The sequence below is a fragment of the Marivivens marinus genome, from assembly GCF_035969385.1.
Classification (GTDB): domain Bacteria; phylum Pseudomonadota; class Alphaproteobacteria; order Rhodobacterales; family Rhodobacteraceae; genus SELP01.
This window is the reverse complement of sequence record NZ_JAYKKJ010000001.1, coordinates 224,146-338,858: the sequence shown is the minus strand read 5'-3', so window position 1 is coordinate 338,858 and position 114,713 is coordinate 224,146. Positions and strand designations below refer to the sequence as shown.

The 114,713-nt window shown below is 63.1% G+C and carries 107 protein-coding genes and 1 tRNA gene (2 of these 108 only partly in view); 60 read left to right on the top strand and 48 right to left on the bottom strand.

Features of this window, described 5'->3' with window-relative positions; translation table 11 throughout:
- The 8 genes from sdhA to U3648_RS01695 all read right to left on the bottom strand — a co-directional run.
- Positions 1–40 carry the beginning of a succinate dehydrogenase flavoprotein subunit gene (sdhA, locus tag U3648_RS01730; RefSeq protein WP_420857507.1) on the bottom strand. Its footprint begins 1,766 nt before the window's first position, so only the first 40 of its 1,806 coding nucleotides appear in the window; its start codon is at positions 38–40; its stop codon lies beyond the left edge, outside the window.
- Positions 41–52: 12 nt separating this feature from the next.
- Positions 53–424, bottom strand: a complete 372-nt coding sequence (gene sdhD / locus U3648_RS01725) for a succinate dehydrogenase, hydrophobic membrane anchor protein (RefSeq protein ID WP_129679023.1) — start codon at positions 422–424, stop codon at positions 53–55.
- Positions 425–434: 10 nt separating this feature from the next.
- Complete coding sequence (gene sdhC / locus U3648_RS01720; RefSeq protein ID WP_420857506.1) at positions 435–830, bottom strand: succinate dehydrogenase, cytochrome b556 subunit; 396 nt, start codon at positions 828–830, stop codon at positions 435–437.
- A gap of 196 nt (positions 831–1,026) precedes the next feature.
- Positions 1,027–1,443, bottom strand: a complete 417-nt coding sequence (locus tag U3648_RS01715) for a GFA family protein (RefSeq protein ID WP_420857505.1) — start codon at positions 1,441–1,443, stop codon at positions 1,027–1,029.
- Positions 1,444–1,459: 16 nt separating this feature from the next.
- A complete protein-coding gene (locus tag U3648_RS01710; protein ID WP_420857504.1) occupies positions 1,460–2,488 on the bottom strand; it encodes a MaoC family dehydratase in 1,029 nt (342 codons plus the stop codon).
- Positions 2,485–2,688, bottom strand: a complete 204-nt coding sequence (locus U3648_RS01705) for a DUF1737 domain-containing protein (RefSeq protein ID WP_129679020.1) — start codon at positions 2,686–2,688, stop codon at positions 2,485–2,487. The genes U3648_RS01710 and U3648_RS01705 overlap by 4 nt, the downstream gene beginning before the upstream one ends.
- Positions 2,689–2,693: 5 nt before the next feature.
- Positions 2,694–3,242, bottom strand: a complete 549-nt coding sequence (locus U3648_RS01700; protein WP_420857503.1) for an NnrU family protein — start codon at positions 3,240–3,242, stop codon at positions 2,694–2,696.
- A complete protein-coding gene (locus tag U3648_RS01695; protein ID WP_420857502.1) occupies positions 3,239–4,090 on the bottom strand; it encodes an HpcH/HpaI aldolase/citrate lyase family protein in 852 nt (283 codons plus the stop codon). Before U3648_RS01695 ends, U3648_RS01700 begins: the two co-directional genes overlap by 4 nt.
- A gap of 232 nt (positions 4,091–4,322) precedes the next feature.
- Here U3648_RS01695 and U3648_RS01690 point away from each other — a divergent pair, with 232 nt between their 5' ends.
- Positions 4,323–4,637 carry a hypothetical protein gene (locus tag U3648_RS01690; protein ID WP_129679017.1) on the top strand — a complete coding sequence of 105 codons (315 nt, stop codon included), beginning with the start codon at positions 4,323–4,325 and terminating at the stop codon, positions 4,635–4,637.
- Between the two features lie 60 nt (positions 4,638–4,697).
- Here the strand turns inward: U3648_RS01690 and U3648_RS01685 are convergent, their stop codons facing one another.
- Entirely contained in the window at positions 4,698–8,720 is a 4,023-nt protein-coding gene (locus U3648_RS01685; protein ID WP_420857501.1) for a PKD domain-containing protein, read from the bottom strand.
- A 272-nt stretch (positions 8,721–8,992) separates the two neighbouring features.
- Between U3648_RS01685 and U3648_RS01680 the strand changes: the two genes are divergently transcribed.
- From U3648_RS01680 to U3648_RS01660, 5 genes are all read left to right on the top strand, one after another.
- Positions 8,993–9,508 (top strand): phage tail protein, encoded by a 516-nt coding sequence (locus tag U3648_RS01680; RefSeq protein WP_420857500.1) that lies wholly within the window; start codon positions 8,993–8,995, stop codon positions 9,506–9,508.
- 239 nt (positions 9,509–9,747) lie between these two features.
- Complete coding sequence (locus tag U3648_RS01675) at positions 9,748–10,665, top strand: hypothetical protein (protein ID WP_420857499.1); 918 nt, start codon at positions 9,748–9,750, stop codon at positions 10,663–10,665.
- 367 nt (positions 10,666–11,032) lie between these two features.
- Positions 11,033–13,999 carry an NAD(P)-binding protein gene (locus U3648_RS01670; RefSeq protein ID WP_420857498.1) on the top strand — a complete coding sequence of 989 codons (2,967 nt, stop codon included), beginning with the start codon at positions 11,033–11,035 and terminating at the stop codon, positions 13,997–13,999.
- A 25-nt stretch (positions 14,000–14,024) separates the two neighbouring features.
- Positions 14,025–16,922, top strand: coding sequence for an ATP-binding protein (locus tag U3648_RS01665; protein WP_420857497.1), 2,898 nt, complete (start codon positions 14,025–14,027; stop codon positions 16,920–16,922).
- Complete coding sequence (locus U3648_RS01660; RefSeq protein ID WP_420857496.1) at positions 16,919–17,596, top strand: Crp/Fnr family transcriptional regulator; 678 nt, start codon at positions 16,919–16,921, stop codon at positions 17,594–17,596. Before U3648_RS01665 ends, U3648_RS01660 begins: the two co-directional genes overlap by 4 nt.
- A gap of 31 nt (positions 17,597–17,627) precedes the next feature.
- On the opposite strand, the gene U3648_RS01655 is transcribed toward U3648_RS01660, so the two are convergent.
- Together U3648_RS01655 and U3648_RS01650 are read right to left on the bottom strand one after the other, a co-directional pair.
- On the bottom strand, positions 17,628–18,557 hold the full coding sequence (locus tag U3648_RS01655; protein ID WP_420857495.1) for a phosphoadenosine phosphosulfate reductase: 930 nt from the start codon (positions 18,555–18,557) through the stop codon (positions 17,628–17,630).
- 90 nt (positions 18,558–18,647) lie between these two features.
- Complete coding sequence (locus U3648_RS01650) at positions 18,648–19,847, bottom strand: acyl-CoA dehydrogenase (protein ID WP_420857494.1); 1,200 nt, start codon at positions 19,845–19,847, stop codon at positions 18,648–18,650.
- Positions 19,848–19,940: 93 nt separating this feature from the next.
- Here U3648_RS01650 and U3648_RS01645 point away from each other — a divergent pair, with 93 nt between their 5' ends.
- The 13 genes from U3648_RS01645 to U3648_RS01585 all read left to right on the top strand — a co-directional run bounded on the left by U3648_RS01645 (position 19,941) and on the right by U3648_RS01585 (position 34,112).
- Positions 19,941–20,834, top strand: a complete 894-nt coding sequence (locus tag U3648_RS01645) for a LysR substrate-binding domain-containing protein (RefSeq protein ID WP_420857493.1) — start codon at positions 19,941–19,943, stop codon at positions 20,832–20,834.
- Between the two features lie 50 nt (positions 20,835–20,884).
- Positions 20,885–21,790 (top strand): AAA family ATPase, encoded by a 906-nt coding sequence (locus U3648_RS01640; protein WP_420857492.1) that lies wholly within the window; start codon positions 20,885–20,887, stop codon positions 21,788–21,790.
- Entirely contained in the window at positions 21,787–23,052 is a 1,266-nt protein-coding gene (locus U3648_RS01635) for a vWA domain-containing protein (protein ID WP_420857491.1), read from the top strand. The genes U3648_RS01640 and U3648_RS01635 overlap by 4 nt, the downstream gene beginning before the upstream one ends.
- A gap of 202 nt (positions 23,053–23,254) precedes the next feature.
- Positions 23,255–24,448, top strand: coding sequence for an ADP-forming succinate--CoA ligase subunit beta (gene sucC, locus U3648_RS01630; RefSeq protein WP_420857490.1), 1,194 nt, complete (start codon positions 23,255–23,257; stop codon positions 24,446–24,448).
- On the top strand, positions 24,445–24,978 hold the full coding sequence (locus U3648_RS01625) for a hypothetical protein (protein WP_420857489.1): 534 nt from the start codon (positions 24,445–24,447) through the stop codon (positions 24,976–24,978). Before sucC ends, U3648_RS01625 begins: the two co-directional genes overlap by 4 nt.
- An 18-nt stretch (positions 24,979–24,996) precedes the next feature.
- Positions 24,997–25,878 carry a succinate--CoA ligase subunit alpha gene (gene sucD / locus U3648_RS01620; protein WP_420857488.1) on the top strand — a complete coding sequence of 294 codons (882 nt, stop codon included), beginning with the start codon at positions 24,997–24,999 and terminating at the stop codon, positions 25,876–25,878.
- Positions 25,879–26,005: 127 nt separating this feature from the next.
- Positions 26,006–28,963 (top strand): 2-oxoglutarate dehydrogenase E1 component, encoded by a 2,958-nt coding sequence (locus U3648_RS01615; RefSeq protein ID WP_420857487.1) that lies wholly within the window; start codon positions 26,006–26,008, stop codon positions 28,961–28,963.
- 3 nt (positions 28,964–28,966) lie between these two features.
- Positions 28,967–30,172 (top strand): 2-oxoglutarate dehydrogenase complex dihydrolipoyllysine-residue succinyltransferase, encoded by a 1,206-nt coding sequence (odhB, locus tag U3648_RS01610; protein ID WP_420857486.1) that lies wholly within the window; start codon positions 28,967–28,969, stop codon positions 30,170–30,172.
- A complete protein-coding gene (locus U3648_RS01605; protein WP_420857485.1) occupies positions 30,172–30,591 on the top strand; it encodes a hypothetical protein in 420 nt (139 codons plus the stop codon). Before odhB ends, U3648_RS01605 begins: the two co-directional genes overlap by 1 nt.
- A gap of 150 nt (positions 30,592–30,741) precedes the next feature.
- Entirely contained in the window at positions 30,742–31,131 is a 390-nt protein-coding gene (locus U3648_RS01600; protein WP_420857484.1) for an MAPEG family protein, read from the top strand.
- A 41-nt stretch (positions 31,132–31,172) separates the two neighbouring features.
- Positions 31,173–32,558, top strand: coding sequence for a dihydrolipoyl dehydrogenase (gene lpdA, locus U3648_RS01595; RefSeq protein WP_420857483.1), 1,386 nt, complete (start codon positions 31,173–31,175; stop codon positions 32,556–32,558).
- A 130-nt stretch (positions 32,559–32,688) separates the two neighbouring features.
- Positions 32,689–33,144 carry a hypothetical protein gene (locus tag U3648_RS01590; RefSeq protein ID WP_420857482.1) on the top strand — a complete coding sequence of 152 codons (456 nt, stop codon included), beginning with the start codon at positions 32,689–32,691 and terminating at the stop codon, positions 33,142–33,144.
- 122 nt (positions 33,145–33,266) lie between these two features.
- On the top strand, positions 33,267–34,112 hold the full coding sequence (locus U3648_RS01585; RefSeq protein ID WP_420857481.1) for a tellurite resistance TerB family protein: 846 nt from the start codon (positions 33,267–33,269) through the stop codon (positions 34,110–34,112).
- Here U3648_RS01585 and U3648_RS01580 read toward each other — a convergent pair.
- Both U3648_RS01580 and U3648_RS01575 read right to left on the bottom strand, forming a co-directional pair.
- Positions 34,109–34,759: a GntR family transcriptional regulator gene (locus U3648_RS01580; protein ID WP_420857480.1), complete on the bottom strand. Its 651-nt coding sequence runs from the start codon at positions 34,757–34,759 to the stop codon at positions 34,109–34,111. The genes U3648_RS01585 and U3648_RS01580 overlap by 4 nt on opposite strands.
- Before the next feature lie 31 nt (positions 34,760–34,790).
- Positions 34,791–35,486 carry a M48 family metallopeptidase gene (locus U3648_RS01575; RefSeq protein ID WP_420857696.1) on the bottom strand — a complete coding sequence of 232 codons (696 nt, stop codon included), beginning with the start codon at positions 35,484–35,486 and terminating at the stop codon, positions 34,791–34,793.
- A gap of 110 nt (positions 35,487–35,596) precedes the next feature.
- Here U3648_RS01575 and U3648_RS01570 point away from each other — a divergent pair, with 110 nt between their 5' ends.
- Together U3648_RS01570 and U3648_RS01565 are read left to right on the top strand one after the other, a co-directional pair.
- Positions 35,597–35,926 carry a TIGR02300 family protein gene (locus tag U3648_RS01570; protein ID WP_420857479.1) on the top strand — a complete coding sequence of 110 codons (330 nt, stop codon included), beginning with the start codon at positions 35,597–35,599 and terminating at the stop codon, positions 35,924–35,926.
- An 88-nt stretch (positions 35,927–36,014) separates the two neighbouring features.
- Positions 36,015–36,090 (top strand) — tRNA-Ala (locus U3648_RS01565).
- Positions 36,091–36,240: 150 nt separating this feature from the next.
- Here the strand turns inward: U3648_RS01565 and U3648_RS01560 are convergent.
- Positions 36,241–37,863, bottom strand: a complete 1,623-nt coding sequence (locus U3648_RS01560; protein ID WP_420857478.1) for a SulP family inorganic anion transporter — start codon at positions 37,861–37,863, stop codon at positions 36,241–36,243.
- Between the two features lie 138 nt (positions 37,864–38,001).
- On the opposite strand from U3648_RS01560, the gene U3648_RS01555 reads away from it, so the two are divergent.
- From U3648_RS01555 to lepA, 5 genes are all read left to right on the top strand, one after another.
- Positions 38,002–38,874 (top strand): S-methyl-5'-thioadenosine phosphorylase, encoded by an 873-nt coding sequence (locus U3648_RS01555; protein ID WP_420857477.1) that lies wholly within the window; start codon positions 38,002–38,004, stop codon positions 38,872–38,874.
- A gap of 63 nt (positions 38,875–38,937) precedes the next feature.
- Positions 38,938–39,468 carry an adenine phosphoribosyltransferase gene (locus U3648_RS01550; RefSeq protein WP_420857476.1) on the top strand — a complete coding sequence of 177 codons (531 nt, stop codon included), beginning with the start codon at positions 38,938–38,940 and terminating at the stop codon, positions 39,466–39,468.
- 213 nt (positions 39,469–39,681) lie between these two features.
- Complete coding sequence (locus U3648_RS01545) at positions 39,682–40,647, top strand: DNA cytosine methyltransferase (RefSeq protein ID WP_420857475.1); 966 nt, start codon at positions 39,682–39,684, stop codon at positions 40,645–40,647.
- 65 nt (positions 40,648–40,712) lie between these two features.
- Complete coding sequence (locus tag U3648_RS01540) at positions 40,713–41,207, top strand: HNH endonuclease (protein WP_420857474.1); 495 nt, start codon at positions 40,713–40,715, stop codon at positions 41,205–41,207.
- Positions 41,208–41,345: 138 nt separating this feature from the next.
- Positions 41,346–43,145 carry a translation elongation factor 4 gene (lepA, locus tag U3648_RS01535; RefSeq protein ID WP_420857473.1) on the top strand — a complete coding sequence of 600 codons (1,800 nt, stop codon included), beginning with the start codon at positions 41,346–41,348 and terminating at the stop codon, positions 43,143–43,145.
- Here lepA and U3648_RS01530 read toward each other — a convergent pair whose 3' ends face one another.
- A complete protein-coding gene (locus U3648_RS01530) occupies positions 43,146–43,445 on the bottom strand; it encodes a hypothetical protein (protein ID WP_420857472.1) in 300 nt (99 codons plus the stop codon).
- 178 nt (positions 43,446–43,623) lie between these two features.
- On the opposite strand from U3648_RS01530, the gene U3648_RS01525 reads away from it, so the two are divergent.
- Positions 43,624–43,845 (top strand): ribbon-helix-helix protein, CopG family, encoded by a 222-nt coding sequence (locus U3648_RS01525; protein ID WP_420857471.1) that lies wholly within the window; start codon positions 43,624–43,626, stop codon positions 43,843–43,845.
- A gap of 23 nt (positions 43,846–43,868) precedes the next feature.
- Positions 43,869–44,216: a hypothetical protein gene (locus tag U3648_RS01520; RefSeq protein WP_420857470.1), complete on the top strand. Its 348-nt coding sequence runs from the start codon at positions 43,869–43,871 to the stop codon at positions 44,214–44,216.
- A gap of 33 nt (positions 44,217–44,249) precedes the next feature.
- Here the strand turns inward: U3648_RS01520 and U3648_RS01515 are convergent, their stop codons facing one another.
- A complete protein-coding gene (locus U3648_RS01515; RefSeq protein WP_420857469.1) occupies positions 44,250–44,705 on the bottom strand; it encodes a hypothetical protein in 456 nt (151 codons plus the stop codon).
- A gap of 106 nt (positions 44,706–44,811) precedes the next feature.
- A complete protein-coding gene (locus U3648_RS01510) occupies positions 44,812–45,375 on the bottom strand; it encodes a hypothetical protein (protein WP_420857468.1) in 564 nt (187 codons plus the stop codon).
- 262 nt (positions 45,376–45,637) lie between these two features.
- Here U3648_RS01510 and U3648_RS01505 point away from each other — a divergent pair, with 262 nt between their 5' ends.
- Positions 45,638–47,185: a trimethylamine methyltransferase family protein gene (locus tag U3648_RS01505; protein WP_420857467.1), complete on the top strand. Its 1,548-nt coding sequence runs from the start codon at positions 45,638–45,640 to the stop codon at positions 47,183–47,185.
- 74 nt (positions 47,186–47,259) lie between these two features.
- On the opposite strand, the gene rnr is transcribed toward U3648_RS01505, so the two are convergent.
- From rnr to def (U3648_RS01485), 4 genes are read right to left on the bottom strand one after another with little or no spacing between them, the layout of a single operon-like run.
- Positions 47,260–49,527: a ribonuclease R gene (gene rnr / locus U3648_RS01500; protein ID WP_420857466.1), complete on the bottom strand. Its 2,268-nt coding sequence runs from the start codon at positions 49,525–49,527 to the stop codon at positions 47,260–47,262.
- Positions 49,528–49,576: 49 nt separating this feature from the next.
- A complete protein-coding gene (gene fmt / locus U3648_RS01495; protein WP_420857465.1) occupies positions 49,577–50,476 on the bottom strand; it encodes a methionyl-tRNA formyltransferase in 900 nt (299 codons plus the stop codon).
- Between the two features lie 4 nt (positions 50,477–50,480).
- Positions 50,481–50,978 carry a peptide deformylase gene (def, locus tag U3648_RS01490; RefSeq protein WP_420857464.1) on the bottom strand — a complete coding sequence of 166 codons (498 nt, stop codon included), beginning with the start codon at positions 50,976–50,978 and terminating at the stop codon, positions 50,481–50,483.
- 35 nt (positions 50,979–51,013) lie between these two features.
- Entirely contained in the window at positions 51,014–51,535 is a 522-nt protein-coding gene (gene def / locus U3648_RS01485; RefSeq protein ID WP_420857463.1) for a peptide deformylase, read from the bottom strand.
- 94 nt (positions 51,536–51,629) lie between these two features.
- On the opposite strand from def (U3648_RS01485), the gene U3648_RS01480 reads away from it, so the two are divergent.
- Entirely contained in the window at positions 51,630–52,802 is a 1,173-nt protein-coding gene (locus U3648_RS01480) for a MalY/PatB family protein (protein ID WP_420857462.1), read from the top strand.
- Positions 52,803–52,805: 3 nt separating this feature from the next.
- Here the strand turns inward: U3648_RS01480 and U3648_RS01475 are convergent, their stop codons facing one another.
- Positions 52,806–53,156: a hypothetical protein gene (locus U3648_RS01475; RefSeq protein WP_129678979.1), complete on the bottom strand. Its 351-nt coding sequence runs from the start codon at positions 53,154–53,156 to the stop codon at positions 52,806–52,808.
- A gap of 229 nt (positions 53,157–53,385) precedes the next feature.
- Here U3648_RS01475 and U3648_RS01470 point away from each other — a divergent pair, with 229 nt between their 5' ends.
- On the top strand, positions 53,386–54,360 hold the full coding sequence (locus tag U3648_RS01470; RefSeq protein ID WP_420857461.1) for a glutathione S-transferase family protein: 975 nt from the start codon (positions 53,386–53,388) through the stop codon (positions 54,358–54,360).
- Here U3648_RS01470 and U3648_RS01465 read toward each other — a convergent pair.
- Positions 54,337–54,723, bottom strand: a complete 387-nt coding sequence (locus U3648_RS01465; RefSeq protein ID WP_420857460.1) for a response regulator — start codon at positions 54,721–54,723, stop codon at positions 54,337–54,339. The genes U3648_RS01470 and U3648_RS01465 overlap by 24 nt on opposite strands.
- Positions 54,724–55,004: 281 nt before the next feature.
- On the opposite strand from U3648_RS01465, the gene U3648_RS01460 reads away from it, so the two are divergent.
- Positions 55,005–56,177: a lytic murein transglycosylase gene (locus U3648_RS01460; protein ID WP_420857459.1), complete on the top strand. Its 1,173-nt coding sequence runs from the start codon at positions 55,005–55,007 to the stop codon at positions 56,175–56,177.
- A 71-nt stretch (positions 56,178–56,248) separates the two neighbouring features.
- On the opposite strand, the gene smc is transcribed toward U3648_RS01460, so the two are convergent.
- The 10 genes from smc to ccoN form a co-directional block, all read right to left on the bottom strand.
- Positions 56,249–59,704 carry a chromosome segregation protein SMC gene (gene smc, locus U3648_RS01455; RefSeq protein ID WP_420857458.1) on the bottom strand — a complete coding sequence of 1,152 codons (3,456 nt, stop codon included), beginning with the start codon at positions 59,702–59,704 and terminating at the stop codon, positions 56,249–56,251.
- A gap of 139 nt (positions 59,705–59,843) precedes the next feature.
- Positions 59,844–60,002 (bottom strand): cbb3-type cytochrome oxidase assembly protein CcoS, encoded by a 159-nt coding sequence (gene ccoS, locus U3648_RS01450; RefSeq protein ID WP_420857457.1) that lies wholly within the window; start codon positions 60,000–60,002, stop codon positions 59,844–59,846.
- Between the two features lie 2 nt (positions 60,003–60,004).
- Positions 60,005–62,194, bottom strand: a complete 2,190-nt coding sequence (locus U3648_RS01445; protein WP_420857456.1) for a heavy metal translocating P-type ATPase — start codon at positions 62,192–62,194, stop codon at positions 60,005–60,007.
- 4 nt (positions 62,195–62,198) lie between these two features.
- Positions 62,199–62,681, bottom strand: coding sequence for a FixH family protein (locus U3648_RS01440; RefSeq protein WP_420857455.1), 483 nt, complete (start codon positions 62,679–62,681; stop codon positions 62,199–62,201).
- Positions 62,665–64,083 carry a cytochrome c oxidase accessory protein CcoG gene (gene ccoG / locus U3648_RS01435; RefSeq protein ID WP_420857454.1) on the bottom strand — a complete coding sequence of 473 codons (1,419 nt, stop codon included), beginning with the start codon at positions 64,081–64,083 and terminating at the stop codon, positions 62,665–62,667. Before ccoG ends, U3648_RS01440 begins: the two co-directional genes overlap by 17 nt.
- Positions 64,084–64,190: 107 nt before the next feature.
- Complete coding sequence (locus U3648_RS01430) at positions 64,191–64,838, bottom strand: hypothetical protein (protein WP_420857453.1); 648 nt, start codon at positions 64,836–64,838, stop codon at positions 64,191–64,193.
- A gap of 214 nt (positions 64,839–65,052) precedes the next feature.
- Positions 65,053–65,985, bottom strand: coding sequence for a cytochrome-c oxidase, cbb3-type subunit III (gene ccoP / locus U3648_RS01425; RefSeq protein ID WP_420857452.1), 933 nt, complete (start codon positions 65,983–65,985; stop codon positions 65,053–65,055).
- Positions 65,982–66,179, bottom strand: coding sequence for a cbb3-type cytochrome oxidase subunit 3 (locus U3648_RS01420; RefSeq protein ID WP_420857451.1), 198 nt, complete (start codon positions 66,177–66,179; stop codon positions 65,982–65,984). Before U3648_RS01420 ends, ccoP begins: the two co-directional genes overlap by 4 nt.
- 12 nt (positions 66,180–66,191) lie before the next feature.
- Positions 66,192–66,917 (bottom strand): cytochrome-c oxidase, cbb3-type subunit II, encoded by a 726-nt coding sequence (ccoO, locus tag U3648_RS01415; RefSeq protein ID WP_420857450.1) that lies wholly within the window; start codon positions 66,915–66,917, stop codon positions 66,192–66,194.
- A gap of 12 nt (positions 66,918–66,929) precedes the next feature.
- Complete coding sequence (gene ccoN / locus U3648_RS01410; RefSeq protein WP_420857695.1) at positions 66,930–68,534, bottom strand: cytochrome-c oxidase, cbb3-type subunit I; 1,605 nt, start codon at positions 68,532–68,534, stop codon at positions 66,930–66,932.
- A 214-nt stretch (positions 68,535–68,748) separates the two neighbouring features.
- Here ccoN and U3648_RS01405 point away from each other — a divergent pair, with 214 nt between their 5' ends.
- A complete protein-coding gene (locus tag U3648_RS01405; RefSeq protein ID WP_420857449.1) occupies positions 68,749–69,585 on the top strand; it encodes a universal stress protein in 837 nt (278 codons plus the stop codon).
- Positions 69,586–69,648: 63 nt separating this feature from the next.
- On the opposite strand, the gene fnrL is transcribed toward U3648_RS01405, so the two are convergent.
- Positions 69,649–70,386, bottom strand: a complete 738-nt coding sequence (fnrL, locus tag U3648_RS01400; protein ID WP_420857448.1) for a transcriptional regulator FnrL — start codon at positions 70,384–70,386, stop codon at positions 69,649–69,651.
- Positions 70,387–70,454: 68 nt separating this feature from the next.
- Here fnrL and hemN point away from each other — a divergent pair, with 68 nt between their 5' ends.
- Positions 70,455–71,810 (top strand): oxygen-independent coproporphyrinogen III oxidase, encoded by a 1,356-nt coding sequence (gene hemN, locus U3648_RS01395; protein WP_420857447.1) that lies wholly within the window; start codon positions 70,455–70,457, stop codon positions 71,808–71,810.
- A gap of 37 nt (positions 71,811–71,847) precedes the next feature.
- Here the strand turns inward: hemN and U3648_RS01390 are convergent, their stop codons facing one another.
- Together U3648_RS01390 and U3648_RS01385 are read right to left on the bottom strand one after the other, a co-directional pair.
- Positions 71,848–73,221 (bottom strand): aspartate aminotransferase family protein, encoded by a 1,374-nt coding sequence (locus tag U3648_RS01390; protein WP_420857446.1) that lies wholly within the window; start codon positions 73,219–73,221, stop codon positions 71,848–71,850.
- A 116-nt stretch (positions 73,222–73,337) separates the two neighbouring features.
- The gene (locus U3648_RS01385; RefSeq protein WP_420857694.1) at positions 73,338–73,814 is read right to left on the bottom strand and encodes an Lrp/AsnC family transcriptional regulator; all 477 of its coding nucleotides are present in this window, start codon (positions 73,812–73,814) and stop codon (positions 73,338–73,340) included.
- Between the two features lie 94 nt (positions 73,815–73,908).
- On the opposite strand from U3648_RS01385, the gene argE reads away from it, so the two are divergent.
- Positions 73,909–75,069, top strand: a complete 1,161-nt coding sequence (argE, locus tag U3648_RS01380; protein WP_420857445.1) for an acetylornithine deacetylase — start codon at positions 73,909–73,911, stop codon at positions 75,067–75,069.
- On the opposite strand, the gene U3648_RS01375 is transcribed toward argE, so the two are convergent.
- The 3 genes from U3648_RS01375 to U3648_RS01365 are packed head-to-tail and all read right to left on the bottom strand — an operon-like array spanning position 75,066 to position 78,304.
- Complete coding sequence (locus U3648_RS01375; protein WP_420857444.1) at positions 75,066–75,386, bottom strand: TraR/DksA family transcriptional regulator; 321 nt, start codon at positions 75,384–75,386, stop codon at positions 75,066–75,068. The two genes, argE and U3648_RS01375, sit on opposite strands and share 4 nt — an antisense overlap.
- Before the next feature lie 60 nt (positions 75,387–75,446).
- A complete protein-coding gene (gene cueR, locus U3648_RS01370; RefSeq protein WP_420857443.1) occupies positions 75,447–75,842 on the bottom strand; it encodes a Cu(I)-responsive transcriptional regulator in 396 nt (131 codons plus the stop codon).
- A complete protein-coding gene (locus tag U3648_RS01365; protein WP_420857693.1) occupies positions 75,839–78,304 on the bottom strand; it encodes a heavy metal translocating P-type ATPase in 2,466 nt (821 codons plus the stop codon). Before U3648_RS01365 ends, cueR begins: the two co-directional genes overlap by 4 nt.
- Positions 78,305–78,526: 222 nt before the next feature.
- On the opposite strand from U3648_RS01365, the gene U3648_RS01360 reads away from it, so the two are divergent.
- The 6 genes from U3648_RS01360 (at position 78,527) to U3648_RS01335 (ending at position 85,979) form a co-directional block, all read left to right on the top strand.
- The gene (locus U3648_RS01360; RefSeq protein ID WP_420857442.1) at positions 78,527–79,909 is read left to right on the top strand and encodes an aminotransferase family protein; all 1,383 of its coding nucleotides are present in this window, start codon (positions 78,527–78,529) and stop codon (positions 79,907–79,909) included.
- 66 nt (positions 79,910–79,975) lie between these two features.
- Positions 79,976–80,677, top strand: coding sequence for a GNAT family N-acetyltransferase (locus U3648_RS01355; RefSeq protein ID WP_420857441.1), 702 nt, complete (start codon positions 79,976–79,978; stop codon positions 80,675–80,677).
- Between the two features lie 42 nt (positions 80,678–80,719).
- Positions 80,720–82,183, top strand: coding sequence for a MocR-like pyridoxine biosynthesis transcription factor PdxR (gene pdxR, locus U3648_RS01350; RefSeq protein ID WP_420857440.1), 1,464 nt, complete (start codon positions 80,720–80,722; stop codon positions 82,181–82,183).
- 125 nt (positions 82,184–82,308) lie between these two features.
- Positions 82,309–84,084: a sulfoacetaldehyde acetyltransferase gene (gene xsc / locus U3648_RS01345; protein WP_420857439.1), complete on the top strand. Its 1,776-nt coding sequence runs from the start codon at positions 82,309–82,311 to the stop codon at positions 84,082–84,084.
- 90 nt (positions 84,085–84,174) lie between these two features.
- Positions 84,175–84,915 (top strand): sulfite exporter TauE/SafE family protein, encoded by a 741-nt coding sequence (locus U3648_RS01340; protein ID WP_420857438.1) that lies wholly within the window; start codon positions 84,175–84,177, stop codon positions 84,913–84,915.
- Positions 84,912–85,979: an acetate/propionate family kinase gene (locus tag U3648_RS01335; protein ID WP_420857437.1), complete on the top strand. Its 1,068-nt coding sequence runs from the start codon at positions 84,912–84,914 to the stop codon at positions 85,977–85,979. The genes U3648_RS01340 and U3648_RS01335 overlap by 4 nt, the downstream gene beginning before the upstream one ends.
- A gap of 1 nt (position 85,980) precedes the next feature.
- Here the strand turns inward: U3648_RS01335 and U3648_RS01330 are convergent, their stop codons facing one another.
- A complete protein-coding gene (locus U3648_RS01330; RefSeq protein WP_420857436.1) occupies positions 85,981–86,832 on the bottom strand; it encodes a phosphate acyltransferase in 852 nt (283 codons plus the stop codon).
- Positions 86,833–86,978: 146 nt separating this feature from the next.
- Here U3648_RS01330 and U3648_RS01325 point away from each other — a divergent pair, with 146 nt between their 5' ends.
- The 3 genes from U3648_RS01325 to U3648_RS01315 are packed head-to-tail and all read left to right on the top strand — an operon-like array spanning position 86,979 to position 91,437.
- On the top strand, positions 86,979–89,807 hold the full coding sequence (locus tag U3648_RS01325; protein ID WP_420857435.1) for a molybdopterin oxidoreductase family protein: 2,829 nt from the start codon (positions 86,979–86,981) through the stop codon (positions 89,805–89,807).
- Positions 89,804–90,565 carry a 4Fe-4S dicluster domain-containing protein gene (locus tag U3648_RS01320; protein ID WP_420857434.1) on the top strand — a complete coding sequence of 254 codons (762 nt, stop codon included), beginning with the start codon at positions 89,804–89,806 and terminating at the stop codon, positions 90,563–90,565. The genes U3648_RS01325 and U3648_RS01320 overlap by 4 nt, the downstream gene beginning before the upstream one ends.
- Positions 90,565–91,437: a dimethyl sulfoxide reductase anchor subunit family protein gene (locus tag U3648_RS01315; protein ID WP_420857433.1), complete on the top strand. Its 873-nt coding sequence runs from the start codon at positions 90,565–90,567 to the stop codon at positions 91,435–91,437. The genes U3648_RS01320 and U3648_RS01315 overlap by 1 nt, the downstream gene beginning before the upstream one ends.
- 51 nt (positions 91,438–91,488) lie before the next feature.
- Here the strand turns inward: U3648_RS01315 and U3648_RS01310 are convergent, their stop codons facing one another.
- A complete protein-coding gene (locus tag U3648_RS01310; RefSeq protein ID WP_420857432.1) occupies positions 91,489–92,547 on the bottom strand; it encodes an ABC transporter ATP-binding protein in 1,059 nt (352 codons plus the stop codon).
- Positions 92,548–92,558: 11 nt separating this feature from the next.
- The gene (locus U3648_RS01305) at positions 92,559–93,344 is read right to left on the bottom strand and encodes an IclR family transcriptional regulator (RefSeq protein ID WP_420857431.1); all 786 of its coding nucleotides are present in this window, start codon (positions 93,342–93,344) and stop codon (positions 92,559–92,561) included.
- Positions 93,345–93,496: 152 nt separating this feature from the next.
- Between U3648_RS01305 and U3648_RS01300 the strand changes: the two genes are divergently transcribed.
- The 8 genes from U3648_RS01300 (at position 93,497) to U3648_RS01265 (ending at position 101,891) form a co-directional block, all read left to right on the top strand.
- Positions 93,497–94,732 carry an ABC transporter substrate-binding protein gene (locus tag U3648_RS01300; RefSeq protein ID WP_420857430.1) on the top strand — a complete coding sequence of 412 codons (1,236 nt, stop codon included), beginning with the start codon at positions 93,497–93,499 and terminating at the stop codon, positions 94,730–94,732.
- 122 nt (positions 94,733–94,854) lie between these two features.
- Positions 94,855–95,772, top strand: a complete 918-nt coding sequence (locus U3648_RS01295; RefSeq protein WP_420857692.1) for a carbohydrate ABC transporter permease — start codon at positions 94,855–94,857, stop codon at positions 95,770–95,772.
- Positions 95,772–96,617 carry a carbohydrate ABC transporter permease gene (locus U3648_RS01290; RefSeq protein ID WP_420857429.1) on the top strand — a complete coding sequence of 282 codons (846 nt, stop codon included), beginning with the start codon at positions 95,772–95,774 and terminating at the stop codon, positions 96,615–96,617. Before U3648_RS01295 ends, U3648_RS01290 begins: the two co-directional genes overlap by 1 nt.
- A 64-nt stretch (positions 96,618–96,681) precedes the next feature.
- On the top strand, positions 96,682–97,584 hold the full coding sequence (locus U3648_RS01285) for a 2-dehydro-3-deoxygalactonokinase (protein WP_420857428.1): 903 nt from the start codon (positions 96,682–96,684) through the stop codon (positions 97,582–97,584).
- A complete protein-coding gene (locus U3648_RS01280) occupies positions 97,581–98,186 on the top strand; it encodes a 2-dehydro-3-deoxy-6-phosphogalactonate aldolase (protein WP_420857427.1) in 606 nt (201 codons plus the stop codon). Before U3648_RS01285 ends, U3648_RS01280 begins: the two co-directional genes overlap by 4 nt.
- Positions 98,183–99,007, top strand: coding sequence for an SMP-30/gluconolactonase/LRE family protein (locus U3648_RS01275; RefSeq protein WP_420857426.1), 825 nt, complete (start codon positions 98,183–98,185; stop codon positions 99,005–99,007). The genes U3648_RS01280 and U3648_RS01275 overlap by 4 nt, the downstream gene beginning before the upstream one ends.
- A 14-nt stretch (positions 99,008–99,021) precedes the next feature.
- Positions 99,022–100,929 carry a beta-galactosidase gene (locus tag U3648_RS01270; protein ID WP_420857425.1) on the top strand — a complete coding sequence of 636 codons (1,908 nt, stop codon included), beginning with the start codon at positions 99,022–99,024 and terminating at the stop codon, positions 100,927–100,929.
- Positions 100,926–101,891, top strand: a complete 966-nt coding sequence (locus tag U3648_RS01265) for an aldose epimerase family protein (RefSeq protein ID WP_420857424.1) — start codon at positions 100,926–100,928, stop codon at positions 101,889–101,891. The genes U3648_RS01270 and U3648_RS01265 overlap by 4 nt, the downstream gene beginning before the upstream one ends.
- Before the next feature lie 124 nt (positions 101,892–102,015).
- Here the strand turns inward: U3648_RS01265 and U3648_RS01260 are convergent, their stop codons facing one another.
- Entirely contained in the window at positions 102,016–103,236 is a 1,221-nt protein-coding gene (locus U3648_RS01260; protein ID WP_420857423.1) for a urate hydroxylase PuuD, read from the bottom strand.
- A gap of 99 nt (positions 103,237–103,335) precedes the next feature.
- Here U3648_RS01260 and U3648_RS01255 point away from each other — a divergent pair, with 99 nt between their 5' ends.
- Complete coding sequence (locus U3648_RS01255) at positions 103,336–104,262, top strand: LysR family transcriptional regulator (RefSeq protein ID WP_420857422.1); 927 nt, start codon at positions 103,336–103,338, stop codon at positions 104,260–104,262.
- Here the strand turns inward: U3648_RS01255 and uraH are convergent.
- On the bottom strand, positions 104,259–104,618 hold the full coding sequence (gene uraH, locus U3648_RS01250; protein WP_420857421.1) for a hydroxyisourate hydrolase: 360 nt from the start codon (positions 104,616–104,618) through the stop codon (positions 104,259–104,261). The genes U3648_RS01255 and uraH overlap by 4 nt on opposite strands.
- Positions 104,619–104,774: 156 nt before the next feature.
- On the opposite strand from uraH, the gene puuE reads away from it, so the two are divergent.
- The 4 genes from puuE to U3648_RS01230 all read left to right on the top strand — a co-directional run bounded on the left by puuE (position 104,775) and on the right by U3648_RS01230 (position 108,908).
- Positions 104,775–106,187 carry an allantoinase PuuE gene (gene puuE, locus U3648_RS01245; RefSeq protein ID WP_420857420.1) on the top strand — a complete coding sequence of 471 codons (1,413 nt, stop codon included), beginning with the start codon at positions 104,775–104,777 and terminating at the stop codon, positions 106,185–106,187.
- A complete protein-coding gene (locus U3648_RS01240; protein WP_420857419.1) occupies positions 106,184–107,005 on the top strand; it encodes a bifunctional allantoicase/(S)-ureidoglycine aminohydrolase in 822 nt (273 codons plus the stop codon). Before puuE ends, U3648_RS01240 begins: the two co-directional genes overlap by 4 nt.
- Positions 107,002–107,487 carry an ureidoglycolate lyase gene (locus U3648_RS01235; RefSeq protein ID WP_420857418.1) on the top strand — a complete coding sequence of 162 codons (486 nt, stop codon included), beginning with the start codon at positions 107,002–107,004 and terminating at the stop codon, positions 107,485–107,487. The genes U3648_RS01240 and U3648_RS01235 overlap by 4 nt, the downstream gene beginning before the upstream one ends.
- A 62-nt stretch (positions 107,488–107,549) precedes the next feature.
- Positions 107,550–108,908, top strand: coding sequence for a uracil-xanthine permease family protein (locus U3648_RS01230; protein ID WP_420857417.1), 1,359 nt, complete (start codon positions 107,550–107,552; stop codon positions 108,906–108,908).
- Positions 108,909–108,963: 55 nt separating this feature from the next.
- Here the strand turns inward: U3648_RS01230 and U3648_RS01225 are convergent, their stop codons facing one another.
- Positions 108,964–109,449: a protein-tyrosine phosphatase family protein gene (locus U3648_RS01225; protein WP_420857416.1), complete on the bottom strand. Its 486-nt coding sequence runs from the start codon at positions 109,447–109,449 to the stop codon at positions 108,964–108,966.
- A 118-nt stretch (positions 109,450–109,567) separates the two neighbouring features.
- On the opposite strand from U3648_RS01225, the gene U3648_RS01220 reads away from it, so the two are divergent.
- From U3648_RS01220 to recR, 3 genes are all read left to right on the top strand, one after another.
- Positions 109,568–111,349, top strand: coding sequence for a DNA polymerase III subunit gamma/tau (locus U3648_RS01220; RefSeq protein WP_420857415.1), 1,782 nt, complete (start codon positions 109,568–109,570; stop codon positions 111,347–111,349).
- A gap of 63 nt (positions 111,350–111,412) precedes the next feature.
- On the top strand, positions 111,413–111,757 hold the full coding sequence (locus U3648_RS01215) for a YbaB/EbfC family nucleoid-associated protein (RefSeq protein ID WP_420857414.1): 345 nt from the start codon (positions 111,413–111,415) through the stop codon (positions 111,755–111,757).
- Positions 111,758–111,847: 90 nt separating this feature from the next.
- Complete coding sequence (gene recR / locus U3648_RS01210) at positions 111,848–112,441, top strand: recombination mediator RecR (protein WP_420857413.1); 594 nt, start codon at positions 111,848–111,850, stop codon at positions 112,439–112,441.
- An 87-nt stretch (positions 112,442–112,528) separates the two neighbouring features.
- Here the strand turns inward: recR and U3648_RS01205 are convergent, their stop codons facing one another.
- From U3648_RS01205 to U3648_RS01195, 3 genes are all read right to left on the bottom strand, one after another.
- Positions 112,529–112,990, bottom strand: coding sequence for a hypothetical protein (locus U3648_RS01205; protein WP_420857412.1), 462 nt, complete (start codon positions 112,988–112,990; stop codon positions 112,529–112,531).
- Positions 112,991–113,161: 171 nt separating this feature from the next.
- Entirely contained in the window at positions 113,162–114,382 is a 1,221-nt protein-coding gene (locus U3648_RS01200; protein WP_420857411.1) for an AGE family epimerase/isomerase, read from the bottom strand.
- A 135-nt stretch (positions 114,383–114,517) separates the two neighbouring features.
- On the bottom strand, positions 114,518–114,713 hold the 3' end of the coding sequence (locus U3648_RS01195; RefSeq protein WP_420857410.1) for a glycerate kinase type-2 family protein. It continues 1,076 nt past the right edge of the window; the window shows 196 of its 1,272 coding nt (coding positions 1,077–1,272); the start codon falls outside the window, past its right edge; the stop codon is at positions 114,518–114,520.

The following is a 114,713-nucleotide window of genomic DNA, read 5'->3' as shown; positions in this document are numbered from 1 at the left end:
CCACGTCGTATTCGTGCGTCTCGTATTCGTAAGCTGCCATCGGTCGTCTTCCTTACAGCGCCATTTTCGCCAGCGCGAACAGCCCGGTCGCGATCAGGCCATAGGTGAATGCGGTCGTGAACATCAGCGCCGCCTTGCGGGTGGTGCCGCGCCAGTAATCTTCGATCATGATCTGCGCGCCGTTCTTGAAGTGCAGCAGGCCGAAGACCAGAACCAGCCCGGTCAGGATCGCCGGGATCGGGCGGGCAAAAGTGGCCAGAACCTCGTCATGGGTACCGCCAAGGGCCGAACCAAAGACATAAAGGAAGGTCGGCACGATCAGGGCCAGCCCCACCGCGCTGACCTGCATGTGCCAGTGATGTTCGGTTCCGCTGTGGCCTGCGCCCTTGCCTTCGGCGCGCTTGCGGTCTGTCAGATAACGCATCTCGGCCCCCTTAGATGATGATGATCGTCAGGACGGTCAGGACGACCGAGCCGATCAGCAGGCCCCAGCCCAGCTTTTCCGCCGTCGGAATGTCCAGCCCGTGGCCCGCGTCGTAGTACAGATGCCGCAACCCGGCGAGGAAGTGATACCAGATCCCCCAAAGCGACAGGGTCATCACGATATCCCCCAGCCAGCTTGTGATCACGGCGTCGGCCACGGCGTAATATTCCGGGCTGGTTGCCGCCGCCAGAAGCCACCAGACGACCAGAACGGCGCTGACGATCAGCGCATTGCCCGTGATCCGGGTCAGGATCGAGGTCAGCATGGGAATGTGCCAGCGGTAAATCTGGATGTGGGGGGAAAGCGGGCGCTCTACCCCGCCCGGCCCCGAAGTCTGCTCAGCCATGTCGGTTTCCTTCTCGGCTTCGTCGCAGGCGACACGCAGGCCGCCCACCGTCTTCCCGTTTCTGAAGGATTTTCCCACCCGAGTCACGCACGGAGTCGGGCGAAATCCCACGAATTCGACGGGCGATAGCGATAAAATACCGCCTTGTGATCACATTTTTCCAGAGTGTGATCACAGAAGTTGGCGCGTTTGGATTCTACTTGGGGAGCCGACCAGTCACGACCGCCCAAAGAGTGCCCCAGCCTGTAAACGACTTTGCACCTGTCCCAAAGGCATAGTGGTCGGGGCGGTCCTCAGCCATGATTTCCCGGGTCATGGTCCAGCCCGCCTGGTCATCGAAGAGCCCTTGGCCAAGTGTTGGGAACTTTGCACGCCGGGGGCGGTGCCAGACCGAACTGCCGCAGTCCGGGCAAAATCCACGGCTGGCAATCCGTGTGGATTTCCAAACCTTGAGGGGGCCGGTCACCTCCGGCTCGCTTTCGCACACCACGCCCATCCAGACCCCACCGGTCCAGCGGCGGCACATTTCGCAATGGCAGGCGCCATAGGTCTTTGGCGCCTCAACGGAAAAGGTGACGGCACCACAGGCGCATCTTCCTGTCAGGTCGGGCATTACAGGCCTCCGGCAACTACGCCGGCATCAAGGCCCAGTAATCGAGATCAAGCAAGACCTCGGGCAGATATTTTCCGTCCTCGTCCTTCAGCGCCCCGGCCGCCCCCTTCGTCGCCACCAGCCGCAGCCGGATCGCGCCGACGCCCGGCGCGCCGGTTTCGGCCTTGTCCAGAACTTCGGTCCAGGCGCGCACCGTATCGCCCGCGAAACAGGGGTTCGCATGCGCCCCCCCGTTCAGCCCGACAATCACCTGCGCATTGGCCAACCCGTTGAAGGACAAGGCCCGCGCCAGCGAAATCACATGCCCACCATAGATCAGCCGCCGCCCATCCTCGCGGTTGGTGGCGTCGAAATGCACCTTGGCGGTATTCTGCCACAGGCGGGTGGCCATCATGTGTTCGGCCTCTTCCAGGGTGACACCGTCCACATGGTCGATGACCTCGCCAACGGCATAATCGCCCCAACGATGCGCCTCACCGGCCAGTTCGAAATCATAGGTGGCAAAGTTCAGACCGGCGGGAATGATCAGATCCTCGGCCCTCACAACATCAGCCAGTTCCGGGATCACGGTGTCAGGGGCCGGAGCGTCCGCGTCGCGCTTGCGCACCATCACCCAGCGCACATAGGACAGCACATCGCGCCCATGCTGGTTGCTGCCGGTGGTCCGCACCCAGACAACGCCCGATTTGCCGTTGGAATTCTGCTTCAGCCCGATCACCTCGGACCGGGCGGTCAGCGTGTCACCGGGATAGACCGGATGCAGCCAGCGCCCTTCGGCATAACCTAGGTTCGCCACCGCGTTCAGCGACACATCAGGAACCGTCTTGCCGAACACCGTATGAAAGGTGATCAGATCATCCAGCGGCGCCCGGTCCAGCCCGCAGGCCAGCGCGAAGGCGTCCGAGGAATGAAGCGCATGCCGGGCCGGATAAAGCGCGTGATACAGCGCCCGTTCGCCCCCTGACACGGTCCGTGGCACCGCGTGCCGAATCACCTGCCCAACGTGATAATCTTCGAAAAAACGGCCCGGATTGGTCTTGGTCATTGCTGCCCCAGTTTCAGATCGGGATGGTAGTCGCCCGGCACTTCTTTCACCACGGCCTGGCCGCAGCGCATGACGCCCTTGGCCTGATCAAAGGCATAGGTCGGGTCGCCATACAGCTCCCAGCCCTTCGACAGTGCCTCGGACACCTTGTGGCAAAACGCCGAGGTGTCCTCTTCCGTCAGAAGCCGATAGAGTTTCATTCCGGTCACCCCCCGAAGGCTTGCAGGTTGAACAGGTAGTGAAGGCCGCCAATTGCCCCGGTGACCAGCACCGCGCCGACAACCGGGCCCAGTTCCTTGGCTATCGACCCGGTGGCGACACGGACGGGGCGCGGTTCGGACCGGTTGATCAGGATCACCGACACCACCGCCCAGGCCAGAAGCCCGCCGAATAGCACGACCGAGGCAAGATCGCCGTTGACCAGCAGGTGCGCCAGCGCCCAGATCTTCACCGCCGTCAGTTGCGGGTGCCGGATCGCGGCCCAGGCCCGCGTCTTCATCCCGTCGGCGGCAAACAGATAGACCGTCACCAACATCAGCAGGTTGTTCACATGGGTCAGGAAAGCCGGCGGATACCAGAGTTGCGCGCTATCCCAGCCCCGATAGCCGATCACCATCAGGATCAGCCCGGCCAGAAGCACGAGCGCGATCGGTCCCTTGCCCTTGTCGCCCATGCGGGCACGGGCCGCTGGGGCCAGCCGTTTGAACAGATGCGCGCCGGACCAAAGGGCCAGCCCGAGAAGAAGTAGTGTCATTGCGTCTCCAGTTCCGCGATTGCCGCTGCCTTGGCCAGCGTCGCGCGGGCGGTGACGATATGCAAGTTCTCGACGATCCGACCATCCACGACAGCCACGCCCAGCCCTTGCGCCTCTGCCTCTTCAAAGGCGGCGATCTGGCGGTTGGCCAGGTCAATCTCGGCCTCGGTCGGAGCGAAGGCGCGGTTGGTGATCTCGACCTGCGCAGGGTGGATCAGGGATTTCCCGTCGAACCCCATGTCGCGGCCCTGTTCGCATTCCTCGATCAGCCCGTCGTCGTCCTTGAAGGCGTTATAGACCCCGTCGATGGCGATCACCCCATGCGCCTTGGCCGCCATCAGGCAGGCCTGAAGCGCGAACAACAGCGGTTCGCGCCGGGGCGCCTTGCGGGTGTTCAGATCCTTGGCAAGGTCGTTGGTGCCCAGAACGAAACCTTCGATCCGGGGATGGGCGGCGATTGCGGCGGCATTCAACACACCCAGCGGGCTTTCCATCATCGCCCAGATCGGCTTGTCCGGCACCAGCGCGGCCAGCGCGTCCACATCCGCCGGGCCATTCACCTTGGGCAGCAGCACAGCGTCGCAATCCATCGCGGCCACGGCGGCAGCATCGTCGCGGCCCCAGTCCGTATCCAGCGCGTTGATCCGCACGATCCGGTAACGGCTGCCATAGCCCCCGTCGGCCAGTGCGGCCGCAAGGGTCGCGCGGGCGTTGGCCTTTTCATCGGGTGCAACCGCATCCTCCAGATCAAACAGGATCGCATCGACAGGCAGGCCCCGCGCCTTTTCCAGCGCCCGGTCCTTGGAACCGGGAATATAAAGGGCTGATCGGAACGGCCGGATCGACATGACATCCTCCTTGAAACTTTGTTGCGCGCAAAAGGCCAGAATTTTTCGGATCGTTCAACCGGAAAATCGCCGCAGCGCAGCAAAATCGCGGGAGGACCTCTGTTGCAGAGCCACCGTAACGGGCGATTTACCTTAATTTGCGATGCTCGGGGGACAGTCAATGCATCTTCCGGCGCATCGGCATCAGGCCATCAGGCGTCCGGACCGAACCATATGACACAGAGGCGCCCAGATGAACCGGACCTTGATGACCCTCTCCCTCGGCCTTGGCATCGCGGCCCTTGCCGCACTGCCCGCCCCCGCCCAATCCGCGCGCTGCGCCGACCACGAAAGGGTCGTAACCTTCCTTGCCGAAAGCTATGGGGAAAGCAGGCAGTCGATCGGGCTGGCCTCAAACAACATGGTGGTCGAGGTCTTTGCCAACCTCGATAGCGGCACCTGGACGATCACCATGACCGCGCCCGGCGGCCCGACCTGTCTTGTCGCCTCGGGCGAGGGGCATCAACAGATCGCCGAAGGTCTGCCCAACACCGACGCCCCGGCCTGACAACGGTCCCGGCGGATGGGTGGCCGGACAGGCCGGCCACCCGTGGTTCGAACTGTTGAACTAGAACTCGAACTCCACAAGGAACTCGGCCCCGACGCTTTCATAGGCATCGTCGCCAAGACCATCCAGATAGGCCCGCAGCGATGTGCGAACGCCCGTGTCCGATGCATGGACAAACCCGATATCCAGACGGCCCCGGGTATCTTCGGTGACCACGCCGTCCAGATTGGTCCGCGACAGGATCGCATTGATCCCACCGGTCAGGGTCAGGTCGCCTGTCCCCACCGCCACCGGCATTGCGAAATGCAGCCCGGCCATGGCTTCGGTCATCGCCAGCGATTGGGCGGAGATCGGGTTCAGCGCCCCGTCGATATAGGCGGGTTGGCTTTCCGTTAGATGGGCCAGATCAAGGCTCGGCAGGATCGTCACCGCCCCCGCGTCGTATTCCCCCATCACTCCCAGCGTCAGAAGAGACCGGTCGGTTGTGACCCGATCCGTATAGGTGCCCAGCGGGCTGATCGACAGATCGGCCTGCCCCACCATGTATGACCCGGAGAAGACCAGCGGTTGCCCGGATGCGCGCGCCACAAAATAGGGCCCCGCCAGCCAGCCATCCGCATCAATCGACGCATCACCATCCGTCGACCGGCTCCGGTCCAGCTGGACCATTGCCCCGATCACCAGATCGTCGCGGTTGATGATGTGCCCCCCGAAGGCCCCGTGCAGGTATTGGCTCTCGGCCGATCCCGTCTCGCTCCATGCGCCTTGCAGGTAGGCCCAAACCGGGCGGCTGCCATCGGTCGACAGGCTGAAGGTGCCCGCACCGCGCGTCACCTGCGCCTGAAACCCGCCGTTCCGACCGGCAAGGAAACCCGCAAGGTTGGGCTGCGACGCCATCAGGTTGCGGGCCCGCGTCTGCGCATCGGCGCGCAGCATCGCTTCGGTTTCCGACGGGGTCGCATTCGACGCAACCTCGACCGAGGACGCAAGGTTGTCGTTCCCGGCAAGGTCCGTCGCCACCCCGGCCGCGACCGAGACAGAGACATTGCCGGTGCCGCTTGGCGTGATAGTTGCACCGAAGCTTGCCTGTCCGCCGGTCAGGGCCGATGCCGCACCGTTGACCACCGTGATGTCGCCGATGTCGAACCCGGTCATATCCTCGGTGAATTCGATGGTGATATCGAATGCGGTGGTTCCGGTGAATGTCGCCGGAACCCCGGAGATGGTCACTCCCGGCGGTGTGGTGTCGACGATCACGTTCGCCACCGCAGCCGGCGAGGTATTGCCAAGGCTGTCCGCCGCCGTCACCGAAACTGTCCCGCTTTGCATACCCGCCGCAGAGGTCGCCGAATATGCGCCCCCGGTCGCCGTAACCTCGACAAAGGACCCGCCGGGGAAAGTGACGCGCACCGTGCTGTCCGCCTCGGCGGTGCCCTGCACGGTGATTGACTGATCCCCGTTCACGGTCGTGGATACGATGACAGGCATCGCCGGGGCCACCGCAGGCGTCACGACGACATCGAAGGCCTCTTGCGCTGCTATGTTTCCTGCCGCGTCCTGCGCACTGATCAGGACGGTATTCGCCCCGACCGGGAAATCATGCGGGCTGGTGATGGTAACCCCGTTCAGCGTGTAGACGGGCGTTACAACCGTGTCGTGATTGTCCGTCACCAGCGCCGCGAAGGTAAAGCTCCGGGTGCCAGTCGGCCCTGCCTCACCCACCAAGTCGGCGGGGCGCGTGATGACCGGTGCTTCTGTATCCAACGGTGCTTCGACAGTGATCTGGACGGAACTGGCACCAGAGGTGTCAAAGGTGTCGTCAACGATCAGCTCGAATGTCAGTACCGCATCCGCATCCCCGATGTTCAACGACGGCGCGGTGAACGTCGGCTGTGCAGCCGAGGCGCTGGACAGGCTAACCGTCGTTCCCCCGGTCTGCGACCAAGCATAGGTCAGCGATTGACCAACGTCATTCGCGTCCGACCCGGTCCCGTCCAGCATCACACTTGCCCCTGCGGCGACCGTCTGGTTCGGTCCCGCATTCGCGGTCGGGGCCGTGTTGGCCGGGGAATCGACGGTGATCTGCACGGTCGACGCGATCGAACTGTCAATTCCGTCATTCACGATCAACTCGAAGGTCAGGACCGCATCCGAGTCCCCAATACTCAGCGTCGGCGCGGTGAACGTTGGCTGCGCGGCAGTCGTGCTGGACAGGCTGACCGTCGTTCCGCCCGTCTGCGACCACGCATAGGTCAGCGATTGACCAGCGTCGTTCGCATCCGACCCGGTCCCGTCCAGGGTGACAGATGCGGCAGAGGCCACCAACTGGTCCACCCCAGCATTCGCAGTCGGGGCCGTGTTGGTCGGCGCATCAACGGTGATCGTCACCGAAGACGCAGCGGAATCATCGACCCCGTCATTCACGACCAGTTCGAAGGTCAGGACCGCATCCGCATCCCCGATGTTCAGCGTCGGCGCGGTGAACGTAGGCTGCGCGGCCGAGGCGCTGGAAAGGCTGACCGTGGTTCCGCCCGTCTGCGACCACGCATAGGTCAGCGATTGACCCGTGTCATTCGGGTCAGACGCCGTGCCATCCAGCGTCACCGAGGCGGCAGAGGCAACCAACTGGTCCGGTCCCGCATCAGCGGTGGGGGCCGTATTCGCCGGCGCGTTTACGAATACCTGAACGGTCGACGCGGCCGATGGCGCAAACCCGTCATTCACGATCAACTGGAACGTCAGCACATCGCCCGGCCCGCCTATGGCAAGGGGCGGCGCCGTAAAGGTCGGCTGCGCCGCGGTCGTGCTGGACAAGGTGACGCTATTGACCCCGCCGATCTGCGACCACGCATAGGTCAGCGACTGGCCCGCATCATTCGGGTCCGACGCCGTGCCATCCAGCGTCACCGACGCCCCCGACAGCACAACCTGATCCGACCCGGCATTCGCTGTGGGGACAGTGTTCCCCGGAGCGTTGACAGTGATCTGGACAGTGTCTGTCGACGATAGGCCATAGGGGTCTGTGACCGTCACCTGGAACGACAGGATCTTGGACGGGTCACCAATGTTCAGTGTCGGCGCAGTAAAGGTCGGACCGGCGGTGGCCGCCCCGGTCAGCGTCACACCTTCCGAACTCAGCTCAACCCAGGCATAGGTCAGGGTCTGGCCCGGCTCCGCATCGGTAGAGGCGCTGGCGGTCAAGGTCACGTTCGACCCGCTTGCAACGGATTGATCCGTTCCAGCATCTGCGGTCGGCCCGGCGTTCAGCGATTTCTGGACATTGATGACAACGGAATCGCCCGATGAATCGTCCGTCCCGTCATTCACTACCAGCGTGAAAATCAGGCTGTCGTCCGGGTCTGCCGCCCCAAGGACCGGCGCGGTAAAGGTCGGCTGTGACGCCGTGGTGCTGGACAGGGTAACCGAATTGGTGCCGCCGGTCTGGCTCCATGAATAGGTCAGGGTCTGGCCCACGTCGTTAGGGTCCGATGCGGTCCCGTCGAGCGTCACCGCAGCGCCTGGCGCAACAGATTGGTTCGTGCCCGCCTCGGCGGTGGGGATCGTGTTGCTGGCGACCTGTGTCTTGGTATTGATGACGGTCGTGTTCGTCGCCCCGCTGATCGCGATTTCATAACGATAGCGGTTGCCGTCCGTGTGGTCGGCCTCAAAAACGATCCCGTGGTAATCCTCGTTCACAAAACCTGCGTTGGACTCGTTCGCCGGCTCGATTCCGTCAGAGGTGATCATGACGACATTCGACAGGTCCCCACATCTGGTGTCGATTGTCGCTGCCGTAATGGGATCGCGCGTCGCCTGATAATTCCCGATGTAAAAGGCCTCACCCTCGACCCAATAGCCGGTCGTTCCGCCCGAACTCAGCCCAATCTCGGCATCGACTGTCGTTCCGTTGTAGTAGACCAGCCAACGGTTGGGGCAATCGTCATCCACCCCTGTCCCCGGAACGTTGCCGTAGGTCAGCATCTCTACCGGGGTTCCCCCGCCAAAGGCCTGTGCCTGCTGCCCGGCAAAACCGCCGATCAACGCTGCCCCAAGCACCGCAGCCTGTCCAAATTTACCAAGCATCGTCCAACTCCCCTGACAACGATCCCGTGGCGCCGCACGATCGGGCGCACCTCGGGCTTTGCCTTTCTGGGTAGGGTGGGCAGCCGTTCAGGTCTGTGCGGTTTGACACAATGGCCCCCGGTGCAGACTGGCCTTAACCCTGTTTTTTCTCGCCGCAGGGAAAAGTCATGCTTTGTGCGGTGGAACACAGAATCTCACCGCGACCCCGGACAACAGTGGCAGCAGGAAAACTGGACCCGGCAGGCGGGCCCGTGAACAAGATAGGAGAGGTCATGGAACCGTTTATTGCACAGATCATGTTGTTTGGTGGAAACTTCGCGCCGCGCGGTTGGGCGTTCTGCGATGGGCAACTGTTGCCGATTGCGCAGTATTCGGCCCTGTTCAGCCTGCTGGGAACGACCTACGGCGGCGACGGGCGGACCACTTTCGCCCTTCCTGACCTGCGCGGCCGGGTTCCCTGCCATGCGGGCACTGGCCCCGGCCTGACGCCGCGCCAAATCGGCCAGCGGTTCGGCGAGGAGCACGTGACGCTGACCGCTGCCAACTTGCCGCCCCACAGCCACAGCCTGAACGCGGCATCGACCGGCACCCCCGGCGCCCGCGCGCAGAACGGCGGCAGCCTTGGCCCGGCGGACATCTACGTGCCCGGCAGCGAAACGCCGAACGTCGCCATGAACCCTGCCAGTATCGGCAGCACCGGCGGCGGCACCTCGCATGACAACATGCAGCCGACCCTTTGCATCAACTACATCATCGCGCTCGAAGGTGTCTTCCCGTCGCGCAGCTGATCTCTCTGGCGCGGCGTTCTCGCTCCACTCTCCGCCGCCCGGCGAGTTTCGGCCCACCGCCCCCAGCGGTGGGCCGAAATCATGACCGCCAATGTGTCGAGAGTCACAAACGCCGCCCGCGCCAGCGGCTACCCTCGTCCTGCCCTCCTCCGGGCCAGGGGTCGCCTTTTGTTTCTCCCGTCATGGCGGCCCCTGGACAGGCCATCAGGCGCTGGGAGGCCGGACAAAGGTAGGTTTTGATGATCGCACCCGACATCGAACAGATCGAAGTTGCGCTTTCTCGCGCCGCTGCCGTGGGCGAAACGGTTTCCGTCTACGCGGGGGTGATTGGTCACGTGGTTCCGGTCCTCCTTGCGGGGGTTCAGCATCACGACCTGACCGGACCGCAGGTTCAGGCTCTGCGACAGGCAATTGCGACCGGACAGGACTGGACCGCCACGGTTTGCGAAACCCTTGCACAGGATCTGGTGCCGCTGGTCACGGCGCATCATCGACAATTCCTATACAGAGTCGATGCGCTGCGGGCTCTCCGGTCCGACGTCGCGCGGTCCGGCACCGCTGCGACTCCACAGCATCGCCAGCGGGCGATCAACCTGTTTGAGGAACTCAAGGCCCTCGTGGAGGACATGGAAGACCGCCTGCGACGCGGCAACCGAAAGGTCATCAAACTTATCGCCACCGCCGCCCTTGACCGCGCCGCTCTCGAGGCGCTGTCGAACGGCGCGTCCGGCTCGGCACTCGGTCCCGATGATTTTCTGACCCGGCAGATCGGGTTCTGCAAAGTGCCTGTCGCGCTGCGACCGGAGGTTGAGGCCAGGCTAGCAGTCACGACAGCCAGCGACGTCTATGCGCTTGCCGTCTCCGCCTCGACCTCAGCCCGGGTTGGGGCCGACAAGACCGTCGCCGAAATGGGCCAGCTTCCGGGCATCTGGGGCTATGCACTGGGGCTTCTTCGCGCCCAGATCGAAGACCTGACCGCCGGACCAACGCGGGATATCGCGCGGATCATCGACCTTGCCGAACTGGACAATGCCAGCGCCGCATGGTCCGCAATGGTCACGACGATCCAGGAACGATGCCCACCGCGGGAAACCCTGGATGGCCCCGGCGCCAATGTGCTTCGACTGGCCGTGCCAAATCGACAGGCCCTGCCATGACACCTGGACCAGCATCCACCGTTCAGCCACAGAGATGGGCTGCCACCTGCGCGACCGCGATCATGGCGGGGAAGCCCCGGTTGGGCCGGGCGATCAACACCACAAATATCTTGGTTTTACTACGGAAAACCGGCACTCTGACAGGCGACACCTGCCCGACGGGGCAGACAATGGACACCGCGTCGGATGGGGCAGCGGAACAGCGGGGCCTGCGTCTGCGCGGGGCCGGTTGCCGTGTTCCGCCCACATCGATCGAACCGAAATCGCCGCAAGACCGGCCCGGCCGCACGGCACAACAACGATAAACCGGCGACGCCAGAACAGGGGCGACACGCCGGACCAATGACAACAGGGATGGGGACACATCATGGGGAAGACACCGAAGAAGATCGCCGTAATCGGCGGGGGCGTCGGCGCGATCACTGCGACCTATGCAATCACGCAATTGCCGAACTGGCAGGATGACTACGACATCACCCTCTACCAGATGGGCTGGCGTCTAGGTGGCAAGGGGGCCAGCGGCAGGAACGCCAAGAAGGGTGGCCGGATCGAAGAACACGGGCTGCATATCTGGGCCGGATTCTACGACAACGGGTTTCGCCTTATGCGCGACTGTTACGAGCAATTGAACAAGACCGGCCTGCGGTCCCCCGACGCCCCGCTTGGAACGCTGGAAAAGGCCTTCACCGGGCTGAACCATTTCATGCTGGCCGAGGAGGTCCCTGCGGCGGACGGGACATCCGAACTCCACCCCTGGCGGGTCGATTTCTACGGCAACGGCGCCACCCCCGGCGACGGTGGGGTCATCCCGACCCCGTTCGAATTCTTCATCGAACTGTTGAATTTCATCAAGGGCGAGATGGAAAAGATGCTCGACGAGGTCGGGCACGACATGCTCCATCAGGTGCCGGACCGGTTCCACACCTCGCTGAAGGCGGTCGGGGCCAGCCATTCCGCCCGGTCCCCGTTCCATACCCTGCACGCCTTTGCCACCAAGATCCCGCGCAACGCCTTTGACCACAGCCTGTCGCATCAGGCGACAATGGCCGACCTTGCCCGCCACACCCAGACATGGTTTCACGAACAGGGGCTGGATGCCCGAACCACCAGCGACTGGTCCCGGCGCCTGCACATCATGATAAGCCTGTCGACCGCCTTCTTCCGGGGGACAATCGACAGCGGGCTGTTCCGCGCCGGGTTCGACGCGATCGACGATTGGGAAATCAGCCAATGGCTGTTGCACTACGGCGCGCCCAAGGACGCGGTCTATTCCGCGGTATTCCGGGGCTGCTATGACTATGTGTTCGGCTATCCGGGCGGCGTGACCGACGACCGCAGCGTCGGGGCCGGTACCGCGATCCGCGGGTTGTTGCGGCTGGCCTTCTGCTTCAAGGGGGCGCTGTTTTACAAGATGATGGCCGGGATGGGCGACACCATCTTTGGCCCTTACTATCAGATCCTCAAGCATCGGGGCGTGAAGTTCAAATTCTTTAACGCGGCGACCAACCTGAGCCTTGATGACAGCGGCAACTACATCGAAGCCATCGACATGGTCGAACAGGCCGAGGTGACAAGCGGCGATTATGATCCGCTCTTCGACGTGAAGGGGTTGCCCTGCTGGCCGTCAGAGCCGTTCTGGGATCAGTTGAAGAACGGCAAGAAACTGGAAAAGGACGGGGTCGATTTTGAATGCGAAAAATCCGCGCCGACCGGACGGAGCTATACCCTGAAACGGGGCGAGGATTTTGACGATGTGATCCTCGGGGCCTCGCTCGGATCGCTGCACTATATGACGCCGGAACTTGCCGTGGCCTCTCCCCGCTGGCGCGCCATGCTGGACCGGGTTCAGACCGTTTCGACCCATGCCGCCCAATTCTGGATGGACACCACGCCCGAAGACATGGGCTGGAACGACCTCGTCCGGAAATACAACGACGGCGACCAGATCGACCTGCGGACTGTGATGACCAGCTTTGCCGAACCGCTGGACACATGGGCCGATATGACCGACCTGATCGGGCGCGAGGACTGGGCCGACCCGCCGCCGAAATCCATCGCCTATTTCTGCTCTCCCGCCGAAGACGCGGGCGTGGCCGACGGCACCATGCAGGAACGGACAAAGGCCTGGGCCAACGAACAGCTTGTCCGGCTGTGGCCCAAGGCGAAAAAGGGGGGCAAGTTCGACTTTTCCCTGTTGCACGACAACGACGCCAAGACCCCGGCCCAGAAATTCGAAAACCAGTATTTCCGTGAAAACTTCTATGGCTCCGAACGCTATGTGATGTCGGTGCCGAACTCGGTTCAATACCGGCTGCCCCCCGATGGATCGGGCTTTGCCAACCTTTATCTGGCCGGGGACTGGACCCGCTGCGGGATCAACGCGGGCTGTGTCGAGGCCGCGACGATTTCCGGCCTTGGCTGCGCCCGGGGCCTTACCGGGGCCGATATCGAAATCGTCGGCGAAGGGGACCTTGGCCCCGATGCCGGGCCGACCGATGCGCCGAAACTGGCAAGCCCTTATGCGCAGGTCGCGCCCTGGCCACTCACGCCGGTCTTTGCCACCGGCCAAATCGACGGGTTCTTCAGCTTCCACGCGGTCGATGCCAAGGCGCTTCAGGCGGTATTGCCCAAGGGGATGAGCCTGCATCCGCAGGCCCTGACCCCCGATGGCACCCACCCGGTCGCCATGCTCGCCAACCAGCAGATGGGCGTCCGGCTGTCGCTTCTGCCGAAGCTCTTGGGCTACCGGAACTATTTCGAGGCGATTATCGCCATCAACTATGTCCAGATCGAAGGGCAGGAAGGGGTGTTCAGCTATCTGCCGAACCTCTACCTCAACAACCGGCTGGCGCAGCTGACCGGGGTCTGGTGCTACGGCTACAACAAACGGATGGGCCAGTTGGACATGGGGCACAACAGCTACAAGGTGGCTGGCCCCGACGGGACGCCGATCTGGTCCGGCCGCTACAATCAGCGCGACTTTGCCCGGCCCCTGACGGACTTTCCAACCGCGGGCCATGTTCAGGCGCTGGCCGAACAGGTCGTGGTAACCCAAAGCAAATTCGGCGGCTGGCAATATTCTGCCTTCGACTTCAACCTGACTTCCGCCTATGTTGCGGGCGTCCATGCCGAAATCGACGTGCTGGATGGGGAAAACGCAAATCTTCCGGCAGGGCGCATGGCGGCAGATCCGATCCGGCTTGATGGACATCAGGCCAATCCGGATAACCACCTGCCCGGCGCCTTCCGGATCTGGACCAGCTGGACGCTGTCAAATCCCTTTGACAGCGGGCGGTTGGCCCGATTGGCCAAGGCGCAGTCCAGACTGCCCTAGGCCGGTGTATCGTAGGGGGGACGATGTGACCGAAAACCTGGGAAGTGTGAAAGCGACATCTGGCGAACGGCGCCAGATTACGGTGGTTTTCGTCGACATCGTCGGCTTTAGCCAACTGGCCAACACCACGGACGCGGAAGACCTGCAGAACTGGCTGGAGGCCTATTACGACCGGACCCGCGACATCGTCGAATCCCGTGGCGGCACGATCACGGAATACCTTGGCGACGGGGTCGTGGCCTGTTTCGGCCTACACGCGGCGGATGAACTCGCCGCCTCCCGCGCGGTCGATGCCGCACTTGCCGCGATTGCGCCCATAGCGCCCCCGACCGGCCAGCAATCTATGGTCAGGCTCCGGGCCGGCGTTGCCACCGGCGAAGTCGCAACCCGCCACGAAAGCGACCTGACCGGACGCCCGGCAGTCACCGGTCTTGTCACCACCCTCGCGGGACGCATTCAGGAAAAAGGATCGCCCGGCGATGTCTTGATTGCGGAAGAAACGCGCGCCCTTCTGCGCGACACATTCCAGATCGAACCCCTGCCCCCGCAGCCGCTCAAGGGGTTTTCCGAAGCTCATGCGATTTACCGGGCAAGCCCCAAGCGGAACCTGACGCGATGGTCCCGCAAGGCCGATTTCGTTGGCCGGACCGACCAGCTATCGAAATTGCGCGGGACCGACCGGCCCTGCCTAATCATCGGCGAAGCGGGAATCGGGAAATCGGCCCTGACCCGCGCGATCGGGACCGAAGCGACACAAGTCTGTGTCATCAGCGGCGACGGGCTGCACCCGAATTCCAACCATTTCCCTTTCCGCCAATGGCTCGCCGAAACGCTGGATGACAACGGCCAAGGCCTTGCCGGCCTGGAGGCACGTTTTCCATCCCTTGATGCCGAGGACCGGCTTGCGCTTGCGCTGGTACTTGGCGTGGCCGATGGGCAGCGGCTTCTGGTGGAAAAGGCCAATACGGCCGTGAAAGCCTTGATCGAACAAAGCATCTGGCGGGCGATCCGATCCAGCCTGCCGGTCAGTGGTGGGATGATCATCGTCGAAGACCTGCATTGGTTCGACAACGCCTCGTTCGGGGTGCTTCAGGCGATCCTTGGTGCACCGGACCGGGATGGTATCCGCCTTGTCCTGACCAGCCGGGAAAGCACCCGGATCGAAAACCTCATCGACCCGGAAACTCTTCAGATCATCACGCTGCCACCCCTGACTGAAACCGAATCGCGTCAGTTCCTGTCGGTACTCGGAAACGGAAAGCTTGACGAAAACACGGCCGACCGACTGATCGAGATGGCGGGGGGCGTCCCGCTGTTTCTGGAACAGCTGTTCAAGCGTGGAACATCTGCTGGCGATACCAGCGTGCCCGCGACCCTCTCCGACCTTCTGGTCGAAAGGATTGATAACACCGGCCCTGAACGGGGACTGCTGCAATCCGGCGCGATCATCGGGCGGCGGTTCCGGTCCGATATCCTTGGGCTACTTGCAGACGATGATGGCGATATCGAAACCCGGCTTGAACATGTGTCCGATCAGGGGGTCATCGACAGGATCGGGCCCAATGAATGGATGTTTTCGCATGCGCTGCTGCATCAGGCGGCCTATCATGGTATCCTGCGGCGCAGACGAGAAGAGCTTCACGCCCGGCTTGCCGGAATCTTCGAAAACAGCTTCCCGGACATTGCCGCCCGCGACCCCGCCATGGTCGCCGCGCACCATGCAAAGGCCCGGGCCTTTGCCCCTGCAATCCTCGGATTCCTGCAGGCCAGTCAGGCAGCACTTCTGCAAGGCGCCATGGCCGACGCACAGGCCCACACCGAAATGGCGCTGGACCTGTGCCGCACGTCCCCGCCCGACCTTGACACCACTGACCTTGAAATCGCCTGCCAGACCTCGCTCGGGTCGATATTGATGCAGATGCAGGGGTTCGCCGCGGCACCTGTGCGCCAGGCCTTTGAATCAGTGCTCAACATCGCGCGCGCCTCTGGCCGGCCGTCGCAAACCAGCGCCCCGGCGCTGTTCGGCAGCTTTTCGCACGCGATTATCGCAGGCGACATGGACCGGTCGGAATCCTTTTGCGACCTCCTTGATGACGTCGCAAAAGGCCGGTCGAACGAAACTGACATGACCGAGGTGCAGCTTGCGTCGCTTGCGGCAAAGAACTGCAAATGCTTCTACGCCGTTGATTTCGCGGAACAATTCACGCATATCGCCGCCATACGGGACATCTACGACCTGCCGCGCCACGGGATCATGATCGCCCGCTACGGGATGGATATCTTTGCCGCCGCGCAGATGTTCGAACCGGTGGCGCGCGCTATCTGCGGCACCCCCGACATTGTCCCGGACCTGATCGAGGAAACCGACAGGCACCAGGACCTTCTGAACATTCCGGTGATGCGACCCTATGCGCTGATCTGGGGGGCGGTGCCGCTATTCTATATCGGCGAAACGGAAAAGGCGCTTGCCCGACTGCAACAGGGCATTGCCGAGGCCGACGCGCAAGGCGCGCTGTTCTGGCAGGTCATCGGCCGGGTCTGGCAGGGGATCATGGATGAAACCCTTCAGGACAGCGCCGAAGGCCGCGCCGCGATGAAGGCGCAGATGGATACGCTCGATGCGATCGGGTCCGGTATCGGCGCCTCTTACTTCAGTGCGGTCTACGCACAGGCCCTGTCCCGCGCGGGCGAAATCGAAACCGCCTGCGACATGTCTCGCAAAGCCGCCGAGGATTGCGCCGCGTCGCGCCTTCTGTGCTGGTATCCGGAAATCCTGCGGCTTCATGCCCGCAACTGCGACGCTGCCGGCCACACCGACGAAGCGGCCGAGACGCGGGCCAAGGGGCTGGACGCGGCGCGGGCTCAGGGCGCCCGGCTCTGGGAACAACGGCTTTTGGCCGATCAGCAGGAGAGCGCGGCGTGAACGGGCAAAAGCTTCTGTCCTACGATCTGCCGCTCCTACGGGGGATCGACGCAGCCGATCTTGACCGGCTCGATCTGGGGTGGAGCGAACAGTCCTTCAGCGCCGGACAAACCATCTTCGGACAGGAAGACGACAGTCACGATGTCTATTTCCTGATCTCGGGTGCTCTTCTGGCCGTCTACTGGGCCGAAGACGGACGCGAAATCGTCTTTACCCGCTTTCCCGTCGGGTCGATGTTGGGCGAGCTGTCTGCTTTCGACAATCGGCCCCGGTCTCTGGCCGCCTTCGCCAAGGCCCCGACCCGGGTTCTCCACCTGCCACAGGCGTCGTTCCTTGCTCTGCTGGATGGTGTGCCCCAAGTCAGACAGCGGGTCATTCACGACCTTGTCGCCCGGATCCGGACACTGACCGAAAAGACCCAGGAACTGACAACCTATTCCATTGAACAACGGGTCTGTTCCTATCTGATCCGGCTGGCTCTGCAATGCGACTGCCTGCGCCCCGGCGCGGTGATCGAAGGGGCGCCGACCCATGCGGAAATCGCGGCGTCCATTGGGGCCAACCGGGAAATGGTCAGCCGGACCATGACCAAGCTGACCAAGCGCGGCGCCATCAAATCCGCGCGTCAGAAAATTGAAATCCGGAATCCAGACCTTTTGTCAGAGGTGCTTTAGCGTTTAGGGGATGCAGGTATTCTGTAACGCCTTAGCCGTCGCGCAGATGGTCAAGCGCCCTCGCCACATGCGGGTCGTCGCCAAGCGCCAGCACCGCCTCGGCAGCCTTGCGGGCCCGTGACTTTGGCCCGACGGCGGCAAGGCGGCTGACCAGTCGCCGCAGATATGCAACAGAGGTGCGGCGCGCCCGATACAGCCGCGCCATCGCCAGATCGTCCAGTGATCCATCCATCGCCGCGGCGATCATCGGTTGCAGGATGCCCATCGTTTCCAACGTGTGGGCGGTAAAGGCACCCAACCGCCGCAAAGGCAGCCGCGCGACATGCCGGGCCCGGAACAGCGCCACATGCATCGCGTCGAACTGTTCCACCGGATCAACAGCGATCCAGGCCTGCCGCGCCCCTTCCAACATATCCGGGGCATAGCCGTAGCGGTCGGTAAAACAGGCCCGCCGCAGCGGTTTCAGCCGCGAATCCCAGCCAGTCACAGACGGGTCGGCCGACGCGACGGGACGCAGCGCCAGAACCCGGCACCCCGGCGCCGCGACAGAATAGGCCGCCGCCGCATAGCCCGCCAGATGTTCGCCGAAGAACAGAACATCCTCGAAGTCCTCAAAGAACCCATCGTCTACAAGCCGGTCGAAATACCGGTAAAGACGATCTTCGCGATAAGGGGTATCAGTATCCGACAGGATCGTCAGAACCGACCAGCCTTCGGTTTGGGCAAAGGTAAACCCAAGCGGAACCAGCGCCTTGTTCGTGCGCCCGATCCGCTCGTAGTTTTCGAATGTGACCAGCAGCTTTGGGCCCGCGTCGATGAACGCAGCGCCCAGCTTCGCGCCAAGGGGCTCGAAATAGCCCAGTTCTTCGGCCCGGTCGTCGACGGCCTCAAACCAGTCTTCAACACCAAGGCCGGCGAACCCGTCGCCAATGGCTGTCATCACTTCGCTCATACTGCTCACCAATCCAGGCCACATACGGCCCTTTGCACCAGCCATAGATAGACTTTGGGGCGAAATTTGGCGAATCAAAAGCCCGTTTTGCGACAGCGATCAGAAGAAGGCCTGAAGCCCCGTCTGCGACCGTCCAAGGATCAGCGCATGCACGTCATGGGTGCCCTCGTAGGTGTTCACCGTCTCAAGGTTGACCATGTGGCGGATCACCTGGAATTCCTCCGAAATTCCGTTGCCGCCATGCATGTCCCGCGCCATCCGCGCGATATCCAGCGCCTTGCCGCAGTTGTTGCGCTTCATCAGGCTGATGCCCTCGGGGGCGGCGCTGCCATCGTCCATCATCCGGCCCAGACGCAGCGCGCCCTGAAGGCCCAGTGCGATCTCGGTCTGCATATTCGCCAGTTTCAGCTGGAAAATCTGGGTTTGCGCCAGCGGCTTGCCGAATTGCTTGCGGTCCAGCCCGTATTGCAGCGCCGCGTGCCAGCAGAATTCCGCCGCGCCCATCACGCCCCAGGCAATGCCAAAACGGGCGCGGTTCAAACAACCGAACGGCCCCTTCAGCCCCTCGATCTCGGGGAACATGGCGCTTTCCGGCACTTCCACGTTGTCCATCACGATCTCGCCGGTGACAGAGGCCCGCAGCGACAGCTTGCCGCCGATCTTCGGCGCCGACAGGCCCTTCATCCCCTTTTCAAGGACAAAGCCGCGGATCTTGCCACCATGCGCCTCTGACTTGGCCCAGACCACGAAAACATCTGCGATCGGCGCGTTGGAAATCCACATCTTGGACCCGTTCAGCACATAGCCGCCATCGACCTTCTTCGCTGTGGTCTTCATGCCCGCCGGATCAGACCCCGCATCGGGTTCGGTCAGGCCGAAACAGCCGATCAGCGTCCCGGCAGCCAGTCCCGGCAGGTACTTCTGCTTCTGCGCGTCGGTGCCATAGGCATGAATCGGATACATGACCAGCGAGGATTGTACCGACATCATCGACCGGTATCCGCTGTCGACCCGTTCCACCTCGCGGGCGATCAGCCCATAGGTGACATATCCGGCACCCAGCCCGCCGAATTCTTCGGGGATGGTGGCACCCAACAGCCCCGCCGCGCCCATCTCCTGAAACACGCCGGGATCGACGGTTTCGTTGCGATAGGCCTCGATCACCTTGGGTTGCAGGGTCGATTGGGCAAATTCCTTGGCCGCATCGCGCAGCATCCGCTCGTCTTCGGTCAGCTGCGCCTCAAGCAGGAACGGATCTTCCCACGAGAAGGTCGACAGGGCGGGGGCATCATTGGCCATGGGGTCACTCCATTTTCGCAGGTTTGCGCATGAATACGCGCCAAGGGGACCAATTTCAAATGATAAGGGTTTACGGGTTGATGAGTATTGCTCATGATTTATCCCATCATGCGACACGCCTACACCCCCACCCTGCCCGAGCTTGAGGCCTTCACCGCCGCCGCCCGCAGCGGCAGCGCCACGCAGGCCGCGCAGGGGCTTGGGTTGACCCAAAGCGCGATCTCCCGGTCCCTCTCGACGCTCGAGGCACGGTTGGGCGTCGCGCTGTTTCACCGGGTGCGGCGGCGACTGGTGCTCTCGGACGCCGGGCGGGCCCTGTTGCGCGATGCCGAACGTATCCTTGCCGATCTCGACCAGACCGCCCTGACCGTCATGTCCTTCGGCGGTCATCGCGACGTTCTGCGGCTGGCCAGCCTGCCCACCTTTGGCGCGGTCTGGCTGATGCCCCGGCTGGCCGAATTCGCGCAGGTCGCGCCCGAGGTGACATTCGACATGTCCACCGCACTGGGTGCTGTCGATTTCACCACCGCGCCGCAGGACTTCGCGATTCACCGGGGGCGGCCCGGCCTCCGCGCCCGGATGCTGGCCGAAGAACGGCTGGTCACGGTCGCCGCTCCCCGCCTCCTGCCCGATGGACCGCTCAGCGACACCGCGCTGGCCCGGCTGCCTCTCTTGCAGCAGGCGACCCGGCCCAACCTGTGGCGGGACTGGTTCCTTGACGCGGGGCTGGACCCGATCACCATCGCCCGCGGCGCCCGGTTCGAACAGTTCGGCATGGTGCTGGCCGCGGCGCGGGCGGGCATGGGGGTGGCGCTGGTGCCCGAGGTCCTGATCGGCGAGGACCTGTCTGCCGGGACACTCGCCCGCGCCTCGGCCCGGTCGCTCTTGACCGAAACCCCTTATGTGCTGTCCTGGCCCGACCGCAGCGAAGACATTCCCGCCTTCCGCACCTTCCGCGACTGGATCTGCGACTTTCGCCTCACTTGACCGCGCGGGCGGCAGATGCAGCATCAACCGGGCCAGACAAAGGGACCGCCATGACCATCGACAGCATCGACGACGTGCAAAACCTCCTCGCCGGGCAGGGCTATGTCTGCGGGCGGGCGCTGGCCACCGTGGGGTTCCTGTCGCTGAAACTCGGGCGGCCGCTGTTTCTGGAGGGCGAGGCAGGCACCGGCAAGACCGAGATCGCCAAGGCCATCGCCACCGCGCTGGGACGGCGTCTGATCCGGCTGCAATGCTACGAAGGGCTGGATGCGGCCAGCGCGGTCTACGAATGGAACTTCGCCGAACAGATGATCGCGATCCGCACGGCAGAGGCAGCTGGCGGCGCCGACCGCGACCTGCTCAGGGCCGAGCTGTTCACCGAAGACTACCTGATCGAACGCCCCCTGTTGCAGGCCATGCGCCCGCAGCCCGGCGGCGCCCCCGTCCTGCTGATCGACGAGATCGACCGCACCGACGAACCGTTCGAGGCGTTCCTCTTGGAAGCCCTATCCGATTTTCAGGTCACCATCCCCGAACTGGGCACCATTAGGGCCCCCGAGCCGCCCATCGTCATCCTCACCTCAAACCGCACGCGAGAGGTGCACGATGCGCTGAAACGGCGCTGCCTGTATCACTGGGTCGACTATCCCACTTTTGACCGCGAGATGGAGATCCTGCACGCCCGCGTCCCCGAAGCGGCCGATGCATTGACGCGCGAGGTCGTGGCCTTTGTCCAGCGGCTGCGCGGCGAGGACCTGTTCAAACGGCCCGGCGTGGCTGAGACCATCGACTGGGCCAAATGCCTTCTGGCGCTCGACGTGGTCGCCCTCTCGCCCGAGGTCATTGCCGACACGCTGGGCGCGGTGCTGAAATATCAGGACGACATTCAACGCCTGCAAGGAACCGAGGCGCAGCGCATTCTGGACGAGGCACGCGCCGGTCTTGAAGGCGCATGACGGCAGCCGACGCCCCCCTGCCCGAAACCGACGGCCGCCTGCCAGACAACATCACCCATTTCGCGCGGGCGTTGCGGCGGGCGGGCCTGCCTGTCGGGCCGGGGCGGGTGGCCGATGCGATCCGGGCGGTTCAGGTTGCGGGCTTTACCGAACGGGCGGATTTCTACTGGACCCTGCACGCCTGTTTCGTGTCGCGCCCCGAACACCGGCAGGTCTTTGCCCAGACCTTTCGCCTGTTCTGGCGCGATCCGGCCTTTCTTGAACATATGATGGCCTTCCTGCGGCCCGCCGTGCGCGGCGTGCAGGACGAGGAACAGGCCAACCCCGGCGCGAAACGCGCGGCAGAGGCGCTGCTGGACGGGCAGGAACGCGAGGTGCCCAAACCCCGTGACACGCCCGAAACCGAAGCGGTTGAGATCGACATCGACGCCAGCCTGACCGCCTCTGCCGAAGAGCGGCTGCGCACGTTGGATTTCGAACAGATGACCGGCGCCGAAATGGCCGAGGCGAAACGGATGCTGGCCCGGATGACCCTTCCGATCCGCCCGATCCAGTCGCGGCGGACGATGGCCCGGCCCGGCCCCCTGCCCGACTGGCGGCGGACCCTGCGCGCCAGCCTGCGGCGCGGTGGAGAGATCACCGAATTCGTCACCCGCAAGCGGCGGGAACGGCCCCCGAACCTTGTGGTGCTCTGCGATATCTCGGGGTCGATGTCCGCCTATTCCCGCGCGGTGCTGCATTTCGTCCACGCCGTCAGTAATGCCAAGGGGCAGGGCTGGGCACGGGTCCATGCCTTTACCTTTGGCACCCGGCTGACCAACATCACCCGCCACATGGACCGGCGCGACGTGGACGCCGCCCTGCGCGCCGCCGGGGCCGAGGCGCAGGATTGGGAGGGCGGCACCCGCATCGCCGGGGCGATCCGCGCCTTTAACCGGGATTGGTCGCGCCGGGTGCTGGGGCAAGGCGCGGTGGTCATCCTGATCACCGACGGGCTGGACCGCGACCCCGACGGCGGGCTGGACAAGGCGATGGAACGGCTGTCTCTCTCGGCGCGGCAGGTGATCTGGCTGAACCCGCTGTTGCGCTGGGATGGGTTTGCGCCCAAGGCTTCCGGCATCCGCGCCATGCTGCCGCATGTGACCAGCTTCCGGGCGGGGCACAACATTGCCTCGCTTCAGGGGCTGGCACAGGCGATCGGATCAGCGCGGGACGCCGGGGACAAGCCGCGCTATATGGCGGCGTTGCGCGATCAGGGGTGATTTGCCGTCGCTTTTGCCCTGATGGGCGGCGATTCCCGGCAAAAACGCCCCAAAGCCGCTCACACCCCAATTTTGTGATCACACTTTCAAAAACTGTGATCACAAATGTCGGATTTTACCGCTCACAGGAAAAATAACCGTTCTTTGCAACCGAATCTTATGCTTTGGCTGGATGAAACCGAAGCCTAGCGAGGGACGTTAGATGAATATCCACGAATATCAGGCCAAGGCGCTGCTGCGATCCTATGGCGCCCCCGTCTCGGACGGCCGCGTTGTTCTGCGCGCCGAAGAGGCAAAATCCGCCGCCGGCGAACTGGATGGTCCGCTTTGGGTCGTCAAGGCGCAGATCCACGCAGGTGGCCGCGGCAAGGGCAGCTTCAAGGAAGCGGACGCCGGTGAAAAAGGCGGCGTGCGTTTGGCCAAATCCGTGGAAGAAGCCGCCGAGGAAGCCAAGAAGATGCTGGGCCGCACCCTTGTGACCAAGCAGACCGGCCCGGCGGGCAAGCAGGTCAACCGCATTTATATCGAGGACGGCTCGGGCATCGAGCGCGAACTCTATCTCGCCCTTCTCGTCGACCGCGCCACGTCGCGCGTGTCCTTCGTCGCCTCGACCGAGGGCGGCATGGACATCGAAGAAGTCGCCGAAAGCACCCCGGAAAAGATCCTGTCGTTCAGCGTCGACCCGGCCACCGGCTATCAGGCCTTCCACGGCCGCCGCATCGCCTTTGGCCTTGGCCTCGAAGGGCCGCAGGTCAAGCAGTGCGTCGCGCTGATGGGCACGCTTTACAAGCTGTTCACCGAAAAAGACATGGAGATGCTGGAAATCAACCCGCTGATCGTCACCGACAAGGGCGACCTGAAGTGCCTTGACGCCAAGATGGGGTTTGACGGCAACGCCATGTATCGGCACCGCGACATCGCCGAGTTGCGCGACACGACCGAGGAAGACCCCAAGGAACTGGAAGCCTCCAAATACGACCTCAACTATATCGCGCTGGACGGCGAGATCGGCTGCATGGTCAACGGCGCGGGCCTGGCCATGGCGACGATGGACATCATCAAGCTTTACGGCGCGGAACCGGCCAACTTCCTTGACGTTGGCGGTGGCGCCACCAAGGAAAAGGTGACCGAAGCCTTCAAGATCATCACCTCGGACCCGAACGTGAAGGGCATCCTTGTGAACATCTTCGGCGGCATCATGCGCTGTGACGTGATCGCCGAAGGCGTGGTCGCCGCGGTGAAAGAGGTCGGCCTGCAAGTGCCGCTGGTCGTCCGTCTGGAAGGAACCAACGTCGAGAAAGGCAAGGAGATCATCAACACCTCCGGCCTGAACGTGATCGCCGCCGACAACCTGTCGGACGGGGCAGAGAAAATCGTGAAAGCCGTGAAGGGATGATCGCGCGTCTCGGTATTCCGGCGCTCGTTGCGCTTGCCGCGCTTGGCGGCTGCGTAGAGCCGGGCGCAAACCCGCCTGCGCAGCCGGTATCAGCGGCCAGCGCCGCTGGCCCGGTTGTGCCGGGTGAAACACCTGCCGACGCGATTTTCGCGGCCGCCCTATTTGGCCAAATCTGTGCCGAGAATGCGCCGACTTTCCGGAACGCAGGTGCGACGCTGGGTGGGTTGCCGTTCCGGCAGCATCCCCAAACCGGCACCTACTACCACAGCAATGTGAACCTGTCGGTGAAAATCTTCCCACCGTCTTCGGGCACGACGGCCTGTTCAATGGTCTTCGTTTCGCGCGACGACGCAATGACCATTGGTTTGGCAATTGCCGCGCAAGTCTCGGACGATGGGCAAATCGGGGTCAATCCTGACACTGGCGCAACGATGGCACAGGGCCCGGGTGGGACTGTGCTGATTGTTGAACCGACGATCCGGCAAGGCCGGGACCAATTCTACCGCGCCGTTTTGCGCGCGGGAAACTAAGATAAGGGAGCGCCGAAAATGGCCATTCTCGTAGACGAAAACACCAGGGTTATCTGTCAGGGCTTCACCGGCTCGCAGGGGACCTTCCACTCTGAACAGGCCATCGCCTATGGCACCAAGATGGTCGGCGGCGTGACCCCCGGCAAGGGCGGGCAGACCCACCTTGACCTGCCGGTCTTCAACTCGGTTCACGAAGCCAAGGCCAGGACCGAAGCCAACGCATCGGTGATCTACGTGCCGCCGCCCTTCGCCGCGGATTCGATCCTCGAGGCGATCGACGCCGAGATGGAGCTGATCGTCTGCATCACCGAAGGCATCCCGGTGCTGGACATGATGAAGGTGAAGCGGGCGCTGGAAGACAGCAAAAGCCGCCTGATCGGCCCGAACTGCCCCGGCATCATCACCCCCGACGCCTGCAAGATCGGCATCATGCCCGGCCACATCCACAAGCGTGGTTCGGTCGGCGTCGTGTCCCGCTCGGGCACGCTGACCTATGAGGCCGTCAAGCAGACCGCCGACATCGGTCTGGGCCAGTCCACCGCCGTGGGCATCGGCGGCGACCCGATCAAGGGGACCGAACATATCGACGTGCTGGACATGTTCCTTGACGACGACGAGACCCAGTCGATCATCATGATTGGCGAGATCGGCGGCACGGCGGAAGAAGAAGCCGCCGAATTCCTTGCCGAACAGAAGAAGAAAGGCCGCTGGAAACCGGTCGCCGGTTTCATCGCTGGCCGCACCGCCCCTCCGGGCCGCCGCATGGGCCACGCCGGCGCGATCGTGTCGGGCGGCAAGGGCGACGCGGAATCGAAGATCGAAGCCATGCGCAGCGCAGGCATCATCGTCGCCGACAGCCCCGCCACGCTGGGCGAAGCCGTGCTGAAGGCAATCGGCTGATGAACACGTGGTCGGGCACGCCCTTTGGCTGCTGTGCCCGACCCCATCACGACGGCACCAATACGGTGCAAATTCTTCGTCCAAGATAACCAGCACCGAACCGTTTTCGCACTTACGAGGCCCCGTAATGACCGAACATCCCTCCAACGACGTCTTCCACGCCTCCAGCTTCCTGCAAGGCCACAACGCGGATTATATCGAGCAGCTTTATGCCCGATATGCCGCCGACCCTTCGGCCGTGGACGAAGCGTGGCGCGATTTCTTCTCGTCCCTCGGGGATGCCCCCGCCGATGCGCGGGCAGAGGCGACCGGTCCCTCTTGGGCGCGGGCCGACTGGCCGCCGGTGCCGAACGACGATCTGACCGCCGCGCTGGATGGGCAATGGGCCGAAGACCCCAAGGCCGCAGGCGACAAGATCAAGGCGAAAGCCGCAGAAAAGGGCGTCGGCCTGTCCGAGGAACAGGTCCGCGCCGCCGTTCTGGACAGCATCCGCGCCCTGATGATCATCCGCGCCTACCGGATCCGGGGCCACCTGGTGGCCGATCTGGACCCGCTGGGGATGCGTGACCAGACCCCGCACCCGGAACTTGATCCGGCCTCCTACGGGTTCACCGACAAGGACATGGACCGTCCGATCTTCATCGACAACGTGCTTGGTCTTGAAATCGCGACCATGCGCCAGATCATCGACATCGTGCGCCGGACCTACTGCGGCACCTTCGCGCTGCAATACATGCATATTTCCAACCCGGAAGAGGCCGCCTGGCTGAAGGAACGGATCGAAGGCTACGGCAAGGAAATCCAGTTCACCAAGAACGGCCGCAAGGCGATCCTGAACAAGCTGGTTGAGGCCGAGGGCTTCGAGAAATTCCTGCACGTGAAATACATGGGCACCAAGCGGTTCGGCCTTGATGGGGGCGAGGCGCTGATCCCGGCGATGGAACAGATCATCAAGCGCGGCGGCGCGCTTGGGGTCGAGGAGATCGTCATCGGCATGCCCCACAGGGGACGCCTGTCGGTTCTGGCCAACGTGATGGGCAAGCCCTATCGCGCCATCTTCAACGAATTCCAGGGCGGCAGCTTCAAACCCGAGGACGTGGACGGTTCGGGCGATGTGAAATACCACCTTGGCGCCTCCTCCGACCGCGAATTCGACGGCAACAAGGTGCACCTGTCGCTGACCGCCAACCCCTCGCACCTCGAGGCGGTGAACCCGGTGGTTCTGGGCAAGGTCCGCGCCAAGCAGGACCAGAAGAACGACGTCGACCGGATCAAGGTTCTGCCGATCCTGTTGCATGGCGACGCGGCATTCGCCGGTCAGGGCGTCGTGGCGGAAGGCTTTGGCCTGTCGGGCCTGAAAGGACACAAGACCGGCGGCACAATGCATATCGTCGTCAACAACCAGATCGGGTTCACGACCGCGCCGCACTTCTCGCGCTCGTCCCCCTATCCGACCGACATCGCCCTGATGGTCGAAGCGCCGATCTTCCATGTCAACGGCGACGACCCGGAAGCGGTCGTCCACGCCGCCCGCGTGGCGACGGAATTCCGCCAGAAGTTCCACAAGGACGTGGTGCTCGACATCTTCTGCTATCGCCGCTTTGGGCATAACGAAGGCGACGAGCCGATGTTCACCAACCCGGTGATGTACAAGCGGATCAAGACCCACAAGACCACGCTGACGCTCTACACCGAACGGCTGGTGGCCGACGGGTTGATCCCCGAGGGCGAGATCGAGGATATGAAGGCCGCGTTCCAGGCCCACCTGAACGAGGAATTCGAAGCCGGCAAGAACTACAAGCCGAACAAGGCCGACTGGCTGGACGGGCGCTGGTCGCACCTCGACAAGCGGGATGCCGACAACTACGAGCGCGGCACCACCGCCATTTCGCCCGAAGCGATGAAGGACATCGGCCGCGCGCTGACCACCGCGCCCGAAGGCTGGAACATGCACCGCACCGTCGAACGGCTTCTGGCAGCCAAATCCGAGATGTTCGAAAGCGGCACCGGCTTCGACTGGGCCACGGGCGAGGCACTGGCCTTCGGCTCTCTGATGCTCGAAGGCTATCCCGTGCGCCTGTCCGGTCAGGATGCGACCCGCGGCACCTTCAGCCAGCGGCACTCGGGCTTCATCGACCAGGTGACCGAAGACCGCTACTACCCGCTCAACCACATCCGCGAGGGGCAGGCCCAGTACGAGGTCATCGACTCCATGCTGTCGGAATACGCGGTTCTGGGCTTTGAATACGGCTACAGCCTTGCCGAACCCAACGCGCTGACCCTTTGGGAAGCGCAGTTCGGCGATTTCGCCAACGGCGCCCAGATCATGTTCGACCAGTTCATCAGCTCTGGCGAATCCAAATGGCTGCGGATGTCCGGTCTGACCGTCCTTCTGCCGCATGGCTTCGAAGGGCAAGGGCCGGAACACTCTTCGGCCCGGCTGGAACGGTTCCTGCAAATGTGCGGCGGCGACAACTGGATCGTGGCCAATTGCACGACGCCCGCGAACTACTTCCACATCCTGCGGCGGCAGCTGCACCGGACCTACCGCAAACCGCTTATCCTGATGACGCCGAAATCGCTTCTGCGGCACAAGATGGCGATCTCGGACGCCGAGGATTTCACCACCGGATCGTCCTTCCACCGCGTCCTCTGGGACGATGCGCAGAAAGGCCATTCCGACACGAAACTGGTGGCCGATGACAAGATCAAGCGGGTCGTCCTGTGTTCCGGCAAGGTTTACTACGACCTGCTGGAAGAACGCGACGCGCGCGGCATCGACGACATCTACCTGATGCGGATCGAACAGTATTACCCCTTCCCCGCCCTGTCGATGGTGAAGGAACTGGAACGGTTCAAAGGGGCCGAAATGGTCTGGTGTCAGGAAGAACCGAAGAACCAGGGCGCCTGGTCCTTCATCGAACCGAATATCGAATGGGTGCTGACCCGGATCGATGCCAAGCACAAGCGGCCAACCTACGCTGGCCGCCCTGCCTCGGCCTCGCCCGCCACCGGTCTCGCCTCTCAGCACAAAGCACAACAAACGGCGCTCGTGAACGATGCGCTGACCATCGAAGGGAATTAAGCCATGAGCATCGAAGTCCGCGTGCCCACCCTTGGCGAAAGCGTCACCGAAGCCACTGTCGCCACCTGGTTCAAGAAGCCCGGCGACGCCGTCGCAGCCGATGAAATGCTGTGCGAACTGGAAACCGACAAAGTAACCGTCGAAGTGCCCGCGCCCGCCGCTGGCGTCCTGTCCGAGATCGTGGCCGCCGAAGGCGAAACCGTCGGTGTCGACGCGCTTCTGGCCCAGATCACCGAAGGCGAAGGTGCCGCCCCGGCGCCGAAGGCAGAGCCCAAGGCCGAAGCCGCCGCCCCGGCCCCCGCGGCCACCGCGCCCGCCAAGGACGTGGAAGACGCCCCCAGCGCCAAGAAGCTGATGGCCGACAACAACCTGTCCGACGGCAGCGTTCAGGGCACCGGGAAGGACGGTCGGGTGATGAAAGAGGACGTGCTGAACGCACTTTCTGCCCCGAAACCCGCCGCATCGGCCCCCGCCGCCGCCCCGGCAGCGCCCCGCTCCGCACCCGACGCCGCGCGCGAGGAACGGGTCAAGATGACCCGCCTGCGCCAGACCATCGCCCGCCGCCTGAAAGAGGCGCAGAACACCGCCGCGATGCTGACGACCTATAACGAGGCCGACATGTCCGGCATCATGGCGCTGCGCAACGAATACAAGGACCTGTTCCTGAAGAAGCACGGCGTGAAACTCGGCTTCATGTCCTTTTTCGTGAAGGCCTGCTGCCACGCGCTGAAAGAGGTGCCGGACGTGAACGCCGAGATCGACGGCGATCACGTGGTCTACAAGAACTACGTCCACATGGGCGTGGCCGTCGGCACCCCGACGGGCCTCGTGGTGCCGGTGGTCCGCGACGCCGATCAGAAAAGCTTTGCCGATATCGAAAAGGAAATCGGTGAACTGGGCGCCAAGGGCCGCGATGGCAAGCTGACCATGGCCGAAATGCAGGGCGGCTCCTTCACCATCTCCAACGGTGGTGTCTATGGCTCGCTCATGTCCTCGCCCATCCTGAACCCCCCGCAATCGGGGATCCTCGGGATGCACAAGATCCAGGACCGGGTGATGGTCGAAAACGGGCAGATGGTGATCCGGCCGATGATGTATCTGGCCCTGTCCTACGACCACCGGATCGTCGACGGCAAAGGCGCCGTGACCTTCCTCGTGCGGGTCAAGGAAGCGCTGGAAGACCCGCGCCGGTTGCTGATGGATTTGTGATGCAAGGCGAAAACGCCTTTGCCTTCCGCGTCGCCGTGATCGGAGCGTATCTGATCGCGGCGGTGCTGATGTTCTTCCCGATTGCCCTCACGATCCATGCATTTGGGGCAGGTGAACTTGGTTCTGGTATCGAGACTTTCCTGTTGAAGTCCTTGATACCCTTGTCATGGGCGTTTTTCGCTGAAGGGCTGCGACGGCGTAGCAGACTTGCACTGCTGCCACTGGCCATCATCATCGGAAATCTCGTTTGGATCGCCATCGATACCTTTTTCGCAAATGCCAACATGGAAATGGTCAGTTCCCCGTTTATCGGGGGCCTGATGCAAATGGCGATCGCTCTGTTCGTCGCTCAGTTCGTGATTGTTGGCGGCTACGCAGAGTTCACCGTGAGACAATGGTGGCAAGGACGCTTGAACTGATGAATCTTTGCAATTCCATGCGCCTCCGAAATCCCATTGCTTTTCTCACAGGCAACATAGGGCAGCGCCCGACCCTGGGTGGGCGCAAGGCGCCCTCCCGTGGGGAGGGTCGGGCGCTGCCCGTGTCGCAAGCGACCCGGGCCAAGTGACATGACCCCCGAACTCACCATCCTTGCCCTCGCCGCCCTCCTGCAGGGCGTCCAGTTCTGCATCTATTCGGTGCTTGCCAATATTCAGGTCACCCCCCGCTATGCCCTGTCCCCGCGCGATGAACCCCGGCAGTTGACCGGCATCGCGGGCCGGTCCCAGCGGGCGCTGAATAATCATTTTGAGAGTCTTGCCCTCTTTACCCCTGCGGTTCTGGTGATAACCCTCTCGGGCAATGAATCCAGTTTCACCGCCTCCTGCGCGGGCCTCTACCTTGGCGCCCGCCTTCTCTACGTCCCCGCCTACCTGTTCGGCTGGTCCCCCTGGCGGACCGTCATCTGGTTTGCGGGCTTCCTTGCAACCATGGCCCTGCTTCTGGCAGCATTGGTCTGACCTGACAGGCCAAACCGACCGAATAACGAAGGAACTCTCCCATGTCCTATGACGTCATCATCATCGGCGCCGGTCCCGGCGGATATGTCTGCGCGATCCGTTGCGCACAGCTGGGCCTGAAGACCGCCGTGGTCGAAGGGCGCGAAACGTTGGGCGGCACCTGCCTGAACGTGGGCTGTATCCCATCCAAGGCCCTGCTCCACGCCTCGCACCAGTTGCACGAGGCAGAGCATAACTTTGCCAAGATGGGCCTGAAGGGCAAAGCCCCCTCGGTCGACTGGGCGCAGATGCTGACCTACAAACAAGAGGTCATCGACGGCAACACCAAGGGCATCGAATTCCTGTTCAAGAAGAACAAGGTCGACTGGATCAAGGGCTGGGCCAGCATCCCCGCCCCCGGCAAGGTCAAGGTCGGCGACACCGTGCACGAGACGAAGAACATCGTCATCGCCTCCGGCTCCGAAGTATCGCCGCTGAAAGGCGTCGAGGTTGACGAGAAAACCGTCGTCACCTCCACCGGCGCGCTGGAACTGGGCAAGGTGCCGAAATCCATGATCGTCATCGGGGCCGGCGTGATCGGCCTTGAACTGGGCAGCGTCTACAAACGGCTGGGCGCCGACGTGACCGTGATCGAATTCCTAGACCAGATCACCCCGGGCATGGATGGTGAAATTCAGAAGACCTTCCAACGGACCCTGAAGAAACAGGGTATGACCTTTGTCATGGGCGCCGCAGTGCAATCCGCTGCGAAAAAGGGCAAGGGGGCCGAGGTCACCTATAAGCTGCGCAAGGACGACAGCGAACACACGGTGCAGGCCGATGTGGTGCTGCTGGCAACCGGGCGGCGGCCCTTCGTCGAAGGGCTGGGGCTGGACGCGCTTGGTGTCACCCTGACCGACCGCGGGCAGATCGCCGTGGACGGCCGCTATGCCACCAACATTCAGGGCGTCTATGCCATCGGCGACGCGACCCCTGGCCCGATGCTGGCTCACAAGGCCGAAGACGAAGGCATGGCCGTGGCCGAGGTTCTGGCCGGTCAGCATGGCCACGTGAACTATGACGTGATCCCCGGCGTGATCTACACCCACCCCGAAGTCGCCAGCGTCGGCAAGACCGAGGAACAGCTGAAGGAAGAAGGCCGCGCCTATAAGGTCGGCAAGTTCAACTTCATGGGCAATGGCCGCGCCAAGGCGATGAACGCGGGCGAAGGTTTCGTGAAGATCCTCGCCGACAAGGAAACCGACCGGGTGCTGGGCTGCCACATCCTCGGGCCGGGGGCTGGCGAACTAATCCACGAGATCTGCGTCGGCATGGAATTCGGTGCCGCGGCCGAGGATATCGCCCGCACCTGCCACGCCCACCCCACCCTCTCCGAAGCCGTGCGCGAGGCTGCACTGGCGTGCGGCGACGGTCCGATCCACTCCTGATCGGGAACTGGTTGAAAGCGGCGGCGCGGCCCGGGTCACGGGCCGCGCCGTTTGTGTTTTGAAGCACTGAACTCTGAAATCACAGCGCGTATTGATCCCTCACGTATCAACTTAAAGAGGATCATTCGTCATGACCAAGACCTTTCTGTCCGCCCTGTCCCTTGCCGCCCTGCTCCCCCTGTCTGCCGTGGCCGACAGCATTTCGGGCACCTATGACAACACGCTCGACACGCTTTACGCCGTGTCCCAGCCTGGTAGCCGCGCCCCTGATGGCGACAGCTATTGCAAGGAAACCTTCGGCAAATTCGTCGGCAGCACCGTCAGCGGCACCTACGACATCAACACCACGACCCTGATGATGTCGGCCACCGCCACCTTCGAAGGGTCCGAGGCGTCGATGTTCCCGCTGGGCATTTCCGGGCGCTATGCCTTCATGACCGATGGCGTTCCGGCGCCCCTCTCCGACATGGGTGTGAACCGGATCATCCTGAACCTGTCCACCGATTTCTCGGACAAGGAAAGCGATGTGCTGTTCAATGGCAACGCCGACTACAACTGCCTCCTGTCCAACCGGGCCGCGAACTAACCCGTGCTGCGGGTCGGCCCCGGCTGGCCCGCAATTCTTCCCAAGGTTGCGAAACATTCGCCCTATTTTGGCCCGATTATCCCGTCAGACCGGACAAGGTTAAATTGTTCAGGTCTACACAGATGATCAAAAAGTTCATTGCACCCTCGACTCTGGCCATCGCCCTGACGATGGGCATGCCCAGCACCGCCAACGCCGGCGTCCCCTATGGTTATTTCGGGGATCTGCGGTTTGTCGCGGAAACCTCGCTTCCCGGCGGGGTCGCGCTTTGCCACTACACCACGAAATACCATGTCGGCTATCTGGGGTTTTGGCGCAGCAGCAACGGATACGTCCTGTCGCCATCAGGCTGCGAAGGGGACAGCTTTCGCGCTATCAGCTATGACCAGATGCAAAGCTTCCAGAAGCTCGGGATGATTTCGCCTGATCTGCCGACCGCCCCCTCCATGAACGGCAAGGAACTGCTATCCGGCTTTGCGGGCACCGCACTGTTTGGCACCCTTGCGCTGATGAACCTGATCTCGACACTGCGCCACAACCGACCCGGCAAGCGGCGGCGCAAGGCCGCACCGCAATGCGCGGTCGCCACCCTTGCCGCCATGTGCCACGTCGCCAAGGCAGACGGCCATGTGGACGAAACCGAAATCACCGCGATCGGCGTCCGGGTCAGCGAATTGACCGGCCACAGCTTCAGCCGGGAACGGATCGCCGAGATGATTCATATGGCCGACGACCACCTGTCGCCCCATGAATACAGCCAGTTCGGCGCGGGCCTGTCCGAGGCAGACCGTCGGATCGTTTTGGAAGGGGCGCTTGGCGTTGCGGTTGCGGATGGGGAAATCCATCAGGCCGAACACGCCTTCATCACCAACCTTGCACAGGCGCTTGGCGTGCAGGGGGATGAATTCCGCCTTTTGCTGGGGCGGCTTGCCGCCGGTCTTGGCGGCGGCGGCAGGGCTATGGCCTAGCCCTTCAGCATCCGCAGACCCTGCGTCACATCTGTGCGCACCGCAAGCCGTAGGCCGGGTTCATCCCCGGCCTTCAGCGCGGCTAGGATCAGCTTGTGGTGATAGGGCGGTTCCTTGCGGTTCAGCCGCCCATAAAGCGCCCGCATCGTCGGCCCAAGTTGAAGCCAGACCGTTTCCGTCATCGCCAGCATCGCCGGGGCCTGTGCCCGCAGATACAGGGTGCGGTGAAATTCAAGGTTCATCCGGATATAGCCCGGCGCGTCATGGCGGGCGACCATCTGGCTGACCCCCTGATTGATCGCCTCCAGACGCTCGATCAGGGCGAAATGGGCGCGCGGCAGGGCCCGTGTCGCCAGCTCCGGCTCCATCATCGCGCGGATCGTCGCCAGCTCTTCGATCCGTTCATTGGTCAATTCCGGCGTCGATACCCGGCCCGAGGACGACAGAAACAACGCGCCTTCCGCGACAAGCCGCCGGATCGCCTCGCGCGCGGGGGTCATGGAGACATCGAATTCCTTGCCGATGCCGCGCAGGGTCAGGGCCTGCCCCGGCATCACCTCGCCATGCATGATCCGGGTACGCAACGCGCGATAGACCCGTTCATGGGCGGCTGAATTCGGATCGATGGGGCGGGACTGGATCAGCATGGGCGCAATGTGATCACAAATCCACCGGCGGTCAATCGGTGAACCGGACCCGGTGCAGCGCGTCACCTTCGGTGCGCAGCCAGCGGCGGCAACGGTCGTGGTCCGGGAACAGGCGGGCGACGACCGCCCAGAAGGCGGCAGAGTGGTTCATCTCGACCAGATGCGCCAACTCATGCGCGGCGACATAGTCCAGCACGTCGGGCGGGGCCATGATCAGCCGCCAGGAATACATCAGGTCGCCCGCCGATGTGCACGACCCCCAGCGCGACCGGGTATCGCGCAGGGTGATCCGGCCATAGCTGCGACCCAGCGCAGCGGCATATCGGTCCGAGGCGGCGGCCAGCGCGTCCCGCGCCTGTGCCTTTAGAAAGATCTGCACCCGCGTGCCGGCAGTTGCCGGATCATCCGGCACCCACAGCACCCCGTCCCGCAGGGCCGCGCCGCGCTGCCGGTCAGCGGCCCGCACCGGCAGCGCCTGCCCCCGAAACGGCACAACCCCGCCAAGCCGGACCGCATGTTCATCCCGCATCGCGCCCAGATGGTCACGCAACCACCCCTCGCGCGAGGCGATGAACGCAACGCCTTCGCGCTCTGGCACCCCATGCGGCAGGGTCAGGGTCACGCGGCCATCCAGCCGCGACACCCGCAGCGACAGCCGCCGCGCGCGGGCCGACCGGCGCAGTTCCACCGTGATCGGGGGGTTGCCATCCAACACATGCCGGGCCATATGCAGCTTCTCGTTTCCAAAACGTGCCAAAGCCTTTGACACCATTGCTGGCTTATGGCAGGTGGCGGCGATCTGCTGCAAGTGCACGACAAGAATTTGAAGGGATAGCCATGCCCAAGGAAGAATGGGGTACCAAGCGTATCTGCCCGACGACCGGCAAACGCTTCTACGACCTGAACGCAAACCCGATCATCAGCCCCTATACGGGCGAGACGGTCGAGATCGACACCAACAAGAACCGAACCATGGTCGCGGACGCCGAAGACGCGCAGACCAAGAAGCTGAAGGCTGCCGCCGCCACCGAGGATGACGATCTGATTCTCGATGACGACGACGCTGACGACGTGGATCTGGGCGACGACGTGCTGGAAGAAGACGACGATGACGACAACGTCTCGTTCGACGACCTTGGCGATGTCGCCGCAAACGACGACGACTAAAAATTTTCCTTCGGGCGGGAATTTCACTCTTGATCTCGCCCGAAGCGCCGCATAGTTAGCGGCCACGCGAACGGAAACGTCGCACAGTGGGGCCTTAGCTCAGTTGGGAGAGCGCTTGCATGGCATGCAAGAGGTCAGGGGTTCGACCCCCCTAGGCTCCACCAAATTCCCTTCTTTTGCAGAATAGATGCAGCCGGAACGGTGCGTTCTATGGTGCCGTTACGCTGCTCCAGCGGCCTCGTTGGAACCGCGCTGCACAAATGAAAAGGCACCCCGCGGGGTGCCTTTCTGTTGCGCGGTCGTGGCGGGGCGGATCAGTGCCCGCCGATGATTCCCGTGCGCACGCTGTAATCCGCCGCGATCTCGTAATCCGGGTCATCGTCGCTATCGACCATCAGGTGCCCGGCCTTGGTCAGCAGGCGATGACAATCGCGGCTCAGGTGGCGCAGCATGATCCGCTTGCCCGCCTCTTCGTACTTCGCGGCCAGCGCCTCGATCGCCTGTAGCGCGGACTGGTCCGCCACCCGGCTGCCGGCGAAATCGACGATCACCGTATCCGGGTCGTTCTCCACGTCGAAGATCTCGGCAAAGCCATCGGTGGACCCGAAGAACAGCGGCCCCTGAATTTCATAAACCTTGGCGCCCTTTTCGGTGTGCGATTCGCGGGTGACCGCGTGGATACGCTTGGCATTGGTCCAGGCATAGGCCAGCGCCGACACGATCACCCCTACGACCACGGCAGTGGCGAGGTCGGTCGCCACGGTCACGACGGTCACAAGGACGGTGACGAAGGCATCGGTCAGCGGCACCTTGGCAAGGATGCGCAGCGAATTCCACGCGAAGGTCCCGATCACCACCATGAACATCACACCCACAAGCGCGGCCAGCGGGATCTGTTCGATCAGCGGCGAGGCGAACAGGATGAAGGATAGGAGGAACAGCGCCGCCACTGTGCCCGATACGCGGCTGCGCCCGCCGGACTTCACGTTGATCATCGACTGGCCGATCATCGCACAGCCGCCCATGCCGCCGAAGAACCCGGTCACGGTATTGGCCACGCCCTGCGCCACGCATTCCTGACTGGCGCCACCTTTGCGGCCGGTAATCTCGCCCACGAGGTTCAGGGTCAGCAGGCTTTCGATAAGGCCCACGGCGGCAAGGATCACGGAATAGGGCAGGATGATCTGAAGCGTCTCCCAGGTCAGCGGCACCATCGGAATATGGAACGGCGGCAGCCCGCCTTCGATCGAGGCCATGTCGCCCACACGTGGCACATCCAGCCCCAGCCCGATCACGATGGCGGCGGTCAGGCCGATCCCCGCCAGCGGCGCTGGAATGGCGTTGGTCAGCTTCGGCAGGCCCCAGATCACCAACATCGTAAAGGCGACCAGCGCCAGCATCAGCACCAAGGGCATCCCCGACAGCCACTCGCCCCCCGACATGCCATGCCCCGACGCCTCGGCGCTGCCGGGCACCTGGAACTGCGACAACTGGGCAAGGAAGATCACGATGGCCAGCCCGTTCACAAAGCCCAGCATCACCGGATGTGGCACAAGCCGGATGAATTTGCCCCAGCGCAGGAAGCCCACGGTGATCTGGATGAGCCCCATCAGGACGACGGCGGCAAACAGGTATTCCACCCCATGCTGGGCAACAAGGCTGACCATGACCACGGCCAGCGCCCCTGTCGCGCCGGAAATCATGCCCGGCCGCCCCCCGATCAGCGCGGTGATCAGCCCGACGATGAAGGCCGCATACAGGCCCACCAGCGGATGCACCCCGGCGACAAAGGCAAAGGCCACCGCCTCGGGCACCAGCGCCAGCGCCACCGTCAGCCCGGACAGAACCTCTGTCTTCAGGCGGGCGGGATGCATGTCGCCCGGTTCAGGGGCAAAGGACAGCCGGTCGGCGAAGGCCGCGAATGTGGATCGGGTCATGGGGGAAACCTGTGGATTGCTCTGGTCGCGTTGGCAGCCCCCTACAGGGTCCGGGCCGGATTGTCACCCCCGGCGGGTCTTGCCAGCCCCCCGGCGCTCTGGTCTTCTCAACCTGCGGCAGAAGGGGAAAGGGAACCCATGCAAACCAGGCTTGGCGTGATCGGCGGATCGGGGGTCTATGACATCGACGGGTTGCAGGACGCCCGCTGGCAGGCGGTGGACACCCCCTGGGGCGCGCCCTCGGACGAGATCCTGACCGGCACGCTGGATGGGCTGCCCATGGCCTTTCTGCCCCGACACGGGCGCGGACACGTCCATTCGCCCTCCACCGTGCCCTACCGGGCCAACATCGACGCGCTGAAGCGGCTGGGGGTGACGGATATCGTCGCCGTCTCCGCCTGCGGCTCGTTCCGCGAAGACCTCGCGCCCGGCGACTTCGTGATCGTGGACCAGTTCATCGACCGGACCATCGCCCGCGACAAAAGCTTTTTCGGCACCGGCTGTGTCGCCCATGTCAGTGTCGCGCACCCCACCTGCGCCCGGTTGTCCGACGCGGTGGAACGGGCCGCCCGCGCCGCCGGGGTCACCACCCACCGGGGCGGCACCTATCTGGCAATGGAAGGGCCGCAGTTCTCCTCGCTCGCTGAAAGCAGGCTGTACCGCGAGGTCTGGGGCTGCGACGTGATCGGCATGACCAACATGCCCGAGGCGAAATTGGCGCGCGAGGCCGAGATCTGCTATGCGCCCGTCGCCATGATCACCGATTATGACAGCTGGCACCCCGACCACGGGTCGGTCGACATCTCCGCCATCCTCGCCACGCTTCAGGGCAACGCCGCCCACGCCCGCGCCACCGTCGCCGGAACCGCGGCCACGCTGGACCGGACCCGCGCGCCCTGCCCCTGTGGCTGCGACCGGGCACTGGATTTCGCGGTGATGACCGCCCCCGACAAACGCGACCCGGCGCTGGTGGCAAAGCTTGACGCCGTGGCGGGGCGCGTGCTGCGCTGACTTGCCCCGGGGCCCCATGCCCGCCATTCTGCCGCCAACCGAAACCCCAATACGGGACCGCCCATGAAAACCGTCAAGGACTACATCCGCACCATCCCCGACTTCCCGCACGCGGGGATTATGTTCCGCGACGTGACCACGCTCTTCGGGGATGCGCGCGGGTTCCGGATGGCCGTGGACCAACTTCTGCACCCCTACGCCGGCCAACCTATCGACAAGGTCGCCGGGCTCGAGGCGCGGGGCTTCATCCTTGGCGGGGCCGTGGCGCACCAATTGGGCAAGGGCTTCGTGCCTATCCGCAAAAAGGGCAAACTGCCCGGCGCCGTGATCTCGCAGGACTACCTGCTGGAATACGGCTCGGCCACGGTGGAACTTCACGACGACGCGCTGGAAGCCGGGGACAAGGTGCTGCTGGTCGATGACCTTCTGGCCACCGGCGGCACCGCCGAGGCCGGGATCAAGCTGATCGAAATGCTGGGGGCGCAGGTGATCGGCTGCGCCTTCGTCATCAACCTGCCCGAACTGGGCGGACGCAAACGGCTCGAAGCCATGGGCATGGAAGTCCACACCCTCTGCGAATTCGACGGGGCCTAACCCCACGCGTTCCACTCCGCACCAAGCCAACCGAGCGTGGCGCGAGATCTATCGACAAGCTGGGAAACATCATTGTTGTTTGAATTAAGATGACGTTTACTATGTCTTCGCATGATAAGCCTCAAATGATTGGCACTCCGGGCTAGACCTCGCATAGATGTGGTTGCTTCGCACATCGCGTTCGCCATATGCTGTGCCGAACGGAGGGATCTTATGATATCGGTTGAATTCTGCGCGGGCGCTGGCGGTCAGGCACTCGGCCTTGAACTGGCAGGGTTCAAGCATGCCCTGCTGGTGGACAACGATCCGGACTGTTGTCGAACACTCCGTCACAATCGCCCGGAATGGGACGTGCGTTGTGAGGACATGTCAGTTTTTGACCCGCCTTCGATACAACGTCCGGACCTTTTTGCTGCTGGTCTGCCATGCCCCCCTTTTTCCGTCGCAGGTAAGCAACTTGGCAAGCTGGATGAAAGAGACCTGTTCCCTGCCGCGTTGAGGCTGATCGCCAAGCTTCAGCCGAAAGCAATCTTGATTGAGAACGTTCGCGGATTCATGTCCAAGTCATTCGCTGGCTATCGCTCTGAGTTGAAGCGAAAGTTCTCCAAGTTGGGCTACGAAATGGACTGGTGTCTCTTCAATGCTCAGAATTTTGGCGTCCCACAAAGCAGAACCCGTGTTGCTATTGTCGCTGCCAAACCGAATGTCTGGCGACACTTTCGCTTTCCAGTCCCTCAAGAGACTACGGCACCATTCGTCGGTGATGTACTTTCTGATCTAATGGCAAAGAATGGCTGGCTTGAAATTGAAACATGGCGAACAAGGGCCCAGGGAATCGCCCCTACGGTTGTCGGTGGCTCGAAGAAACATGGGGGACCCGACTTGGGTCCAACTCGCGCGAGAGAGGCGTGGCGAAAACTGGGCGTGAACGGCGGCTCCATTGCTGAAGATGCGCCCGAGAAAGGCTTTTCCGGTGATCCCAGGCTGACCGTCGAAATGGTCGCACGCATTCAAGGTTTTCCGGACGATTGGAAGTTCACTGGACGCAAGACCGCCGCCTACCGACAAGTGGGAAATGCGTTCCCGCCACCGGTCGCCAAGGCCCTCGGGCTTTCAATCCGCGAAGCAATTGAACGTTCTGAAGAAGTGTCCTCTGACTATACGGTGGCTGCGGAATGACAATGGGGTCAGGCGGCGCACGGGGGCGGCTACGACAGCATTTCTTGGCAAATATCGGCCGTGTAATGGATGCCGAAGAACTCCGGGAGGTGGGCGCAATTTCTGAATGGGCGCGCCGGGTCAGGGAATTGCGAACCGAAGAAGGCTACCAAATCCTGACAAACAACGATTTGTCCACATTGAAACCCGGACAATACCTCCTCAAGGACCCGAAACCTCAGCCAGCCTTTGAGCGGAATATCTCCAAGGAAACGAGGGCCTATGTTCTCGATCGTAACGGGTTCACTTGCCAACAATGTGGCGCAGTTGCGGGCGAACCACATCCTTATGACGAAAGTCGCAAGACCCGGCTTCACATCGGCCATGTCATCGACAAATCGCAAGGCGGGTCCGACGAAGCCAGCAACCTCCGTGCACTCTGCTCCGTCTGCAATGAAGGTGCCGCCAATCTTACACTGGATCGGCCATCACTTCACAAACTGCTAGTTCAGGTTCGACGCGCAACTGCCGCCGACCAGAAAGGAGTACTGGAGTGGTTGAAGGCGAAGTTCGAACCTTAGGCCATCTAGTACAGAAAGCTTGGGGCGGAACCGTCGGCACCTTGTCTGCTACACAATACATCCCCCACCCTCCCCCTTGCAAATCTGCCCCTTTCCGGCCATTGACAGCGCCTGAACCCCGTATCCGGACGCCTGAACATGACCGACCTGTCGCACATCCGCAATTTCTCGATCGTGGCCCATATCGACCACGGCAAATCGACCCTGGCCGACCGGTTGATTCAGGAAACCAAGACCGTCGCGGATCGGGATATGAAGGCCCAGATGCTCGACAGCATGGATATCGAGCGCGAGCGCGGGATCACCATCAAGGCCAACACCGTGCGCATCGAATATCCCGCGCAGGATGGCCAGACCTATATCCTGAACCTGATCGACACCCCCGGCCACGTGGACTTTGCCTATGAGGTCAGCCGCTCGATGCGCGCCGTCGAAGGCTCGCTTCTGGTGGTGGACAGCACCCAAGGGGTCGAGGCGCAGACGCTCGCCAACGTCTATCAGGCGATCGACGCGGACCACGAGGTCGTGCCGATCCTCAACAAGATCGACCTGCCCGCCTCGGACTGTGACCGGGTCGCGGCCCAGATCGAGGATGTGATCGGCATTGACGCCTCGGGCGCGATCCGGGTCAGCGCCAAGACCGGCGAGGGGATCATCGAAACGCTCGAGGCGATCGTGCACCACCTGCCCGCGCCCAAGGGCGACCGGGACGCGCCGCTGAAGGCGATGCTGGTCGACAGCTGGTATGACAGCTACCTCGGCGTCGTGGTGATGATCCGGGTGATGGACGGGGTGATCCGCAAGGGCGACCGGATCAAGATGATGCAGACTGGCGCGGTCTACGGCGTTGACAAGCTGGCCGTGATGAAACCCAAGATGGTCGACATCAAGGAATTGGGGCCGGGCGAGATCGGCATCTTCACCGCCTCGATCAAACAGGTGCGCGACACCAAGGTGGGCGACACGATCACGACCGAGAAGAAGGGCACCGACAAACCCCTGCCGGGCTTCAAACCCTCGGTCCCGGTGGTGTTCTGCGGGCTGTTCCCGGTGGACAGCGCCGAATTCGACGACTTGCGCGACGCGATCGAGAAACTGGCGCTGAACGACGCCTCCTTCAGCTTCGAAATGGAAACCTCCGCCGCGCTTGGGTTCGGGTTCCGCTGCGGCTTCCTGGGGCTCTTGCACCTCGAAGTGATCCGCGACCGGATCGAACGGGAATACGATATCGAGCTGATCACCACCGCGCCCTCGGTGGTCTACCACATCTTCATGAAGGACGGCACCCAGCGGGACCTGCACAACCCCGCCGACATGCCCGACCTGACCCATGTCGACCATATCGAGGAGCCGCGGATCAAGGCGACGATCATGGTGCCCGACGAATACCTCGGCGACGTGCTGAAGCTGTGCCAGGACCGGCGCGGCATCCAGATGGACCTGACCTATGCGGGCAGCCGGGCGATGGCCGTCTACGACCTGCCCCTGAACGAGGTGGTCTTCGACTTCTACGACCGGCTGAAATCGGTGACCAAGGGCTATGCCTCTTTCGATTACCAGCTGACCGGCTACCGCGAGGATAACCTCGTGAAGATGTCGATCCTCGTGAATGACGAGCCGGTCGATGCGCTGTCGATGATGGTGCACCGGGACCGGGCGGAACTGCGCGGGCGGGCGATGGTGGAAAAGCTCAAGGACCTGATCCCGCGCCACATGTTCAAGATCCCGATCCAGGCGGCCATCGGCGGCAAGGTGATCGCGCGGGAAACCCTGTCGGCACTGCGCAAGGACGTGACCGCGAAATGCTACGGCGGCGACGCCACGCGGAAACGGAAACTGCTTGACAAGCAGAAGGCTGGCAAAAAGAAGATGCGGCAGTTCGGGAAGGTGGATATCCCGCAGGAGGCTTTCATCAGCGCGCTGAAGATGGACAGCTAGTCAGGTCGGACCACTAATTAGGACTATCTCGACGATGAATCTCGTGGCATTCGTGGCCTCCACGATAGCTAGGCCAAACGTGTATTCGTAGACTCGCTTGCCGTTGAACCAAAATTTTCCTTCATGCCCGTGATTGTTGTCCACTCGGATCGAGAACAAGCAGTCGTGACCAAATAATATTGATTTCTTTGGATCTTTTTCAGCCAACTCCAGTATCGTTAGCAGCTCCTCGGCAGCATCGCTCGGGAGTTCCATTTCGTCCACCAACAATTTTACTGCGGCATCAAGATCATCGTCCATGGCAACCTACCATCACAAGCAAGCATATATGTCGCACAAAGTGAACCATATTGCAACACTATTGGCGCATAATGTTAATACCTCAGTAATATTTTCATTGCAAGCTACGGCACAAAGAACTACATAACATAGGCACAGATGATGGCGACGTAACCGCCGAGTCTTCCAGGAGAGAAGTATGTCCAAGAACTCAAAACGTCTGAGCGTAATTATTAGCGACGACCTCGATGAACTGATCGATGAACTGGCGGAAGATACTGGGACTTCCCGCACTGACATCGTTCGCCGAGCGCTTGCCGTTATGAAAGCGTTCAAGCAACAGAAGGCACGGGGCCGCACACACATAGGCTTTGTTGACGACGCATCCAAGTTGGATGCCGAAATCATCAATGTTCTATGATTTTCGACCTTGATAGGTAAACAATGGCTACCAATGATCTCAATACATCGAAAGCCTCCAACAAGAGCATTTTGGATGCCGAGCGGCTGCTTGATGTTAACAAGTTGGTAGCCATCAACAAAGTCCAGCCGCCATATCCTGAAAGGAAAGACGGCTGGATAACAAAGACTGCGCTGGCCATAGTCGCCGGCACAGCTTTGGCTTCTATCCTTGCACTAGTCTTGTATCCTATGCTGTGGCAAATGTGCGATGAAAGTGGAACATGCCAACCTGCGGAGCCACCAGCATGGGCTGCAGAAATGCTACGTCTTACGCTTGTCTCGTCGCTGGCGTTCGTAATGGGCGCATCAACGAATTCCAACAATAGCTAACTAAATCAAGGCGACGACATTTGGACGCCACCCCTACCGCCTGAACCGCCCCAGCCCCCACCATTTGCGCTGTTTCGCCCAAAGCTCCACCGCCCAGGCGGGGCGTTCTTCCATCAGTTCTCCGCCCGGCACCGGCTCCAGCCCGCCCTTCTGCAGGATGCGCCGTTCCTCGGCCCGGGTCAGTTGCAGCGTCCGCAATTCCCGCGCGGCTTCCTCGGCCGTCACCATCTTGCCCCGCCGCCCGATTTCCCAACCGGGGAACCCGCTGCCGCTCCCGTTTTGCCAGATGTCATAGAGCGGGTGGCGGATGTGCCCCGTCTCGTCCTGATCCTCGGCCACCTGAATCCGTTTCAGGCTTACCATGCTGACCACGGCGGCGATGGGTTTGCCGTGCCGCAGCAGCACGACATAGTTGCGCGGGTCCTGCACATGGGTGCAGATCCAGCCGATCCGTTTGCGCGCGTTGCTGATGGTCATCCGTCCGATCATCTGGGCCTCCTGAGATTGCTCCGGCGCTGTACAAACCGCGCCTTGTCAGCGGGCAGTCTTGTACAAACCGGTAAATTTCAGGCGGCCCTACCGTGCGGTGGCCGGATCACGGGCAGTCGGCTTCGTCCCAGAACAGGGCCTCAGTCTCGCGCACGGTGCCGCGAATGGTTAACAGCGTGCCCAGCCCGAACCGTTCGTCATCGCCCACGGCCAGCACGTATTTACCCGTGTTCCCCTCGTTGAACACCCGGACGTAGTAGGTTCCCGCCGGGTAGCGGGTGGTTGACGCGAAATCCGCGCCGATTTCCGGGCCGACCCAATACCATTGCTCGCCGAACTCCTCGAACCAGGGCCACCAGTCAAAGCTGCTGCCGTCGCGGCTGTCGATCACCTGCATATTCGCGTCAAGCACTTCGAAACTAAAGGTATTTTGCAGGTCGCAGCCCTCCAGCTTGGCCGCTGTGATGCCGACGTAAAAGTCGAATTCCTCGGTCTCTTCGATCCGGTAGTAATCCGCGTCGCCGTCAAGGATCGCATAGATCGCCTTCGAATGTTCGGCGTCGTCGATCACATAGGGGGCGTCGGCGGTTTTGGGGTCGATGTCCAGCACGGGGACATAGGCCAGCGCGGGCGTGGCCAGGGCAATCAGGGCTAGGGTCGTCTTGAACATGGCGCTCTCCTTTTAACGGAATACGCAGGGCGGGGCCAATTGGATGCGACGGAACCGGGGGCCCCGGACGTTTGGTACAAAAGGAGCCAACCATGTCCCACCTCATCCCCCACACCTTCATCACCCTCACCAGCGCCCTGTCTCTTGCCGTTTTCTTAACTTCTCCGGTGTTCTGACAGGTCGCTTTCTGCAACCAGATTTCGCAAACCTGCATGATTCCGGGCCTGTCATTGCGGATGATCCTTGTCGAAGGAGACCCCCAATGACCCAAGCCATCCGAAGCCGCGCAGGCGGTCGTGCCGCCCGCCGTGCGATCCGCACCGCCCCAAACCGCACCATGTTGCCCGGCCTGACCGGCGCGCTACCCCTGTGCGAGGTGATGGATGGCGCGCAGGTTGAGAAGATCGACGATGCCTCGATGTCGATCCTCGAAAACGTCGGCGTTCAGTTCCGCGACCCGATTGCCATCGATGACTGGAAACGGGCCGGTGCCAAGGTCGAGGGCGAACGTGTCTATCTTGACCGGGGTCTCGTGCGCGAATTGATTGCGACGATCCCATCGGAATTCACCTATCACGCCCGCGATCCGCAAAAGAATCTGCGGCTTGGGGGGCGGCATTCGGTCTTCGTTCCGATGACGGGCGCGCCCTATCTGCGCGATCTGGACGATGTGCGGCGGAACCCGACGCTGGACGATCTGGCGATGTTCCACAAACTGTCGCACATGCTGCCCGCGCTGCATTCGTCGGCGCATCACATTGTCGAACCCTATGACCACCCGATCAGCCAGCGTCACCTGCGGATCACCTATTCGTCGATGAAGCATTCGGACAAGATGTTCATGGGCATGACCACCAGCCCCAAGAACGCCGAGGACGTGATGGAGATGTGCGCCATCCTGTTCGGCGCTGAGTTCATGGAAACCCATCCGGTCACCACCGGGAATTGCAACGGCAACAGCCCGCTGGTCTGGGATGAAACAATGCTGGGCGCGATGCGGGCCTTCTGCCGCCGCAACCAGCCCGTTCTGTGCTCGCCCTTCGTTCTGGGCGGGGCGAACACCCCCGCCAACGTCCCCGCCACGGTCGCCCAGCTGAACGCCGAGGCCCTGTCGGCGCTGGCCTATACGCAGGTGATCCGCAAGGGCGCGCCTGCGATCTATGGCCACTACCTGTCTACGGTCAGCATGAAGTCTGGCGCCCCCATGGCCGGCACGCCGGAAATCAGCCTGATGAACTTCATGATCGGTCAGATGGCGCGCTTCTACGGGGTGCCGTGGCGCACCTCGAACACTCTCGGCGGGGCCAAGACCTTTGACGCGCAGGCAGGCTATGAAAGCGCCACAACCCTTTCGGCGGTGATCCATTCCGGGGCCAATTACATCTGGCACAGCGCGGGATGGAACGAGGCAGGGATGCATTGTTCGGTCGCCAAATTCGTCGTCGACGCCGAACAATGCGCCATGGCCCACCGGATGGGCAGCGGCCCCCAGTGGGACGGCTTTGACGACGCGATCGCGGCAGTTGCGGATGTGGGCCCCGGCGGCCACTACCTTGGCCATCCGCATACGCAGGAAAACTTCCAGACCGCATATTTCATGCCGGAACTGTTCGACAACAATTCCATCGAACAATGGGTTGCCGAAGGATCGCAGGACATCACCGAACGCGCCTTGAAGTACGCCCGCAAATTGCTGTCGGAGTACGAAGAACCGAAACTCGACCCGGCCAAGAACGACGCGCTCTTGGACTATATCGCCCGGCGGGAACGGGAAATCCCAGCGGCGGATGAGTTGAACCAAAGCTACTAGCGGTCAGCCATGGTGGGTTGAAACCCACCTTACATTTGGACGTGTTCTGTAAGATGGGTTTCAACCCACCTTCCCTAGCGTCGCGTCCGTTTCACCTTGCGCTTGATCGCCTTGGCCTTGTGTTTGGCCGCACCCGCCTTGCGCCGGGGCGGCTTTCCGCCCTTGCCTTTGCGCCCATACCGCGAGGGTTTGGGCATGGCGTAGTCGTCCAGTTTCACCAGTTCCACGATCAGCCCCCCGGTAACCGGCGCAGCCTCGGCCAGTTTGACCGTGACCCGCTGACCCAACCCGATGACCAGCCCGGTGTCTGACCCGGTCAAAGTTTGGGTTTCCGCGTCGTAGTGGAAGAACTCGCGCCCCAGCTCTCGGATCGGGATCATCCCGTCGGCCCCGGTTTCATCCAGCTTCACGAAGACGCCAAACCGGGCGATGCCGCTGATCCGGCCGGTCATCTCGGCTCCGATCCGGTCGGACAGATAGGCGGCAAGATAGCGGTCGGTGGTGTCCCGTTCGGCCATCATTGACCGGCGTTCGGTGTCGCTGATCTTTTGCCCGGTGTCTTCCAGCAGCTCGATCTCGGCGTCGGTCAGCCCGTCATCGCCCCAACGGTGCGCCCGGATCAAAGCCCGGTGCACGATCAGGTCGGAATACCGCCGGATGGGCGAGGTGAAATGCGCATAGTTGCGCAGCGCCAAACCGAAATGGCCAAAGTTCGTCGGGCTGTAATAGGCCTGCGTCATCGACCGCAGAGTTTGCAGGTTGATCAGCTCCTGATTCTCCGTCCCCTCGGCCTGTTTCAACAGGTTGTTCAGGTGCTGGGTCTTCAGCACTTGCCCCTTGGCAAGCGTCAGGCCCGACGCCTGCACAACCTCGCGCAGCGCATCAAGCTTGTCGGGGTTCGGTTCCTCGTGCACCCGGAACAGAAGCGGCGTGCGCAGGCGGATCAGTTCCTCGGCGGCGGCCACATTGGCCAGCACCATGAATTCCTCGATCAGCTTGTGCGCCTCCAGCCGCTCCTTGAAATCCACGCTGGTGACATGGCCATCTTCGTTGATGACGATCTGGCGTTCGGGCAGGTCCAGTTCCAGCGGCTGCCGCGCCGCCCGCGCCCGTTTGAGCGCATCATGGGCCGCAAACAGCGGGCGGATCACCTCCTCCATCAGGGGGGCGACCTTGTCATTCGGCTGCCCGTCCATGCCCGCCTGAACCTCCATATAGTTCAGCGAGGCCACGGATTTCATCAGCCCACGGGTGAACCGGTGGTCGATCTTGTGCCCGGCACTGTCGATCCGCATCCGCACGGCCATGCAGGCGCGGGGTACGTTTTCATGCAGCGAACACAGGTCGCCTGACAGGCGGTCGGGCAACATCGGCACCACGCGATCCGGGAAATAGGTGGAATTGCCGCGATGTTTCGCCTCGCGATCCAGGGCCGATCCGGGGCGGACGTAATGAGCCACATCGGCAATCGCCACCCACAGGATGAATCCGCCCTCGTTCTTCGGGTCGTCGTCGGGAATGGCCAGCACCGCATCGTCCCGGTCGCGGGCATCGAAGGGGTCGATGGTAAGCAGCGGCAGGTCGCGCAGGTCTTCGCGCCCCTTCAGACCGGCGGGCTTGGCGCGGTCAGCCTCGGCCACGACCTCGTCGGGGAAGGCATCGGGGATGCCATGCTGATGGATCGCGATCAGGCTGACGGCCTTGGGCGCGGTCGGATCGCCCAGCCGGGCCACGATGCGCGCCTTGGGCAGGCCCAGCCGGCCCTTCGGCCCGCTTTGTTCCGCCTCGACCAGCTCGCCGTCCTTCGCGCCCTCTTCGGCCCCGGCGGGCACCACCCATTGCTTGTCCGCGCCCTTGTCGATCGGCACGATCCGCCCCCCTTCGGACCCCTTGCGATAGACCCCAAGGATGCGCTGCGGGTTGGTGCCGATCTTGCGGATCAACCGGCCTTCATAGGCATGGGCCTCGCCCCCGACCTCGGTCAATCGGGCCAGCACCCTGTCGCCGTCGCCAAGGGGCGGGTCCGAGGATTTCAGTAGCATCAGGATGGCGGGCTCTTCGCCCGTGCCCTCCCACTCCAGCGGGCGGGCAAAGACATCGCCCGCAGCATCCGGCGCGGAAATGCGCAGCACCGCCACCGGCGGCAGCTTGTCCGCCTCGCGATAGGACGACTTGCGCTTGCGCAGGACGCCCTCGTCCTCCAGCTCGCGCAGGATACGCTTGAGGTCGATGCGGGCCGCGCCCTTGATGCCAAAGGCCTTGGCGATGTCGCGCTTGGCGGTGAGGGTCGGATTGTCCGAAATCCACTGAAGGATTTCATCCTTGGAAGGAATACGTGTCATACCCTCGCCCTAGCATGGGCAAGGCGCAGCGTCACCGGGAAAGAGATGCCTACCCCAGACGTGCGGGCAGGGTCATGCCGCGCAAAACCTCTTCGGCGGGCATGGCGCGTTTGCCCTCGCGCTGCACGCGGGTGATCTCGACCGCACCCGCGCCACAGGCCACGGTGAACCCGCCCAGAACCGCCCCCGGCGCGCCCTGTCCCGGCACCACGCGGGCGCCGTGGAATTTGACCCGTTCGCCGTTGATCAGGGTCCAGGCGCCGGGGAAGGGCGACAGCCCCCGGATGAGACGGCTGACCTCCTCCGCCGGTCGGGTCCAGTCGATCGCTGCCTCGGCCTTGTCGATTTTCGCGGCATAGGTGACGCCTGCCTCCGGCTGCGGCTCTGGCGTCAGATCTGGCAGGCGCTCCAGCGCCTCGACAATCGCCGTGGCCCCAAGCGCCGACAGGCGGTCATGCAATTCGCCGGTGGTTTCCTCGGGCCCGATGGGGGTCGCCTTGCGCAGCAGGACCGGGCCGGTGTCCAGCCCTGCCTCCATCTGCATGATGCAAACCCCGGTTTCCGCATCGCCCGCCATGATCGCCCGGTGGATCGGCGCCGCCCCCCGCCAACGCGGCAGGAGCGAGGCGTGAATGTTCAGGCACCCCCGCGCGGGCGCGTTCAACACGGCCTGCGGCAGGATCAGCCCATAAGCCACAACAACGGCCAAGTCGGCCCGCAAGGCGGCAAAGGCCTGCACCTCCGCCGGGTCCTTGAAATTCAGCGGATGGCGGACAGGAAGGCCCAGCGCCTCGGCCCGGGCCTGAACCGGCGACGGGCGGTCCTTCTTGCCACGGCCCGCCGGGCGGGGCGGCTGGGAATAGACACAGACCACATCGTGCCCGGCATCGACCAATGCCTCCAGCACCGGGACCGAAAACTCTGGCGTTCCCATGAAGACGACGCGCATCACTCTAGCCCTTCAGCTTCTTTGCCTTGCGCAACAGCATGTCGCGCTTGGTCTTGGACAGGTGGTCGAAATACATCTGTCCGTTCAGGTGGTCGATCTGGTGTTGAACGGAGGTCGCCCAAAGCCCGACGAAATCGCGGTCTTCCTGTTCCCCTGCCTCGTTCAGAAACCGAACCGTCACCGCGCGGGGGCGGCTGATCTTGGCGGACACGCCCGGCAGATTGGGCGAGGCCTCCTCGTGGTCACGAAACTCGATTGACGCGTGAAGCACCTCGGGGTTGGCCATGCGCACCGCACGGCCCCGTTCGTTCGACGCATCGACCACGGCAAGGCGCAACGGAATGCCCAGCTGCACGGCGGCAAGGCCCACGCCCGGCATCTCCTCCATCGCCGTGATCATCTCGTCCCAGATGGCGCGAATGTCGTCGGTGATCTCGCCCACCGGGTCGGCAGGGGTGCGCAGCCCCTTGTGCGGCCACATCAGGAACGGGCGATGGGGCATTGAGGCTCCTCCGGACGGGTTGGACGAAACGCGGGTCAGCCGCGCGCCTGTTCCCGCTTCAGTTTCTGCATCTTGCGGGTGATCATCTGCCGTTTGAGCGGTTTCAGATAGTCGATGAACAGCTTGCCGTTCAGATGGTCGATCTCGTGTTGGACGCAAGTGGCCCACAGCCCGCTGAACCGCTCGGCATAGGTATTTCCGTCCAGACCAAGCCAGGTCACGTCGACTTCGGCGGGGCGGGTCACGTCGGCGTATTGTTCGGGGATCGACAGGCAGCCTTCTTCGTAGACATTGGTCTCCTCTGAGACCCAGGTGATTTCCGGGTTGATCAGGACCATCGGCTGCGGCGCCGCACCCTCTTCCTTGACGCAATCCATGGTCAGCATCCGCGACATAACACCCACCTGCGGCGCGGCAAGGCCGACGCCCGGCGCGTCATACATGGTTTCCAGCATATCATCGGCCAGCCGGCGAATATCGTCGGACAGCTCGGTCACCGGATCGCACACCTTTTTCAGGCGCGGATCGGGATGGATCAGGATCGGTCTCAGGCTCATGACAGGCCATGTAAGCGATGCAATGCCGCTGCGCAACATGGGCTTGCGCCTGACAGCGGCTGCGCTAGCGTGGCGCCAAGCAAGGAGACCTGTGATGAGTTTTGATGACCCCATAGACCGCCGCGGCAGCCAAAGCACCAAGTGGGACAAGATGGACGCCCTTTTCGGTGTCTCCCCCGATGATGGGTTGGCGATGTGGACCGCCGATTCCGACTATCCCACCGCCGATTGCGTGCGCGACGCGATACGCGCCGCCGCCGATCATGGGGTCTTTGGCTATTCCTGGGAATATCCCGCGTACCGAAATGCGATCCAATGGTGGATGAAGAACCGGCACAACTGGGACATCGACACCAACTGGATCGTGACATCGCAAGGGCTAGGCAATGCGATTGCCCTGTCCTTGCAGACCTATTCCAATCCCGGCGACGCCGCTGTGGTCTTCTCGCCTGTGTATCACGAATTCGCGCATAAGATTCGCAAGAACGACCGGGTGATGACGGAATGCCCGCTGCGTCGGGATGGCGACCGCTATGAACTGGACCTCGACGATGCGCAGTCCCGCCTGACCGGCAAGGAGAAAATCCTGATCTGGTGTTCGCCACAAAACCCCACAGGAAGGCTCTGGACTGCGGACGAGTTGCGCGCAGTTGCCGATTTCGCGGCCCGGAATGACCTGCTGATCCTGTCGGACGAAATCCACCACGACCTTGTCTATCCCGGCGAGACCTTTGTGCCGATGCATGTGGCCGCGCCCGACCATCAGGACCGGATGGTGATCCTGACCGCCGCATCCAAGACCTTCAACATCGCGGGACAGCGGACCGGCAACCTGATCATCCCGGACAACGGGCTGCGCGCAGCGCTGGTCAATCGTCTGTCACAACTGGACTATGGCCCCGGTGTCATTGCCATGAAGATGATCGAGGCCGCCTATTCCCCGGAAGGCGCCAAATGGGTCGACGAACAGATGGCCTATCTTGATCAGAACCGAAAGATCTTTGACGCGGGCGTGAATGCCATTCCCGGTGTGCGGTCGCTGCCGCTGCAATCCACCTACCTGGCCTGGGTCGATTTCGCCGACACCGGCATGACCTACGAGGAAGTGGACAAACGGGTGCGCGAAACGGCGAAGATCGCGGCCAGCCCCGGGCCGGGTTTCGGCGCGGGCGGGGAAACCTTCCTGCGGTTCAACCTCGCCACCCGGCGCGACATCGTGGAAGAGGCGGTCGCCCGCCTGCAATCCGCGTTTTCCGATTTGCAGTAGCGCCTAGCGTGCGGTGATCAAGGCGACCGGCGCGTCCTGTTCCCGCACGAAATCCGCGGCGGGGCGATCGGACACGGCCGTGTTCCACTTGAATTCGAACACCATTTCATCGCCCTGCTGTTCCGAGGCGACGACGAGGCAGGACGACAGGTGGCGCATGCCATCGTAGAGGTCGACATAGCCGCGCAGATGCGGCGCGTCTTCGGCATCCGTGCTGAACCCGCCATCCCAAAGCCGAAGCACGCGATAGACCTTGTCATCCACGTGCACGCACAGCCGGGACGACCGGCGTAGCGCCGCCTTGCGGGCGTCTTCCAGTCCCTTGCGGACCGCTTCGGGCAAGAAATCGGACATTGTCAGTCTCCTCCATCCGGGGTGGATCATGGCGCATATTGGATTGAAATCAAGTTAACCTTTTGTATCACAAAGGTTCTTCCACGCCTGACACAGCATATGGTGGGTCGCCGCCTTTGGACCACTACCAGCCCCGCCTGTGCATCTGCGCAGACTACCTGCGCCCGTAGCGGGGGTGATCCCGGCCCCGCAAAGGACTAGGTCTTTTGGGAACTGAAAGGAGATCACGATGGGCAAGCTTGTTGACGGCGTCTGGCAGGACACCTGGTATGACACTTCAAAGACCGGGGGGGCATTCGTCCGGACCACGACAACCTTCCGCAACTGGATCACCGCAGACGGGTCGGCGGGGCCAACGGGCTATGCCGGGTTCAAGGCGGAATCCGGGCGCTATCACCTCTATGTGTCCTACGCCTGCCCCTGGGCGCACCGCACGCTGATCTTCCGCGCCTTGAAGGGGCTGGAGGATCACATCGGCGTTTCCGTCGTGCACCCCGACATGCTGTCGGACGGCTGGACCTTCTCGACCGATTTTCCCGGCGCGACCGGCGACCTTTTGTTCGGGTCTGAATTCGCCCGCGACATCTACCTCCGGGCCGATCCCAAGATCTCCGGCCGTGTGACCGTGCCGATCCTCTGGGACAAGGTGACCAAGACCATCGTGTCCAACGAAAGCTCTGAAATCATCCGCATGTTCAATTCGGCCTTCGACGGGATCACCGGCAACACCGCCGACTTCTGGCCCGAAGACTTGCGCGAGGCGATCGAACCGATCAACGCCCGCATCTACGACACCGTCAACAACGGGGTCTACAAAAGCGGCTTTGCCACCACGCAAGAGGCCTATGACGCCGCGGTTGGCCCGCTGTTCGACAGCCTGGACTGGCTGGAAGACCGGCTGGCACAGAACCGCTATCTGATGGGGGATCAGTTGACCGAGGCTGACTGGCGGCTATTCACCACGTTGATCCGGTTCGACCCGGTCTATCACGGTCACTTCAAATGCAACCGGAAACGGATCGTCGATTACCCGAACCTCTGGGCCTACACCCGCGAACTGTATCAGATCCCCGGCGTGGCCGAGACCGTGCATTTCGATCACATCACCCGGCACTACCACTACAGCCACGACACGATCAATCCGCACCGGATCGTGCCGACAGGTCCGGTTCTGAACCTGTCAGAGCCGCACGGGCGCGGCTGATGCGACGGGGCGGCCATAGTGTTCGACGATGGCCGCCAGATCGTCGGGGTCTGTCTCGGCCTTGACCAGGGCGCGGGCGTTGGGTGAAAAGTTGAAGATCGATCCGTCCGAGAAGAACCGTGTATCGGTTACAAAGACGATATTTGTGTCCGGGCAACGAATCCGCGCGTAGTCTGCGACGCCCAGCGCACTGCCCTCCTCAAGAACGAGGTTGATCAGGATTACCTCCGGCCGCGCTTCGGCGATCCGGGCGACGGCGTCATCGGCTGTGCCCGCCACGTCAACCCGGTGCCCCATCCGTTCAAGATGTCGCGCCCAGATTGCGGCCAGCGCCGCATTGCTCTCTACAATCAAAATGTTCATCGCTTCAGCCCCGAAACCAGTCAACCAGCCAACACCGCAACCATCCCTCCTCCTGCATCTGCTCCATTTATTAACGAAGGGTTAACATTTTTGCACAGGGCAGAGTTCCCCACAGGATCATCCACAAGAAACGCGGCCATGCGCAAGGAACCGCCAGTGCGTCCCTCGACATAAGCAAGAAATGACCGAACCGGACTGGCGCGGGCCGCCGGGAACCTATCCCTTGTTTCACGGCATCAGGCTGATACCCTCCGCCAACATCAACAGACCGGAGCCAGAACATGCGCAGCGCCTTGACCCTTGTAGCGACCCTTCTCCTTGGAACCGGCGCCACCGCGCAAGGATGTGGCGGAAGTTTTTCCGGGTTTGTCGATGGACTGCGCCAGGAAGCCCGATCCATGGGCTATGACGCCGCGACCGTCGACGGCTTCTTTGCCAACGCCCGACAGGATCAGGACGTGATCAACGCTGACCGGCGGCAGGGGGTCTTCCAAAAGGACTTCATCAGCTTCAGCCGTTCGCTCATCTCGCAGAACCGGATCGACAACGCAGCGATCTACAGCCAGCGAAACGATGCAACCTTCCGTCGGATCGAGCGGGAGTTCGGAATTCCGCGTGGCGTCCTTCTGGCCTTCTGGGCGTTCGAAACCGATTTCGGGCAGGTGCAAGGCAATTTCAACACGCTCAACGCGCTGGTCACCCTGTCGCACGACTGTCGCCGCCCCGAATTGTTCCGGCCACAGGTCTTTGCCGCGCTGGAGCTGTATACACGCGGAGATTTCGACCCGAACCGGACGACCGGCGCATGGGCCGGTGAAATCGGCCAAGTGCAGATGCTGCCCGGCGACATTATTGAAAACGGCCGGGACGGCGATGGGGATGGCCATGTTGACCTCAAGGGATCGTCGGCCGATGCGCTGATGTCCGGGGCGCAGGTGCTGTCGTCCCTCGGCTGGCGCCCGAATGAACCGTGGCTGCAAGAGATCGTCGTGCCCGACTCGCTGGACTGGTCCCTGACGGGGCTGAACCATGAAATGTCCGTCCGGGACTGGGAACGCCTTGGCGTCCGGGCCCGCGCCGGTAACCTTGGCCCGGACCGGCTGCCCGCCTCGGTCCTGCTTCCGATGGGGCGGGATGGTCCAGCCTTCCTCGCCTATCCAAACTTCCACGTCTATTTCGAATGGAACCAGTCGATGGTCTATGTGACCACCGCCGCCTATTTCGGCACCCGGATCATGGGCGCGCCGGTCTATGACGCGGGCAATCCCTCTCCGCCCCTGTCGGGCGAAGAGGTGATAGCCCTGCAACGCAAGCTGGAGGCGCGGGGCCATGACGTTGGCGGCATTGACGGGATCATCGGCGAAAAGACCCGCGAGGCGGTCCAGACCGAACAGGAGCGGCTGGGATTGCCGGCCGATGCATGGCCAACGCGCGATCTGTTGAACCGATTGTAGCGGCAGGGGAGGGTTCAAACCTACCCCACGATCCGCGCAAGTAAGGTGGGTCTTGACCCACCCTACCTGTCTCAGGCGACCATCTGTTCGGCCTTCTTCAAGTCGACGCTGACCAATTGGCTGACGCCCTTTTCCTGCATCGTCACCCCGAACAGGCGGTCCATACGGGCCATTGTCACCGCGTGGTGTGTGATGATCAGGAAGCGTGTATCGGTCCGGCGGCACATCTCGTCCAGAAGGTCACAGAACCGGGTCACGTTGGCATCGTCCAGCGGCGCGTCCACTTCGTCCAGCACGCAGATCGGCGCGGGGTTGGCAAGGAACACCGCAAAGATCAGCGCCAGCGCCGTCAGGGTCTGTTCGCCCCCGGAGAGCAGTGACAGGGTGGCCAGCTTCTTGCCCGGCGGCTGACACATTATTTCCAGCCCCGCATCCAGAGGGTCGTCACTTTCGACCATGACCAGCTTGGCCTCGCCCCCGCCGAACAGGTGAGTGAACAACAGACCAAAGCTCTCGTTGACCTGCTCGAAGGCGGTCAGAAGCCGTTCGCGCCCCTCCTTGTTCAGGCTGGCGATGCCAGAGCGCAGCGCCTTGATCGCGTCCTCAAGGTCCTGCTTTTCGTTGGTCAGCGTATCGAATTCCTGCTGGACCTCCTTGGCGTCTTCCTCGGCCCGCAGGTTCACAGCACCCAGCGCATCGCGTTGCCGTTTCAGGGCGTTGACCTGCGCCTCGATCTGGTCGGAGGGCGGCATTTTCTCCGGGTCAGCGTCCAGGGTTTCCAAAAGCTTGTCCGGCGTGACCTCCTGCGCCTCCATGATCCGTTCGGCGGCATAGGCGACCGTTTCGCGGGCAGCATCGTTCCGGGCCTCGGCACGGGCGCGGGCCTCGCGCGCTTCAGAGGCGGCACGCTCGGTTTCCCGTTCGGTCATCTGTGCGTCGCGAAGGGCATTTTCCGCCTCGGCCAGCTTGTCTGCCGCCATCTTCCGGCGGGCCTCGGCCTCGTCGATCGCCTCCGACAATTCCTCGCGCTTGATCGCGATTTCCTCGGGCGCGGCAGTCGCCTCGGCCAGCTCTTCTTCGGATGCGGCCTTACGCTCGGCCAATTCCGCCGACCGTTTCGACGCAGTCTCCAACCGGTGCTTCCAACCCGAGATTTCCTTGGTGATCTCCTGGCTGCGCTTCAACCGGGCTTCACCTTCGCGGCGCACCTCATCATGGGCCGACCGCTTGGCCATCATGGTCATTCGGGCAGCTTCGACGGTGACCTTGATATCTTCGACCGCCGCGCGGGCATCGCCCAGATCCGGCAGGTCACGCGCGGATTTCTCGGCCTCGGCCATCGAGGCGCGGGCGCCCATCGCCTCTTCCTCGTGCCGCTTCACGGCAAGGCCAGAGCTTTCCAGCTTGCCCTCGGCAAGGTTCCGGTCGGCCTCGGCCCGGGACAGGGCGCGGTTTGCCTCGGCCACCTGCCGGTCAGCCTCTCGCCGGGCCGTGCGGGCGGCCTGATCGGCATCGGTCAGATCGGCCAGCCGCTGGGTCAGCGCCTCATGCGCCATGCGGGCACCGTCGGCCTTTGCGTTGGCCTCTTCAAGATCGCGCTTCAACTCGACCAGCCGGTTCAACTGCTGCAACCGCAAGGCCGCCGCTGATGGTGCATCCTCGGCCCCGGCGCGGAACCCGTCCCAGCGCCACAGGTCCCCTTCAATGCTGACCAGCCGCTGGCCCGGTTTCAGCGCGGCCTGCAAACGGGGACCGTCCGCCGCGTCAACCAGACCCACCTGCCCCATCCGGCGCACCAACACCTCTGGCACTGTGACGAAATTGGTCAGCGCCTGCACACCATCGGGCAGCGACTGGGGATCGGTATAGGCGGGCATAACGGCCCAGCCGGATTTGCCGTCGCCATCAATCGCGGGGGCCCGCAGGTCATCGGCCAGCGCGGCGCCCAGCGCCTTTTCATAGCCCCCCTGCACCCGCAGCATGTCCATCACCTGCCCGCCCTCGGCGGTGTCGCGTTCGACCAGCCGGGCAAGGGCCGCAACCTCGGCGCGCAGGGCATTGGCCTCGCCCTCGGCGGCGGACCGCAGGGCGCGGGCATCCACTTCGCGGGATTGGGTGTCGGCGCGGGCCGCTTCCGCCTCGATCAGCGCCTCCTCGGCCCCTTCGGCACGGGCGACAGCCTCGGCCTCGGCCTCGGCGGCGCGGGCGAAATCCTCTTCGGCACGGGCAAGGGCCGTTTCCGCATCCCGCATCGCAGCGGTGGCGCGGGCCGCGTCGGCCTCTGCCTTCTCAAGCGTCTTGCGGCTATCGTCCAGAAGCCGTTGGGCGGACTGGTGCCGGGCGGCAAGACGGGCCACATCCTCGGTCATCTGGCTCAGGTCGCTTTCGCGTTCCTGCAAGACACTTGCGGCCTCGCGGGCGGCCTCCTGCGCGGCTTCCAACCGGCCGGAATGCCCCTCGCCCGCTTTGGCAATCTCGCGGGCCTCCCACTCCAGCCGGTCGATGGTCTCGCCTGCGTCCTTGTTCAGCCCCGCCTCGCGCTCAATATCACGGGACAGCTGGTCGATCCGGTTGCGCAGGGTCTGGATCGTTTCGATCGCGCGAGCTTCCTGTTCCTTCAGGCTGTCGCGCTGGACCTGCAACCGTTGTAGCACGGCGGCGGCGATCGCCTCTTCCTCGCGCAGGGGGGGCAGCCCCTCTTCCCGCGCGGTGCGGGCCTTGGTGGCGGCGCGGGCCGCGGCCTCTGCCTGCGATGCGGTGACGGTCCGTTCCTGCAATTGGGCCACGGCGGCCATGCGCGCCTCTTCCGCCTCTTTCCAGCGACGGTAGAGCAGTAGCCCCTCGGACTTGCGCAGGTTCTCCCCGATCTCGCGGTAGCGGGCCGCCTGACGGGCCTGCCGCGCCAACTGCCCCAACTGGTTGGCCAGTTGTTCCAGAACATCATCGACGCGGGCAAGGTTCTGTTCCGCGCCTTTCAGCTTCAGCTCGGCTTCGTGCCGCCGCTGATACAGGCCGGAAATCCCTGCCGCCTCTTCCAGAATGCGGCGCCGGTTCTTCGGCTTTGCGTTGATCAGTTCCGAAATCTGCCCCTGCCGGACCAGCGCGGGCGAATGCGCCCCGGTCGAGGCATCGGCGAACAACATCTGCACGTCCCGCGCCCGCACATCCTTGGACCCGACCTTATAGGCCGACCCGACATCTCGGGTGATCCGGCGGGTGATCTCAAGAATGTCGCTGTCGTTGAAGGTCGCCGGGGCCAGACGTTCGCCGTTGTCGATCACAAGGCTGACCTCGGCATGGTTGCGGGCCGGACGGCTGGTCGTCCCCGCAAAGATCACGTCTTCCATGCCGCCGCCCCGCATCGCGGTCGGCCGGTTTTCGCCCATGACCCAGCGCAGCGCCTCAAGAAGGTTTGACTTGCCACAGCCATTCGGCCCGACGACGCCGGTCAGCCCGTCCGCGATCACCAGATCGGTCGGGTCAACGAAGCTTTTGAAGCCATTCAGACGCAGCTTGGAAAAGCGCAAAGGGACTGCCCCGTTCTTGATTCTTGGTTTGAGGAAGTCTGGCGGGGGCAGCGTGCCAGAGTCAACGGATACCCCCAGCATCTGGGAAAACCACCGGGGTTATCCACAAGATATTGCGGAAATCTGCCGATCGGCGGGCCTACTCCGCCGGATGATCGTCGTAATCGTCCCGCAGGATCCGCGCCGCGTCCCCTTCGGGGTCATCGTATTGCTGGCTCTTCATCGTCCAGAAGAACGCCGCCAGCCCAATGGCGCCAAGACCAATCGAAATGGGGATGAGGAGGGACAGAACTTCCATGGCTAGCGGGTCCGCAATGCGTTCAGGGAAACGATGATCGACGACGACGACATGGCGATAGCAGCCGCCAGCGGCGTTGCAAAGCCAAGGAAGGCGACCGGAACCGCGATCATGTTGTAAACAGCCGCCACCCCGAAGTTTTCCAGAATGCGCCTCCGGGCAGAGCCGGCGATCCGCAGCCCGTCCGCGATTTTCGACAGGTCTGCGCCCATCAGGACAAGGTCCGCCGCGACCCGCGTCGCCTCAAGCGCGGAGGCAGGCGCGATGGACACATGGGCAAGCGCAAGTGCCGCCGTGTCGTTCAGCCCGTCGCCGACCATCAGCACGCGCTTGCCCGCCTCGGCCCGCTGGCGCAGCAGGTCCGCCTTGCCATCGGGCAGGACACCAGCATGCCAGTCGTCGATCCCAAGGTCGTCTGCCAAGGACCGGACCGGCGCCTCGGCATCCCCGGACAAAAGCGTCACGGGAAGCCCCCGCGCCTTTAGTGCCGCAATCAAACCGGCCGCGCCGGGCCGCAGGGCGTCTTCGAAACGGAAGTCATGCAAGGCACCGTCGGCCAGCCGCAACACGGTTCCGCTGCCTGCCCCTTCGGCCCCGACCCATTGCGCCCGACCCAGACGGACCTGCGCGCCATTCAACGTCCCTTCGACCCCAAAGCCTGGCACCTCTACTATGTCCGTGACCCGGACACGCGGCAGGTCGCGCCCGCGGGCGGCCTCGACAATGGCGCGCGACCTGGGGTGACCGGAGGCTTCAGCCAGCGCCACAGCGACGGACAGAGCGCTGTCGGGCAGATCGGCCATGTTGGTGCACACCGGGGTGCCGCGCGTCAGAGTGCCGGTCTTGTCGAATATCACCTCGTCCACCTCGGCCAGACGTTCCAGCGCCGAGGGGTGCTTGACCAGCAATCCGAGCCGGAACAACCGCCCCGATGCGACGGTGGACACGGCAGGCACGGCAAGGCCCAATGCACAGGGGCAGGTGATAATCAACAACGCCACGGCGATATTCAGCGCGTGCCGCACATCACCCCCGGTCACATACATCCAGACAATGAAGCCGATCAGGGCCAGCAGGTGAACCGCAGGCGCATAGATCCGCGCGGCCCGGTCGGCAAGCGTGTTGTAGCGCGACTTTGCCGCCTCGGCGTTCGAAATGAGTTCGGCGAGATTGTGCAGCAACGTATCGCCGCCAACCGCCGTGGCCCGCATGATCAGTGCACCGGTCAGGTTGACCTCTCCGGCCTTCAGATCGGCACCGGGACCAACGGCGACAGGGTCGGTTTCCCCGGTCAGGAAGGCCCGGTCCAGTTCGGAATTGCCTTCGGTGATGACCCCGTCGACGGGAACCCGTGCGCCCGGTTGGACCATCAGCAGATCATCAACCGCTACATCCCGGACCGAGACCGTTTCCGCCCCGTCATCGGACAGGCGCAGGGCGACAGGCACCTCCATCGCGGCCAGCTCCGCCGCTGCCGATCGCGCGGTAGACCGCATCTTCTGATCCAGATAGCGCCCGGCCAGAAGGAAGAATGTCAGCGACAGGGCCGCATCGAAATAGGCGTGTTCCCCGTGCGAGATCGTTTCATAAAGCGACATTGCCCCCGCCAACAGGATCGCCAGCGAAATCGGCACATCCATGTTCAGCCGGGCAACCTTCAGCGCCGACAGGGCAGAGCGGAAGAACGGCTGCGCGGAAAAGGCGATGGTCGGCAGGGCGATGGCGGCCGAAATCCAGTGGAACAGATCGCGGGTCGCATCCGACGCCCCCGACCAGACCGCCACCGACAGCAGCATGACGTTCATCATGGAAAACCCGGCCACGCCAAGCCGCATCGCCATATCGCGGGCCGCCCGGTCGCTTTCCCCGGCGCTGAGCGTCGCGGCATCCAGCGGCTGCGCCTCGTATCCCAGCGACGACACGGCCCGCACGATGTCGGCGGTTTCCACCCCGGCCGAGACGCGAACAGTGGCCCGCTTCCGGGTCAGGTTCACCCGCACATCTTCGACCCCGGCGCGCTGCATCAGCCCGCGTTCGACGGTCGAAATGCAGGCCGCGCAATGGATCGTCGGCAGCGACAATTGAATATCGCGAGCGCCAAGGCTGGCGTCGTCGGCAGCGCGGCGGGCGACGCCTTCGCCCGCGATGCAGCCCGGACAAACCGCGGCAGAGTGATATTCGGTCGCCGACATGTCCCTAGCTTTCCACGATCACCACGACCCGCTGCCGGAACAGCGTGCCATCCTCGGCAATGGCTTCGAACCGCAGGTTCCAGTTGCCCGGCGCGGTCGTGACCGGCGCGCGGTACATCTGACCGTCAAAGGCGAAATTCGGGGTCTGGTCATCGCGAACCGAGGTCGCCCGCCCGAAGGTGCCGCTAACCGACTGCACCTCGACCGGGGTGCCGTTGGCATCGGTGATGGTCAGGTGCAATTCTCCCTGTTGAACCCGTGCGTCGATGGTCCAGCCCAGCGCCTCTTGCGCGGCGCGTTGCACATCGAACTGCTGCGACGCGACGTAAGAGTTCTTGACCTCAAGCCCCGGAAAGGTGCGGGCAGCGCTGACTGCGAGGGCAATGTTGACGCCGATGATCACCACGAAGAAAGACGCGAAGATCACAAAGAATTTGCGGCCGGTGATGGGGCCAGAGAAGACTGCCATATCAGTTGCCTCGTCCATTGAAGACCGTGTTGGTGTAGGCCCGTTCGTTGCTGTTCAGGTCCGTGACCCAGAACGTGAATTCAGTGCGGTCCATCGTTGCTGCAGCGCTGTCGGGGCCTGCGTCCACATAGACCCGGATCTGGCGCATTTCGTCCGCCGGGACCATCACAAGGCTACCATCCGCGCCTTCGATGTCCAAGCTGAGCGGCGCGTCCGAGTTCAGGGCCATGCCAAACGGCCGCGCCTCTCCGTGCTTGTTGCGCAAGCGGATGTCATAGACGTTGCGCACGGTCCCATCGGATTGGACGATAAAGGTCGGGTTGCGGACGGGGGCCACGGTCATGTCGATATCGGGCCGGATGAACAGGGCGAACACAAGGCCCAGACCGACGGCAGACCATAGCGCAGTATAAAGGATCGTCCGGGGCCGAAGGATATGCTTGATCACTGGCGCGGGCGGCTTGCCTTCGCGTTCGCGGGCCTCGTCCTTCAACGCGATATAGTCGATCAGCCCACGCGGCTTGCCGATCTTTTCCATCATGTCGTCACAGGCATCAATGCACAGGCCGCAGGTGATACATTCCATCTGCTGGCCATTGCGAATGTCGATCCCCATTGGACAGACATTCACGCAGGCCATGCAGTCGATGCAGTCGCCCATGCCGTCGCGGTTCTTTCCCTTGCCGCGCGGCTCACCGCGCCATTCGCGATAGGCGATTGTGATCGTGTCCTCATCCATCATTGCAGCCTGAATCCGCGGCCAGGGGCAGGCATAGATACAGACCTGTTCCCGCGCGACCCCGCCAAAGAAGAAGGTCGTCGCCGTCAGGATGAACATGGTGGTATAGGCGATCGGGTGGGCGGTGCCGTTGAGAAGATTGACAAACAGCGTCGGCGCATCGGTGAAATAGAACACCCACGCCCCGCCCGTGGCGAGGCCGATCAGCGCCCAAAGGACCCATTTCGTCAGCCGCAGCCGGACCTTTCGCGCATCCCATTTGGCATTCCACAGGCGGACCCGCGCGTTGCGGTCGCCCTCGACCCAGCGTTCGACAAGAATGAACAGATCGGTCCAGACGGTCTGCGGGCAGGTATAGCCGCACCAGACCCGCCCCATGGCCGAGGTGAACAGGAACAGACCCAATCCCGCCATGATCAGCAGGCCCGCGATGAAATAGAACTCATGCGGCCAAATCTCGATCCAGAAGAAGAAGAACCGCCGCCCGGCCATATCGACCAGCACCGCCTGATCCGGCAATTCTGGGCCGCGGTCCCAGCGAATCCAAGGGGTCAGATAGTAGATCCCCAGCGTGACCAGCATGATCCACCATTTCAGGTTCCGGAACTTTCCGGAAACCCGGCGCGGAAAAACAGGTTCTCGCGCGGCGTAGAGCGGCGGCGGCGTTTCAGAAGAGGACATCAGGCAGGAATCCCAAATCAAATGAGTCTGTTCGCAGGCCTGTTCTGAAGGGTCAGCCCTGTCCACGCCTTGATATGGATCAATGGTTTTTGTCGCAGGTCTGCGGGTTACTCCATTTTCAACTCGGTCTTCTGGACCTCCGGCGACCGGTCAAAGGGCCTCCATGGCCGCTCGCCATCTGCGGGAAGCCGCTCTTTGGGCTTGGCCGGAAGCGCATCCTTGACCTGCGCGGCCTGGGCAAAGGCCACCCCAGCGCCCGGGCAACAGTTCCCGTCGCAGGGCGTCTTCAGGTAGATCGTGCCCATCTTCGACGTATCCTTGGTCACCTTGCCCGACGCCTGCGTCACGAAACCCAGCGCGGTCTTGACCAATGCCTCGTATTCATAGTTTCGAAACAGATCGACCTTCACCACCTTTTGGCAGCCCTTGTCGCCGGGGCACTTCAGATACTTCACCTCCGGGTCAACCTCGATCGTCCAGCCGGTCCGGATGGATGCGCCCATGCCCGCCCCAAAGGTAAAGCCGATCGGGCCGATGCCGATCCCAACGTTCGCCCCGAATTCGAAAGACAGCGCACTGGTCGCGCCCTGCTGGTGTTGGATGCCGTGGACGACGATCTTGCATTGGCCATTGGTCAGGTCATAACCCCATCGCAATTCGCCGGGGATTGGCATCATGACTGCAAGGAACCGGCCCGCAGGCCCCCAATTACAGAAAATATTGTCCGTGAATTTCACAGGTGCGCCACGTGCCATCGTTCATCCTCCGACTGTATTGGGCAACTATAGCACATCTCAGAGGAATCTGCGCCCGCGCCCGTTCTCCCGAAACAATTACCCCCGCCGAACCCAATGGCCCGCCGGGGGTAACTGCCCTCTCGCCAGAGGGAACATCGGTCAAGCGACATGCGCGAACAGAGCCCGTGACCGATGGTTCTTCCGGCCTGCTGCAACGGGCCGGAGGAAGTCTTTATTGCCCGCCACCCAGCTGGTGGACATAGGCGGCAACCGCATTGACCTCGGCCTGGGTCAGGCCACCGGCGGGACGGAAGTCTTCGTTCCACGCGGGCATGACACCGGCGCGGCCACCTACGATGCTTTCGCGGATCGACGCGGCATCGCCACCGAACAGCCAGACCTTGTTGTTCAGCGCCGGGGCGCCGGTCATCTCGCCGTTGGCGATCAGGTCCTCGGGGTCTTCATAGCTGCGGGTCGCGGCAAGGCTGCCCTCGCCGTTGTCGCCATGACAGGCGGCACAGTTGTCAAGGAACAGCGTCGCCCCGGTTTCGGCAAGCGCGGCGTCATGGTCTTCCCCGGCAAGGGCAAGCACATGGGCCACGACTGCGTCGATTTCCTCGTCGGCAAGGACACCGTCAAAGGCGGGCATTTCGCCCCCAAACCCGCGTGCATCGAACGACTGTTCGTTGCGGATGCCGTGGCTGACGGTATAGGCGATCTCGTCGATACGCCCGCCCCAGAGCCATTCGTCATCCAGAAGGTTCGGATAGCCCTTGGCCCCGGCAGCACCGGACCCGTGACACTGCGAACAGTTGGCGCGGAAAACCGCCCCGCCAGCGTTGACCGCAAACTGGTTCAGTTCGGCGTTGTCAGCCAGCGTGGCCAGATCGACAGAGGCCAGCTCTGCCGTCAGGGCGGCGTTGGCATCTTCGACGGCCTTGATGTCGGCGGCGACTTCGCCCCGGGTGGAATACCCAAGGTAGCCCGCGGTCGCGTCCTTGATCCCCGGCCAGGCCGGATAGGCGATGGTGTACCAGATGCCCCAGACGATGGTGAGGTAGAACAGCCAGACCCACCAGCGTGGCAAGGGGTTGTTCAGTTCCTCGATCCCGTCCCAGCTATGGCCGGTCGTGCCGACATCGGGCTTTTCTTCTTGCTTGCTCATGTCCGAGCCTCCGAATTGGTCGGTTCAGTGTCTTGGGCCGGGGCTGTTTCGTGCCGGAAGATAACGTTGGCCGCATCTTCGTGGGTCGGGCGGGATCCGGGCCGCCAGGCCCAGAACCAGACACCGATGAAGAACAGAAACAGCGCCAGAAGCACCCAGCTGTCAGCGATTTCACGAAGGATGTGATAGTTCATCAGACCCTCCCCCTAGCGGCTTGCATCGGGGGTGAAGGTCGAGAAATCGACCAACGTCCCGAGCATCTGCATATAGGCGATCAGCGCGTCCATCTCGGTCAGGGCGTCCTGACCATCGAAGTTGCGCACCTGCGCGCCCGGATAGCGGGTCAAGAGCCCATCGGTGTCGCCGAACGGATCGACCTGCACCGCAAAGTCCGCCTGTGCCGAGGCGATCATCTCCTCGTCGTAGGGGACGCCGACCAGCGCGTGGGTGGACATCAGTTCCCCGATGTATTGCCCATCCAGTTCGCGATCCAGAAGGAAGCCGTATTTCGGCATAACCGATTCCGGCACCACCGACTGCGGATCGGTCATGTGGTCCACATGCCATTCATCCGAGTAGCGGCCGCCGACGCGGGCCAGATCCGGCCCGGTCCGCTTTGACCCCCACTGGAACGGGTGGTCGTACATCGATTCAGCCGCAAGGCTGTAATGTCCGTAGCGTTCCACCTCGTCCCGCATCGGCCGGATCATCTGGCTGTGGCAGACATAGCACCCTTCGCGGATGTAAATGTCACGCCCGGCCAGTTCCAGCGGCGAGTAGGGCCGCATCCCCTCTACATCCTCGATGGTGTTTTCGAGGTAGAAGAGAGGTGCGATTTCCACGATGCCCCCGACAGTGACCACCGCAAAGCTGGCGACCAGAAGGAGCGTGGCGTTCTTTTCAAGAACCTTGTGACGATCAAGGATACCCATGATCCGATCTCCTTATTCTGCGGGGGTGGCGGCAGCAGCGGCAGCGCGGGCGGGAACCCGGTTGCCAAAGGCCGTCATCCAAAGGTTGTAGCACATGATGATCGCGCCAAGCAGGTAGAGGATCCCGCCGGTGCCACGCACCACATACATCGGGAACTTCGCGGCCACCGTGTCAGCGAAAGAGTTCACGAGGAAACCCTGCGCATCGACTTCACGCCACATCAGGCCTTCCATGATGCCTGTCACCCACATCGAGGCGGCATAGAGAACGATGCCGATCGTGGCGAGCCAGAAGTGCCAGGACACAAGGCGCAGGCTGTAAAGCCGTTCCTTGTTCCACAGGCGCGGCACGAGGAAGTAGAGCGCCCCGAAGGTGATCATCCCGTTCCAGCCAAGCGCGCCAGAGTGGACGTGCCCGATGGTCCAGTCGGTGTAGTGCGACAGCGAGTTGACCACGCGGATCGACATCATCGGCCCTTCGAAGGTCGACATGCCGTAGAACCCGATGGAAATGACCATCATGCGGATGATCGGGTCGGTGCGGATCTTGTCCCATGCGCCCGAAAGCGTCATCAGGCCGTTGATCATGCCGCCCCACGAAGGCATCCACAGGATGATCGAAAACACCATGCCAAGGGTCGAGGCCCAGTCAGGCAGCGCGGTGTAGTGCAGGTGGTGCGGACCGGCCCAGATGTAGATGAAGATCAGCGCCCAGAAGTGCACGATCGACAGCTTGTAGGAAAAGACCGGTTTTTCCGCCTGCTTGGGCACGAAGTAATACATCATCCCAAGGAAGCCCGCGGTCAGGAAGAAGCCCACCGCGTTGTGCCCATACCACCACTGCGTCATGGCGTCCTGCACCCCGGCGAAGACCTGAACCGACTTCGACCCGAAGATCGACACCGGGATCGAGATATTGTTCACCACATGCAGCAGCGCCACCGTCACGATGAACGACAGGAAGAACCAGTTGGCCACGTAGATATGCGGCTCTTTGCGCTTGATGATCGTGCCCAGGAAAACCCCAAGGTAGACCACCCAGACCAGCGTCAGCCACAGGTCAACATACCATTCCGGTTCGGCGTATTCCTTCGACTGGGTCGCACCCAGAAGGTATCCGGTTGCGGCAAGGACGATGAAGAACTGGTAGCCCCAGAACACGAACCAACCAGCATTGCCACCCCAGAGCCGGGCGGCAGAGGTCCGCTGAACGATATAGAAGGATGTCGCGATAAGCGCGTTGCCCCCGAAGGCAAAGATCACTGCCGAGGTGTGCAGTGGCCGCAGGCGCCCGAAGTTGCCAAAGCCTTCGGCCCAGGCAAAGTTCAGTTCGGGAAAGGCCAGCTGAAACGCGATGAATACGCCCACGAGGAATCCGACGACCCCCCAGAAGGCGGTCGCGATCACGCCATAGCGCACAACCCCATCCATATAGCCGGTCGGCGCCGGCCCCTTTTCATCGCCAGCGGTTCGCACTGTCCACACGAACATGCCACCGGCGACCAGCATCACGAGAATCGCGTGGACCTGGTAGGCCAGGTCGCGCGCGAAATTCGCGGCAATGGCGGCGAAAAGGGCAATAAGCCCCCACACCGCTATCTTGATCCAATCCCACATGAGAAGCGTTCCCTTCTTTCGCCCGTTCAGGATGATCCAAGTCGACGGAATCATCCCTTCGGGCCGTTCAGCTCTGTTTGGGGGTTTCGCCCGTGCAGCCGACCGCCGCATTGATCCATGTCAAGTTTCCGTGAGCCGCCCTTTGATAGGGATCAATGCAGCGCAGCAGCTGGCCGCCATGATGGACCCCACGCTGCAATCAGGGAGACGCACCATGGGCTATCAGACGATTTCTTTCGTGGCGACCGATGCGGGCGCGGATGGTCCCGCCCTTTCTGCCGCCTTGGCGGTCGCGGACCGGCAGGATGCCCATCTGGACATACATTGCGTCGGGGTCGACCCGGCCAGATACGAACCCCTGCCCGCCGGTTCGGCGGCCATCGTGATGGAAACCGGCGCGGCCGAGGCGCGAGCCCGTGCCGAGGAATTACAGGAGTGGGTCAAGGGCGGTCTTCCCGCCAACATGTCCAAGCTGGCGATCGAACCGGTGGTGATCCCGCATCTTGGCCTCGATACCTTGGTTGGCCGGCTGACCCGCTATTCCGATCTTGTCGTTGCCACCAGGCCCTACTCCGACAAGGCAAATCCGCTGCACGTCAGCGTCCTAGAGGCTGAACTGTTCGGCACAGGCGCCCCGGTTCTCGTTGTCCCCGAAAAGGGCGCGGCGAAGCCATTCGACCGGATCGTCGTCGCATGGAACGAAAGCAGCGAAAGCTTTAACGCGGTGCGGGCGGCCCTACCGTTCCTGAAAGCCGCCGAAAAGGTCGATATCGTGATGATCGACCCGCCCAGCCATTCCCCCGAAAGGTCCGACCCCGGCGGCGCGATCTGCCTGATGCTCGCCCGGCATGGGGTCAAGGCCGAGGTGTCGATCCTTGCCCGCACCCTGCCCCGGGTGTCCGAGGTTCTGGAACGTTTTGCCGAAGAACATGGTGCCGACCTGATCGTGATGGGGGCCTACGGCCATTCCCGGTTCCGGGAATCGATCCTTGGTGGGGCGACGCGCGACCTTCTTGGAAATGCGACCCTGCCCTTGCTGATGGCGCATTAGGACATGGGGACGCGGGCCGGGAATAGGGGCGTTCAACGGCCCCACCCCTCCCCTTTTCGGGGGTCAGGCGATCAGACCGCCGTCCGCGTCGTCTCCGGTTTCGTCCAAGAGTGCGGTGAAATCCGGCACGATGATCCGGCGCTTGCCATCCAGTTCGATCAGCCCTTCACGCTTCAGAGCGGAAATCTGTCGGCTGACCGTTTCCAGCGTCAGGCCAAGGTAATCGGCCATGGCCTCGCGCGTCAGGGGCAGTTCGACGACAATCGGCCCCTTGGTCTTGGTCATGCCGATCACCGATTCCCGGCGCGCGATGATTGTCAGCAGACTGGCAATCTTTTCGCGCGCAGTCTTGCGGCCCAGAACCAGCATCCATTCCCGCGCGGCGTCCAGCTCATCAAGGGTCATTTCCAACAGCCGCTCGGCCACATGGGGCGCGACCAGAAGCAGGTGTTCAAACGGCTTTCTGCGGAAACAACACAGGGTCACGTCGCTGACCGCCGTCACATCGTAGGGGGATGTCGTCCGGCCCGGACGCCCCACGAAGTCAGAAGGCAGCAAAAGCCCGACCATCTGGGTGCGTCCATCCTCGAGCGTCCGGCTCACCGACGCCACGCCGCGCACGACCGAGCCCACAAAGGCCATGTCGTCCCCGGCCCAGGAAATCGGCTGTCCGGCCTCGTAGTTGCGGTAGAACTTGATCTGCTCAAGCTTCTCAAGTTCGTCCGCGTCACAGGTCGCGCAAACCGCCCTGTGACGGATCGGACAACCCGCACATTCCAAATCAGTCGTGGTCTGGGTCATCCCAGGCTCAACTCCGTTTTCGCGCATGACTTGCGCCCAGTGTAACCCATTTTTGCCAAGGAAGTGCAATGCCCATAACCGAACGTCTGCGCCAACTGGGACTCTTTGACGCCAGGGCACCCCGGTACACAAGCTATCCGCCCGCGAACCATTTCAGCGACGCGGTCGGGCCGGAGCAGACCGCCGTGTGGCTTGCGGCAATACCGGAAGGGCAGCGCGTTTCGCTGTACCTGCATATTCCCTATTGTCGGCGGCTGTGCTGGTTCTGCGCCTGTCGAACTCAAGGGACGGCCACTGACCGCCCCCTTGTCCCCTATCTGGACCTGCTGAAACGGGAAATGGCGCTGTTGGCCAAGCACCTACCCCAGAATGTTGAAATCAGCCAGATCCACCTTGGCGGCGGCACCCCGACCCTGCTGCCTCCCGACCTGATCCGTGATCTTGGCGCGGCGCTGAAGACCTACCGCCCATGGGCCGATGATATCCAATTCTCGGTCGAGATTGACCCGACCGAGGTCGATCAGCCCAGAATCGACGCGTTGGCTGAAATCGGGATGACCCGCGCCTCGATCGGCGTTCAGGATTTTGACCCTAAGGTTCAGGACGCCATCGGTCGCCAGCAAAGCTTTGCCGACACCCGTGACGTAGTCACCATGCTGCGCAATGCCGGGGTTACTTCGCTCAACATGGATATCCTCTACGGTTTGCCGTTCCAGACCAAGGCGCGGATGGCGGACAGTGTTCAGCGTGTCCTATCGCTGAACCCGGACCGGGTGGCGCTTTATGGTTATGCCCACGTCCCGTGGATGGCCAAGCGGCAGGTTCTGATTCCTTCAGACGAGCTTCCCAGCGCCGAGGAACGGCTGGACCTGTTCGATACCGCCCGCGACCTGTTCCTGTGGGATGACTACGTGGAAATCGGGATCGACCATTACGCCCGCAAGGACGACAGCCTTGCGGTTGCCGCGCGCGAGGGTCGCCTGCACCGGAATTTCCAAGGCTATACCGACGACACGTCGGAGGTGCTGATCGGCATGGGTGCGTCGGCGATTTCGCGGTATCCGCAGGGATTCGCGCAAAACCACTCGACCTCGTCCAAATACGCAACTGCGGTTGATGGCGGGTCTCTGGCCACCGCGCGAGGCCACGCGATGTCGGACGACGACAAACTGAGGGCGGTGATGATCGAACGGCTGATGTGCGATTTCGGGCTGGATATCGAAGCACTGGCCAAACAGTTCGGCCTGCCCGAGGCCGCCCTGTTCGACATGACCGACACGATGCGTCGCCGGTTCGCGGATCAACTGGTCGTCGAGGGGCATAAGATCCGGCTGACGGACCATGCCCGTCTGATCGCCCGCCTGGCCGCGCAGGAAATCGACGCCTACGCCATGCCCGAGGGGCGGCACAGCCGGGCGCTGTGATGGCCCGGCCCCCGCGATGGGGCCGGACCAATCGGCTTTAGCCCAGCACGGTTTTCACCGCGCCGACGGTCGCGGCAACGATCTCGTCTGCCTCGGTCCGGGTCAGGCAGAAGGGCGGCGCGTAGCCGATGATGTCTCCCTGCGGCATCGCCCGCGCGATCACCTTGGACTGTGCCAGCATCGCGGCTGAAACCTGCGGCCCGATCTTGTTGGCGGCATCAAAGAAGGTGCGGCTGTCGCGGTCTTTCACGAATTCGACGGCGCAAAGCATCCCCTCGCCCCGAATGTCGCCCACGTGCGGATGATCACCCAGCGCATCCGCCATGGCCGCGTTCAGATAGGCGCCAACCTCGCCCGCGTTCTGGATCAGGTTCAGATCGTCCAGAAGCTTCAGGTTGGCAACCCCGGCCGCAGCCCCGATGGGGTGGGCGGAATAGGTCCAGCCGTGGCCGATTGGGCCGTTTTCATCGGTCCCTTGCTCCAGAACTTTCCAGACCTTGTCAGACACAATCGACCCCGACAGCGGCGCATAGGCGCTAGTCAGCCCCTTGGCGATGGTGATGATATCGGCCTCAAGCCCGTAGTGATCAGAGCCAAACATGCTGCCCAGACGGCCGAACCCGGTCACAACCTCGTCCGCGACCAGCAGGATGTCATGCTTTTTCAAAACGGCCTGGATCGCGGCCCAATAGCCGGCGGGCGGCGGCACAATGCCCCCGGTGCCCATGACCGGCTCTCCGATAAAGGCGGCGATGGTATCCGCGCCCTCACGCTCGATCAGCGCCTCCAGTTCCGCCACGCAATGGGCGACGAAATCGGCCTCGGACATGGCCAGATCGGGGCGACGGAAATAATAGGGGCTTTCCGTGTGGATGACCTGCGCCAGCGGCAGATCGAATTTCTTGTGAAACAGCTCCAGCCCGGTCAGCGACCCGGTCACTAGACCCGACCCGTGATAACCGCGCCAACGGCTGATGATCTTCTTCTTTTCCGGCCGGCCAAGGATGTTGTTGTAGTACCAGATCAGCTTGACGTTGGTTTCATTCGCGTCCGAGCCGCCAAGGCCGAAATAGACCTTGGACATGTTCGACGGTGCCCGATCAAGGATCATCTTCGACAGGGTGATCGACGCCTCCGTGCAGTGGCCCACGTAGGAATGGTAATAGGCCAGTTCGCGGGCCTGATCGGCGATCGCCTCGGCGATCTCCTGACGGCCATAGCCGACATTGACGCAGTAAAGCCCCGCGAAAGCATCCAGAAGCTTGGTTCCGTCCCGGTCTTCGATATGGACGCCGCCAGCGGTGCGGATCACGCGGGTCGGGGTTTCACCGCGCGCATGTTGGGCAAGATGGGTCGACGGGTGAAAGAAATTCTCGCGATCCCATTGGCTCAGTTGGTCATTGGTCAGCATTGGCGGCTCCTTGATTCCATTTGTGCCGACCATGTCGGGATTCCGGCGATACCGCGACCGGAAATCACCCGTCATCCAGATGAATCATCTGCCAATGGCGACCAACGCAGAATCTTTCACTCTTCGAGCAAGGCCGCGAAGGGCGGCGGCGCCCCGGTTTTGACCGGCTTTGTCACGATGTAGCTGTAGTATCGGGCGACCCCCAGCCGCGCCTCAAGTAGCGCGTCGATCAGCGCCTGATAACAGTCGATGTCGCGGGTCACGACCTGCATCAGATAGTCGTAGCCGCCCCCCAGCGCCCAACAACCGGTGACCTCGTCATAGCGCTGCATCGCGGCCTCAAACGCGCGGAAACTGGCGGCGGTGTGGTCGGTCAGTTCCACCACGACGAAAACCGTCACGCTGGGGCCTATCTTGCGCAGATTGAACCGCGCGCCATAGCCTTCGATCAGCCCCGCCTTTTCCAGTTTCGCCAGCCGTTCCCAGCAGGGCGTTGGCGTCAGCCCGACCCGTTCGGCCAGCGCGGCCTTCGTGATGCGCCCTTCGCTGGCCAGCACCCGCAGGATGGCGATGTCACGGTCGTCAAGCTTGATCATGTGTCCCAGTTCTTTCCTCGCGGGTCGTTTTCATCCTATCGAAGCGCTGACGCCTCTGCCATCTTCCGCCCATATCAGACGGAGCCCGCCGATGACCACGCTTTCGGAAACGACCGAGATCCTGCGCGACCTGATCGCCTTCCCCACGGTGTCCACCGACAGCAACCTTGCCTGCATCGGCTACCTTGCCGACCGGCTGGAACGGGCGGGTGCGCGGGTCGAGGTCTATCAGGACGACACTGGGGCCAAGGCCAACCTTTGGGCCACGCTGGGGCCGGATACCGACGGCGGGATCGTCCTGTCGGGTCATTCGGACGTTGTGCCGGTGACCGATCAGGACTGGACCAGCGACCCGTTCGTGATGGATGAACGGGCCGGTCTTCTCTACGGGCGCGGCGCCTGCGACATGAAGGGCTTTATCGCCGCCGCCGTGGCGATGGCCCCGCTTTATGCCGCGCGCGATCTGGCCCGCCCGATCCACTTTGCCTTTACCCATGACGAGGAAACCGGTTGCCTTGGCGGGCAGGCGCTTGTCACGGAACTCCAGAACCGGGGCTATCGCCCGGCCATGGCGATCATCGGCGAACCCACCGAAATGCGGATCATCGAAGGCCACAAGGGCTGCTTCGAATACTCCACGCATTTTCATGGGCTGGAGGGTCACGGATCAGGCCCCGATCTGGGGGTGAACGCCGTGGAATACGCGGTCCGCTATGTCAGCCGCCTGCTGGAGCTGAAGGACAAACTGCGCCACCGCTGCCCCCCCGACAGCCAATTTGAACCGCCTTGGACCACGATCAACACCGGCGCGCTGATCGGCGGCGTTGCCCATAACGTGATCCCCGGCAAGGCGCGGGTGGACTGGGAAATGCGCCCGGTCCAGAAATCCGACGCCGATTTCGTGAAGCAAGACCTGCACCATTTCTGCACCCACCACCTGCTGCCCGCGATGCAGGCGGTGGACCCCTCCGCCAGCATCCACACCGAAGTGATCGGAGAGGTCGTCGGGCTGGAGCCGATGGACCAGAACGCGATCCGCGATCTGGTAGTTGAACTGACCGGGGCGAATGCTACAGACCTTGTTCCCTTCGGGACCGAGGCGGGGCTGTTCCAGCAATTGGGGATGGACGTGATCGTCTGTGGGCCGGGGTCAATTGCCCAAGCCCACAAGCCTGACGAATTCGTCTCGCTTGACCAGATGGTTCAGTGCCTGTCGATGCTGGAAAAGCTGGGCGACAAGGTCAGCGCCTAACCGCGCGCGCAGGCCTTGCACAGCGGCGCGTGCGGAACCACATCCAACCGCTCGGCGCTGATGTCCTCGCCGCATTTCACGCAGACCCCGTATTCCCCTGCCTCAAGCCGGGACAGGGCGGCGTCGATGGCACGGATTTCAGCGGCCGCCGAAACACCCATGCTTTCCAGCACCTCGTCACCTTCGCGTTCGGTTGCCAGTTCTTCCCAATCCGGGTTGTGATGGGCATCCAGTTCCGCCTCGACCTCTTCGGACCGTTCGACAAGTTCGGCGCGACGGGCGAGCAGTTGGGCTTTGCGGTCTTCAAGCGTGGTCATTCAGGCCTCCATTGTTGCCTTCACGCTAGCGGGTCCGCGAGCGCCAGACATTGACCGGGATCAAGAAACTGAAGGATCGGCCAACCCCCTGAGGATCGGACAGTCGGGCCGGTCGTCACCGTGGCAAGCCCTTACAAGCCCTTGAAGCGTGTCCCGCATGGCCGAAAGATCGGTAATCTTGCGTTCGATCTCTGCCAGATGCCCTTTGGCGATCTGCCGGACATCGGCACTGGCCCGGTCCTGATCTTCCCAGAGGGCCAGAAGATCGCGACAATCCTCGATCGAAAATCCCAGCGCCCGCGCTCGGCCCAGAAATGTCAGCTTGTGCGCATCGCTGTCGCGGAACTGCCGATATCCATTATGCCCGCGCAACGGCCGGACCAGCCCGATATCCTCGTAATAGCGGATCGTCTTGGCAGGCAGCCCGGTCTTTTCGGCGACTTCACCAATATTCATGCCGCGCCCCCTTTCTCGACCACGGGGCGGACCCAGCGCAGCCGCAAGGCATTTGACAGGACCAGCACGGAACTGGCCGCCATCGCCCCCGCCGCCAGCGCGGGCGACAGCATGACCCCCCAAACCGGATACAAGAGACCGGCGGCGACGGGGATCAGCAGGATGTTATAGCCAAAAGCCCAGCCTAGGTTCTGGCGGATGTTGGCCATGGTGCGGCGGCTGATTTCCAGCGCGTTCACCACCCCCGACGGATCGCCCGACATCAGGACCACATGGGCGCTTTCCACCGCCACATCGGTGCCGGTCCCGATGGCCACGCCAACATCGGCGGCGGCCAGCGCCGGCGCGTCGTTGATCCCGTCCCCGACGAAAGCCACACGGCCCTCGGCCTGAAGGGCGCGGATCGCCTCGACCTTGCCCTCGGGCAAGACCTCGGCCTGGACCAGATCAATCCCAAGTTCCTTTGCGATGGCCCCGGCTGTCCGTTCGGTATCTCCGGTGATCATCGCAACTTTCAATCCCTGCGCATGTAGTGCGGCGACCGTGGCACGCGCAGTCGGCTTGATCCGGTCGGCCACGGCCAGAACCCCGGCTGCCTTGCCGCCGACGGCAACAAGGATGGGCGTCCGGCCCTTGGCGGAAAGCTCGACCGCGCGCGCTTCCTGCGCTTCGGCCGCGATGCCCTCTTTCGCCATCAGGCGGGCGGCGCCGATCAGCACCTCGACCCCATCGACCGTCCCGCGCAGTCCATATCCGGGGATCGCCGCGAACCCTTCGACCGTGGGCAGGGTCAGACCCTTTTCCTTTGCCGCCCGGACAATCGCCGTGCCAAGCGGGTGTTCCGACAGGGCCTCGACTGCCGCGACCTTGGCCAGAAGCCCGTCCGCATCCATGCCGTCCACCGGTTCCAGATCGGTCAGGTCCGGCTTACCTTCGGTCAGTGTGCCGGTCTTGTCAAAGCCAACCACCTGCACCGATTGCAACGCCTGAAGCGCGTCGCCCTGGCGGAACAGAACGCCCAGTTCGGCCGCCCGCCCGGTGCCAACCATGATCGAGGTCGGCGTGGCCAGCCCCATCGCGCAGGGGCAGGCGATGATCAGGACGGACACCCCGGCCACAAGGGCAAAGGACAGAACCGGCGCCGGGCCGAATACCAGCCAGACCAGAACCGTGAGCGCGGCGGCCGCCATCACGGCGGGCACGAACCATGCCGTGATCTTGTTCACCAAATCCTGCACCGGAAGGCGGGCGCCCTGCGCGTCCTCGACCATCTGGATGATCCGGGCCAACATCGTATCGGACCCGACCGCTGTTGCCCTGACCCGAAGGGCGCCATTGCCGTTCACGGTTCCCCCGGTCACGGTCGCGCCCTTGGTTTTCTGCACCGGCACAGGTTCACCGGTGATCATGCTTTCGTCGACCCAGCTGTCACCTTCGCGCACGATCCCGTCCACGGCGATCCGTTCGCCGGGCCGGATGTGCAGGAACATGCCCCGCTGAACCTCTTCGATGGGAACCTCGACCACATCGCCATCGCGTTCGATCCGCGCGGTATCCGGGCGCAACCCGATCAGCCGCTTGATCGCGGCCCCGGTCCGGCCCTTGGCACGGACCTCCAGCCAGCGCCCCAGCAGGATCAGGGTAACGATCACCGCCGCCGCCTCGAAATAGACCGCCCGCGTGCCGGAGGGCAGAAGGCCGGGAGCAAAGGTTGCGATAGTCGAGAACCCGAAGGCCGCCGAGGTGCCGAGGGCGACCAGAGAATTCATGTCCGGCCCCCGGCGCAAGAGGGCCGGAACCCCCTTGGCAAAGAACTGGCGGCCCGGAATGGCAAGGACCAACGCGGTCAGGACAAACTGGATCACCCAGGATGTCTGCATCCCGATGGCCTGGCCGATCCAATGGTGAATTGCCGGAAACACATGCCCGCCCATCTCCATCACGAAGACCGGTAGGGTCAGGGCAGCGGCAAGGATAACATTGCGGCGCAGGGTTGCCGCCTCCTCGACCGTTTTGTCGGTCCGCACCTCGCCCGAGGCGATCTGCCGGGCGTCATAGCCCACCGCCTGCACCGCCGCGATCAACGGCGCCGGGTCATGGATGAGCGCCGAGACCGACGCGATTCCGTCGGCTAGGTTCACTTTGGCCGACAGAACGCCGGGCACCGAAGACAGCGCCTCTTCGACCTTGCTCAGGCAAGAGGCGCAGGTCATCCCCGTGATTTCCAGCCGGAACCTGTCCGGCACGGCGGGATAGCCTGCGGCGGACAAGGCGCCTGACAGGGCGCGCGTCGCTTCGGCCCCGGCATCGTCCCGCAGAACCACACGGCCGGTTCTCGTTGCAAGGTTCACCTCGGCCCGGTCCACGCCACCCACGGCCTTGAGCGCCTTTTCCGCCCGGCCCACGCAGGCCGCGCAGCTAAGCCCGTCAATTTCAAATGAAAGCTGGTTTTCTGCGCCCATGATCCGGCCCTCCTTTGCGGCCTTGCCCTTCCAGATAAAGGTTCCAGTCACGGGAAGGTCAAGGCCTATGGCAACAATCTGTGAACTTTCCCAGCAGCGCGCGTCTGGACTTATCTATGCCACGGCGCTGGCCCTAAGACCGGGCTTGGCGTCAGGCGCATTGTGGGACAAAGGCAAACCCCGGCCACCCCCGGCCGACAACCGATTCTCCAGGAGCCCGCCATGGATATCCAATCCCTGACCAACGACCCCTCTGCCGTGATCGAGGCCGACCGCGCCCATGTCTGGCACCACCTGACCCAACACAAGCCGTTCGAGGCGATCGATCCGCAGATCATCGTCGAAGGCAAGGGCATGCGCGTCTGGGACATCACCGGCAAGGAACATATCGACGCCGTCTCCGGCGGGGTCTGGACCGTCAACGTCGGCTATGGGCGCACCGAAATCGCGGATGCGGTCCGCGATCAGCTGGTAAAGATGTGCTATTTTGCAGGCGCCAAGGGCACCATTCCCGGCGCCGAATTCGCCCAGCGCCTTGTGGAAAAGATGCCCGGCTTGTCGCGCGTCTACTACGCCAACTCCGGGTCCGAGGCGAACGAGAAGGCCTTCAAGATGGTGCGCCAGATTGCGCACAAGCATTACGGCGGCAAGAAGCACAAGATCCTCTACCGCGACCGCGACTATCACGGCACCACCATCGCCACCCTGTCGGCAGGTGGCCAGCAGGAACGCAACGCCCAATACGGCCCCTTTGCACCGGGCTTTGTCGAGGTGCCCCACTGCCTTGAATACCGCGCCCAAGACGGCTGGGCCGGCGAAACCTACGGCGAAAAGGCAGCCCAAGCGATCGAGGACGTGATCCTGCGCGAAGGTCCGGACACCGTTGGCGCGTTGTGCCTTGAGCCGATCACCGCAGGCGGCGGCATCATCGTGCCGCCCAAAGGCTACTGGGAACGGGTGCAGGAGATTTGCCGCAAGTATGACGTGCTTCTGCACATCGACGAGGTCGTCTGTGGCCTTGGCCGCACCGGCACCTGGTTCGGCTACCAGCAGTTTGGCATCCAGCCCGACATCGTGACCATGGCCAAGGGCGTGGCCTCTGGCTATGCCGCGATTTCCTGCTGCGTGACCACCGAACGGGTGTTCGACCTGTTCAAGGACGACACCGACCGGATGGGCTATTTCCGCGATATCTCGACCTTTGGCGGCTGCACCGCCGGGCCGACCGCAGCGCTGGAGAACCTCAAGATCATCGAAAAGGAAGACCTTGGCGGAAACTCGGCCAAGATGGGCGAGCGGCTGAAATCGAACCTTCAGGCGATCATGGACAAGCATCGCTGGGTCGGCGAGGTGCGCGGCATGGGCCTGTTCGCCGGGATCGAACTGGTAGCCGACCGCGACACCAAGGAACCGGTGCATGAATCCAAGGTCATGGGGATCGTCGCCGACTGCATGAAGCAGGGCGTGATCATCGGGGCGCAGAACCGGTCGGTTCCGGGCTTCAACAACACCCTGCTGTTCGCCCCGGCGCTGATCGCCACGGCGGACGACATCGACGAGATCACGACCGCGGTCGATAACGCGATCACCACCGTATTGGGGTAGCTTCTCTTCCCTGCCCCAAGAACCTGGCCCGGCCCCTGCGCCGGGCCTTTTCTTGAAAGGTCCGCCATGCCCCGCCTGAATGCCCTTGGACAGCCCGTTGGTGACCCTCTGGACGTCGCCCTGCCCCGGCCAAGGCCGGACCGGAGCCCGATGCAGGGCACGCGGGTGACAATCGTCCCGACCGACGTTGCCACTCATGCCGCCGGTCTGTTCGAGGCGTTCGGGCAGGACAGGGGCGGAGGCAACTGGACCTATCTTCCTTATGGGCCATTCGACACCGAAGCGGTGTTTCGGGAGTGGATGGACACGACCTGCACCGGCGACGACCCGCTGTTCCATACCATCCTGAACGGCACAGGCGCGGCGGTCGGGCTGGCCAGCTACCTGCGGATCGACCCGGCCAACGGGGCGATCGAGGTGGGGCACATCCACCTTTCCCCGCTTTTGCAGCGCACCGCCATGTCGACCGAGGCAATGTTCCTGATGATGGCGCGGGTCTTCGACGATCTGGGATACCGGCGCTACGAATGGAAATGCGACGCTCTGAACGCCCCTTCCCGGGCTGCGGCCGAACGGCTTGGGTTCCGATATGAAGGCACATTCCGGCAGGCCACCCATTACAAAGGACGTAACCGCGACACCGCATGGTTCGGCCTGACCGACAAGGACTGGCCCGACGTCCGCGCGGAATTCACGCGCTGGCTGGACCCGTCCAATTTTGACGACGACGGCAGGCAAAAGACGGCGCTGCGCATGCCAAAATCCTAAGTCCAGATTGCGCGCCGCTTAAGACCACCCTAGGCTGATCCCATGCCGATCAGTCCCGAATCCTTTTTCCTTGATCCCAGTTCCGAAGGCACCCTTCAGGCGCAGATTCGCCAGATGGTGGCGCAGGGCATTCTAGACGGGCGGTTTCGTCCCGGTGAACGGCTGCCTTCGTCGCGCAAACTGGCCGATCACCTTGGGGTCAGCCGGATTACGGTGACGCTGGCCTATACCGAACTTCTGGCCGATGACTATATCACCTCGCGCGGGCGGTCGGGCTATTTCGTGTCCGACAACGCACCTGAACCCCCGTCTTTCCCGGCGCAGCAATCGGGCAGCGGGACGGTGGACTGGGGTCGCATCCTTGGACAGCGCATTCCCGCTTCGCTGGGCCTGATCAAACCCGCCGATTGGGCCAGCTACCGTTACCCATTTATCTACGGACAGGCGGACCAAACCCTGTTCGACAGCGCGAACTGGCGGCTGTGCGCGTTGCAGGCGCTGGGACGCAAGGATTTCACCGCGCTGACCACCGACTATTTCGACGGGGACGATCCGAAGCTGGTGGAATTCATCGCCCGCCAGACCCTGCCGCGCCGGGGTATTCTGGCCGGGCCGGATGAAATCCTTGTCACGCTGGGCGCGCAAAACGCGCTGTGGCTGGCGGCGCAGGTTCTGCTGACCCAGCGCCGGGTCGCAGCGATGGAAGACCCCTGCTATCCGGCCCTGCGGTCGATCCTGACCCAGTCGCGCTGCCAGCTGGCCAGCGTGCCAACCGATGGCGACGGGTTGAACCCGGACGATCTGCCCCCGGATGTGGACGTGGTCTTCACCACCCCGTCGCACCACTGCCCGACCACATCGACCATGCCGCTGGCCCGGCGCAAAGCGCTGCTGGACAAGGCCGAGGTCGAGAATTTCCTGATCGTCGAGGATGACTACGAATTCGAGATGTCCTTTCTCAAGGCCCCCTCTCCCGCCCTGAAATCACTGGATCGGAACGGGCGGGTGATCTATGTCGGGTCGTTCTCGAAATCACTATTTCCCGGGCTGCGGCTGGGCTATCTTGTCGGCCCCGCCCCCTTTATCCGCGAGGCGCGGAACCTGCGGGCGAGCGTCTTGCGTCACCCGCCGGGACATATCCAGCGCACCGTCAGCTATTTCCTGTCCCTTGGCCACTACGACGCGCTGATCCGCCGGATGAGCCGGGCCTATATGGAGCGGCGGCAGGTGATGGATGCGGCGATTGACGAATTCGGTCTGACCGTGGCCGGCCGGGCAACCTTTGGCGGGTCGTCGGTCTGGATGCAGGCCCCGCCGGGGGTGAATACCAGTTTCCTTGCCGAACGGCTGCGCCTGCAATCGGTGCTGATCGAACCGGGGGCGAATTTCTTCGCCGGATCAGACAAGCCAACCTGTTTCTACCGGCTCGCCTATTCCTCGATCCCGGCGAACCGAATCCGCGAAGGTATCCGCCTGATCGCCGAAGCGATCCAGCAATCGACCTGATGCATCTGGCCATAAACTGCAATTTCATCTGGCCCTAACCCCATCTAACCCGTCAGACTAGTGTCACCTTCGATCTGGCAGGCGCCTCAGCGCCGCCCAAAGACCCTGCGCGAAAGGTTCCCAAAATGAAGATGACCACCGAAGAAGCCTTTGTGAAAACGCTCCAGATGCATGGCATCCAACATGCCTTTGGCATCATCGGATCGGCCTTCATGCCGATTTCCGATATCTTCCCCAAGGCCGGAATCACCTTCTGGGACTGCGCACACGAAGGTTCGGGCGGGATGATGGCCGATGGTTACACCCGCGCGACCGGCAAGATGTCGATGATGATTGCCCAGAACGGCCCGGGCATCGCCAACTTTGTCACCGCCGTGAAAACCGCCTACTGGAACCACACGCCGCTGCTTCTGGTCACGCCGCAGGCCGCGAACAAGACCATGGGTCAGGGCGGGTTTCAGGAAATCGAACAGATGCGCATGTTCGCCGATTGCGTCTGTTATCAGGAAGAGGTGCGCGACCCGTCCCGCATGGCCGAGGTTCTGAACCGCGTCATCATGCAGGCCAAGCGCAATTCCGCCCCGGCGCAGATCAACGTGCCGCGCGATTATTTCACCCAAGTCATCGACGTCGAAATGCCGCGTATCGTCGCCTTTGAACGGCCCGATGGCGGGACCGAGGCACTTGATCAGGCGGCCAAGCTTCTGTCCGAGGCCCGGTTCCCGGTGATCCTGAACGGTGCCGGCGTCGTTATCGGTGGCGCGATCCCGGCCTCGATGGCACTGGCCGAGCGGCTGGATGCCCCGGTATGCTGCGGCTATCAGCACAACGATGCCTTCCCCGGTTCGCATCCCCTGTTCGCCGGGCCGCTGGGCTACAACGGGTCCAAGGCCGCGATGGAACTGATCGCGCAGGCCGATGTGGTGCTCGCCCTCGGCACCCGCCTGAACCCCTTCTCGACCCTGCCGGGCTACGGCATGGATTACTGGCCCAAGGAGGCCAAGATCATTCAGGTCGACATCAACCCCGACCGGATCGGCCTGACCAAGCCGGTGACCGTCGGCATCGTCGGCGACGCGGTAAAGGTGGCAAACGGCATCCTTGACCGCCTGTCCGGCACCGCCGGCGACGAAGGCCGCGATGCCCGCAAGGCAGAAATCGCCAAGCGCAAGTCGGCATGGGCGCAGCAGCTGTCCAGCATGGACCACGAAGACGACGATCCGGGCACCACCTGGAACGAACGCGCCCGCAGCGCCAAGCCGGAATGGATGAGCCCGCGCATGGCATGGCGCGCGATTCAGGCGGCGCTTCCGAAAGAGGCGATCATCTCGTCCGACATCGGCAACAACTGCGCCATCGGCAACGCCTATCCCAGCTTTGAAGCGGGGAGGAAATACCTTGCCCCCGGCCTGTTCGGCCCCTGTGGCTATGGCCTGCCTTCGGTGGTCGGCGCAAAGATCGGCTGCCCGGACACCCCGGTGGTCGGCTTCTCGGGTGACGGGGCCTTTGGCATCGCGGTCACCGAACTGACCGCCATCGGCCGCGAAGAATGGCCCGCCGTGACCCAGATCGTGTTCCGCAACTACCAGTGGGGCGCGGAAAAGCGGAACTCGACCCTGTGGTATGACGACAACTTTGTCGGGACTGAACTGGACGAACAGGTGTCCTATGCCGGGATCGCAAAGGCCTGTGGCCTACAGGGCGTCGTGGCCCGCACGATGGACGAGTTGAGCGAGGCCCTGCGCAAGGCCATCGACGACCAGATGAACCATGGCAAGACCACCCTGATCGAGGCGATGATCAACCAAGAGCTGGGCGAACCGTTCCGCCGTGACGCGATGAAGAAACCCGTCGAGGTTGCCGGGATCGACCCCGCCGACATGGCCCAGACCCAGGTCTGACGGAATGGCGATCCCCCGGAACCGGAGCAACCCGATACCGGGGGTTTGCTGCCCCGATGGACAGGGGGGCTTGCCCCCCGCTTGCCCTTGATGCCCTTCGGACTTGCCCCCGATCACGCCATATGGCTTGCCGCGGCCCTTCTGGGCGCGGCCTTTGTGCGGGGGTATTCGGGCTTTGGGTTTTCGGCGATCTTCATCGCGTTCGCGGCGCTTCTGACCAACCCGGTCCCGCTGATCCCGGCGATCTTTGCCTGCGAGATCGTGATGACCCTGTTCCTTCTCCCCAGTATTCGGGGTGCGATCGACTGGCGGCTTGTCGGCCTGCTGACGCTGGGGGCGGCCATCGCCATCCTGCCCGCCGTCTGGGTCATGGCCCGGCTAGAGGAAGACACGGCGCGGCTGGTGGTTTCGGCGCTGATCTTCGCTTTGGGATTGGTCCTCTTGTCCGGTTGGCGGCTGGAACGGCGGGTCGGCGGAGCGGGCTACCTTGGGATCGGCGCGGTGTCCGGCATGGCCAATGCGGCGGGCGTCGGCGGGCTGCCGGTTGCGGGGTTCATGACGGCCCAACCGCTGACGCCACAGGTGTTCCGGGCGGTCATGGTTGTCTACCTGTTCTTTCTTGACCTGATGACCCTGCCGGTCATGGGGCTGAACGGGTTGGTCAGCCGGGACACCTTCATCGCCGCCGGAATGGCCTTTCCCATCCTCGGGGCCGGTATCTGGCTGGGCAGCCGGCGGTTCGGCCATGCCTCGCCAACCGCGTTCCGGCGGGCGGTTGTGGTCCTTCTTCTGCTCTTGTCGGGATTGGGACTGTGGAAGGCGCTGACATGATCCTCGTCCTGAACATGGGCTCATCTTCGCTCAAGGCGGCGGTGTTTGACGACGGGCTGGCCATCCTTGCGCAGGGCGGCGTTTCCGAGATCGGCGGTGCCGGAAAGCTCTCGCTTAACGGTCGCGCCGCGCCCTGCGCCTGCCAATCCCACGCCAGCGCGCTGGAGTCTTGGCTGGCGGCACTGACGGCCACCGGGGCGGACCTGTCGGCACTTCGCATCGTCGCGCACCGGGTCGTTCATGGCGGAACGGAACTGACCACGGCGCAACCCCTCTCTCCAGCCCTTCGGGACCGGATCGCGCAGCTTTCAGACCTCGCGCCGCTGCACAACCCTCCGGCCCTTGCCGGGATGGACGCCGCCGCGGCGCGGTGGCCGGACCTGCCACAGGTCGCCGTCTTCGACACGGCCTTTCACGCAACGCAGGCGCCAGTCGATACCACCTACCCGCTACCTGCCAGCCTGCGCGATGCCGGGCTGCGCCGCTATGGGTTTCACGGGATCAGCTATGCTGGGCTGGTGCGCAGCCTTGGCCCAGACCTTCCGCCCCGGCTGCTGGCGTTCCACATCGGGGCGGGTGTCAGCGCCTGCGCCATCCGCGACGGACAATCGGCGGCAACGACCATGGGTTATTCGCCCCTTTCCGGGACACCGATGGGCACAAGGTCCGGCGACATCGACCCGGCCCTTGTCTTGCGGCTGGCCCGTGACCTTGGGATCGAGGGCGCCGAACAGGTCTTGTGGCGCGAAAGCGGTCTTTCGGCCCTGTCCGGCATCGGCCCCGACATGCAGCGGATCGAGGCGGCTGGCACCCCCGAGGCGGAATTCGCGATTGACCATTTCTGCCAGTGGATCGCCCGGCAGGCGGCGGGGCTGATCCCGGCCATGGGTGGCGTGGACGCCTTTGCCTTTACCGGCGGGATTGGCGAGAATTCGGTCCGGGTGCGCACCAGGATCCTTGATTGCCTCTCGTGGCTTGGCGACCTGCCGGTGCATATCGTCCGGGCGGACGAGGAACGCACGATTGCACGGACCGCAATTGAAGCCCTTGGGCCGAAACCGTGACCTATGCCAGTGCCGAAATCACGACCGTCGATTTGACGATGTCATCCACGCTCGCCCCCCGGGACAAGTCACAGACGGGCCGCCGGAACCCCTGCAAGAACGGGCCAAGCGCCTGTGCGCCCGCCAGTTCCTGCGCCAGCTTGTATGAAATGTTGGCGGCATCGAGCGATGGGAAGATCAGCACATTCGGATCGTCGAAGGGCATGCCCTTCTTGGCCGCGATCCCGGCGTTCAGTGCGGCATCGGCCTGCACCGGCCCGGTGAACCCCGTCGCCTCTGCCGCGGCGCGGACCTTGTCCACGCTGTCGCCGGTTCCGCTGGTGCCGGTGGAAAACGACAAAAGCGCCACCCGCGCATCCCCCAAAAGCGCCCGGGCCGACCTGGCAGAGGCCTGCGCGATCCCAGCCAATCCCTCTGCATCCGGGTCGACGGTCACGGCACAGTCGGACCAAATCATGTCGCGCCCATCAGGAAACCGCATCAGGAAGAAGGACGATGGCTGCGCGATCCCATCCGACAGCCCGATACCCAATCCCGCCGCCTCGATCACCCGGCGGGTCGGGTTGGCCGCCCCGGCGATCATCGCATCCGCCTCGCCCGCGGCGACCATGGCCGCCGCGCGGATCAGCGGTTTGGACAGCATCCGGTCTGCCAGCGCAGGCTTGACCCCGCGCCCGTTAATCAAGGCGGCGCGCTGCGCGTCAGTCGGATCGGACACCGACACCGGAACACAGATGCCGCCCTTCGCCAGAGCCTCCATCGCCTCGCCAATGCGCGGGTCGTCGGTCTCGGGAAACACGATCCGGCGCGGTGCGGCCCGCGCCCGTTCCATGAACCGATCCAGAATATCCATGCCCACCCCGCGCGATGCAGTTTCCGTGTCGCCGCATGGAAACAGGTCTGACGGTGAAACGGCAACCGGAAAAGCAATTGATCCATCTGGCCCGACGGGGCGCGGATTGATACACAAATGATGCACAGCGCAAGAAGGCCAATGACATGACCCACCGGCAACCACATCTTGATACCTCGCCCAAGGTTTCGGACGAGGTGCGCAAGACGACCTGCTATATGTGCGCCTGCCGCTGCGGCATCAACGTGCACATGAAAGCGGGTAAGGTTGCCTATATCGAAGGCAACCGCGACCACCCGGTGAACAAGGGTGTCCTGTGCGCCAAGGGCAGCGCGGGGATCATGCAGGTCAATGCGCCGTCACGCCTGCGGGCCCCGATGAAGCGGGTCGGCCCGCGCGGGGCCGGCCAGTTCGAGGAGATCAGCTGGGACGAGGCCTATGACATCGCCGAAAGCTGGCTGCGCCCGATCCGCGAAACCGCGCCGGAGAAGCTCGCGTTCTTCACCGGCCGCGACCAGTCGCAAAGTTTCACCAGCCTGTGGGCGCAGTCCTTTGGCACCCCGAATTACGCGGCCCACGGCGGGTTCTGTTCCGTCAACATGGCCACGGCAGGCATCTACACGATGGGCGGCGCCTTTTGGGAGTTTGGCCAGCCCGACTGGGACCATACCAAGCTGTTCATCCTGTTCGGCGTGGCCGAGGACCATGACAGCAACCCCATCAAGATGGGCATCGGCAAGGTCAAGGGCCGGGGCGACAAGGTGATCGGGGTCAACCCGATCCGCACCGGTTACAACGCCGTGGCCGACGATTGGTACGGGATCACGCCGGGCACGGACGGGTTGCTGATCCTGTCGCTGATCCATTGCCTGATGAAAGCGGGCAAGATCGACCTCGACTATCTTGCGCAATTCACCAACGCCCCCTGCCTTGTGAACGAAGACCCGGCCAGCCCGCAGCAGGGCCTGCTTCTGCGCGACGAAGAAGGCAACCCGCTGGTCATCGACCGGCGCAGCGGAAAACCCTCCCGCTGGGATGGCGACGGGGTCGAACCTGACCTGACCGCCACCCTGCGCCAGAAGGGTGTGACCCACCGGCCTGTCCTGCACCACATGGCAGACCGCTACCTGTCCGACACCTACGCGCCCGAGGTGGTGGCCGAGGCCACCGGCATTCCCGCCGCCCGCATACGGCAACTGGCGGCCGAAATCGCGAAAACCGCATTCGACGCCCCCGTCGTACTGGACCGGGAATGGACCGATTTCCGCGGCAAAACCCACAAGACCATGGTCGGCCGCCCGGTGTCGTTCCATGCCATGCGCGGGATTTCCGCCCATTCCAACGGGTTCCAGACCTGCCGGGCGCTACATACCTTGCAAATCCTGATCGGGGCCGTGGAAACCCCCGGCGGAATGCGGTTCAAACCGCCCTATCCAAAACCCGCGACCGCCCATCCCAAGCCCCATTGCAAGGTGACCCCCGGCGCGCCGCTGAACGGTCCGCACCTTGGGTTCGTGCACGGCCCCGAAGACTTGTGCCTGAAAGAAGACGGTTCGCCTGCCCGCATCGACAAGGCGTTTTCCTGGGAAAACCCGATGTCGGCGCATGGGCTGATGCATATGGTCATCTCGAACGCACATGTGGGCGACCCCTACAAGATCGACACGCTGTTCATGTATATGGCGAACATGTCGTGGAATTCGTCAATGAACACCTCGGGCACCATGAAGATGCTGACCGACGTGGACGACAACGGCGATTATGTAATTCCGCATATCATCTATTCCGACGCCTATTCGTCGGAAATGGTGGCCTATGCCGACCTGATCCTGCCCGACACGACCTATCTGGAACGGCATGATTGCATCAGCCTGCTGGACCGCCCGATCTGTGAGGCGGACGCGGTCGCCGACGCGATCCGCTGGCCGGTGATCGAACCGGACCGCAACGTGAAGGGGTTCCAGTCGGCGCTGTGCGATCTGGGCGCGCGTCTGGGTCTGCCCGGGTTCGTTAACGAGGACGGCAGCCAGAAATACGCAGATTACGCCGATTACATCACCAACCACATCCGCCGCCCCGGCATCGGGCCGCTGGCCGGCTGGCGCATGGGCGACAAGGGCACCCAACACGGGCGCGGCGACCCGAACGCCGCCCAGATCGACAGTTATGTCGCCAATGGCGGGTTCTGGATGGAACACGTCCCTGAAGGGGCGGCCTATTACAAACCCTTCAACCGCGCCTATCAGGACTGGGCGGTGCAAATGGGCTTTTACGATAGCCCGCAGCCCTACATTTTCCAGCTCTACGCCGAACCGCTGCGCCGGTTCCAACTGGCGGCAGAGGGCGAGGGCAGGATCCAGCCGCCCGACCACCTGCGGGATCGGATCATCGCCACGATGGACCCGCTGCCAATCTGGTATGCCCCGATTGAGGACAGCCACATCGACACCGGCGAATTCACGGTCCACGCTCTGACCCAACGGCCCATGGCCATGTATCACAGCTGGGGCAGCCAGAACGCGTGGCTGCGACAGATCCACGGGATGAACCCGCTTTATCTGCCCACCAAGATCTGGCGCGAAACCGGGTTCAAGCCGGGCGATTGGGCCCGCGTCTCCTCGACCCACGGCGAGATCGTGGTGCCGGTCGTGGAAATGGCAGCACTGAACGACAACACCGTTTGGACCTGGAACGCGATTGGCAAGCGCAAGGGGGCTTGGGCGCTGAAGGGTGACACGCCCGAGGCGACCAAGGGCTTCCTGCTGAACCATCTGATTCACGAACTTCTGCCGGCCAAGGAAGACGGGATGCGTTGGGCCAATTCCGACCCGATCACCGGGCAGGCGGCATGGTTCGACCTGCGGGTGAAGATCGAGAAGGCAGAAAAACCCGCCGCGACCCAGCCGCATCACCCCGCAATCGGCAGCCCTGTGCCCGCCGCCCCGGCCAATCTGACATGGAAGGTGGGCGAATGACCGAACTTCCCCAGACCACCACCCGCAAGCTGGGCCTTGTCATTGACCTTGATACCTGCGTCGGATGTCATGCCTGCGTGGTATCCTGCAAGGGCTGGAATACCGAAAACTACGGCGCGCCCCTGTCCGATCAGGACGCCTATGGCGAGGCACCGTCAGGCACCTTCCTCAACCGGGTGCATAGCTATGAGGTGCAACCCGCCGAGGGCACGGCCAAGCTGATCCATTTCCCCAAGTCTTGCTTGCATTGCGAAGACGCGCCCTGCGTCACGGTCTGCCCCACCGGGGCCAGCTACAAGCGCACCGAGGACGGGATCGTTCTGGTCAATGAACAGGATTGCATCGGCTGCGGCCTCTGTGCCTGGGCCTGCCCCTATGGCGCGCGGGAGTTGGACGCCGCCGCAGGGGTGATGAAGAAATGCACCCTCTGCGTCGACCGGATCTATAACGAGAACCTGCCGCAGATTGACCGCGAACCCGCCTGCGTGCGCACCTGCCCGGCGGGTGCCCGCCACTTCGGGGATTTCGCCGACCCGGACAGCAATGTTTCGCGCCTGACCGCCGAACGCGGCGGTATGGACCTGATGCCGGAACTGGGCACAAAGCCCGTCAACAAGTACCTGCCTCCGCGCCCCCGCGACGCGGCACAGGACATCGACATCCTTGCGCCCTACCTTGCCCCCGTCGCCGAGGAACCCAAGGGCTTTGTCGCCTGGCTCGACAAGGCGCTGTCGGCCATTCCCGGAGGATCGAACTGATGCATCCCGCACCCTCTGTCATCCTCTTCACAACCTTTTCGGGGCTGGGCTTTGGCCTGTTGTTCTGGCTTGGGATCGGTATGCCCGGCCCGACCGGCTGGGTCGCTTTCACATTCTTCGCCATTGCCTATCTGATGGCGGTGGGCGGGCTTCTTGCCTCGACCTTCCACCTTGGGCATCCGGAACGCGCGATCAAGGCCTTCAGCCAATGGAAGACCAGCTGGCTGAGCCGCGAGGCATGGGCCAGTGTGGCGGCGCTGATTGTCATGGCCGTCTACGGCGCGGGGCTTGTGTTCTGGGGGCAGGCCATTGTGCCGCTTGGCCTCATCGGCGCGGCGCTCAGCCTGCTGACCGTGGCCACCACCTCGATGATCTATACCCAGTTGAAGTCCGTACCGCGCTGGAACCATTGGTCCACGCCTGCGCTGTTCCTGTCGCTGTCGCTTGGTGGCGGTGCGCTGCTGGCGGGACAGGTGCGCTTTGCCCTGCCGCTTCTTGCAGTGGCCGCCACCGTTCAGATCATTGCATGGATGACCGGCGACGGGCGGTTCCGGGGGCGTGGCACCGATATCGGAACGGCGACCGGACTAGGCACGCTGGGTCAGGTCAAAGCATTCGAGCCGCCCCACACCGGCACCAACTACCTGCTGCGCGAATTCGTCCATGTGGTCGGGCGGCGGCACAGCATGAAGCTGCGGCTTCTGTCGCTGCTGCTGGGCTACGGCCTGCCGATCCTGCTGTTGATGCTGCCCTTCTCGCACATCTACGCGGGGCTTGCCGTGGTCGCCCATGTCGCGGGCATCCTGGCCTCGCGTTGGCTGTTCTTTGCAGAGGCCGAACATGTGGTCGGCCTTTACTACGGGCGGCGGTAGAAACGAAAACGGCGGCCAAGGGGGCCGCCGTTCTTCATTTGCAGGGCAGGGCTAGCGAATGCGCGCCTCGGTCTTCGCATCAAACAGATAGGTCTTGGCCGGGTCGATGGTCAGCCCGACCTTGGCGCCTTCCTCGACCTCTTCCTCGCGGCGCATTTCAACGATCAGGCGTTCGCCGGTTTCCGCCACCAGATAGGCATAGGATACGCCGCCCAGCCGTTCGGTCAGATCGACGGTATGGGTGGCGCCGCCGTGGTCGATGGACAGGTGTTCGGGACGGATGCCGAAGGCCACAGCCTGCCCCTCAGTTGCATCCTTCGCAACGCAATCGACAGAGCCGCCCGCGCCCGGAACATCGACCTTGCCCGCCTTCACCGTGCCGGACAGGAAGTTCATCGCCGGACTGCCGATAAAGCCTGCGACGAACTTGTTATCAGGATCGCGGTACAGGTCCATTGGTTTGCCAACCTGTTCGATCCGGCCAAGGCGCAGCACCACGATCTTGTCGGCGAGCGTCATCGCTTCGACCTGATCGTGGGTGACGTAGATCATCGTCGCGCCGATTTCCTTGTGCAGCCGCGCAATCTCGACCCGCATTTCGACGCGGAGTTCGGCATCGAGGTTCGACAGGGGTTCATCGAACAGGAAGACCTCGGGCCCGCGCACGATGGCCCGCCCGATCGACACCCGCTGCCGCTGGCCGCCGGACAGGGCGGCAGGCTTGCGCTTCAGATATTCGTCAAGGCGCAGGATGCGGCTCGCCTCGGTCACCTTTTCCTTGATCTCCGCCTTGGGGTGGCCGTTCATCTTCAGCCCAAAGCCCATGTTCTCTTCGACCGTCATATGCGGGTAAAGCGCGTAGGTCTGAAACACCATCGCCACGCCGCGCTCGGACGGATCAAGGCGGGTCACGTCGCGCGCACCGATCTGGATCTGGCCAGAGGTCGTTTCCTCCAACCCCGCGACCATCCGCAGGAGGGTGGATTTCCCACAACCCGACGGCCCGACGAAAACGCAGAACTCGCCATCCGCGATATCGAGGTCGATCCCGTGGATCACCTGGGTTTCGCCGTATTTCTTGATCACGTTTCCAAGCTGGACGCCGGACATGGGCTTTCCTTTCACTGTGCTGCTTGTTCGGGAAAGCGCCAATCCTGCGCCTCCCCGGCAATGCGTTGGGCGGTATCGCGGATCAGCGGCACCAACCCGACAAGATCGTCGATGGTCTTTCGGCTCGTCGGGCCGGTGACAGACAGGCCGCCGATCACCCGTCCGGACCCCGAGAGGATGGGAAGGGCAACGCAGATGATCCCGCGTTCATGTTCTTCCCGGTCAAGGCTGTAACCTTGGCGGCGGATCGCGGCGAGTTCGTCGCGCAGATCCTCCACCGAGGTAATCGTTGTGTCCGTATAGCGGTGGAACGCCTGCTGGGTGATGACGCGATCCAGTTCCTGCGGATCAAGGAAGGCAAGCATCGCCTTGCCAACCCCGGTGCAATAGGCTGGCCCGATCTTCCCCGCCTGACTGAACATCTCGACCGGCTGGCGGGCGTTCCGCTTGTCCACATAAAGGACCTGCCCTCCGTCGAGCTGTGCAAGGTGCACCGTCTCGCCCAGCTGCGCGCTTAGCCTGTCGATGTGGGGGCGAGCCAGCGGCGCGATGGAATATTGCGACCACGCGGCATGGGCCAGACGGACCAGACGCACCCCCGGCGCATAGGTTTGCCGGTCAGAATCATAGCGGAGCATCCGCTGATTCACGAGCGTCTGAAGGAGCCGGTACAACGTCGCCTTGGGGAACTCCGACGCCTCGAGCAATTCGCCAAAGCGGACCGGGCGGCCATATTCGGCAACCTGATCAAGCACATCCAGCGCCTTGCCCACTGTTCCGTCTGCGGATGCAGCCATCGTCGTCCTCCCTGCCGGTCAACGGATTCCTTATTTCCGCAGGACTGGCCTGTTGACAAGCATAGGCGAGTCGCGGTTATGATTTCAATATTCAAAACCAAGTTTCACTATGTGGAACAAAAAGTTTTGACTGCGACTAAGGGAGGACACCAATGTTGCACCTGAAGAAAAGCGCGATGGCCGCGCTTGCCGTTGGCCTGTTGGCCAGCACCAGTGCCATGGCTCAGCAACGCACGCTGACCTATTACGCCGACTACGACCCGATCCCGCTTGCCGCGATGGAAGAGCTCATCGCGGAATTTGAAGCGGCAAACCCGGACATCGACGTGGTTCTGCAGAACTTCGACCACGAGGGCTACAAGACCGCGATCCGCAACTTCCTGACCACCGACGCGCCGGACCTGGCCAACTGGTATGCCGGGAACCGGATGGCGCCCTTCGTCAATTCGGGTCAGTTCATGGACGTGTCGGATGTCTGGGCCGAACATGGCCTTTACGATTCGCTCGGGTCCGCTGCGGCGTCGATGACCATCGACGGCAAGCAGTGGGGCATCCCCTATACCTACTACCAGTGGGGCATCTACTATAACAAAGACGCCTATGCCGCTGCCGGTGTGGACGTGCCTTCGACCTGGGAAGAATTCGTCGCCAACTGCGAAGCCTTCGATGCTGCCGGCATTGACTGTCTGACCACCGGGACATCCGCCCTGTGGCCGGGGGCCGGCATCTTCGACTACATGAACCTGCGGACCAACGGCTATGAATATCACATGGCCCTGACCTCGGGCGAAGTGGCGTGGACCGATCAAGGGGTGCGCGACACCTTCGCCAACTGGGCGCAGATCCAGCCCTACATCACCGAAAACCACGCAGCGCTGGATTGGCAGGATGCCGCGGCGCTTCTGGTGCAGGGCAAGGCCGCGAACTACGTCATGGGCAACTTTGCCGTGGGCGTGTTTAAGGAAGGTGGGATGACCAACGACAACCTTGGTTTCATGCCGTTCCCGACGATCAACCCCGATGTGGCCCGCGCCGAGGAAGCGCCGACCGACACCATCCATATCCCGGCTGGTGCCACCAACGTTGAAGACGCCAAGACCTTCCTGGCCTTCATCGCTTCGGCCGACGCGCAGACCAAGCTGAACGCCGCAATCGGCCAGTTGCCGATCAACTCCGGTTCGACCGTGGGTGACGACCCGTTCATTCAGGCCGGGTTCGAGCTTCTATCGTCCACCGAGGGCGGGATCGCGCAGTTCTTCGACCGCGACGCCCCGGCGGAAATGGCGAAGATCGGCATGGAAGGCTTCCAGGAATTCATGGTTCTTCCCGAGAACCTTGACGATATCCTTGAACGCCTCGAACAGGCCCGTCAGCGCATCTACAACTGATCGCCTGACATTCGACAGCGGGCAGGACCATCCCGGTCCTGCCCACCCCGCCCGCGGTATCGCGGGCCTGTCCCATATGACAGACTTCCCGCAGTTCGGCATGACAGGAGGGCGCGATGTCCATGACCTCGACCCAGCAGGAACCCCAGACCCGATCGTGGTGGCGTCAGAACCAGCAGCGGATCACGCCGTGGCTGTTCCTTGCCCCAGGTCTACTGATGTTCATCGTCTATGTGATCTGGCCGATCTTCTCGAGCTTCCGGCTGTCGTTCTTCGAATATGACGGGCTAGGCGAAAAGGTCTGGCTTGGTCTGGCCAACTATCAAGAGCTGTTCAGCGACCGGGCATTCAAGACCTCGTTGCGCAACAATGTCATCTGGCTGTTGATGTATATGCTGGCGGTCCCCGCCGGGCTGTTCATCGCGATCTTCCTGAACCAGACCGTGATGGGCATTCGGATCTACAAGTCCCTGTTCTTTTTTCCCTTCGTGATCAGCCAGGTCGTGGTCGGCCTGATGTTTGCCTGGTTCTACGCACCGAATTTCGGCCTGTTCTATAAGGTGATCGAGTTTTTCACCGGCAAGGGTATCGCCGTTCTGGCCGACCCGCATCTTGCCACCTACGGGATCATCGCCGCCGGGCTTTGGCCGCAGATCGCCTATTGCATGATCCTGTATCTGACCGGCCTCAACAACGTCGCCCCGGACCAGATCGAGGCCGCCCGGCTGGACGGCGCCAAGGGGCTCAAGATGCTTTGGTATGTGGTTCTGCCACAGCTGCGGCCAGCCACCTTCATCGCCGTTGTTGTCACGGTCATCGGCGCATTGCGCAGCTTCGACCTCGTGTCGATCATGACCAACGGCGGGCCGTTCGGGTCCACCCGGGTCCTGTCCTATTACATGTATGAACAGGCGCTGTCCGAATACGGCTATCGGATGGGATATGGCGCGGCCATCGCCGTGGTTCTGTTCGCAATCATGATGGTCTTCATCTCGGGCTTCATCTGGAAGATGGTCCGCGACGAACGGGAGGGCAACTGATGTTTCCGCGTCCGATCCAGCAGGCCTCGGCCCCTGCCCGCGCACTCTACAAGACCGCGCTCCCCATCGCGCTGTTCCTCTGGCTGTTCCCGCTTCTTGGGGTAGCGGTGACGTCGCTGCGCCCGGCGTCCGACCTGGCAATGGGGAACTATTTCGGGATGCCCTCGGACATCGCATGGGGCAACTATCTTGAGATTTTCACCAATTCTCCCATCGGCCAGTACATCTTCAATTCTTTCAAGGTGACGATCCCCACGGTGATCGGGACGCTGATCCTGTCGACGATGACGGGCTTTGCGCTGGGGATTTACCGTTTCCGGTCGAACCTTCTGATCTTCTTCATGTTCGTCGCGGGCAATTTCGTGCCCTTCCAGATCCTCATGGTGCCGGTGCGCGACCTGACCTATGGCCTCGGGCTCTACAACACGACAGGCGGGCTGGCCCTGTTCCACATCGCGTTCCAGACCGGGTTCTGCACCCTGTTCATGCGCAATTTCATCGCCGCCCTGCCGCGCGAGTTGATCGAGGCCGCGCGGGTTGAAGGCGTCGCCGAATGGAAGATCTTCTGGTACATCGTGCTGCCCCTGATGCGGCCCGCGATTGCGGCGCTGGCGGTGCTCGTCTTCACCTTCATCTGGAACGACTTCTTCTGGGCCACGGTGCTGACAACCTCGGCCTCGACCCAGCCTGTGACGGCGGGGCTGTCCTCGCTCAACGGTCAGTGGATCGCGCAATGGCACCTTGTCTCTGCCGGTTCGATCATCGCGGCGCTTCCGCCCGTTCTGATGTTCTTCCTGATGCAGAAGCATTTCATTGCTGGCCTGACCCTTGGCGCGGTGAAATAGGCCCTGTAACAGAGATTGCCCAAGACCCGGCATGCATGTCGGCCAAGACCCAAAGGAAACGACCATGACCGCCCGTCCCGACTGGATCGCCATCGACTGGGGAACCACAAACCTTCGGATATGGGCCATGTCGGACGATACCGTGCTGGACCGGCGCGAGTCGACAGACGGGATGGGAACGCTGGCGCGGGACCAGTTTGAACCGGCGCTGTTGCGTCTCGCAGGCGATTGGACCGACGGCGCGAGTATTGCGGTGGCCTGCGGCATGGTGGGGTCCCGGCAAGGCTGGGTCGAAGCGCCCTATGTGTCCGTGCCTTGCACGCCGGGTCAGGCGACCCCGGTGATTGCGCCGATGACGACCGACGGTCTGACCGTCTATGTCATCCCGGGGATCAGCCAGACCACCCCCGCCGATGTCATGCGCGGCGAAGAAACCCAGATCGCGGGCTATCTGGCCCTGAACCCGGATTTCGATGGGGTCATCTGCCTGCCCGGCACCCATACCAAATGGGCCCTTGTCAGCGCGGGCGAACTTGTCAGCTTCCAGACTTTCATGACCGGCGATCTGTTTTCCGCAATCGGCGGCCATACGGTGTTGCGCCATTCCGTGCAGTCGGACGACTGGGACAGCGCCGCCTTCGACGCCGGTCTGATCGCGGGCATGGAACGGCCAGAACGGATTGCGGCGCGACTGTTTTCACTTCGGGCCGAGGGGCTGCTGACCGGGCTGCCCGCCGCCGCCGCGCGCGCGCAGCTGTCCGGGCTCTTGATCGGGGCCGAGCTGATTGCCGCGCGGCCCTACTGGCTGGGCCAGAATGTCGCGATTGTCGGCGAAGGGCGGCTTGGCGCGCTTTATCAAACCGCGCTCTCGCGTCAGGGTGTCTCGGCCAGCCAGACCAGCGTCGAAAACGTCACCCTTGCCGGCTTGATCCGGATGTACCGCACGTTGAAAGGATCCGCTCTATGACCCGCAACCTGATCGCGATCCTACGCGGCATTACACCGTCCGAGGCTGCCGATGCCGCTGCCTGCCTGATTGATGCAGGTATCACCAAGATCGAGGTGCCGCTTAATTCGCCCGACCCTTTCGACAGCATCCGCGCCATGGCCGCGGCCCACGGCCAGGACGCGCTGATCGGGGCCGGAACGGTCCTGTCCACCGATGATGTGGGCCGCGTCGCGCAGGCCGGGGGCCGGTTGATCGTGTCGCCCAACTGCGACCAGCGGGTCATCGTCGCCACCAAGACCGCCGGGATGGAAAGCTGGCCGGGGGTCATGACCCCGACGGAATGCTTTGCCGCGCTGAAGGCCGGGGCGGACGGGCTGAAACTGTTTCCCGGCAACCTGCTGGGGCCGGAGGGGCTGAAGGCGATCCGCGCAGTCCTGCCTTCGGGCGTGCCCGTTTATGCCGTGGGCGGCGCGGGACCCGACAACTTTGCCCAGTGGTTCGCGGCCAGCGCTGATGGCTTTGGCATCGGATCGGCGCTTTACAAACCGGGCATGTCCACAACCGATATCGCCGCCCGTGCCCGCGATATCGTGGCCGCCTATGACGAGGCCCGGGGATGATCTACGACGCCACCAATTGCACCCTTGGCGAAGGCCCGCTGTGGCATCCCGAACGGAAGGAACTGTTCTGGTTCGATATCCTTGGCAAGCGCCTGCACCGCAAGGGTCAGCACTGGCGGTTTGACACCTATGTCTCTGCCGCCGGATGGGTGGACCGGGACCGTTTGATTATCGCCTCTGCCCGGGACCTTTTCCTGTTCAACGTCGAAATCGGTGAAACCGAACGCAGCCTGTGCCCGCTGGAGGCCAACAACCCGGTGACCCGGTCGAACGACGGGCGGGCCGACCGGCAGGGCGGGTTCTGGATCGGGACAATGGGGATCAAGGCCGAACCCGGCGCAGGGGCGATCTGGCGTTACTACCGGGGCGAGCTGCGCAAGCTCTATTCCGATATCACCATCTCGAACGCGATCTGTTTCGCGCCCGACGGTGCCACCGCCTATTTCACCGACACACCCACCCGTCAGATCATGCGGGTTACACTGGATGCCGACGGCTGGCCCACAGGCACCCCCGAGGTGCATATCGACCTGACGAGCGAGCGCCTGAACCCTGACGGCGCGGTCGTGGACGCGGCGGGCAACCTGTGGAACGCCCAATGGGGGGCATCGCGGGTGGCCTGCTACGACCCGGTGGGGAAATTCCAGAAGGCCGTCGGCTTTGACGGGTTGCAAACCTCTTGCCCGGCCTTTGGCGGTGACGACCTGACCACGCTGTTCTGCACCACCGCCGCTGAGGGGCTAACTGGCGATGCCGAGGGCCGCACCTATGCCGCTACGGGGCACGGCCCCGGACAGGCCGAACACAAAGTCATCCTTTGAAAGGACCCACAAAAATGAAGCGCACATTGGGCGTCTGCTACTACCCCGAACATTGGCCCGAAGACATCTGGGCCGAGGACGCGGCCCGCATGGCCGAGGTCGGAATCACATGGGTCCGGATCGGCGAATTCGCGTGGTCCCGGCTGGAACCGAAACCCGGCGATCTGCATTTTGACTGGTTGGACCGGGCAATCGCCACCCTTGGCGCGGCGGGCCTGAAGGTGGTTCTGGGTACCCCCACGGCCACCCCGCCCCGCTGGATGATCGACAAACACCCCGACATGCTGGCCGTCGACGCGAACGGACGTCCGCGCAAGTTCGGGTCGCGCCGCCATTACTGTTTCAGCCATCAGGGATACCGCGACGAAAGCCGCCGGATCGTGCGCCTTCTGGCGGAACGCTATGGTCGCAACCCCCATGTCGCCGCGTGGCAAACTGACAACGAATACGATTGCCACGACACGACCCTGTCCTACTCTGATGCCGCCTTGCACGGGTTCCGCGACTGGCTGGCCCAGCGGTATCAATCGCCCGACGCGCTGAACCGGGCCTGGGGCAATGTGTTCTGGTCGATGGAATATGACGATTTCGACCAGATCGACCTGCCAAACCTGACCGTGACCGAACCGAACCATCCGCACCAGCTGGCCTTCCGGCGCTATTCGTCCGACATGGTCGCCGAATACAACCGGATCCAGGTCGAGGAAATCCGCAAGCAGTCCGACGCGCCCATCGCCCATAACTACATGAGCAAGGTCACGACCTTCGACCATTGGAAGGTGGGGGCGGATCTGGATATCGCCAGTTGGGACAGCTACCCGATCGGGTTCCTGTCGGATCGGCTGGACGCGACGGACGATCACCGGCGGGCCTATCTGCGGCAGGGCGATCCGGACAATCAGGCCTTCCATCACGATCTCTACCGCGCCGTCGGGCGGGGCCGCTGGTGGGTGATGGAACAGCAGCCCGGCCCGGTGAACTGGGCCCCGTGGAACCCCGCCCCGCTGCCCGGCATGGTCCGGCTCTGGACGTGGGAGGCCTTTGCCCACGGCGCCGAATGCGTTAGCTACTTCCGCTGGCGGCAAGCGCCCTTTGCACAGGAACAGATGCACGCAGGGCTGCTGCGGCCCGACAGCGCCCCGGCCCCGGCCCATGCCGAAGCGGCGCAGGTGGCTAGGGAACTGGCGGCGATGCCAGGGGCGACGGATGCCGGCCACAGCCCGGTTGCCATCGTGTTCGACTACGAAAGCGACTGGGCGTGGAAGGTGCAGCCGCAAGGCCGCGACTTCGACTATTTCGAACTGGTGCTTTCCGCCTATCGGGCGGTTCGGTCCCTTGGGGTGAATGTCGACATCCTGCCGCCCGATGCCGCCGATCTGTCGGCCTATCGCCTCGTCCTGATCCCTGGCCTCGCGCATCTGTCCGACCCGTTGGAAGCCGCACTGGCCCGGTTCGACGGGCAGGCCCTGATTGGGCCGCGCAGCAATTCCAAGACGGACGAGCTTTCAATCCCGGTGCCCCTGCCCCCCGCCCTGCCGGGGCTGGAAGCAACCGTGACGCTTGCCGAAAGCCTGCCGCCCACGGCCCCGGTTCCGCTCGCGGATGGGGGCAATTTCATCCGCTGGTTCGAACACATTGACACCTCGGCAGAGGTTATCGACACAACAACCGACGGTCGCCCGGCCTTGGTGCGGGCCGACAATGTGCATTACCTTCCGGGCTGGCCCGACCATGAGGCCTTCAAACGGATCGCGGCCGATCTCTGCGCCACCGCCGGACTTGAAACCAACGACCTGCCTGAAGGGCTGCGGATGCGCACCACCTCCACCCATCGGTTCCTGTTCAACTATTCCGCCGAACCGCGCCGCTGGAACAACACCACAATTCCCCCCGCCGGGGTGCATTGGGAGCCGCTGGCGTGACCCTTTTCGGACATCTGTCGGACGGGCGGGCCGTGCACGAGGTAACGCTCGACGCCCACGGAATGCAGGCCCGCATCCTTACCTACGGGGCGATCCTGCGCGATCTGCGGCCTGCGGGGTTCGGCCATTCCGTCACGCTCGGGTCCGACCGCCTGCGCGATTATGAAACGATCATGGATTACTACGGCGCGGTCATCGCCCCGGTGGGCAACCGGATCGGCGGTGCAAAGGCGCGGATCGGCGGGATGGAACACCGGTTCGAAGCGAATGAAAACGGCCAAACGACCCTGCATTCCGGCGCATCGGGCAGCCACCGGAAGGTCTGGGACATCGTCGACCAAAGCGCCTCCCGCGTGACCCTGCAGGTGCTCCTGCCGGACGGGGACGGCGGGTTTCCCGGAAACCAAATCCTGACCGTCCGCTATGACCTCGACACCAAGGGCGCACTGGCCCTCGACATCACCGCCACGACCGACGAACCGGGACTTATGAACGTGGCGCACCACGGATACTGGAACCTGGACGGCACCGACAGCTGGGACGGGCACCGGCTGCGGATCGCAGCGGATCACTACCTGCCGATCGACGATCTGACCTTGCCGACCGGCGAAGTGGCCGATGTGACCGGCACCAGCTTTGACCTGCGGGACGGCCCGGTGTTGCAGCGCGGCGCCCCGGCGATCGACCATAACTTCTGCACCGCGGACACAGACCTGCCGATCCGTAACGTGCTCTGGCTGACCGGGGCAAACGGCCGACAAATGACACTCTCCACCACCGCGCCCGGCCTCCAGGTTTTCGATGGGCGCAATACCGACGATCAGGGGTTCGCCGCCTATGCCGGGCTGGCAATCGAACCGCAGCATTGGCCAGATGCGCCGAACAACCGGCAGTTCCCGAAGATCACCCTGAACCCAGGGCAAACCTACCGTCAGACCAGCCAGTTCCATTTTTCGGCCTGATCTCTCATTTTGCAAAAAAACTCCCGCCGGAGGCGTCCGACGGGACCATTCAGGGCCAAGACCCGGAGGGCGCGTTGCGGCGCCGATTTCTGAAAAGTCGTGCGGCGGCAGCCGCGCCTTTGGATCAGCTTTCCGCTGCCTTGAACCAGGCCACGATGGCCGCCCGTTCGGCAGGTTCCATATAGGACAGGTTTGCCGGGGGCATGGCGTGGGTGACGCCGGATTGCAGATAAATCTCGCGGGCCTGTTCGGCGATCTGCACCTCCGTCTCCAGCATCACACCCTTGGGCGGCCACATCAGCGTGCCGAACACCGGCTCTGCCGCATGGCACATCGAACAGCGGCCCATGACGATCCCCGTGACCTCCTCGAACCCCTCCGCCGCAGCATAGCGTTCGCCCGCCCGTGTCATCGCCGCCTCCTCCTCGTAGTGGTAGGCGGGCTGCGACGACAGCCAGGCGATCACGATGAAGAGGATCACCGTCGCGCCCCAGGTCCAATGCGGGTTTCCGGCGCGGGCGTGCATGGTGTTGAAATAGTGCCGGATCGTCACGCCCATCAGGAAGACAAGGCTGGCGATCAGCCAGTTCCATTCCGTGGCGAAGGCCAGCGGATAGTGGTTCGACAGCATCAGGAAGATGACCGGCAGCGTAAGATAGTTGTTATGGGTCGACCGCTGCTTGGCGATCTTGCCGTATTTCGGGTCGGGCTTGCGGCCCGCCTGAAGGTCGGCCACGACGACCCGCTGGTTCGGCATGATGATGAAGAACACGTTGGCGGACATGATCGTCGCGGTGAAGGCCCCAAGGTGCAACAGCGCGGCGCGGCCCGAGAAGACATTGGTATAGAACAGCGCCATCCCCACCAGCACCACGAACAGGGCCACCATCAGGACCGTCTGGTTGGCGTTCACGAAGGTCTTGCACAGCTGGTTATAGACGATCCAGCCGAAGGCCAGCGAGGCCACCGAAATCGCCGCCCCTTGCCATACGGGGATATCCAGCACCTCGGGGTCGATCAGGAACAATTCTCCACCCAGGTAATAGACCAGGAACAACAGGGCAAAGCCGGACAGCCAGGTCGAATAGCTCTCCCATTTGAACCAAACGAGGCCGTCGGGCATGTTCGCGGGCGCAACCAGATATTTCTGGATGTGGTAGAAGCCGCCACCATGCACCTGCCATTCTTCCCCGTCCGCCCCGCTTTCAAGGTTGCGGTCCCGGTGCAGGCCAAGATCAAGCGCAATAAAGTAGAAGGATGACCCGATCCAGGCGATCGCGGTGATGACATGCAACCAGCGCACCGCGAACTCGGCCCATTCCATCAACAACACGGCATCATACATGGGTGTCCCTCCCCTCAATTCCTTTGACAGAGGCTATAGCAGTCGTCATTTGTTTGTTAATCCGCGTAATCGGGGAACACTTTCAAGGCGAGCCGAAGAATGGCCTATGTCAGCAATATCCGCATGTTCGTCCGGGTCTATGAACTTGGCAGCATGAGCGCGGCCGCGCGGGACCAGCGCACATCGCCCGCCGTGGCCTCGGCCCGGATTGCGGAACTGGAAAAGCATCTGGGCCTGCGCCTGTTCAACCGCACCACCCGCAGCCTGCAACCGACCGAGAACGGGCGCATCTTCTATGATGGCGCTCGCAAGGTGCTGGAGGCGATCGAAGAGGCGGAATCGGCCGTGGCCCAAACCGCCGAAAACCCCCGCGGAACGGTGTTTGTCGCAGCGCCCCTTGGGGTTGGCCGACGGTTCATTGCGCCACATATTCCCGCCTTCAAGGATGAATACCCGCAGATCGACCTGCGCCTGCGCCTGTCGGACCGCAAGATCGACGTTGTCGCCGAAGGGCTGGATATGGCGTTTCACATCGGCCGACTCGAGGATTCGACCCTCAAGGTCCGGCTTGTGGCGGATTGCCCCCGCATCCTTTGTGCCGCGCCCTCCTATATCGACCGGCGCGGAAACCCGGTCGATGGCGAGGCGATCGTCAAGGACGGGCACGATTGCCTGAACCTGCGGTTTCCCGGTGCTACAGAATTCCGCTGGATGCTTCAGACCCCGACCGGCCCCGAGCGTTTCAATATCACCGGACCGTTTGAATCGGACGATGGCGATGTGTTGACCGGCTGGGCGCTGGACGGGCGCGGGATCGTCATGAAACCGATCTTTGAAGTGGCTGATTACCTGCGCGACGGGCGACTTGTGCCGGTGGCAACGGCGACACCGCCCACCGCCACCCAACTGGTGTGCCTGACCCAACACCGTCGCCTGCGCGACCCGAAAATCCGCCTGTTCACGGATTTCATCACGGCGCGGATGCGCGCGGAAATGGCCGCCGCCGTCGACGGCCTTTCGCTCTAGCTGCCCCGATAGGTCGAGAAACTATAGGGCGAGACCAGAAGCGGCACATGGTAGTGCGACGAGGCGTCGGAAATGCCGAACCGGATCGGCACCTCGTCCAGAAAACGCGGCTCGTCCCCCGGCATCCCGGTCTTGCGCAGATAGTCCCCGACATAGAACAGCAATTCGTAACGGCCGGTTCTGAAGTCGTCCACCGGCAGGATCGGCCCATCGGTCCGCCCGTCGTCATTGGTGTGTTTGGTCACCAGATGAACCCAATTGCCGTCCTCGATCCGGTACAGATCAATCTTCATGCCTTTGGCGGGAAGGCCAAGGGCCGTGTCAAGGACATGGGTCGTCAGATATCCGTCAGCCATTATACGCTCCGCTGGTTTTGACGGCACTTATGACCCAGGCCTGCCGCCAGCGCCCATAGTCTGAGCGGTATAGCACCTTCCTGCATTTCTTGAAAATTCTTCCCATGATCTGCGGTATCACAAACGGACAGTCGCGCGACCAACCAGGATACAGGCATGCAACGCTACCCCCGCAACATGATCGGCCATGGCCCGGATGCACCCGATGCGGCCTGGCCTGGTGGGGCAAAGATCGCGGTCAGCCTTGTGCTGAACTACGAAGAGGGTGGCGAAAACTGCACCCTGCATGGCGATGCGGCATCGGAGGCCTTCCTGTCCGACATTCCGGGCGCGGCCCAATGGCCGGGCAAGCGCCATTGGAACATGGAATCGATCTACGAATACGGCGCCCGCGCCGGGTTCTGGCGCCTGCATCGCCTGTTCACCGGGATGGACATCCCCGTGACCATCTACGGGGTTGCCACCGCCCTTGCCCGCAGCCCCGAACAGGTGGCCGCGATGAAGTCCGCCGGGTGGGAAATTGCAAGTCACGGCCTGAAATGGGTCGAACACAAGGACATGCCAGAGGCCGAGGAGCGCGCCCAGATCGCCGAGGCGATCCGCCTGCACACCGAGGTGACGGGCAGCCGTCCGACCGGCTGGTACACGGGACGCTGTTCTGAAAACACCGTGCGGCTGACCGCCGAGGCCGGATTCGACTGGATCAGCGACACTTATGACGACGATCTGCCCTATTGGCTGGAGGTGGGCGACCGGGATCAGCTGGTCATTCCCTACACGCTGGAGGCCAACGACATGCGGTTCGCCACCGCGCCGGGCTACATCGAGGGCGAACAGTTTTTCCAATACCTTAAGGACGCCTTTGACGAATTGTATCGCGAAGGCACCGAAGGCCGGGCCAAGATGATGTCTGTCGGCCTGCATTGCCGCCTGATCGGCCGCCCGGGCAAGATTGCGGGGCTGCGCCGCTTCCTTGACTACGCGCGCGGGCACGAAGGGGTCTGGTTCCCGCGCCGGATCGACATCGCCCGCCATTGGGCCGAGGCCCACCCGCACAAACGTTATGCCCGGCCCAGCCAGATGGACCGCGAGACCTTTGTCACGGCCTACGGTGGCATTTTCGAACATAGCCCTTGGATCGCCGACCGCGCCTTTGACCTTGAACTCGGCCCCGCCCACGACCGTGCCGCGGGGCTGCACAACGCGCTCTGCCGGATGTTCCGCAGCGCCACGGAAGAAGAACGGCTTGGCGTGCTGACGGCCCACCCTGACCTTGCCGGGAAACTGGCGCAGGCCAAGCGGCTGACCGCGGAATCCACGCATGAACAGGCCAGCGCCGGATTGGACGCCCTGACCGACGAAGAACGGGCAACCTTTACCGCGATGAACACGGCCTATGTGGACAAGCACGGATTCCCCTTCATTATCGCCGTCCGCGATCACACCAAGGCTTCGATCCTCGAAGCCTTCGAACGGCGCATCGGCAATGACCGGGACACCGAATTCGCCGAGGCCTGCCGCCAGGTTGAACGGATTGCCGAATTTCGTCTGAAGGATCTCTTGCCGTGACGACCTATGCCTTTCCGCCGGGCGGCCTGCCTGACCAGTCGAAAGACCCCGCCGCTGCCGGGGCCATCTTCACCGAGGCCTATGCCTTCATTCCCGCCGACACGATGCGCGACATCGTCACCAGCCTGCTGCCGGGCTGGGACGGCACGCGCGCATGGATCATTGCGCGCCCGCTGACCGGTTTCGCCGAAACCTTCGCCCAATACGCGGTCGAGGTCGCGCCGGGTGGCGGCAGTGACCGGCCCGAACCCGATGCCGGGGCCGAGGCCGGGATATTCATCGCAGAAGGCGAGATGGTTCTGACGCTGGACGGAACCGCCCGGACCCTACGGGCGGGCGACTACGCCTATATCCCGCCAGGCCGGACATGGACCCTGCGTAACAAGGGCGCGGACCTGCTGAAATTCCATTGGGTGCGCAAACGGTTCATCCCGGCAGAGGGTTTGACCCTGCCCGAGCCTGTCTTCACCTCGGACGCGACCGTCGCCCCGGCAAAGATGCCCGATACGGACAAATGGGCCACGACCCGTTTCGTGGACCCTTCCGACATCCGCCACGACATGCATGTGAACATCGTGACGTTCCAACCGGGCGGGCGCATCCCATTTGCCGAGACCCATATCATGGAACATGGGCTCTATGTGCTTCAGGGTACCGCGAAATACCTGCTGAACCGGGATTGGGTCGATGTGGGGCCGGGTGATTTCATGTGGCTGCGCGCCTATTGCCCGCAGGCCTGCATCGCGACCGGGGACGAACCGTTCCGCTATCTCCTCTACAAGGACGTGAACCGGCATCCAGAGCTGGTCCTGCCATGAACACGCTTCGGATCGAACCGCTGACCGCTGCCGCTTTCGCCCCCTTCGGCGATGTGCTCGAGGCTGTGGGCGATCCGGACAAGTTGATCAATCAGGGCATGTGCGGCCGGTTTCATGACCGGGCGCGGCTGGATTTTGGCCCCGGGGGCCGGGCCGGGATCAGCATCTTCAAGGCAATCCCGCGGGAACTGCCCTATACGCTCGACCTTGTCGAACGGCACCCGGACGGAAGCCAGGCTTTCCTCCCGATGAGCCTTGATCCCTTCCTGATCATCGTGGCCGAGGATGACAACGGCACGCCGGTCAACTTCCGCGCCTTCCTGTCCAGCGAGGGGCAGGGCATCAATTTTCTGCGCAACACCTGGCACGGGGTTCTGACACCGTTACACGCGCCCGGGCTGTTTGCCGTAGTCGACCGGATCGGCGACACGCCGAACCTGCAAGAATATTGGCTAGACCCACAATATGTGGTAGTCAATTAGACGAAGCCCACAACAAAGATAGGGCAATAATAATCAAATCAACACACAAAGGGACTGGTGAAATGACAGATACTTCCTTGGGGACGGCGGAGCAGCTCCGCGATCCCGACTACACCCCTGCGCTGGCACGCGCCGTGCCGCTGGGGATCCAGCATGTGCTGGCCATGTTCGTGTCGAACGTAACTCCCGCGATCATCGTCGCCGGTGCGGCCGGGATCGGGTTCGGCTCTGACCAAGGCTTGCTCGGCTTCCCGGACATGACCTACATGATCCAGATGTCGATGCTGTTTGCAGGCATCGCGACGCTGTTCCAGACGGTCGGTGTGGGGATGGTCGGCGCACGGCTTCCGATCGTGCAGGGCACGTCGTTTGCCTTCGTTCCGATCATGATCCCCGCCGTCGCGGGCCTCGGCACTGCGGGCCTTGCCGGGCTGATGACCGGTGTCATGCTGGGCGGCTTGTTCCATTTCTGCCTTGGCTTCATCGTTGGCCGCATCCGCTATGCCCTGCCGCCGCTGGTGACCGGCCTGATCGTTCTGATGATCGGTCTGGCGCTGGTCCGGGTCGGCATCCAGTATGCCGCCGGTGGCGTCCCCGCCATGGGCACCGAGAAGTTCGGCAGCCTTGCCATGTGGACCCCGGCTCTTGTGGTGGTGATCGTCACCCTTGCGGTGAAATTCTTCACCCGTGGCTTTATGGCCGTTGCCGCTGTGCTGATCGGGATCATCGCTGGCTATGTCGTCGCGCTGATGATGGGGCAGGTCAGCTTTGGCAACGTCGGCCGCGCGGCCGTCTTCGCAATGCCCAATCCGTTCCGCTGGGGGTTCGAACTTAACTGGGCCATCGTCATCGGGATGTGCTTCATGGCCATCGTGTCGGCGATCGAAACCGTGGGTGACGTTTCCGGGATCACCAAGGGTGGCGCCGGGCGCGAAGCAACCGACAAGGAAATCTCGGGCGCGACCTTTGCCGACGGTCTTGGGACCGCAGTTGCCGGTGTCTTCGGCGGCCTGCCGAACACCTCGTTCAGCCAGAACGTCGGCCTTGTCGCCATGACCGGACTGATGTCGCGCCACGTCGTGACCATCGGGGCGATCTTCCTGATCGTCTGCGGCTTCATCCCGAAGATCGGTGCGATCATCAACACCGTTCCGATCAACGTGCTTGGTGGCGGCGTGATCGTCATGTTCGGCATGGTCTGCGCCTCGGGTGTCAACATGCTCTCGGATGTGAAGTGGAACCGTCGCAACATGGTCATCTTCGCGACCGCGCTGTCGGTGTCCTTCGGGCTTCAGCTTGAACCCTCGGCCCTGCAGCATGTCGGCAAGACCCTTCAGATCCTGCTGACCTCTGGTCTTCTGCCCGCCGCGTTCATCGCCATCGTGCTGAACCTGATCCTGCCGGAAGATCTGGGCGACTAGGTCCCGATCAGAAAGTCACGAAATCAGCCCCCGCCGACCTTTCGGCGGGGGCTTTTTATTCGCCTCGAACCGCCCAGTCCATTTGCGCTTCGGTCTCGACCGCGCAGGGCCGAACCTGCCGCAATCGGGCCAGGGCCATCTCCGGCGCCTCGCCTGCGTCGACCATGATCCGCAGGACCGCCATGCCGGACCGGCCGCAACCGCCCTTGCAATGGACCAACACCCGCTCGCCGCGGGACAGGGCCGCGCGGGCCGCCTCTGAAACTTCGGGCCAATGCTGCGCAACATCCTGCTCCGGCGTTCCGAAATCCGCCACCGGCACATGCCGCCACGCGATCCCCGCGTGGGCCAAATCGTCGGCAAGTGTACCTGCGCCCGCCGCCGCCAACTCACCCTCTGTCGTCATGGTGATCAGCAAGGCGGGTGCCCAGCGCAAGATGGCCGCAAGGTCGGACGCATAGTCGCCCGCCCCGCCCGGGATCGGGCAAAGGGCAATCTCTCCGCCCCCGGCACTTACTACATATAATCCAAACTCTGCCATGGGCGCACATTCGGGCGCGGGCGACAGACCGTCAAGCGGGCACCGAAAGCCCGGATCAGGTGGACCTCTGCCCACGCGCCACCTATGCTGACCCGGACCCCGAATCCGACAGGCCCCGATGACCGACATCCCCCTTTCCGACGACGCCACGAAAAAGCCCGCCTATCAGGTGCTGGCCCGGAAATACCGGCCGGAAACCTTTGCAGATCTGGTCGGGCAGGATGCCATGGTGCGGACGCTCAAGAACGCTTTCGAGGCGGACCGGATCGCGCAGGCCTTCATCATGACCGGCATCCGTGGGGTGGGGAAAACCACCACCGCACGGATCATCGCCAAGGGAATGAACTGTGTCGGGCCGGACGGAACCGGCGGCCCGACGACCGATCCCTGCGGAACCTGCGAACATTGCGTGGCGATTATGGAAGGCCGCCATGTGGACGTGATGGAAATGGACGCCGCCAGCCGGACCGGCGTGGGCGACATCCGCGAAATCATCGACAGCGTGCATTACCGGGCGGCCAGCGCCCGCTACAAGATCTACATCATCGACGAGGTTCACATGCTGTCGACGAGCGCGTTCAACGCGCTGCTGAAGACGCTGGAAGAACCGCCCGCCCATGTGAAATTCATCTTTGCCACGACAGAAATCCGCAAGGTGCCTGTCACGGTCCTGTCGCGCTGCCAGCGGTTCGACCTGCGCCGGATCGAACCCGAAGACATGATCGCCATGTTGCGCCGGATCGCCACCGCCGAGAGCGCTGAAATCACCGATGACGCACTGGCCCTGATCACCCGTGCTGCCGAAGGGTCGGCCCGCGATGCACAGTCTTTGCTGGATCAGGCGATTTCCCACGGCGCGGGCGAAACCACGGCCGATCAGGTCCGCGCGATGCTGGGCCTTGCCGACCGGGGCCGCGTGCTGGACCTGTTCGACATGATCCTGCGCGGGCGGGCCACCGAAGCGCTGACCGAGCTGTCGTCGCAATATGCCGACGGGGCCGACCCGATGGCGATCTTGCGCGATCTGGCCGAGATCACCCATTGGGTCAGCGTGATCAAGATCACCCCCGACGCTGCCGAAGACCCGACCGTGTCACCCGATGAACGCGCCCGTGGACAGGCAATGGCGGCGGACCTGCCGATGCGCGTTCTGACCCGGATGTGGCAGATGCTGCTGAAAGCCTTGGAAGAGGTCGCAATGGCCCCCAACGCGATGATGGCCGCCGAAATGGCCGTTATCCGGCTGACCCATGTGGCAGACCTGCCGACCCCGGATGAACTGGTCAAGAAACTGCGGGACGCGACCCCGCCGCCGCCCGGCCCCGGCGGAGGTGGCGGTGCACACACGTCGGGCAGCGGCCGGACCGAGGCGATGGGCACCCCTGCCGCGACCCATACCGGCCCCTCCGGCCCGTCGGCCCATGCCGGCAATGCCGTGCGCGCACTGGACACGGAACAGGCCCTTGCCCGCTATCCGACGTTTGAAGCCGTGGTGGAACTGATCCGCGCCCATCGGGACGTGAAACTTCTGGTCGAGGTGGAAACCGGCATCCGATTGGTGAAATACAGCCCCGGCCGGATCGAGTTTGAACCAGCGCCGGGCACAGACAGCACCCTTGCCCAGAAACTTGGCGCACGGCTTCAGGCCTGGACTGGAAACCGCTGGGCCATCACGGTCGTGAATTCCGGTGGGCAGCCCACCATTGCCGAGGTCCGCGACGCCGCCGAAACCGCCCTGCGGGCCGAGGCGGAAAGCCACCCTTTGGTGCAGGCGGTGCTGCGTGCCTTTCCCAAGGCTAAGATCACCGAAATCCGGACCGAGGCCGAAAAGGCGCAGGAAGCCGCGGAAGAGGCCCTGCCCGAGGTCGAAGATGAATGGGACCCGTTTGAAGAGGGTTGACCCCTTGTCGCGCCCGCCTCCGGCCCGTATCTGACGGGCAACGCCGTCTAAGGAGACGAAGAAATGTTCAAAGGAATGGGCGGTCTTGGCGATATGGCCAAGATGATGAAAGCGGCCAAGGACATGCAGGGCAAGATGGCCCAGATGCAGGACGACCTGGCCAATGTCACGGTCACGGGCGAAAGCGGCGCCGGTCTGGTCAAGGCGACAGCAACCGCCAAGGGCGAACTGACGGCGCTGGACATCGACCCGTCGATCTTTTCCGCCGACGACAAGGAAATGGTCGAAGACCTGATCCTTGCCGCGATCAAGGATGCCCAGCAAAGGGCCAGCGACAAGGCCGCCGAGGAAATGCAGAAGATGGCGCAGGATCTTGGCCTGCCGCCGGGCATGAACCTGCCGTTCTAGGTCGCAATAACTTTGGCACTTCGAACCAATGCGGCATAGCGAAGGGCGCAGCCATTCGTGGGCCGCACACCAAAGCCCCCGGAGAGATCTTTGACCGACGGCACCCGTGATCTGGACCACCTGATCGACCTTCTGGCCAAGCTTCCGGGGCTTGGCCCACGCTCCGCACGTCGCGCCGTCCTACACCTGATCAAGAAGCGGTCTCTACACCTGTTGCCGCTGGCAGAGGCGCTGACCAAGGTCGGTCAGACCGCGCGCGAATGCCTGAATTGCGGCAACATCGGCACCTCGGACATCTGTGATATCTGCCAAAGCGACAAACGCGCCACCGGCGAGATCTGCGTCGTTGAAGACGTGGCCGATCTTTGGGCCATGGAGCGGGCGGGCGTGTTCAAGGGCCGCTACCATGTGCTGGGCGGCACCCTGTCCGCGCTGGATGCGGTGGGGCCGGACGAACTGCGCATCCCCAAACTGATCGACCGGGTCGCCAGCGAAGCCGTGACCGAGGTGATCCTGGCCCTGTCCGCCACCGTCGACGGCCAGACCACCGCCCATTACATCGCGGACCAGTTGGGCGGCGTGACGGTCACGTCGCTTGCGCAGGGCGTGCCGGTCGGCGGAGAGCTGGACTATCTCGACGACGGCACGATCAGCGCCGCATTGAAGGCCCGAAAATCCTTTTAGCGGACGGCGCCTGACAAAAGGGGACCAATCCCTCGACTCACAGGACTTCGATCGCGCGACAATTGCGAAGGGCAGGTTTGCGGGACATTAGTTGCCATTCGCTTCCACCGGGAACCCCTTTTCGCGAGGGGCGTACTGCATCCAGTTCAAACGTACTTTGGGGCTGAGTTTTTTCCAAACGTGTTCAGGCAAGAAATTTGAAGTCTTGTCCTGCACGCCGTATTTGCTGCCGCCCCGAAGAAACCACCAGAACACATGCAGCTCTGTTTCTGTCTCAATGAATTCCATCCAACCTTCGGCAATCAGGTCCAGCACATCGTCAAAAACGGCGATACCGGAAAAGTTCTCAATTTCTCCGTCTAGCCAATGAGTTCGGTGACCCTCAACGCAGCTACCGGACCAATCGAAGCGAACACCATCTCGACCAATCACTTCTTCTGACCGAATGTATCGATTTAGATCGTGCAAGAGTTGCCCTTCTACAAACCCCCGTAGTTCTGGCCCCATGCAATTGGAATAGCCAAGGTCTTCTGAAACCAAGTTTCTCATACTCATATCCGGCCTGCGTTCTCGAACCTCCAGTTTGGTTATTCCACTACCATTGCGCAAGCCAATGGCGGTAGGTTTGGGCCCAAAGTTGCCATTCGACGGTTTCGGACGGATTGCCGGAGCACGTGTTTGTCAACCTTCCATGATCGGTGATCCTGAATCCGATGCCGATCACGAGTGCGTCAAAGACGAAAGTGGCACGCCCGGTGCCAACGGCATCAGGTCTGCCTGCAACGCGTGGTAGATATCGGGCTTGCCGTGGAATTGCTTTGCAACCGGGCGACCCTCGGCGTCGATTTCAGGGAACCATCCACCCCGATCGTGGTCGATGAACAGGTCCGAGGCCGCCGCCCATAGGGTCCGGTACCAGATCAGGTCAGACGGCTGCGGATCGACCTTCAGCAGGGTCGCGACCGCCCCGATCGCTTCGGTCACGGGCCACCAGTAACGATCCGCGACCTGCACCTGCCCGTCATAGTCCAGCGTATAGGCAAACCCGCCCCCCGGAAGCCATGCATCGGCCAACGCTGTCTCGATCAGTGCCCGCGCATTGGTCAGGTTGTGATCCTCCGGGCGACCCATCAGGTCCCACCACTGGATCAACAGGCGCCCCATTTCAAAGGAATGTCCGGGGGTCGTGCCACGCGGCCGGAACATCGGATTCCCGGCATAGTCAAAGTCCGGCTGCCAGTCCGGCGTATAGTGTTCCGGCAGGCGAAACTCGTGCGCCGGGGCAACTCGCGCCGTGAAAAACTCGAGTATCCGACCCGCCCGATCAAGGTAGCCCCGCTCTCCCGTCGCCTCATAGGCCGCGAGCAGCGCCTCGACCCCGTGCATGTTGGCGTTGAACCCGCGGTAGGTGGAAAACGGGGTCCAGTCGCGGGAAAATTCGTCGCAGAACAATCCCGGGCCGTCCTCCCAGAAATGCCGATCCAGCACATCAGACACATCGGCGATCAATCGGTCCGCGTCCGGATGTCCCGCCAGTTTCGCGCTTGCCCCCGCCAAAAGGACAAAGACATGCCCATAGGCCAGCTTTTGATCGTCCGATATCCCGGCCCCGTCCAGCGCCCAGACATAGCCGCCATGGACGGCGTCACGGTGCCGCGACCAAAGGAACGCCATCCCGGCGTCAATGACAGCTTCGCAATCGTCCGCGCCCCACATTTTTCCCAGCGCAAAGGAATGCACCATGCGCGTCGTGGCATGCAGTTCCTGAGGCGCACCCGAAATTGCCGATCCGTCCAGATCAAGACTGTCAAACCCGCCTTCTGGCCGCAGGCTTTGGCGAAAAAAGTCGAGCTGGCGCGCTGCATCCTGCCGCAGGAACGCGCGATGCCCTGCGTCAGATATGGTTGCGTCCGTGAAATCAGGTTTCACCAAGTCGGCCATGAACGTTCCATCCGGTTTGCCACATTGAGCTGATAGCGCAAACATGCCCGATCCCATCGGGATGACCAAGGGCAAGATGAAATAAGATCATGCGACTGCGGGCCTCCAGAAACGTTTGCCAAGACGTCTGATGATCTACGCCTGACGGATCAGGATCGCGCGGAAGTCGTTGACGTTGGTTCCGGTCGGCCCGGGGGCGAAGATGTCCCCGGCGGCGTGGAACGCACCCCAAGCGTCATTGCCCTGAAGGGCTGCGACAGGATCGACCCCGGCGGCCCGCATTCGTGCTGCGCTGGTTCCATCGGCGAAGGCCCCGGCGTTGTCTTCGGAC

Excerpts from the sequence above, each read along its gene's own strand:
- U3648_RS01515 (WP_420857469.1), bottom strand. The coding sequence starts at position 44,705 with ATGATCGGACGGATGACCATCAGCAACGCGCGCAAACGGATCGGCTGG.
- U3648_RS01375 (WP_420857444.1), bottom strand. The coding sequence starts at position 75,386 with ATGACCACGCTTGAAGACCGCAAAGCCCAACTGCTCGCCCGTCGCGCC.
- U3648_RS01430 (WP_420857453.1), bottom strand. The coding sequence starts at position 64,838 with ATGGCACGTGGCGCACCTGTGAAATTCACGGACAATATTTTCTGTAAT.
- U3648_RS01480 (WP_420857462.1), top strand. The coding sequence starts at position 51,630 with ATGAGTTTTGATGACCCCATAGACCGCCGCGGCAGCCAAAGCACCAAG.
- ccoG (WP_420857454.1), bottom strand. The coding sequence starts at position 64,083 with ATGTCCTCTTCTGAAACGCCGCCGCCGCTCTACGCCGCGCGAGAACCT.
- U3648_RS01505 (WP_420857467.1), top strand. The coding sequence starts at position 45,638 with ATGACCCAAGCCATCCGAAGCCGCGCAGGCGGTCGTGCCGCCCGCCGT.
- U3648_RS01340 (WP_420857438.1), top strand. The coding sequence starts at position 84,175 with ATGCCCTTCGGACTTGCCCCCGATCACGCCATATGGCTTGCCGCGGCC.
- ccoO (WP_420857450.1), bottom strand. The coding sequence starts at position 66,917 with ATGGGTATCCTTGATCGTCACAAGGTTCTTGAAAAGAACGCCACGCTC.
- U3648_RS01295 (WP_420857692.1), top strand. The coding sequence starts at position 94,855 with ATGACCTCGACCCAGCAGGAACCCCAGACCCGATCGTGGTGGCGTCAG.
- sucC (WP_420857490.1), top strand. The coding sequence starts at position 23,255 with ATGAATATCCACGAATATCAGGCCAAGGCGCTGCTGCGATCCTATGGC.
- lpdA (WP_420857483.1), top strand. The coding sequence starts at position 31,173 with ATGTCCTATGACGTCATCATCATCGGCGCCGGTCCCGGCGGATATGTC.
- fmt (WP_420857465.1), bottom strand. The coding sequence starts at position 50,476 with ATGCGCGTCGTCTTCATGGGAACGCCAGAGTTTTCGGTCCCGGTGCTG.
- U3648_RS01550 (WP_420857476.1), top strand. The coding sequence starts at position 38,938 with ATGAAAACCGTCAAGGACTACATCCGCACCATCCCCGACTTCCCGCAC.
- U3648_RS01705 (WP_129679020.1), bottom strand. The coding sequence starts at position 2,688 with ATGAAACTCTATCGGCTTCTGACGGAAGAGGACACCTCGGCGTTTTGC.
- U3648_RS01465 (WP_420857460.1), bottom strand. The coding sequence starts at position 54,723 with ATGAACATTTTGATTGTAGAGAGCAATGCGGCGCTGGCCGCAATCTGG.
- U3648_RS01680 (WP_420857500.1), top strand. The coding sequence starts at position 8,993 with ATGGAACCGTTTATTGCACAGATCATGTTGTTTGGTGGAAACTTCGCG.
- ccoS (WP_420857457.1), bottom strand. The coding sequence starts at position 60,002 with ATGGAAGTTCTGTCCCTCCTCATCCCCATTTCGATTGGTCTTGGCGCC.
- U3648_RS01275 (WP_420857426.1), top strand. The coding sequence starts at position 98,183 with ATGATCTACGACGCCACCAATTGCACCCTTGGCGAAGGCCCGCTGTGG.
- sucD (WP_420857488.1), top strand. The coding sequence starts at position 24,997 with ATGGCCATTCTCGTAGACGAAAACACCAGGGTTATCTGTCAGGGCTTC.
- U3648_RS01230 (WP_420857417.1), top strand. The coding sequence starts at position 107,550 with ATGACAGATACTTCCTTGGGGACGGCGGAGCAGCTCCGCGATCCCGAC.
- U3648_RS01460 (WP_420857459.1), top strand. The coding sequence starts at position 55,005 with ATGCGCAGCGCCTTGACCCTTGTAGCGACCCTTCTCCTTGGAACCGGC.
- U3648_RS01290 (WP_420857429.1), top strand. The coding sequence starts at position 95,772 with ATGTTTCCGCGTCCGATCCAGCAGGCCTCGGCCCCTGCCCGCGCACTC.
- U3648_RS01475 (WP_129678979.1), bottom strand. The coding sequence starts at position 53,156 with ATGTCCGATTTCTTGCCCGAAGCGGTCCGCAAGGGACTGGAAGACGCC.
- U3648_RS01560 (WP_420857478.1), bottom strand. The coding sequence starts at position 37,863 with ATGACCCGATCCACATTCGCGGCCTTCGCCGACCGGCTGTCCTTTGCC.
- U3648_RS01555 (WP_420857477.1), top strand. The coding sequence starts at position 38,002 with ATGCAAACCAGGCTTGGCGTGATCGGCGGATCGGGGGTCTATGACATC.
- U3648_RS01675 (WP_420857499.1), top strand. The coding sequence starts at position 9,748 with ATGATCGCACCCGACATCGAACAGATCGAAGTTGCGCTTTCTCGCGCC.
- U3648_RS01310 (WP_420857432.1), bottom strand. The coding sequence starts at position 92,547 with ATGTCCGGCGTCCAGCTTGGAAACGTGATCAAGAAATACGGCGAAACC.
- sdhD (WP_129679023.1), bottom strand. The coding sequence starts at position 424 with ATGCGTTATCTGACAGACCGCAAGCGCGCCGAAGGCAAGGGCGCAGGC.
- U3648_RS01590 (WP_420857482.1), top strand. The coding sequence starts at position 32,689 with ATGACCAAGACCTTTCTGTCCGCCCTGTCCCTTGCCGCCCTGCTCCCC.
- U3648_RS01625 (WP_420857489.1), top strand. The coding sequence starts at position 24,445 with ATGATCGCGCGTCTCGGTATTCCGGCGCTCGTTGCGCTTGCCGCGCTT.
- U3648_RS01325 (WP_420857435.1), top strand. The coding sequence starts at position 86,979 with ATGACCCACCGGCAACCACATCTTGATACCTCGCCCAAGGTTTCGGAC.
- U3648_RS01710 (WP_420857504.1), bottom strand. The coding sequence starts at position 2,488 with ATGACCAAGACCAATCCGGGCCGTTTTTTCGAAGATTATCACGTTGGG.
- argE (WP_420857445.1), top strand. The coding sequence starts at position 73,909 with ATGACCACGCTTTCGGAAACGACCGAGATCCTGCGCGACCTGATCGCC.
- U3648_RS01365 (WP_420857693.1), bottom strand. The coding sequence starts at position 78,304 with ATGGGCGCAGAAAACCAGCTTTCATTTGAAATTGACGGGCTTAGCTGC.
- U3648_RS01645 (WP_420857493.1), top strand. The coding sequence starts at position 19,941 with ATGATTTATCCCATCATGCGACACGCCTACACCCCCACCCTGCCCGAG.
- puuE (WP_420857420.1), top strand. The coding sequence starts at position 104,775 with ATGCAACGCTACCCCCGCAACATGATCGGCCATGGCCCGGATGCACCC.
- ccoP (WP_420857452.1), bottom strand. The coding sequence starts at position 65,985 with ATGAGCAAGCAAGAAGAAAAGCCCGATGTCGGCACGACCGGCCATAGC.
- def (WP_420857463.1), bottom strand. The coding sequence starts at position 51,535 with ATGAGCCTGAGACCGATCCTGATCCATCCCGATCCGCGCCTGAAAAAG.
- U3648_RS01695 (WP_420857502.1), bottom strand. The coding sequence starts at position 4,090 with ATGTCGATCCGGCCGTTCCGATCAGCCCTTTATATTCCCGGTTCCAAG.
- U3648_RS01330 (WP_420857436.1), bottom strand. The coding sequence starts at position 86,832 with ATGGATATTCTGGATCGGTTCATGGAACGGGCGCGGGCCGCACCGCGC.
- U3648_RS01510 (WP_420857468.1), bottom strand. The coding sequence starts at position 45,375 with ATGTTCAAGACGACCCTAGCCCTGATTGCCCTGGCCACGCCCGCGCTG.
- hemN (WP_420857447.1), top strand. The coding sequence starts at position 70,455 with ATGCCCATAACCGAACGTCTGCGCCAACTGGGACTCTTTGACGCCAGG.
- U3648_RS01205 (WP_420857412.1), bottom strand. The coding sequence starts at position 112,990 with ATGAGAAACTTGGTTTCAGAAGACCTTGGCTATTCCAATTGCATGGGG.
- U3648_RS01355 (WP_420857441.1), top strand. The coding sequence starts at position 79,976 with ATGCCCCGCCTGAATGCCCTTGGACAGCCCGTTGGTGACCCTCTGGAC.
- U3648_RS01405 (WP_420857449.1), top strand. The coding sequence starts at position 68,749 with ATGGGCTATCAGACGATTTCTTTCGTGGCGACCGATGCGGGCGCGGAT.
- U3648_RS01235 (WP_420857418.1), top strand. The coding sequence starts at position 107,002 with ATGAACACGCTTCGGATCGAACCGCTGACCGCTGCCGCTTTCGCCCCC.
- U3648_RS01320 (WP_420857434.1), top strand. The coding sequence starts at position 89,804 with ATGACCGAACTTCCCCAGACCACCACCCGCAAGCTGGGCCTTGTCATT.
- U3648_RS01545 (WP_420857475.1), top strand. The coding sequence starts at position 39,682 with ATGATATCGGTTGAATTCTGCGCGGGCGCTGGCGGTCAGGCACTCGGC.
- U3648_RS01220 (WP_420857415.1), top strand. The coding sequence starts at position 109,568 with ATGACCGACATCCCCCTTTCCGACGACGCCACGAAAAAGCCCGCCTAT.
- U3648_RS01520 (WP_420857470.1), top strand. The coding sequence starts at position 43,869 with ATGGCTACCAATGATCTCAATACATCGAAAGCCTCCAACAAGAGCATT.
- U3648_RS01270 (WP_420857425.1), top strand. The coding sequence starts at position 99,022 with ATGAAGCGCACATTGGGCGTCTGCTACTACCCCGAACATTGGCCCGAA.
- U3648_RS01285 (WP_420857428.1), top strand. The coding sequence starts at position 96,682 with ATGACCGCCCGTCCCGACTGGATCGCCATCGACTGGGGAACCACAAAC.
- U3648_RS01305 (WP_420857431.1), bottom strand. The coding sequence starts at position 93,344 with ATGGCTGCATCCGCAGACGGAACAGTGGGCAAGGCGCTGGATGTGCTT.
- cueR (WP_420857443.1), bottom strand. The coding sequence starts at position 75,842 with ATGAATATTGGTGAAGTCGCCGAAAAGACCGGGCTGCCTGCCAAGACG.
- U3648_RS01470 (WP_420857461.1), top strand. The coding sequence starts at position 53,386 with ATGGGCAAGCTTGTTGACGGCGTCTGGCAGGACACCTGGTATGACACT.
- U3648_RS01315 (WP_420857433.1), top strand. The coding sequence starts at position 90,565 with ATGCATCCCGCACCCTCTGTCATCCTCTTCACAACCTTTTCGGGGCTG.
- U3648_RS01300 (WP_420857430.1), top strand. The coding sequence starts at position 93,497 with ATGTTGCACCTGAAGAAAAGCGCGATGGCCGCGCTTGCCGTTGGCCTG.
- U3648_RS01605 (WP_420857485.1), top strand. The coding sequence starts at position 30,172 with ATGCAAGGCGAAAACGCCTTTGCCTTCCGCGTCGCCGTGATCGGAGCG.
- xsc (WP_420857439.1), top strand. The coding sequence starts at position 82,309 with ATGAAGATGACCACCGAAGAAGCCTTTGTGAAAACGCTCCAGATGCAT.
- sdhC (WP_420857506.1), bottom strand. The coding sequence starts at position 830 with ATGGCTGAGCAGACTTCGGGGCCGGGCGGGGTAGAGCGCCCGCTTTCC.
- def (WP_420857464.1), bottom strand. The coding sequence starts at position 50,978 with ATGCCCCATCGCCCGTTCCTGATGTGGCCGCACAAGGGGCTGCGCACC.
- U3648_RS01215 (WP_420857414.1), top strand. The coding sequence starts at position 111,413 with ATGTTCAAAGGAATGGGCGGTCTTGGCGATATGGCCAAGATGATGAAA.
- U3648_RS01635 (WP_420857491.1), top strand. The coding sequence starts at position 21,787 with ATGACGGCAGCCGACGCCCCCCTGCCCGAAACCGACGGCCGCCTGCCA.
- fnrL (WP_420857448.1), bottom strand. The coding sequence starts at position 70,386 with ATGACCCAGACCACGACTGATTTGGAATGTGCGGGTTGTCCGATCCGT.
- U3648_RS01360 (WP_420857442.1), top strand. The coding sequence starts at position 78,527 with ATGGATATCCAATCCCTGACCAACGACCCCTCTGCCGTGATCGAGGCC.
- U3648_RS01255 (WP_420857422.1), top strand. The coding sequence starts at position 103,336 with ATGGCCTATGTCAGCAATATCCGCATGTTCGTCCGGGTCTATGAACTT.
- odhB (WP_420857486.1), top strand. The coding sequence starts at position 28,967 with ATGAGCATCGAAGTCCGCGTGCCCACCCTTGGCGAAAGCGTCACCGAA.
- lepA (WP_420857473.1), top strand. The coding sequence starts at position 41,346 with ATGACCGACCTGTCGCACATCCGCAATTTCTCGATCGTGGCCCATATC.
- U3648_RS01440 (WP_420857455.1), bottom strand. The coding sequence starts at position 62,681 with ATGGACGAGGCAACTGATATGGCAGTCTTCTCTGGCCCCATCACCGGC.
- U3648_RS01445 (WP_420857456.1), bottom strand. The coding sequence starts at position 62,194 with ATGTCGGCGACCGAATATCACTCTGCCGCGGTTTGTCCGGGCTGCATC.
- U3648_RS01615 (WP_420857487.1), top strand. The coding sequence starts at position 26,006 with ATGACCGAACATCCCTCCAACGACGTCTTCCACGCCTCCAGCTTCCTG.
- U3648_RS01260 (WP_420857423.1), bottom strand. The coding sequence starts at position 103,236 with ATGTATGATGCCGTGTTGTTGATGGAATGGGCCGAGTTCGCGGTGCGC.
- U3648_RS01335 (WP_420857437.1), top strand. The coding sequence starts at position 84,912 with ATGATCCTCGTCCTGAACATGGGCTCATCTTCGCTCAAGGCGGCGGTG.
- rnr (WP_420857466.1), bottom strand. The coding sequence starts at position 49,527 with ATGACACGTATTCCTTCCAAGGATGAAATCCTTCAGTGGATTTCGGAC.
- U3648_RS01390 (WP_420857446.1), bottom strand. The coding sequence starts at position 73,221 with ATGCTGACCAATGACCAACTGAGCCAATGGGATCGCGAGAATTTCTTT.
- U3648_RS01420 (WP_420857451.1), bottom strand. The coding sequence starts at position 66,179 with ATGAACTATCACATCCTTCGTGAAATCGCTGACAGCTGGGTGCTTCTG.
- U3648_RS01530 (WP_420857472.1), bottom strand. The coding sequence starts at position 43,445 with ATGGACGATGATCTTGATGCCGCAGTAAAATTGTTGGTGGACGAAATG.
- ccoN (WP_420857695.1), bottom strand. The coding sequence starts at position 68,534 with ATGTGGGATTGGATCAAGATAGCGGTGTGGGGGCTTATTGCCCTTTTC.
- U3648_RS01580 (WP_420857480.1), bottom strand. The coding sequence starts at position 34,759 with ATGCTGATCCAGTCCCGCCCCATCGATCCGAATTCAGCCGCCCATGAA.
- U3648_RS01280 (WP_420857427.1), top strand. The coding sequence starts at position 97,581 with ATGACCCGCAACCTGATCGCGATCCTACGCGGCATTACACCGTCCGAG.
- U3648_RS01690 (WP_129679017.1), top strand. The coding sequence starts at position 4,323 with ATGAACCGGACCTTGATGACCCTCTCCCTCGGCCTTGGCATCGCGGCC.
- U3648_RS01640 (WP_420857492.1), top strand. The coding sequence starts at position 20,885 with ATGACCATCGACAGCATCGACGACGTGCAAAACCTCCTCGCCGGGCAG.
- U3648_RS01700 (WP_420857503.1), bottom strand. The coding sequence starts at position 3,242 with ATGACACTACTTCTTCTCGGGCTGGCCCTTTGGTCCGGCGCGCATCTG.
- U3648_RS01685 (WP_420857501.1), bottom strand. The coding sequence starts at position 8,720 with ATGCTTGGTAAATTTGGACAGGCTGCGGTGCTTGGGGCAGCGTTGATC.
- U3648_RS01650 (WP_420857494.1), bottom strand. The coding sequence starts at position 19,847 with ATGGCCAATGATGCCCCCGCCCTGTCGACCTTCTCGTGGGAAGATCCG.
- uraH (WP_420857421.1), bottom strand. The coding sequence starts at position 104,618 with ATGGCTGACGGATATCTGACGACCCATGTCCTTGACACGGCCCTTGGC.
- U3648_RS01600 (WP_420857484.1), top strand. The coding sequence starts at position 30,742 with ATGACCCCCGAACTCACCATCCTTGCCCTCGCCGCCCTCCTGCAGGGC.
- pdxR (WP_420857440.1), top strand. The coding sequence starts at position 80,720 with ATGCCGATCAGTCCCGAATCCTTTTTCCTTGATCCCAGTTCCGAAGGC.
- U3648_RS01715 (WP_420857505.1), bottom strand. The coding sequence starts at position 1,443 with ATGCCCGACCTGACAGGAAGATGCGCCTGTGGTGCCGTCACCTTTTCC.
- U3648_RS01570 (WP_420857479.1), top strand. The coding sequence starts at position 35,597 with ATGCCCAAGGAAGAATGGGGTACCAAGCGTATCTGCCCGACGACCGGC.
- U3648_RS01670 (WP_420857498.1), top strand. The coding sequence starts at position 11,033 with ATGGGGAAGACACCGAAGAAGATCGCCGTAATCGGCGGGGGCGTCGGC.
- U3648_RS01540 (WP_420857474.1), top strand. The coding sequence starts at position 40,713 with ATGGATGCCGAAGAACTCCGGGAGGTGGGCGCAATTTCTGAATGGGCG.
- U3648_RS01575 (WP_420857696.1), bottom strand. The coding sequence starts at position 35,486 with ATGGCCCGGCATGTGTTGGATGGCAACCCCCCGATCACGGTGGAACTG.
- U3648_RS01200 (WP_420857411.1), bottom strand. The coding sequence starts at position 114,382 with ATGGCCGACTTGGTGAAACCTGATTTCACGGACGCAACCATATCTGAC.
- U3648_RS01225 (WP_420857416.1), bottom strand. The coding sequence starts at position 109,449 with ATGGCAGAGTTTGGATTATATGTAGTAAGTGCCGGGGGCGGAGAGATT.
- U3648_RS01525 (WP_420857471.1), top strand. The coding sequence starts at position 43,624 with ATGTCCAAGAACTCAAAACGTCTGAGCGTAATTATTAGCGACGACCTC.
- U3648_RS01585 (WP_420857481.1), top strand. The coding sequence starts at position 33,267 with ATGATCAAAAAGTTCATTGCACCCTCGACTCTGGCCATCGCCCTGACG.